General features: G+C 70.9%; 108 protein-coding genes, 1 pseudogene and 1 riboswitch (1 of these 110 cut by a window edge). Of the genes and pseudogenes, 38 read left to right on the top strand and 71 right to left on the bottom strand.

All coding sequences use genetic code 11. The features are described from left to right. Positions 1-142: 142 nt before the first annotated feature. Positions 143-898 carry a SigE family RNA polymerase sigma factor gene (locus ACWC2B_RS15630; RefSeq protein ID WP_450716998.1) on the bottom strand — a complete coding sequence of 252 codons (756 nt, stop codon included), beginning with the start codon at positions 896-898 and terminating at the stop codon, positions 143-145. 190 nt (positions 899-1,088) lie between these two features. Between ACWC2B_RS15630 and afsQ1 the strand changes: the two genes are divergently transcribed. The 5 genes from afsQ1 to ACWC2B_RS15655 all read left to right on the top strand — a co-directional run bounded on the left by afsQ1 (position 1,089) and on the right by ACWC2B_RS15655 (position 4,875). Continuing rightward, a complete protein-coding gene (afsQ1, locus tag ACWC2B_RS15635) occupies positions 1,089-1,766 on the top strand; it encodes a two-component system response regulator AfsQ1 (RefSeq protein ID WP_174248559.1) in 678 nt (225 codons plus the stop codon). A 40-nt stretch (positions 1,767-1,806) separates the two neighbouring features. Further along, positions 1,807-3,312, top strand: a complete 1,506-nt coding sequence (locus ACWC2B_RS15640) for a sensor histidine kinase (protein ID WP_450716999.1) — start codon at positions 1,807-1,809, stop codon at positions 3,310-3,312. Beyond that, complete coding sequence (locus tag ACWC2B_RS15645; protein WP_450717000.1) at positions 3,309-3,932, top strand: hypothetical protein; 624 nt, start codon at positions 3,309-3,311, stop codon at positions 3,930-3,932. Before ACWC2B_RS15640 ends, ACWC2B_RS15645 begins: the two co-directional genes overlap by 4 nt. A gap of 91 nt (positions 3,933-4,023) precedes the next feature. Continuing rightward, positions 4,024-4,575, top strand: a complete 552-nt coding sequence (locus ACWC2B_RS15650) for a VanZ family protein (RefSeq protein ID WP_450717001.1) — start codon at positions 4,024-4,026, stop codon at positions 4,573-4,575. A gap of 96 nt (positions 4,576-4,671) precedes the next feature. Beyond that, positions 4,672-4,875 (top strand): PspC domain-containing protein, encoded by a 204-nt coding sequence (locus tag ACWC2B_RS15655; protein ID WP_382591954.1) that lies wholly within the window; start codon positions 4,672-4,674, stop codon positions 4,873-4,875. Between the two features lie 14 nt (positions 4,876-4,889). Here the strand turns inward: ACWC2B_RS15655 and ACWC2B_RS15660 are convergent, their stop codons facing one another. The 3 genes from ACWC2B_RS15660 to ACWC2B_RS15670 all read right to left on the bottom strand — a co-directional run bounded on the left by ACWC2B_RS15660 (position 4,890) and on the right by ACWC2B_RS15670 (position 7,270). Then, positions 4,890-5,582 carry a hypothetical protein gene (locus ACWC2B_RS15660; RefSeq protein ID WP_450717002.1) on the bottom strand — a complete coding sequence of 231 codons (693 nt, stop codon included), beginning with the start codon at positions 5,580-5,582 and terminating at the stop codon, positions 4,890-4,892. 84 nt (positions 5,583-5,666) lie between these two features. Then, the gene (locus tag ACWC2B_RS15665) at positions 5,667-5,990 is read right to left on the bottom strand and encodes a hypothetical protein (RefSeq protein WP_450717003.1); all 324 of its coding nucleotides are present in this window, start codon (positions 5,988-5,990) and stop codon (positions 5,667-5,669) included. A 125-nt stretch (positions 5,991-6,115) separates the two neighbouring features. Beyond that, entirely contained in the window at positions 6,116-7,270 is a 1,155-nt protein-coding gene (locus ACWC2B_RS15670; RefSeq protein WP_450717004.1) for an adenosine deaminase, read from the bottom strand. 114 nt (positions 7,271-7,384) lie between these two features. Between ACWC2B_RS15670 and ACWC2B_RS15675 the strand changes: the two genes are divergently transcribed. After that, positions 7,385-8,167, top strand: coding sequence for an alpha/beta hydrolase (locus tag ACWC2B_RS15675; protein ID WP_450717005.1), 783 nt, complete (start codon positions 7,385-7,387; stop codon positions 8,165-8,167). Positions 8,168-8,194: 27 nt separating this feature from the next. Here ACWC2B_RS15675 and ACWC2B_RS15680 read toward each other — a convergent pair whose 3' ends face one another. After that, entirely contained in the window at positions 8,195-9,091 is an 897-nt protein-coding gene (locus ACWC2B_RS15680; protein ID WP_450717006.1) for a LysR family transcriptional regulator, read from the bottom strand. Between the two features lie 120 nt (positions 9,092-9,211). Here ACWC2B_RS15680 and ACWC2B_RS15685 point away from each other — a divergent pair, with 120 nt between their 5' ends. Both ACWC2B_RS15685 and ACWC2B_RS15690 read left to right on the top strand, forming a co-directional pair. After that, positions 9,212-10,495 (top strand): MFS transporter, encoded by a 1,284-nt coding sequence (locus ACWC2B_RS15685; protein ID WP_450717007.1) that lies wholly within the window; start codon positions 9,212-9,214, stop codon positions 10,493-10,495. Positions 10,496-10,585: 90 nt separating this feature from the next. Further along, complete coding sequence (locus ACWC2B_RS15690; protein WP_450717008.1) at positions 10,586-11,590, top strand: sigma-70 family RNA polymerase sigma factor; 1,005 nt, start codon at positions 10,586-10,588, stop codon at positions 11,588-11,590. Positions 11,591-12,013: 423 nt separating this feature from the next. On the opposite strand, the gene ACWC2B_RS15695 is transcribed toward ACWC2B_RS15690, so the two are convergent. The 13 genes from ACWC2B_RS15695 to ACWC2B_RS15755 form a co-directional block, all read right to left on the bottom strand. Further along, positions 12,014-12,322: an STAS domain-containing protein gene (locus tag ACWC2B_RS15695; protein WP_450717009.1), complete on the bottom strand. Its 309-nt coding sequence runs from the start codon at positions 12,320-12,322 to the stop codon at positions 12,014-12,016. A 43-nt stretch (positions 12,323-12,365) separates the two neighbouring features. Then, positions 12,366-12,953, bottom strand: coding sequence for a Uma2 family endonuclease (locus ACWC2B_RS15700; protein ID WP_450717010.1), 588 nt, complete (start codon positions 12,951-12,953; stop codon positions 12,366-12,368). A gap of 98 nt (positions 12,954-13,051) precedes the next feature. Continuing rightward, complete coding sequence (locus ACWC2B_RS15705; RefSeq protein ID WP_450717011.1) at positions 13,052-14,329, bottom strand: thymidine phosphorylase; 1,278 nt, start codon at positions 14,327-14,329, stop codon at positions 13,052-13,054. 101 nt (positions 14,330-14,430) lie between these two features. After that, a complete protein-coding gene (locus ACWC2B_RS15710) occupies positions 14,431-14,823 on the bottom strand; it encodes a cytidine deaminase (RefSeq protein WP_450717012.1) in 393 nt (130 codons plus the stop codon). Continuing rightward, positions 14,820-16,109, bottom strand: coding sequence for an ABC transporter permease (locus ACWC2B_RS15715; RefSeq protein ID WP_450717013.1), 1,290 nt, complete (start codon positions 16,107-16,109; stop codon positions 14,820-14,822). Before ACWC2B_RS15715 ends, ACWC2B_RS15710 begins: the two co-directional genes overlap by 4 nt. Further along, positions 16,106-17,230 carry an ABC transporter permease gene (locus tag ACWC2B_RS15720; RefSeq protein WP_450717014.1) on the bottom strand — a complete coding sequence of 375 codons (1,125 nt, stop codon included), beginning with the start codon at positions 17,228-17,230 and terminating at the stop codon, positions 16,106-16,108. The genes ACWC2B_RS15715 and ACWC2B_RS15720 overlap by 4 nt, the downstream gene beginning before the upstream one ends. After that, positions 17,227-18,792 (bottom strand): ABC transporter ATP-binding protein, encoded by a 1,566-nt coding sequence (locus ACWC2B_RS15725; protein ID WP_450717201.1) that lies wholly within the window; start codon positions 18,790-18,792, stop codon positions 17,227-17,229. Before ACWC2B_RS15725 ends, ACWC2B_RS15720 begins: the two co-directional genes overlap by 4 nt. Positions 18,793-19,017: 225 nt before the next feature. After that, on the bottom strand, positions 19,018-20,076 hold the full coding sequence (locus tag ACWC2B_RS15730) for a BMP family lipoprotein (protein WP_450717015.1): 1,059 nt from the start codon (positions 20,074-20,076) through the stop codon (positions 19,018-19,020). A 140-nt stretch (positions 20,077-20,216) separates the two neighbouring features. Further along, entirely contained in the window at positions 20,217-21,488 is a 1,272-nt protein-coding gene (locus ACWC2B_RS15735) for an amidohydrolase (protein ID WP_450717202.1), read from the bottom strand. A 286-nt stretch (positions 21,489-21,774) separates the two neighbouring features. Beyond that, positions 21,775-22,869, bottom strand: coding sequence for a hypothetical protein (locus ACWC2B_RS15740; protein WP_450717016.1), 1,095 nt, complete (start codon positions 22,867-22,869; stop codon positions 21,775-21,777). Between the two features lie 15 nt (positions 22,870-22,884). After that, positions 22,885-23,841, bottom strand: a complete 957-nt coding sequence (locus tag ACWC2B_RS15745) for an N-acetylneuraminate synthase family protein (RefSeq protein ID WP_450717017.1) — start codon at positions 23,839-23,841, stop codon at positions 22,885-22,887. 15 nt (positions 23,842-23,856) lie between these two features. Further along, a complete protein-coding gene (locus ACWC2B_RS15750) occupies positions 23,857-25,137 on the bottom strand; it encodes a cytidylyltransferase domain-containing protein (RefSeq protein ID WP_450717018.1) in 1,281 nt (426 codons plus the stop codon). Beyond that, positions 25,137-26,498 (bottom strand): DUF6716 putative glycosyltransferase, encoded by a 1,362-nt coding sequence (locus ACWC2B_RS15755; protein WP_450717019.1) that lies wholly within the window; start codon positions 26,496-26,498, stop codon positions 25,137-25,139. Before ACWC2B_RS15755 ends, ACWC2B_RS15750 begins: the two co-directional genes overlap by 1 nt. 187 nt (positions 26,499-26,685) lie before the next feature. On the opposite strand from ACWC2B_RS15755, the gene ACWC2B_RS15760 reads away from it, so the two are divergent. After that, positions 26,686-27,669 (top strand): glycosyltransferase family 2 protein, encoded by a 984-nt coding sequence (locus tag ACWC2B_RS15760; protein WP_450717020.1) that lies wholly within the window; start codon positions 26,686-26,688, stop codon positions 27,667-27,669. After that, a complete protein-coding gene (locus tag ACWC2B_RS15765) occupies positions 27,669-29,060 on the top strand; it encodes an alpha-2,8-polysialyltransferase family protein (RefSeq protein WP_450717021.1) in 1,392 nt (463 codons plus the stop codon). Before ACWC2B_RS15760 ends, ACWC2B_RS15765 begins: the two co-directional genes overlap by 1 nt. A 129-nt stretch (positions 29,061-29,189) precedes the next feature. On the opposite strand, the gene ACWC2B_RS15770 is transcribed toward ACWC2B_RS15765, so the two are convergent. Both ACWC2B_RS15770 and ACWC2B_RS15775 read right to left on the bottom strand, forming a co-directional pair. Further along, the gene (locus tag ACWC2B_RS15770; protein ID WP_450717022.1) at positions 29,190-30,011 is read right to left on the bottom strand and encodes a MerR family transcriptional regulator; all 822 of its coding nucleotides are present in this window, start codon (positions 30,009-30,011) and stop codon (positions 29,190-29,192) included. 256 nt (positions 30,012-30,267) lie between these two features. Beyond that, positions 30,268-30,915, bottom strand: a complete 648-nt coding sequence (locus tag ACWC2B_RS15775) for a TetR/AcrR family transcriptional regulator C-terminal domain-containing protein (RefSeq protein ID WP_450717023.1) — start codon at positions 30,913-30,915, stop codon at positions 30,268-30,270. A gap of 38 nt (positions 30,916-30,953) precedes the next feature. On the opposite strand from ACWC2B_RS15775, the gene ACWC2B_RS15780 reads away from it, so the two are divergent. The 3 genes from ACWC2B_RS15780 (at position 30,954) to ACWC2B_RS15790 (ending at position 34,467) form a co-directional block, all read left to right on the top strand. Next, positions 30,954-32,522, top strand: coding sequence for an FAD-dependent monooxygenase (locus ACWC2B_RS15780; protein ID WP_450717024.1), 1,569 nt, complete (start codon positions 30,954-30,956; stop codon positions 32,520-32,522). Between the two features lie 35 nt (positions 32,523-32,557). Further along, the gene (locus ACWC2B_RS15785) at positions 32,558-33,046 is read left to right on the top strand and encodes a MarR family winged helix-turn-helix transcriptional regulator (RefSeq protein WP_450717025.1); all 489 of its coding nucleotides are present in this window, start codon (positions 32,558-32,560) and stop codon (positions 33,044-33,046) included. A gap of 260 nt (positions 33,047-33,306) precedes the next feature. Then, on the top strand, positions 33,307-34,467 hold the full coding sequence (locus ACWC2B_RS15790) for an acyltransferase family protein (protein WP_450717026.1): 1,161 nt from the start codon (positions 33,307-33,309) through the stop codon (positions 34,465-34,467). 25 nt (positions 34,468-34,492) lie between these two features. Here the strand turns inward: ACWC2B_RS15790 and ACWC2B_RS15795 are convergent, their stop codons facing one another. Together ACWC2B_RS15795 and ACWC2B_RS15800 are read right to left on the bottom strand one after the other, a co-directional pair. Continuing rightward, positions 34,493-35,071, bottom strand: a complete 579-nt coding sequence (locus ACWC2B_RS15795; RefSeq protein WP_450717027.1) for a Uma2 family endonuclease — start codon at positions 35,069-35,071, stop codon at positions 34,493-34,495. 92 nt (positions 35,072-35,163) lie between these two features. Continuing rightward, positions 35,164-36,744 carry an acyl-CoA mutase large subunit family protein gene (locus ACWC2B_RS15800; RefSeq protein WP_450717028.1) on the bottom strand — a complete coding sequence of 527 codons (1,581 nt, stop codon included), beginning with the start codon at positions 36,742-36,744 and terminating at the stop codon, positions 35,164-35,166. 201 nt (positions 36,745-36,945) lie between these two features. Here ACWC2B_RS15800 and ACWC2B_RS15805 point away from each other — a divergent pair, with 201 nt between their 5' ends. Further along, complete coding sequence (locus ACWC2B_RS15805; RefSeq protein ID WP_450717029.1) at positions 36,946-37,830, top strand: L,D-transpeptidase family protein; 885 nt, start codon at positions 36,946-36,948, stop codon at positions 37,828-37,830. Between the two features lie 314 nt (positions 37,831-38,144). Here ACWC2B_RS15805 and ACWC2B_RS15810 read toward each other — a convergent pair whose 3' ends face one another. From ACWC2B_RS15810 to ACWC2B_RS15820, 3 genes are all read right to left on the bottom strand, one after another. Beyond that, entirely contained in the window at positions 38,145-39,143 is a 999-nt protein-coding gene (locus ACWC2B_RS15810; RefSeq protein WP_450717030.1) for a hypothetical protein, read from the bottom strand. Beyond that, positions 39,143-39,805: an RNA polymerase sigma factor gene (locus tag ACWC2B_RS15815; protein WP_450717203.1), complete on the bottom strand. Its 663-nt coding sequence runs from the start codon at positions 39,803-39,805 to the stop codon at positions 39,143-39,145. Before ACWC2B_RS15815 ends, ACWC2B_RS15810 begins: the two co-directional genes overlap by 1 nt. 279 nt (positions 39,806-40,084) lie before the next feature. Continuing rightward, entirely contained in the window at positions 40,085-41,833 is a 1,749-nt protein-coding gene (locus ACWC2B_RS15820; RefSeq protein ID WP_450717031.1) for a beta-N-acetylhexosaminidase, read from the bottom strand. Positions 41,834-42,207: 374 nt separating this feature from the next. Between ACWC2B_RS15820 and ACWC2B_RS15825 the strand changes: the two genes are divergently transcribed. The 5 genes from ACWC2B_RS15825 to ACWC2B_RS15845 all read left to right on the top strand — a co-directional run bounded on the left by ACWC2B_RS15825 (position 42,208) and on the right by ACWC2B_RS15845 (position 46,332). Beyond that, a complete protein-coding gene (locus ACWC2B_RS15825; protein ID WP_450717032.1) occupies positions 42,208-42,744 on the top strand; it encodes a 2-oxo-4-hydroxy-4-carboxy-5-ureidoimidazoline decarboxylase in 537 nt (178 codons plus the stop codon). Positions 42,745-42,910: 166 nt separating this feature from the next. Then, positions 42,911-43,291, top strand: a complete 381-nt coding sequence (sdhC, locus tag ACWC2B_RS15830; RefSeq protein ID WP_114037067.1) for a succinate dehydrogenase, cytochrome b556 subunit — start codon at positions 42,911-42,913, stop codon at positions 43,289-43,291. 8 nt (positions 43,292-43,299) lie between these two features. Continuing rightward, positions 43,300-43,782, top strand: a complete 483-nt coding sequence (locus ACWC2B_RS15835; RefSeq protein WP_053728383.1) for a succinate dehydrogenase hydrophobic membrane anchor subunit — start codon at positions 43,300-43,302, stop codon at positions 43,780-43,782. Positions 43,783-43,813: 31 nt separating this feature from the next. Next, complete coding sequence (sdhA, locus tag ACWC2B_RS15840; RefSeq protein ID WP_450717033.1) at positions 43,814-45,568, top strand: succinate dehydrogenase flavoprotein subunit; 1,755 nt, start codon at positions 43,814-43,816, stop codon at positions 45,566-45,568. Continuing rightward, positions 45,568-46,332 carry a succinate dehydrogenase iron-sulfur subunit gene (locus tag ACWC2B_RS15845; RefSeq protein ID WP_438292111.1) on the top strand — a complete coding sequence of 255 codons (765 nt, stop codon included), beginning with the start codon at positions 45,568-45,570 and terminating at the stop codon, positions 46,330-46,332. Before sdhA ends, ACWC2B_RS15845 begins: the two co-directional genes overlap by 1 nt. 154 nt (positions 46,333-46,486) lie before the next feature. Here ACWC2B_RS15845 and ACWC2B_RS15850 read toward each other — a convergent pair whose 3' ends face one another. Continuing rightward, complete coding sequence (locus tag ACWC2B_RS15850) at positions 46,487-46,939, bottom strand: Lrp/AsnC family transcriptional regulator (protein WP_450717204.1); 453 nt, start codon at positions 46,937-46,939, stop codon at positions 46,487-46,489. Between the two features lie 85 nt (positions 46,940-47,024). Here ACWC2B_RS15850 and ACWC2B_RS15855 point away from each other — a divergent pair, with 85 nt between their 5' ends. Both ACWC2B_RS15855 and ACWC2B_RS15860 read left to right on the top strand, forming a co-directional pair. Continuing rightward, positions 47,025-47,951, top strand: coding sequence for an SMP-30/gluconolactonase/LRE family protein (locus ACWC2B_RS15855; RefSeq protein ID WP_450717034.1), 927 nt, complete (start codon positions 47,025-47,027; stop codon positions 47,949-47,951). A gap of 98 nt (positions 47,952-48,049) precedes the next feature. Then, positions 48,050-48,817: a TetR family transcriptional regulator gene (locus tag ACWC2B_RS15860; protein ID WP_450717035.1), complete on the top strand. Its 768-nt coding sequence runs from the start codon at positions 48,050-48,052 to the stop codon at positions 48,815-48,817. A 31-nt stretch (positions 48,818-48,848) separates the two neighbouring features. Here ACWC2B_RS15860 and ACWC2B_RS15865 read toward each other — a convergent pair whose 3' ends face one another. The 3 genes from ACWC2B_RS15865 to ACWC2B_RS15875 all read right to left on the bottom strand — a co-directional run bounded on the left by ACWC2B_RS15865 (position 48,849) and on the right by ACWC2B_RS15875 (position 53,082). Then, complete coding sequence (locus tag ACWC2B_RS15865; protein WP_450717036.1) at positions 48,849-51,047, bottom strand: alpha-N-acetylglucosaminidase; 2,199 nt, start codon at positions 51,045-51,047, stop codon at positions 48,849-48,851. Positions 51,048-51,162: 115 nt separating this feature from the next. Beyond that, positions 51,163-52,725, bottom strand: coding sequence for an ABC transporter substrate-binding protein (locus ACWC2B_RS15870; protein WP_450717037.1), 1,563 nt, complete (start codon positions 52,723-52,725; stop codon positions 51,163-51,165). A gap of 132 nt (positions 52,726-52,857) precedes the next feature. Then, a complete protein-coding gene (locus ACWC2B_RS15875) occupies positions 52,858-53,082 on the bottom strand; it encodes an SCO4848 family membrane protein (protein WP_450717038.1) in 225 nt (74 codons plus the stop codon). Positions 53,083-53,169: 87 nt separating this feature from the next. On the opposite strand from ACWC2B_RS15875, the gene ACWC2B_RS15880 reads away from it, so the two are divergent. Beyond that, positions 53,170-53,400, top strand: a complete 231-nt coding sequence (locus ACWC2B_RS15880; RefSeq protein ID WP_450717039.1) for an SCO4848 family membrane protein — start codon at positions 53,170-53,172, stop codon at positions 53,398-53,400. Between the two features lie 44 nt (positions 53,401-53,444). On the opposite strand, the gene ACWC2B_RS15885 is transcribed toward ACWC2B_RS15880, so the two are convergent. The 12 genes and pseudogenes from ACWC2B_RS15885 to ACWC2B_RS15940 form a co-directional block, all read right to left on the bottom strand. After that, positions 53,445-53,693 carry a hypothetical protein gene (locus tag ACWC2B_RS15885; RefSeq protein WP_450717040.1) on the bottom strand — a complete coding sequence of 83 codons (249 nt, stop codon included), beginning with the start codon at positions 53,691-53,693 and terminating at the stop codon, positions 53,445-53,447. A 36-nt stretch (positions 53,694-53,729) separates the two neighbouring features. After that, positions 53,730-54,215 (bottom strand): glycine-rich domain-containing protein, encoded by a 486-nt coding sequence (locus ACWC2B_RS15890; protein WP_450717041.1) that lies wholly within the window; start codon positions 54,213-54,215, stop codon positions 53,730-53,732. Between the two features lie 293 nt (positions 54,216-54,508). After that, positions 54,509-54,754: a hypothetical protein gene (locus ACWC2B_RS15895; protein WP_450717042.1), complete on the bottom strand. Its 246-nt coding sequence runs from the start codon at positions 54,752-54,754 to the stop codon at positions 54,509-54,511. 35 nt (positions 54,755-54,789) lie between these two features. Then, positions 54,790-55,080 carry a hypothetical protein gene (locus tag ACWC2B_RS15900; RefSeq protein WP_450717043.1) on the bottom strand — a complete coding sequence of 97 codons (291 nt, stop codon included), beginning with the start codon at positions 55,078-55,080 and terminating at the stop codon, positions 54,790-54,792. 456 nt (positions 55,081-55,536) lie between these two features. Beyond that, positions 55,537-56,382, bottom strand: coding sequence for a helix-turn-helix domain-containing protein (locus tag ACWC2B_RS15905; protein ID WP_450717044.1), 846 nt, complete (start codon positions 56,380-56,382; stop codon positions 55,537-55,539). A gap of 6 nt (positions 56,383-56,388) precedes the next feature. Then, on the bottom strand, positions 56,389-56,853 hold the full coding sequence (locus tag ACWC2B_RS15910) for a DUF6879 family protein (protein ID WP_450717205.1): 465 nt from the start codon (positions 56,851-56,853) through the stop codon (positions 56,389-56,391). A gap of 43 nt (positions 56,854-56,896) precedes the next feature. Further along, a complete protein-coding gene (locus ACWC2B_RS15915; protein ID WP_450717045.1) occupies positions 56,897-57,124 on the bottom strand; it encodes a hypothetical protein in 228 nt (75 codons plus the stop codon). 455 nt (positions 57,125-57,579) lie between these two features. Next, positions 57,580-58,422: a phage major capsid protein gene (locus ACWC2B_RS15920; protein WP_450717046.1), complete on the bottom strand. Its 843-nt coding sequence runs from the start codon at positions 58,420-58,422 to the stop codon at positions 57,580-57,582. A gap of 25 nt (positions 58,423-58,447) precedes the next feature. Next, the gene (locus ACWC2B_RS15925; protein ID WP_450717047.1) at positions 58,448-58,873 is read right to left on the bottom strand and encodes a hypothetical protein; all 426 of its coding nucleotides are present in this window, start codon (positions 58,871-58,873) and stop codon (positions 58,448-58,450) included. Beyond that, positions 58,866-59,117, bottom strand: a complete 252-nt coding sequence (locus ACWC2B_RS15930) for a hypothetical protein (protein WP_450717048.1) — start codon at positions 59,115-59,117, stop codon at positions 58,866-58,868. Before ACWC2B_RS15930 ends, ACWC2B_RS15925 begins: the two co-directional genes overlap by 8 nt. A 467-nt stretch (positions 59,118-59,584) precedes the next feature. Then, the gene (locus ACWC2B_RS15935) at positions 59,585-61,324 is read right to left on the bottom strand and encodes a recombinase family protein (RefSeq protein ID WP_450717049.1); all 1,740 of its coding nucleotides are present in this window, start codon (positions 61,322-61,324) and stop codon (positions 59,585-59,587) included. A gap of 54 nt (positions 61,325-61,378) precedes the next feature. Further along, a pseudogene (locus ACWC2B_RS15940) lies at positions 61,379-61,453 on the bottom strand (SCO4848 family membrane protein); the annotation flags it as partial. Here ACWC2B_RS15940 and ACWC2B_RS15945 point away from each other — a divergent pair. Beyond that, entirely contained in the window at positions 61,452-62,915 is a 1,464-nt protein-coding gene (locus ACWC2B_RS15945; protein WP_450717050.1) for a D-alanyl-D-alanine carboxypeptidase family protein, read from the top strand. The pseudogene ACWC2B_RS15940 and the gene ACWC2B_RS15945 sit on opposite strands and share 2 nt — an antisense overlap. On the opposite strand, the gene ACWC2B_RS15950 is transcribed toward ACWC2B_RS15945, so the two are convergent. The 4 genes from ACWC2B_RS15950 to ACWC2B_RS15965 are packed head-to-tail and all read right to left on the bottom strand — an operon-like array spanning position 62,884 to position 65,712. Next, on the bottom strand, positions 62,884-63,783 hold the full coding sequence (locus ACWC2B_RS15950) for a YihY/virulence factor BrkB family protein (RefSeq protein WP_450717051.1): 900 nt from the start codon (positions 63,781-63,783) through the stop codon (positions 62,884-62,886). The genes ACWC2B_RS15945 and ACWC2B_RS15950 overlap by 32 nt on opposite strands. After that, entirely contained in the window at positions 63,771-64,235 is a 465-nt protein-coding gene (locus ACWC2B_RS15955; protein ID WP_450717052.1) for a GtrA family protein, read from the bottom strand. Before ACWC2B_RS15955 ends, ACWC2B_RS15950 begins: the two co-directional genes overlap by 13 nt. Further along, a complete protein-coding gene (locus ACWC2B_RS15960; protein ID WP_450717053.1) occupies positions 64,232-65,176 on the bottom strand; it encodes a decaprenyl-phosphate phosphoribosyltransferase in 945 nt (314 codons plus the stop codon). The genes ACWC2B_RS15955 and ACWC2B_RS15960 overlap by 4 nt, the downstream gene beginning before the upstream one ends. Next, on the bottom strand, positions 65,173-65,712 hold the full coding sequence (locus ACWC2B_RS15965) for a phosphatase PAP2 family protein (protein WP_450717054.1): 540 nt from the start codon (positions 65,710-65,712) through the stop codon (positions 65,173-65,175). Before ACWC2B_RS15965 ends, ACWC2B_RS15960 begins: the two co-directional genes overlap by 4 nt. A gap of 250 nt (positions 65,713-65,962) precedes the next feature. On the opposite strand from ACWC2B_RS15965, the gene ACWC2B_RS15970 reads away from it, so the two are divergent. Both ACWC2B_RS15970 and ACWC2B_RS15975 read left to right on the top strand, forming a co-directional pair. After that, positions 65,963-67,348, top strand: a complete 1,386-nt coding sequence (locus tag ACWC2B_RS15970; RefSeq protein ID WP_450717055.1) for an FAD-binding protein — start codon at positions 65,963-65,965, stop codon at positions 67,346-67,348. A 75-nt stretch (positions 67,349-67,423) separates the two neighbouring features. Continuing rightward, complete coding sequence (locus ACWC2B_RS15975) at positions 67,424-68,179, top strand: decaprenylphospho-beta-D-erythro-pentofuranosid-2-ulose 2-reductase (protein ID WP_450717056.1); 756 nt, start codon at positions 67,424-67,426, stop codon at positions 68,177-68,179. Between the two features lie 105 nt (positions 68,180-68,284). On the opposite strand, the gene ACWC2B_RS15980 is transcribed toward ACWC2B_RS15975, so the two are convergent. From ACWC2B_RS15980 to ACWC2B_RS15990, 3 genes are all read right to left on the bottom strand, one after another. Beyond that, the gene (locus ACWC2B_RS15980) at positions 68,285-68,863 is read right to left on the bottom strand and encodes a 2'-5' RNA ligase family protein (protein ID WP_450717057.1); all 579 of its coding nucleotides are present in this window, start codon (positions 68,861-68,863) and stop codon (positions 68,285-68,287) included. A 106-nt stretch (positions 68,864-68,969) separates the two neighbouring features. After that, entirely contained in the window at positions 68,970-69,983 is a 1,014-nt protein-coding gene (gene trpS / locus ACWC2B_RS15985; RefSeq protein WP_450717058.1) for a tryptophan--tRNA ligase, read from the bottom strand. 523 nt (positions 69,984-70,506) lie between these two features. Further along, the gene (locus ACWC2B_RS15990; protein ID WP_450717059.1) at positions 70,507-71,778 is read right to left on the bottom strand and encodes a serine hydroxymethyltransferase; all 1,272 of its coding nucleotides are present in this window, start codon (positions 71,776-71,778) and stop codon (positions 70,507-70,509) included. A 29-nt stretch (positions 71,779-71,807) separates the two neighbouring features. Then, positions 71,808-71,898, bottom strand: a riboswitch (ZMP/ZTP riboswitch). Between the two features lie 95 nt (positions 71,899-71,993). Between ACWC2B_RS15990 and rocD the strand changes: the two genes are divergently transcribed. After that, positions 71,994-73,229: an ornithine--oxo-acid transaminase gene (gene rocD, locus ACWC2B_RS15995; RefSeq protein ID WP_450717060.1), complete on the top strand. Its 1,236-nt coding sequence runs from the start codon at positions 71,994-71,996 to the stop codon at positions 73,227-73,229. 39 nt (positions 73,230-73,268) lie between these two features. On the opposite strand, the gene ACWC2B_RS16000 is transcribed toward rocD, so the two are convergent. The 5 genes from ACWC2B_RS16000 to ACWC2B_RS16020 form a co-directional block, all read right to left on the bottom strand. After that, entirely contained in the window at positions 73,269-74,180 is a 912-nt protein-coding gene (locus ACWC2B_RS16000) for a hypothetical protein (protein ID WP_450717061.1), read from the bottom strand. A 7-nt stretch (positions 74,181-74,187) separates the two neighbouring features. Continuing rightward, complete coding sequence (locus ACWC2B_RS16005; protein ID WP_450717062.1) at positions 74,188-74,574, bottom strand: hypothetical protein; 387 nt, start codon at positions 74,572-74,574, stop codon at positions 74,188-74,190. 1 nt (position 74,575) lies between these two features. Beyond that, on the bottom strand, positions 74,576-76,366 hold the full coding sequence (locus tag ACWC2B_RS16010) for a hypothetical protein (protein ID WP_450717063.1): 1,791 nt from the start codon (positions 76,364-76,366) through the stop codon (positions 74,576-74,578). A gap of 232 nt (positions 76,367-76,598) precedes the next feature. Beyond that, positions 76,599-77,780 (bottom strand): glutathionylspermidine synthase family protein, encoded by a 1,182-nt coding sequence (locus tag ACWC2B_RS16015; protein WP_450717064.1) that lies wholly within the window; start codon positions 77,778-77,780, stop codon positions 76,599-76,601. 22 nt (positions 77,781-77,802) lie between these two features. Next, positions 77,803-78,072, bottom strand: a complete 270-nt coding sequence (locus ACWC2B_RS16020; protein WP_450717065.1) for a hypothetical protein — start codon at positions 78,070-78,072, stop codon at positions 77,803-77,805. A 142-nt stretch (positions 78,073-78,214) separates the two neighbouring features. On the opposite strand from ACWC2B_RS16020, the gene ACWC2B_RS16025 reads away from it, so the two are divergent. Next, positions 78,215-79,084 carry a hypothetical protein gene (locus ACWC2B_RS16025; protein ID WP_450717206.1) on the top strand — a complete coding sequence of 290 codons (870 nt, stop codon included), beginning with the start codon at positions 78,215-78,217 and terminating at the stop codon, positions 79,082-79,084. Between the two features lie 54 nt (positions 79,085-79,138). On the opposite strand, the gene pdxR is transcribed toward ACWC2B_RS16025, so the two are convergent. Further along, complete coding sequence (gene pdxR / locus ACWC2B_RS16030) at positions 79,139-80,545, bottom strand: MocR-like pyridoxine biosynthesis transcription factor PdxR (RefSeq protein ID WP_450717066.1); 1,407 nt, start codon at positions 80,543-80,545, stop codon at positions 79,139-79,141. Between the two features lie 46 nt (positions 80,546-80,591). Here pdxR and ACWC2B_RS16035 point away from each other — a divergent pair, with 46 nt between their 5' ends. Genes ACWC2B_RS16035 through ACWC2B_RS16045 form a run of 3 tightly spaced genes read left to right on the top strand, consistent with a single transcriptional unit; the run spans position 80,592 to position 82,260 of the window. Continuing rightward, positions 80,592-81,089, top strand: coding sequence for a carboxymuconolactone decarboxylase family protein (locus tag ACWC2B_RS16035; protein WP_450717067.1), 498 nt, complete (start codon positions 80,592-80,594; stop codon positions 81,087-81,089). After that, complete coding sequence (locus ACWC2B_RS16040; protein ID WP_450717068.1) at positions 81,086-81,544, top strand: carboxymuconolactone decarboxylase family protein; 459 nt, start codon at positions 81,086-81,088, stop codon at positions 81,542-81,544. The genes ACWC2B_RS16035 and ACWC2B_RS16040 overlap by 4 nt, the downstream gene beginning before the upstream one ends. Then, the gene (locus ACWC2B_RS16045) at positions 81,532-82,260 is read left to right on the top strand and encodes an isocitrate lyase/PEP mutase family protein (protein ID WP_450717069.1); all 729 of its coding nucleotides are present in this window, start codon (positions 81,532-81,534) and stop codon (positions 82,258-82,260) included. Before ACWC2B_RS16040 ends, ACWC2B_RS16045 begins: the two co-directional genes overlap by 13 nt. Positions 82,261-82,366: 106 nt before the next feature. On the opposite strand, the gene ACWC2B_RS16050 is transcribed toward ACWC2B_RS16045, so the two are convergent. Both ACWC2B_RS16050 and ACWC2B_RS16055 read right to left on the bottom strand, forming a co-directional pair. Then, positions 82,367-82,873, bottom strand: a complete 507-nt coding sequence (locus ACWC2B_RS16050; RefSeq protein ID WP_450717070.1) for a hypothetical protein — start codon at positions 82,871-82,873, stop codon at positions 82,367-82,369. Then, entirely contained in the window at positions 82,873-83,118 is a 246-nt protein-coding gene (locus tag ACWC2B_RS16055) for a helix-turn-helix transcriptional regulator (RefSeq protein WP_344375383.1), read from the bottom strand. The genes ACWC2B_RS16050 and ACWC2B_RS16055 overlap by 1 nt, the downstream gene beginning before the upstream one ends. A gap of 52 nt (positions 83,119-83,170) precedes the next feature. On the opposite strand from ACWC2B_RS16055, the gene ACWC2B_RS16060 reads away from it, so the two are divergent. Further along, a complete protein-coding gene (locus ACWC2B_RS16060; RefSeq protein ID WP_450717071.1) occupies positions 83,171-83,488 on the top strand; it encodes a hypothetical protein in 318 nt (105 codons plus the stop codon). An 81-nt stretch (positions 83,489-83,569) separates the two neighbouring features. On the opposite strand, the gene ACWC2B_RS16065 is transcribed toward ACWC2B_RS16060, so the two are convergent. The 6 genes from ACWC2B_RS16065 to ACWC2B_RS16090 form a co-directional block, all read right to left on the bottom strand. Continuing rightward, entirely contained in the window at positions 83,570-84,559 is a 990-nt protein-coding gene (locus ACWC2B_RS16065) for a malate dehydrogenase (RefSeq protein ID WP_450717072.1), read from the bottom strand. A gap of 183 nt (positions 84,560-84,742) precedes the next feature. Beyond that, entirely contained in the window at positions 84,743-85,738 is a 996-nt protein-coding gene (locus ACWC2B_RS16070; protein ID WP_450717073.1) for a DUF2690 domain-containing protein, read from the bottom strand. 162 nt (positions 85,739-85,900) lie between these two features. Continuing rightward, positions 85,901-86,575 carry a response regulator gene (locus ACWC2B_RS16075; protein ID WP_450717074.1) on the bottom strand — a complete coding sequence of 225 codons (675 nt, stop codon included), beginning with the start codon at positions 86,573-86,575 and terminating at the stop codon, positions 85,901-85,903. Beyond that, positions 86,572-87,741, bottom strand: a complete 1,170-nt coding sequence (locus tag ACWC2B_RS16080) for a sensor histidine kinase (protein WP_450717075.1) — start codon at positions 87,739-87,741, stop codon at positions 86,572-86,574. The genes ACWC2B_RS16075 and ACWC2B_RS16080 overlap by 4 nt, the downstream gene beginning before the upstream one ends. A gap of 259 nt (positions 87,742-88,000) precedes the next feature. Beyond that, positions 88,001-88,495, bottom strand: coding sequence for a DUF3017 domain-containing protein (locus tag ACWC2B_RS16085; protein WP_450717076.1), 495 nt, complete (start codon positions 88,493-88,495; stop codon positions 88,001-88,003). Between the two features lie 20 nt (positions 88,496-88,515). After that, positions 88,516-89,376 carry a bifunctional methylenetetrahydrofolate dehydrogenase/methenyltetrahydrofolate cyclohydrolase gene (locus ACWC2B_RS16090; protein ID WP_344375376.1) on the bottom strand — a complete coding sequence of 287 codons (861 nt, stop codon included), beginning with the start codon at positions 89,374-89,376 and terminating at the stop codon, positions 88,516-88,518. A 207-nt stretch (positions 89,377-89,583) separates the two neighbouring features. Here ACWC2B_RS16090 and ACWC2B_RS16095 point away from each other — a divergent pair, with 207 nt between their 5' ends. Continuing rightward, on the top strand, positions 89,584-90,333 hold the full coding sequence (locus tag ACWC2B_RS16095; RefSeq protein ID WP_450717077.1) for an RDD family protein: 750 nt from the start codon (positions 89,584-89,586) through the stop codon (positions 90,331-90,333). A 76-nt stretch (positions 90,334-90,409) separates the two neighbouring features. Here ACWC2B_RS16095 and purH read toward each other — a convergent pair whose 3' ends face one another. Then, the gene (purH, locus tag ACWC2B_RS16100) at positions 90,410-92,044 is read right to left on the bottom strand and encodes a bifunctional phosphoribosylaminoimidazolecarboxamide formyltransferase/IMP cyclohydrolase (protein WP_450717207.1); all 1,635 of its coding nucleotides are present in this window, start codon (positions 92,042-92,044) and stop codon (positions 90,410-90,412) included. After that, entirely contained in the window at positions 91,971-92,576 is a 606-nt protein-coding gene (purN, locus tag ACWC2B_RS16105) for a phosphoribosylglycinamide formyltransferase (RefSeq protein WP_450717208.1), read from the bottom strand. The genes purH and purN overlap by 74 nt, the downstream gene beginning before the upstream one ends. Before the next feature lie 338 nt (positions 92,577-92,914). Here purN and ACWC2B_RS16110 point away from each other — a divergent pair, with 338 nt between their 5' ends. Beyond that, a complete protein-coding gene (locus ACWC2B_RS16110) occupies positions 92,915-93,682 on the top strand; it encodes a hypothetical protein (protein ID WP_450717078.1) in 768 nt (255 codons plus the stop codon). Positions 93,683-93,697: 15 nt separating this feature from the next. Here ACWC2B_RS16110 and ACWC2B_RS16115 read toward each other — a convergent pair whose 3' ends face one another. Continuing rightward, the gene (locus tag ACWC2B_RS16115) at positions 93,698-95,653 is read right to left on the bottom strand and encodes a cell division protein PerM (RefSeq protein WP_450717079.1); all 1,956 of its coding nucleotides are present in this window, start codon (positions 95,651-95,653) and stop codon (positions 93,698-93,700) included. A gap of 173 nt (positions 95,654-95,826) precedes the next feature. On the opposite strand from ACWC2B_RS16115, the gene ACWC2B_RS16120 reads away from it, so the two are divergent. Beyond that, on the top strand, positions 95,827-97,464 hold the full coding sequence (locus ACWC2B_RS16120) for a sigma factor-like helix-turn-helix DNA-binding protein (RefSeq protein WP_450717080.1): 1,638 nt from the start codon (positions 95,827-95,829) through the stop codon (positions 97,462-97,464). 88 nt (positions 97,465-97,552) lie between these two features. Here the strand turns inward: ACWC2B_RS16120 and sucD are convergent, their stop codons facing one another. The 5 genes from sucD to ACWC2B_RS16145 form a co-directional block, all read right to left on the bottom strand. Further along, the gene (sucD, locus tag ACWC2B_RS16125) at positions 97,553-98,437 is read right to left on the bottom strand and encodes a succinate--CoA ligase subunit alpha (protein ID WP_450717081.1); all 885 of its coding nucleotides are present in this window, start codon (positions 98,435-98,437) and stop codon (positions 97,553-97,555) included. A gap of 22 nt (positions 98,438-98,459) precedes the next feature. Further along, positions 98,460-99,638 (bottom strand): ADP-forming succinate--CoA ligase subunit beta, encoded by a 1,179-nt coding sequence (sucC, locus tag ACWC2B_RS16130; RefSeq protein WP_450717082.1) that lies wholly within the window; start codon positions 99,636-99,638, stop codon positions 98,460-98,462. 232 nt (positions 99,639-99,870) lie between these two features. Next, a complete protein-coding gene (locus tag ACWC2B_RS16135) occupies positions 99,871-101,028 on the bottom strand; it encodes a VWA domain-containing protein (protein ID WP_450717083.1) in 1,158 nt (385 codons plus the stop codon). Further along, complete coding sequence (locus ACWC2B_RS16140; protein ID WP_450717084.1) at positions 101,025-103,346, bottom strand: DUF5682 family protein; 2,322 nt, start codon at positions 103,344-103,346, stop codon at positions 101,025-101,027. Before ACWC2B_RS16140 ends, ACWC2B_RS16135 begins: the two co-directional genes overlap by 4 nt. Next, positions 103,343-104,479, bottom strand: coding sequence for an ATP-binding protein (locus ACWC2B_RS16145; RefSeq protein ID WP_450717085.1), 1,137 nt, complete (start codon positions 104,477-104,479; stop codon positions 103,343-103,345). The genes ACWC2B_RS16140 and ACWC2B_RS16145 overlap by 4 nt, the downstream gene beginning before the upstream one ends. A 138-nt stretch (positions 104,480-104,617) precedes the next feature. Between ACWC2B_RS16145 and ACWC2B_RS16150 the strand changes: the two genes are divergently transcribed. Together ACWC2B_RS16150 and ACWC2B_RS16155 are read left to right on the top strand one after the other, a co-directional pair. Then, positions 104,618-105,973, top strand: a complete 1,356-nt coding sequence (locus ACWC2B_RS16150) for an SWIM zinc finger family protein (RefSeq protein ID WP_450717086.1) — start codon at positions 104,618-104,620, stop codon at positions 105,971-105,973. 376 nt (positions 105,974-106,349) lie between these two features. Then, positions 106,350-107,948, top strand: a complete 1,599-nt coding sequence (locus ACWC2B_RS16155) for a DUF5691 domain-containing protein (protein WP_450717087.1) — start codon at positions 106,350-106,352, stop codon at positions 107,946-107,948. A 401-nt stretch (positions 107,949-108,349) separates the two neighbouring features. Here the strand turns inward: ACWC2B_RS16155 and ACWC2B_RS16160 are convergent, their stop codons facing one another. Further along, positions 108,350-108,763, bottom strand: coding sequence for a cobalamin B12-binding domain-containing protein (locus ACWC2B_RS16160; RefSeq protein ID WP_189762011.1), 414 nt, complete (start codon positions 108,761-108,763; stop codon positions 108,350-108,352). A gap of 414 nt (positions 108,764-109,177) precedes the next feature. Here ACWC2B_RS16160 and ACWC2B_RS16165 point away from each other — a divergent pair, with 414 nt between their 5' ends. Continuing rightward, positions 109,178-109,972 carry an esterase/lipase family protein gene (locus ACWC2B_RS16165; RefSeq protein ID WP_450717088.1) on the top strand — a complete coding sequence of 265 codons (795 nt, stop codon included), beginning with the start codon at positions 109,178-109,180 and terminating at the stop codon, positions 109,970-109,972. 373 nt (positions 109,973-110,345) lie between these two features. Continuing rightward, positions 110,346-110,872, top strand: the 5' end (the start) of a protein-coding gene (locus ACWC2B_RS16170; protein WP_450717089.1) for a M23 family metallopeptidase. The gene runs 1,129 nt beyond the window's last position; the window shows 527 of its 1,656 coding nt (coding positions 1-527); its start codon is at positions 110,346-110,348; its stop codon lies off the right edge, out of view.

Here is a 110,872-nt window from a genome sequence, read left to right on the forward strand (position 1 = left end):
CGCCCTCTTCATCCCGATGGTCGTCGTAGCGGCGGGCGGTCTCGCTGCGTTCTGGCCGACTGGCCCCGCCGCTTCCCCCGTTACCCCCCGTGAGTGGCCCCCGTGTCCCCCGCAGGCCACCCGCGTCCCCTCCCCCGGACCTTCAGGCCACCAGCTCGCCGAAGGACTCCTCCTCGTCACGGCCGAAGCTGAGGACCTCGTCCTCGCGCAGCCGACGCAGCGAGCGCCAGATGCTGGACTTCACCGTGCCGACACTGATGTCGAGAATGTCCGCGATCTCCGGGTCGGTGCGGCCCTCGTAGTAGCGCAGGACCAGCATCGTGCGCTGGAGTTCGGGAAGGCGGGCCAGCGCCTGCCAGAGCACCGCGCGCAGTTCGGTGCCGCGCATCGCGTCCGTGTCGCCGGCCGTCTCCGGCAGCTCCTCGGTCGGGTACTCGTTGAGCTTGCGCCGCCGCCAGGCGCTGATGTGCAGATTGGTCATCGTGCGGCGCAGATAGCCGCCGACCGCCGCCTTGTCGCTGATGCGGTCCCAGGCCCGGTAGGTGGAGAACAGCGCGCTCTGCAGCAGGTCCTCCGCCTCGTAGCGGTCGCCGGTCAGGTGGTAGGCGGTTGCGTACAGGGAGGCGCGGCGTTCCTGCACGTAGGCGGTGAACTCCGCCTCCGACAGGCTCTTCCGCTCCCCCGAGACCTCCCGGTACGCCGCCTCCCCGCTGCCCCCCGGCTTGTTCCCCGCGGCCGCAACCGCGGGGCTGTCAATCACCGTCATGTACGACGGGTGCTGACGCCCGGTGCCGCGAGCACACCCCCGCACACTCGTGGCACCGGACTTCTCGCTCCGTACGACGTCGTGGAGACGCGTCACAACTGCGCTGGAGTTGGTGCTGTGCAGTGCGTTCATCTCGCGCCCCCCGTCGGTGGAGTCTGGCTCTCGGGTGTTCTTCGGTACGAGGAAGAGCCTGCCCGGGCAGTTTCATGGGGGTGTCCGTCGACTGTCACAGGGGCGTCACAGCGGCCGCGTCGCACGTAGTTGCGGGCCGGGGGCCGGACGGGGGTCGTGCTCCTCTCCCCCATGGGCCAGAATGACCTCTGTGCCTTTCCTGTTGCTGATCGAGGACGACGACGCCATCCGCACGGCCCTCGAACTCTCCCTGTCTCGCCAGGGCCACCGTGTGGCCACCGCGGCGACGGGAGAGGACGGCCTGAAACTGCTGCGCGAGCAGCGGCCGGACCTAATCGTGCTGGATGTGATGCTGCCCGGGATCGACGGCTTCGAGGTGTGCCGCCGGATCCGGCGCACCGACCAGCTGCCGATCATTTTGCTGACCGCGCGCAACGACGACATCGACGTGGTGGTGGGCCTGGAGTCCGGCGCCGACGACTATGTGGTCAAGCCGGTCCAGGGACGGGTCCTCGACGCCCGGATCCGGGCCGTGCTGCGGCGCGGCGAGCGGGAGGCCACCGACTCGGCGGCGTTCGGCAACGTGGTGATCGACCGGGCCGCGATGACCGTCACCAAGAACGGCGAGGACCTCCAACTCACGCCCACCGAGCTGCGGTTGCTCCTCGAACTGAGCCGCCGGCCCGGCCAGGCGCTCTCCCGCCAGCAGTTGCTCCGGCTCGTGTGGGAGCACGACTACCTGGGCGACTCCCGGCTCGTCGACGCCTGTGTGCAGCGGCTGCGCGCCAAGGTCGAGGACGTGCCGTCGTCGCCGACGCTGATCCGTACGGTCCGTGGCGTGGGCTACCGCCTGGACACCCCCTCGTGAACCTGTCGCACCACCCCCGTACCCCCGATAAGCAGGGCAAGTGAAGCGAGCGATACTCGCCGGTCTGCGCTGGACCAGTCTGCGGCTGCGCCTCGTCGTGGTGTTCGCGCTCGTCGCGCTGACCGCGGCCGTCTCCGCGTCCGGCATCGCGTACTGGCTCAACCGCGAGGCCGTCCTGGTCCGTACGCAGGACTCGGCGCTCAACGACTTCCGTCAGGGCATGCAGAACCGGGCCGCCTCGCTGCCGCTGCAGCCGGCCGAGCACGATCTGCAGGTGGCGGCCAAGCAGATGGCGGACAGCAGCAACTCCCGTTACAACGTGCTGCTCGTGGCCGAGCGCGCCCCCGGCAAGCCGATCATCGGGGCGTCGAACGTGGACGGCTTCACGCTCGACGACGTACCCAAGTCGCTTCAGGACGCGGTCGACAAGAAGCAGAAGGTCACCGACGCCAACGCCTACCCGTACCACCTGTTCTGGCAGCGGATCACGCTGCACGGGCACCCCTACCTGGTCGGCGGCACGAAGATCATCGGAGCCGGGCCGACCGGCTACATGCTGGCCCCGCTCGACCAGGAGCGGCGCGACCTCAACTCGCTCGCCTGGTCGCTCGGCATCGCCACCTTCCTCGCCCTGCTCGCCTCGGCGCTGCTCGCGCAGGCGGCCGCGACCACCGTGCTGCGGCCGGTGCAGCGGCTCGGGGACGCGGCGCGCAGGCTCGGCGAGGGCAAGCTCGACACCCGGCTCAGGGTCTCCGGCACGGATGAACTGGCCGATCTCTCCAGGACGTTCAACCGGACGGCCGAGGCCCTGGAGAAGAAGGTCACCGACATGAGCGCGCGCGAGGAGGCGAGCCGCCGCTTCGTCGCCGACATGTCGCACGAGCTGCGTACGCCGCTGACCGCGCTCACCGCCGTCGCCGAGGTCCTCGACGAGGAGGAGGACAGCCTCGACCCGATGATCGCGCCCGCGGTGCGCCTCGTGGTCTCCGAGACCCGGCGCCTGAACGTCCTGGTCGAGAACCTGATGGAGGTCACCCGCTTCGACGCGGGCACCGCCCGCCTGGTCCTGGACGACGTGGACATCGCCGACCAGATCACCGCGTGCATCGACACCCGGGCCTGGCTGGACGCCGTCGAACTCGACGCCGAGCGCGGCATCATGGCCCGCCTCGACCCGCGGCGTCTCGACGTCGTCCTCGCCAACCTGATCGGCAACGCCCTCAAGCACGGCGGCTCGCCGGTCCGGGTCTCGGTGCGCGTCGAGGGCGACGAGCTGGTGATCGCGGTACGCGACCACGGGCCCGGCATCCCCGAGGACGTACTGCCGCACGTCTTCGACCGGTTCTACAAGGCCAGCGCCTCGCGGCCGCGCTCGGAGGGCTCCGGGCTCGGCCTGTCCATCGCGATGGAGAACGCGCACATCCACGGCGGCGACATCTCCGCCGCCAACTCGCCCGAAGGCGGCGCGGTGTTCGTGCTGCGGCTTCCGCTGGACGCCACCGAGCCCGCCACCGCCGGGACGCCGGAAGGGGGCGCGGAGAGTTGAGAGGACGACTTCACCGGGCAGCCGCCGCGCTGGCCGGGCTGCTCACGCTGGCCGCCGCCGCCACCGGTTGCGGCATCCGGCCCACGTCGGTCCCGGTCGACGCGGGCCCGGCGCCGTCCCGGGTGGCGTGCGAGGTGCCGGGCAACGCGGTCGCCCCGCAGTTCGAGGGCGTCACCGTGCAGGTCTACCTGGTGTGCGGGGCGCAGCTGGTCAAGGCCCAGCGTTCGGTACGGATCCCCGAGAACAAGGGCGCCCAGGACCGGCTCCGCTTCGCGCAGGCGCTGCTCGACGAGCTCATCGCCCAGCCGTCGGGCGACGAGAAGGACGCGGGGTTCACCACGGAGGTCAAGGGCCCGCTCACCGTCACGGCGGGCCGCCAGAACGACCCGGCGGGCGCGCTGCGCCTGAGCCGCAACCCGGAGGACCTCTCCGCGCTCGCGCTGTCGCAGGTGGTCTGCACGTACGCGGAGAACACCCCGACGGCGCCCGGCACCCAGCAGGTGGTGCTCGGCGGCCCCGGCGAGGACCCGGCCCGCGGCTACACCTGCACCTCCGAGATGAAGTCCCGGCCGGACAGCGCGGCCACCCTCGGCGACATCCCCCGCCCCAGTCGTACCTAGGGCCTGTCCGGTGGACCGGGCCGCGGGCGGGCAACCGGAATCACCCGTCCGCGGCGGAACCGTTCCCGCCGCGGGCCGCGTCTTGGGGGGCGTGCAGCAGCATCATGGTCAAGGCGGCAGCGCCGTCATCCGGTTCCGCGTGGTGGGGTTCGTCCTCCTCCTCGCGCATCTGCTGCTCGTGGCGTGGACCTCGCTGCGGCCACGCGACGTGATGTGGGTGACGGCCACCAATCTGACGCCGCTCGCCGGCATCAAGGCCGACCTCGCGCTCGGCCCCCTGGAGGCCGCCCACCAGATCGGCGAGGGCCTGCTGCTGCTCGCCCCGCTGGGGGTGCTGCTCCCGATGGCCGGCGGCCGCCTCCAGGTCTCGCCGCTCGCATCGCTGGTACGCACCGTGCTCGCCGGGGCGCTGATCTCGCTCGGCATCGCGCTGCTGCAGACGGCCGTGCCCGGCCAGGTCCCCGATGTGGACTCGCTGCTCCTGAACACCACCGGCGTCGCCCTCGCCCACCTCGCGGTGGTACCGGCGGGACGACGGGGCCTCCGCCGCAGGAACCAGCGCGAGCGGCCCGCCGCCGTCCTTCGGGAGGACTCCCCTCAGGGACGTACCCCGACGATTCCCAGGGTCGGGATCGCCCCTTAGCCCGATGGTTCGTCCGCTTGTGGGCGGGAGTATGGAGACATCGCAAGGGAGCCCACCAAGAAGCGGCTCCCCACTCCAGCTCCGAAGGAGCCTGCCATGAGCGCCCCTCTTGTCCGCCCGACCGAAGGCCGCCGGATCGGCGGAGTGTGCGCAGCGCTGGCACGGCGCTTCGGCACCTCCGCGACCACGATGCGCGTGATCTTCCTCGTCTCGTGCCTGCTGCCGGGACCGCAGTTCCTGGTCTACCTGGCGATGTGGGCCCTGATACCCGCCGAGAAGTCGCCGCGCACCGCCTGGTAGTCGGAGCGCGCGTCTCAGCTCTTGCCGGTCCGGGCCAGCTTGTCGAGCTGCCGGTCGGCGACCTCGTGCGGCACGGCCGCCGTCGCGGGCGCCCGCCCCGACAGGTTGATCGCCATGAACCGCACGATGGTGGTGCCCTGGCGCACCACGACGATGTGCACCGGCGCCGGTGCCCCCTCGGCGAGCGCGGATGCCGTCCAGCTGACCGACTCGTCGCCCTTCACCGCGTACGGCACCGCACACACCTCCCGGTACGCGGCCCTGCGGCCGTCGAGGACCGTGGTGAATTCCTTGCCGCAGCGGGTCAGGGCCGTCCTGAGCTCCGCGATGAGGTGCTTGGCATCCGGTGCGGAGTACGCGGACAGCGAGGCCGACACCGCGAGGCCCGGTGTTCTGCGCGAGCCGAGGCCGCGGCTCACCGTCGCGCGGGCCCGGCCGTCGGGCGCCTCGCCCATCACTTCGGCGAGCGGCTCGCACGCGGCGCGGTCGGCGATCGGGGTGCCCCGGACGGCGTCGGGCGAGCGATCGCCGGAAATCTCGTATCCGGGCACGTCGCCTGCCTCAAGTGCCGCCCGGTGCAAGGCGGTTGGCGTCCGGTTCTGGCCGCTCACGGATTCGACCGGCCCGTCCGGCGGCCCGGTACAGGCGGCGCCGAGCAGCGCGGTCAGGACGAGCACCGCCGCACGGGCATATGCCTTCGGACGCATGATCCAGACCCTACTCACACACCGCCGGGGCGCACACCCGGCTCACGGGTGTGCGCCCCGGCGGGGCGTGGTCCGGTGCGGGCGTCAGCCGGTGAGGCCGCCGGGCAGGGTGGCGGCGCCGGAGAGGTTGTTCGCCACGGGGCCGGTCGGCATTCCACCGAGCAGGCTGCCCACCGGGTCGCTGGCCTCCTGCTGCTGGCCCGACAGCGGCTTGCCGGTCAGCGACTTGTGCGCGGCCGCGGGCAGCGCCTTGCCGACGGTCCCGACGGTGCCGACCGGGGCCCCCGCGGCGACGGTCGACAGCGGTCCGAAGTGCGGAAGCGTGGAGGCGGACGCCGTCCCGGCGGCAGCGGCGGCGAAGGCGGCACCGAGGGCAACGACACCGAGCGTCTTGGCAGACTGCTTCATCAGAAATATGTCCTTGGGGTGGGAAAGGTGAGCGACTCGTCAAGCTAGTCAGCCGAGGTCCCGGGTCGCAAACAGAGCAAAACGGCCGGGATTTCACACTCCCGGCCGTTTTCCTATACCTAAGATCAGCCGCCCGCGATCGCAGAACCACTGGTCGTAGCGGTCTGCTGGAACAGCCATTCGGACTTCAGCTCGGCATATCCGGGCTTGATCACGTCATTGATCATGGCCAGTCGTTCATCGAAAGGAATGAATGCTGATTTCATCGCATTGACCGTGAACCACTGCATGTCATCCAGCGTGTAGCCGAAGGCATTCGTCAGGTGCTCGAATTCCTGGCTCATGCTGGTGCCCGACATCAGCCGGTTGTCCGTGTTCACGGTGGCCCGGAAGTGCAGCTTGCGCAGCAGGCCGATGGGGTGGTCCGCGTAGGAGGTGGCGGCGCCGGTCTGGAGGTTCGAGGTCGGGCACATCTCCAGCGGGATCCGCTTGTCGCGCACGTACGAGGCGAGCCGGCCCAGCTTCACGCTGCCGTCGTCGGCGACCTCGATGTCGTCGATGATGCGCACCCCGTGGCCGAGCCGGTCGGCGCCGCACCACTGGAGCGCCTGCCAGATCGACGGCAGGCCGAAGGCCTCGCCCGCGTGGATGGTGAAGTGGTTGTTCTCGCGCTTGAGGTACTCGAAGGCGTCGAGGTGCCGGGTGGGCGGGAAGCCCGCCTCGGCGCCCGCGATGTCGAAGCCGACGACGCCGGAGTCCCGGTAGGAGTTGGCGAGTTCGGCGATCTCCAGGGCGCGGGCGGCGTGCCGCATCGCGGTGAGCAGCGCGCCCACCCGGATGCGGTGGCCGTTCGCGCGGGCCAGCCGCTCGCCTTCGCGGAAGCCCGCGTTGACCGCCTCGACGACCTCTTCGAGGGTCAGGCCCTGCTCCAGGTGCTGCTCGGGCGCGTAGCGCACCTCGGCGTAGACGACGCCGTCCTCGGCGAGGTCCTCGGCGCACTCGGCGGCGACGCGGAACAGCGCGTCGCGGGTCTGCATGACGGCACAGGTGTGCGCGAACGTCTCCAAGTACCGTTCCAGGGACCCCGAGTCGGCCGCCTCGCGGAACCAGATGCCGAGCTTGTCGGCCTCGGTCTCGGGCAGGCCCTCATAGCCGGTGTCCCGGGCGATGTCGATGATGGTCCCGGGTCGCAGACCCCCGTCGAGGTGGTCGTGGAGCAGCACCTTCGGGGCACGGCTGATCTGATCCGGGGTGGGCACGGATGCGGTCTGGCTCGTCATCTGCGCACTCTAGCCCCTACGCGCGTAGATCACCGGGCGTCCGAACATCGTCGATACGTAACAGTGACCGTGCAGACGGGTGGAGTACACCCGGGCTTCTGAGACTGTTCTGCCATGGCACAGCAAGCGATTCCCCTGCCTGCTGCCCGGCTGGGACGGGCCGTCGGTGCGACGGGCACCGGCGCGACGGTCAGCGGTGTGGTTCTCGTGCTCCCGGACGGCGACCCCGTCTCGGCACGCCGGCCCTCCCCCATCGCATACGCGGCAGCGCTGCCGCTGGCCCGCAGGCTGGCCCGGGACGGGCGCGAGGAGGGCCTGGTGGCGCACGCCGTGCACTACCGCGGCCAGGGCTGGAACGGCGGCGACGCCCAACTCGCCACGGATGCCGACTGGGCTGCGGACGAGGTCGTACGCCGCTACGGAGACGTGCCGGTGTGCCTGGCCGGGCACGGCATGGGCGGCCGGGCCGCGCTGCGGGCGGCGGGCCATCCGGCGGTCAACTCGGTTCTGGCGCTGGCCCCTTGGATCCCGGAGGACGATGTGGCGGCCGACCCGGAGCCGGTGAAGCAGTTGGTGGGACGGCACGTGATGATCGTGCACGGCACCAATGACGCGCGCAGCGACCCGGAGTTGTCCTACCGCCTCGCCGAGCGCGCCAAGAAGGCCAACCGGGACACCTGCCGCTTCGAGGTCCACTCCGACGGGCACGCGCTGCGCCAGCATCGTCCCGAAGTCCACGCGCTGGCCGTGGACTTCGTGTTCGGCACGCTCTTCTCCCGCCCGTACGCCCGCCCGGTCGCCGACGCGTTCGCCGCGCCACCGCCGCTGGGCCTGCGCATGCCACTGGCCGCCGGATTCGGCAAGTCCCTCAAAGGCAGCAAGTCCCTTAAAAACTGAGGGAGTTGCTCGCCTACTGCAAGAAGGTCACTCGGGGATCAGCTTTCCCCGGCGGGACAGCAGGAAGGCCTTGAAGGCGGCCACCGGCGGGGTGTCCGGGTGGCCGTCCAGCCAGGCGACCCCGATCTCGCGCACCGCGCGCGGGGCGGTGACGGTCAGCTCGACGACACCCGGCCGGGCGACCGCGGGCGGCGGGAGCAGCGCCACGCCGAGTCCGGCCGCGACCAGGCCGCGCAGCGTCTCGGCCTCCTCGCCCTCGAAGGCGATGCGCGGCGCGAATCCCGCGTCCGCGCACAGGTCGTCGGTGATGCGGCGCAGTCCGTAGCCGGGCTCCAGGGTCACGAAGGTCTCGTCGGCCGCCTCCGCGAGCCGCACCCGCTTGCGCCCCGCGAGCCGGTGGTCGTCGGGCACCACCAGACGCAGCCGCTGCTCGTCCAGGCGCCGGGCCGCGAGGTCGGGCGCGTCCGGCACCGGCGAGGTCAGACACAGGTCGAGCTCCCCGGCGCGCAGCCGCTCGATCATCGCCTCGCCGTAGTTCTGCACGAGGGTGAAGCGGATACGGGGGTGGTCGACCCGGAAGGCGCGGATGAGACCCGGCACTGTTTCGGAGCCCATGGTGTGAAGGAAGCCGAAGGCGACCTTGCCGGCCGCCGGGTCGGCGTCCGCGCGCATCGACTCGGCGGCCCGGCCGACCTCGGCGAGCGCCCGCTCGGCGGAGCCGAGGAAGGTGCGGCCCGCGGCGGTCAGCGAGACGGTGCGGCCCTTGCGCGCGAACAGGGCGACACCCAGGTCCTCTTCGAGCCGGACCATGGCACGCGAGAGGGTCGACTGGGGCACGCCGAGCTCGTGCGCGGCGCGGGTGACGTGCTCGTGGCGGGCCACTCCGGCGAAGTAGGCGAGCCGCGGCGCGAGTGCCATGGCCATGTCTTCTTCGTAACTGTTCAATGACACGCGCGCCCCTGACCTCGGCTAATGCATATGTGGATCGATTGTCGCCCATCTGTGCATTGGACGCATAAACGCAGGCAGGCCTACGGTCTACGCATGCCTCCTGCCAGTACCGGGGCGTCCACGACCGTGGGCGCCTCCATCTCGTCGTCCCCGCTCCAGCTCACCCCCGGCGCCGCCGGCTACCGGCGGATGAGCTTCGCGCTCTTCGCCGCCGGTGTCGCCACCTTCGCCCTCCTCTACTCCACCCAGGCCCTGCTGCCGCTGATCTCCGCGGACCTCGGGGCCACGGCGAGCGCGGCGAGCTGGACGGTGTCGGCGGCGACCGGCGCCCTCGCCCTGTTCGTGCTGCCGCTGAGCGCGCTGTCCGAGCGGTTCGGGCGGACCCGGATGATGACGGTGTCGCTGGCGGTCGCGGTCGCCGTGGGCCTCCTGGTCCCCTTCGCGCCCAACGTGGGGTGGCTGGTGGCGCTGCGCGCGGTGCAGGGCGCGGCGCTCGCGGGTCTGCCCGCCTCGGCGATGGCGTACCTGGCGGAGGAAGTGAAGGCGAAGGCGCTGGTCGGGGCGATCGGCCTGTTCGTCGCGGGCAACTCGATCGGTGGCATGAGCGGGCGCATCCTGACCGGCTGGGTGGCGCAGGCCTGGGGCTGGCGCGCGGCGCTGCTCTCGGTGGGCGCCCTGGCCGCGGTGTGCGCGGTGGTGTTCCGGCTACTCCTCCCCAAGGCCCGCAATTTCACACCGGGTTCGCTGAACCCGCGCGCCCTGGCCCACACCGTGCGCGGCCACCTCGCCGACCCGCTGCTGGTCCGCCTGTACGCGATCGGCGCGCTGTTCATGACGGTGTTCGGCGCGGTCTACACGGTGATCGGCTACCGCCTCACCGCGGCGCCGTTCCACCTGCCGCAGGGCCTGATCGGCTCGATCTTCCTGGTCTACCTGGTCGGTACGGTCTCCTCTGCCGCGGCCGGCCAACTGGTGGCCCGGGTGGGCCGCCGCGGCGCCCTGTACCTGGCGGTCTCCACGACCGCGGCGGGACTGCTGCTGTCGCTCGCCTCCTCGCTGCCCGCGATCCTGGCGGGCCTTGTCCTCATCACGGCGGGCTTCTTCGCGGGCCACGCGGTCGCCTCGTCCTCGGTGAGCCACACCGCCAAGCACGGCCGCGCCCAGGCGTCCGCCCTGTACCAGTCCGCCTACTACCTGGGCTCCAGCGCGGGCGGCACGCTCGGCGCGGTCGCCTTCCACGCGGCGGGCTGGCCGGCCACGGTGCTGCTCGGCGTCCTCGCGGTCCTCGGCGTCGTCTCGGTCACCCTCTACGGCTCGCACGCGGCCCGCGCCGAGCGCCGCACCCACCGCCTGCACCTGGCACCCGCCCGCCACTGACCTGCGCTTTCCCCCGTAGCCGAGCGATTGTCAGTGGGGTCCGGTAGCTTCCGAAGTGCTGGCACCACAGGCGCGACATGGGGCGGACCGATGAGTGATCTCGTAGCGACGGCGGATCTGGACGTACGGCTCGAAGAGCATCGCAGGGAGCTGACGGGGTACTGCTACCGGATGCTCGGCTCGGCCTTCGAGGCGGAGGACGCGGTGCAGGACACGCTGGTGCGGGCGTGGCGCAGCATCGACAAGTTCGAGGGCCGCTCCTCGCTGCGCTCGTGGCTGTACCGCATCGCGACGAACGTGTGCCTGGACATGCTGACCGCGGGCAACAAGCGGGCCCGCCCCATGGACCTGACGGCGGCGACGCCGGTCGCGAACGCCCAGCTCAACTCCCGCCCGGAAGTGACCTGGTTGGAGCCGGTTCCGGACGGGCGGGTGCTGCCGACGATCGAGGACCCGGCGGAGGCGGCGCTGGCCCGCGAGTCGGTGCGGCTCGCGTTCGTGGCCGCGCTCCAGCACCTTCCGCCGAAGCAGCGGGCGGTGCTGATCCTGCGCGAGGTGCTCGCGTGGAAGGCGAGCGAGGTCGCGGAGCTGCTCGACACGAGCGTGGCCTCGGTCAACTCGGCTCTCCAGCGGGCCCGTTCGACGCTCGCGGAGTCGGAGCCGAAGGAATCGGACGCGGCGAACCCGCTCGACGAGGAGCAGCAGAAACTCCTTGAGCGGTACGTGGCCGCCTTCGAGGGCTACGACATGACAGCGCTGACCGCCCTGCTCCACGAGGACGCCACGCTGTCCATGCCGCCGTACGACCTGTGGCTGCGCGGCCACGACGACATCGTGGGCTGGATGCTGGGCGTGGGCAGCGTCTGCCGGGGCTCCCGCCTGCTGCCGACGGTGGCCAACGGCACGCCCGCGTTCGCGCACTACCACGCGGACAAGGAGAAGGGCGGGTTCACGCCCTGGGCGCTGATGGTGATCGAGACGAGCGGGGGCAAGGTCTCGGGGATCTGCTCGTTCCTGGACACGGAACGCTGGTTTCCGCTGTTCGACCTGCCGGCCCGCTTGGACGAGGAGGGCCGCCCGGTCCCGGCCCCGTGAGCACGCGGGCCCGGCGGTCGCTGCCCGGGGCTCTGCCCCGGACCCCGGGTGCCCCTCCCCGCCCCTTCCCTAAACCCGCCGGGGGTGACGTACTCGGGCACGGCCCGGTGGTCGTTACCTGGGGCTCCGCCCCAGACCCCGTATCGCGCCTTGAGGGCGCTCGTCCTCAAACTCCCCCAAGGCCTTAAGGGCCAGGGGGGACCCCCATGATGGGCTGAAGTGCCCGGTGCGGGCCAGCACCGACCCTGCCAGGGGCGCGGGGCTGTGACACGTGCGGCTCCGCCGCGATGGGGGTCCCCCCTGTTCATGGGGGTCCCCCCTGTTCGAGCGAAGCTGAGAACTCGGGGGAGAAGCCGAGAACTTGGGGGAGCGACCAGCCACACACGACCCGCACCCGACTGACGAGCCCAGCGAGCCCGATGCTCAGTCGAGCCCCAGCCCCGCCAGCTCAAGCAGCGCGACGAGCCCCGCCCCGGCATTCCTCATCTGGACGCGGCCCCCGGCCCGCCGCGCGGTGAGCCGCAGCCGGGCCACCGCCTCGACGGCTGCAAGGTCGGCCCGGGTCAGTGCGGCGAGGTCACACACGACCTCCCGAGCCCCGGCCCCGTACAGCCCGCGCAGCCGCTCGCACAGGAGCGGGACGTCGGCGAAGGTGACGGGGGCGGGGACGACGAGGACAGGGGGCTGCTCCGCAGGATCGGTGGCTTCCACACCGATGAGACCGCGGCGCAACGCGGAACTCATCGGTGCGGGCCCGACGAAGGCACCCTGATGCCTAGTCGACAGGGAACAACCCGGTATCCAGAGCCAGGCCGAACGGCTCGGGCAGCCGGATCACCTCACCGAACTTGGCCGCCTGCAGGACCCTGTAGACATCGCCCTTCGGCTTGCCGTAGAGGGTCGCCATGGGGCCGGCTGGAGCCCAGCGGTCGATCAGGAGATAGAGCGGAACGCCTGCCGCGGCATAACCCGCCGCCTTCGTCACACGGTCGTGGACCGCGTTGGCCTGCGATGTGATCTCTACGACCAACTCGGCTGCGGCCGCCGGGACGAAATTGCCCGGCTCTGCATCCACCACTGCGTCCGGCACGACAACCAGGTCCGGGATGTACAGACCGCGCCGGGAAGGGACGGCCACGCCCAAGGTCTGGTGCGGGTTCCAGTCCTCGGGGATAGCGCCGAGAAGCGCGCGATGAACCTTGGCCGCAATGCTGTTGTGCCGGTTGGCCGGAGCTGGTGACACGGTGATGATCCCCTCGATGATCTCCACCTTGCAGCCCTCGGGCCAGTTCGACTCCTCCCAGAGGCGGACAAGGTCGTCCCAGCCCTGACCGGGGTCGTAGTCGACGGTGAGTGCGCTCACGGCGGTCTCCTCGCATTGGTACGCCACCGAGTCCAGCATGCCGAACGGGACCGGCGGAGGTCCACCGATCCCGTTCACCCGTACAAAGAACGTACAGCTCAGGCGATGCGCTCCAGCACGATCGGGTTAGCCGTGAACCCCGTCCCCGCCGGCGCCACGTCGTACGACCCCGCCACCGACTCCAGCGCGTACTCGAACTTCTCCGGCGTGTCCGTGTGCAGGGTCAGCAGGGGCTGGCCCGCTGTCACCGTGTCGCCCGGCTTGGCGTGGAGCTCGACGCCCGCGCCGGCCTGCACCGGGTCCTCCTTACGGGCGCGGCCCGCGCCCAGGCGCCAGGCGGCGACGCCGATGTCGTACGCGTCCAGGCGGGTCAGGACGCCCGAGGACGGGGCGGTGATCACATGCTGCTCACGCGCGACCGGCAGGGCCGCGTCCGGGTCGCCGCCCTGGGCCGCGATCATCCGGCGCCACACGTCCATCGCGGAGCCGTCCGCGAGGGCCTTCGCCGGGTCTGCGTCCTTGATGCCCGCCGCGTCCAGCATTTCGCGGGCAAGCGCGATGGTGAGCTCGACGACGTCGGCAGGGCCGCCACCGGCCAACACCTCGACGGATTCCCGGACTTCGAGGGCGTTGCCGGCGGTCAGGCCGAGCGGGGTGGACATGTCGGTGAGCAGAGCGACCGTCTTCACGCCGCTGTCCGTGCCCAACGCGACCATCGTGGAAGCCAGTTCACGGGCGTCCTCGATGTTCTTCATGAACGCGCCGGTGCCGACCTTCACGTCCAGGACCAGCGAGCCGGTGCCCTCCGCGATCTTCTTCGACATGATCGAGCTGGCGATCAGGGGGATCGCCTCGACCGTGCCCGTTACGTCGCGCAGCGCGTACAGCTTCTTGTCCGCCGGGGCAAGGCCGTCGCCCGCCGCGCAGATGACCGCGCCCGTGGTGTCGAGGACGTTCAGCATCTCCTCGTTGGAGAGCAGCGCGCGCCAGCCGGGGATCGACTCCAGCTTGTCGAGCGTGCCGCCGGTGTGGCCGAGGCCCCGGCCCGAGAGCTGCGGAACGGCCGCGCCGCAGGCCGCGACCAGCGGGGCGAGCGGCAGGGTGATCTTGTCGCCGACGCCGCCGGTGGAGTGCTTGTCGGCGGTGGGGCGCGAGAGCGAGTCGAAGTTCATGCGCTCGCCGGAGGCGATCATGGCCGCGGTCCAGCGGGCGATCTCCGTGCGGTTCATGCCGTTGAGGAGGATCGCCATGGCCAGGGCGGACATCTGCTCGTCGGCGACCACGCCGCGCGTGTACGCGTCGATGACCCAGTCGATCTGCTCGGGAGACAGCTCGCCCCGGTCTCGCTTGGTGCGGATGACGGAGATGACGTCCATGTCTTTCCTTCCGGCTTGGTGCACGTTACGTGCGCGACTCTACGCGCATAGAGGGGAGTTGAGAGTGCGGCCCCCGCGCAGGGAGCGCAGGGGCCGCGGTGTTACTTGAGGTGGTCCGGGCCGAAGGCCTGGGGCAGCATGTCGGACAGCTTGAGGATGCCCGCCGGGGTCTCCAACAGGAGCTCCGGGCCGCCGAATTCGAAGAGCAGCTGGCGGCACCGGCCGCACGGCACGAGCACGTCGCCATGGCCGTCGACGCAGGTGAAGTGCGTCAGGCGGCCACCGCCGGACAGCTGGAGCGCCGAGACGAGCCCGCACTCGGCGCACAGCCCGATGCCGTACGAGGCGTTCTCGACGTTGCAGCCGGTGACGGTGCGCCCGTCGTCGACCAGGGCCGCCGCGCCGACCGGGTAGCCCGAGTACGGCGCGTACGCGCGGGACATGGCCTCGCGCGCGGCCGTGCGCAGCGCCTCCCAGTCGGGCGTCGGCGTCACTTGCCCTGGCCCTTCCGGTAGCGCATGCCGTCCGCCTTGGGCATCCGCAGGCGCTGCGCGGAGAGCGAGAGCACGAGCAGCGTCACGACGTACGGGGTCGCGCCGACGAAGTCGCCGGGCACGTCGTCGGTCAGCAGGTACCAGACCAGGATGGCCACGGCCATCAGAGCGCTGATCCCGGCCTGGAGCCATGCCTTCTTGTACGTCTTCCAGCCCGCGAGCGCCGCGAGCAGCACGACGAGCAGGAGCAGCAGGGCGTGCACGGTGGTGCCGCCGTTGCGCAGCTGGAGCGCGTCGGAGAAGCCGAACAGGCCCGCGCCCATGGCGAGGCCGCCCGGACGCCAGTTGCCGAAGATCATCGCGGCGAGGCCGATGTAGCCGCGGCCGCCGGTCTGGCCCTCCAGGTAGATGTGCGAGGTGACCAGGGCGAGGAACGCCCCGCCGAGGCCGGCGAGGCCGCCGGAGACGGCGACCGCCGCGTACTTGTAGGAGTACACGTTGACGCCGAGGGACTCGGCCGCGATCGGGTTCTCGCCGCAGGAGCGCAGGCGCAGGCCGAAGGCCGTCTTCCACAGCAGCCACCAGGTGCCGACGAACAGCGCGACGGCGATGACGGTGACCCAGGAGACCTCGGTGACCAGGCCGCCGAGGATGCCGGCGAGGTCGGAGATGAGGAACCAGTGGTGCTTCTGGATCGACTCCAGGCCGGAGGAGAGGCCCGGGATGCTGAAGCTGGGCAGTGCGTCGGCGGGCGGCGACTGCTTGGGGTTGCCGCCCTTGACCTGGGCCTCGCCGCCGTTGAAGAACAGCTTGGCCAGGTACTGCGTCACGCCGAGCGCGAGCAGGTTGATCGCGACACCGGAGACGATGTGGTCGACGCCGAAGGTGATGGTGGCGACCGCGTGGATCAGACCGCCGATGACGCCGAAGCCGATGCCCGCGATCAGGCCGAGCCAGGGGCTGGACTGCCAGCCGACATAACCGGCCCCGAAGGTGCCGAGGATCATCATGCCTTCGAGGCCGATGTTGACCACGCCGGCCCGCTCGGACCACAGGCCGGCCAGGCCCGCGAGCCCGATCGGCACGGCGAGGCCGAGCGCGGCGCTGATCTGGCCCTCGCTGGTGAGCTGGTCGGCGCCGGTGATGATGCGTACGGCGGAGACGAGGATCAGCGCACCCGCGATGATCATCAGGACCTGCGCGAGGGAGAACTTGCGCTTGGCGTTGCCCCGCTTGACCCCGGCCGGAGGCGGTGGGGTCGTGGTCGTTTCGGTCGTGACGCTCATGCCGTCACCTCCGTCTCGGTCTTGGCGGCCTGCGCCGCGAGCTCGGCGCCGACTCGCTGCTGCTGGCGCTTGAGGCCGTAACGGCGGACGAGTTCGTAGGCGATCACGACGCACAGGACGATGACGCCCTGGATCACGCCGAGGATCTCCTTGTCGTAACCGATCACTTCGAAGTGGCCGGTGGTGCGCTCCAGGTAGCCCCAGAGCAGCGCGGCGAGCGCGACGCCCACCGGGTGGTTGCGGCCGAGCAGGGCGATCGCGATGCCCGTGAAGCCGAGGCCGAGGGGGAAGCTGTTGTCGAACTGGTGGCTGTCGTTGAGCAGCGTCGGCAGGCCGACCAGACCGGCGACCGCACCCGAGATGATCATGCTGGTGACGATCATCTTCTTGACGTTGGCACCGCTCGCGGCGGCCGCGGACTCGGACTGGCCGACGGCTCGCAGGTCGAAGCCGAAGCGGGTGCGGCCGAGCGTGAACCAGTACGCGATGCCGACGATCACGGCGACGACGATGAATCCCCACAGCTGTCCGGCCAGGCCCATGTCCAGGGTGAAGAACCACGAGGACTCGGGCAGCGGCTTGGTGGAGACCAGCGTGCCGGCCGAGTCGAGCTGGCCCAGGCGCTCCGGCTGGAGCAGATAGGCGATGATCGCGGTCGCGATGGCGTTCAGCATGATGGTCGAGATGACCTCGCTGACGCCCCGGGTGACCTTCAGGATGCCCGCGACCGCCGACCACATCGCGCCGACGAGCATGGCGACGATGATGATGACCGGGATCTGCACGATGCCCGGCAGGCTCATCGCGCCGCCGACCACCGCGGCGAGGAAGGCCGCCAGGCGGTACTGGCCGTCGACGCCGATGTTGAACAGGTTCATCCGGAAGCCGACGGCCACCGCGATGCCCGCCAGGTAGTACGTCGTCGCCTTGTTGAGGATGTAGACCTGGCTGTCGCTCGCCGAGCCGTACGACAGCATGTCGTTGAAGGCCGGGAACGGGTTCCTGCCGGTGGCGAGGATGACAAGCGCGGTGACGACAAGGGCCGCGACGAGCGCGAGCACGGGGGCCGCGATCGCGAGGAGCAGCTTCTCCCTGTCGATGCGGGAGGTGAGCTTCTTCATCGGTCCTCTCCCCCAGTGTTCTCCTGGTGCTCCAGGTGGCCGGTGGCGGCACCGGTCATGGCGGAGCCCAGTTCCTCGGGGGTGATCGTGGCGGGGTCGGCGTCGGCGACCAGACGGCCCCGGTACATCACCCGCAGGGTGTCGGACAGGCCGATCAGCTCGTCCAGGTCGGCGGAGATCAGGAGTACGGCGAGGCCCTCACGGCGGGCCTCCCGGATCTGGTCCCAGATCTGCGCCTGGGCGCCGACGTCCACGCCCCGGGTGGGGTGTGCGGCGATCAGCAGCTTGGGGTTGTGGCTCATCTCGCGGCCGACGATCAGCTTCTGCTGGTTGCCGCCGGACAGGGACGCCGCGGTGACCTCGATGCCGGGCGTGCGCACGTCGTAGTCGCGCACGATCCGCTCGGTGTCGCTGCGGGCGGCCTTGTTGTCGAGGAGCGGGCCCTTGGAGTTGGGCTTCTCGGTGACGTGGCCGAGGATGCGGTTCTCCCAGAGCGGGGCCTCAAGGAGCAGGCCGTGGCGGTGGCGGTCCTCGGGGATGTATCCGATGCCGCCCTCGCGGCGCTTGCGCGTCGGGGCCGTGGAGATGTCCGCGGTGTCGAGCGTGATGACACCGCCGTCGGGGATGCGCATGCCCATGATGGCCTCGACGAGCTCGGCCTGGCCGTTGCCCTCGACGCCGGCGATGCCGAGGACCTCGCCCTTGTGGATCGTGAAGGAGACCGAGGAGAGCACCTCGCGGACCACGCCGTCGGGGTCGGTGGCCGCCAGGCGCAGGTCTTCGACCTTGAGCATGGGGACCGTGGTGACCGTCGACTCGCGGGTCTCGGGCGAGGGCAGCTCGCTGCCCACCATCAGCTCGGCGAGCTGCTTGGTGGTGGTCGTACGGGGGTCGGCGGTGCCCACCGTGGTGCCGCGCCGGATCACCGTGATCTCGTCGGCGACCGAGAGCACCTCGCCGAGCTTGTGCGAGATGAAGATGACGGTCAGGCCCTCGGCCTTGAGCTCGCGCAGGTTGTCGAAGAGCGCCTCGACCTCCTGCGGGACCAGGACCGCGGTCGGCTCGTCGAGGATGAGGGTGCGCGCGCCGCGGTAGAGGACCTTGAGGATCTCCACGCGCTGGCGGTCGGCGACACCGAGGTCCTCGACCATGGCGTCCGGGCGGATCCCGAGGCCGTACGCGTCCGAGATCTCCTTGATCTTGTTGCGGGCCTTGCCGCCGATCCCGTACAGCTTCTCGCCGCCGAGGACGACGTTCTCCAGGACGGTCAGGTTGTCGGCCAGCATGAAGTGCTGGTGGACCATGCCGATGCCGAGCGCGATGGCGTCGGCCGGGCTGGAGAAGGAGGCCTGGGTGCCGTCGATGGTGATGGTGCCCTCGTCCGGCTTCTGCATGCCGTAGAGGATCTTCATCAGGGTCGACTTGCCGGCGCCGTTCTCACCGCACAGGGCGTGCACGGTGCCCTTGCGGACGGTGATGTCGATGTCCTTGTTGGCGACGACACCGGGGAATCGTTTGGTGATGCCGCGCAGTTCGACGGCGGGAGGGCTGGACGCGTTGATGGCGCACTCTCCTCGTGGGCAGGAGCAGGGGGGCGGGGAGCTTCCGGAGAAGCCTGGAAGCGCACTGACGTACGGCCGGGCTCCCGGCGTAGTAGTTCAGCACACTCCTGGCGCGCCAACTCCGGCCTACGCGCGTAGAGTTGACACTTCGTTACGGCCCGGTGGGCAGGGCGGTCCCTGCTCACCGGGCCGGTTGCGACGAGGGCGGTCACAGGCCGCCACGGGTCACGGGGTCGTCTTGACCTTGATGGAGCCGTCGACGATCTTCTTCTGGGCCGCGTCGAGCTGGGCCTTGATGTCGTCGATGAAGCCACCGCTGGTGGCGAGCGAGACGCCGTTCTTGGCCAGCGGGTAGCTGTTGGTGCCGACCAGCGGCTTGCCGTCCTTGACCGACTTGATCAGGTCGTAGACGCCGATGTCGACGTTCTTGACGACCGAGGTCAGGATCGAGTTCTTGTACTTGTCGAGCGAGGCCTGCTGGTACTGGTCGGAGTCGACACCGATCGCCCAGGCGCCCTTCTTGCCCGCGACGGCCTCGATCGCACCGGTGCCGGAGGAACCGGCGGCGGTGTAGATCACGTCGGCGCCGTTGTCGAGCATGCCCTGGGCGGCAGCCTTGCCCTTGTCGGGGCTGGCGAAGCCGGAGGTGTCCGAGCCGTGCGACAGGTACTGGACCTCGACGTTGTCGGACGGCTTGGTGTCCTTGACGCCCTGGACGAAGCCCGCCTCGAACTTCTTGATCAGCGGAACATCGACACCACCGATGAAGCCGACGTGACCGGACTTCGACTTCAGCGCCGCGGCGACACCCGCGAGGTAGGAGCCCTGCTCCTCGGTGAAGACGATGTTGTCGACGTTCTTCGGGCCCTCGACGACGGAGTCGACGATGCCGAAGGTGACGTTCGGGTACTTGGCGGCGACCTGCTTCATCGAGTTCTGGTACGCGTAGCCGATGCCGATGACCGGGTTGTAGCCCGCACCGGCGAGGTCGGTCAGCCGCTGGACGCGGTCGGCCTCGGTGTCGGTGGTCTTGGCGGTGAGCTCCTTGACGGAGCCGCCGAACTCGGACTTGGCCTTGTCGATGCCGCGCGCGGCGGAGTCGTTGAACGAGTGGTCGCCACGGCCGCCGACGTCGTACGCGACGCCGATCTTGACGGCCTTGCCGCCGGAGGACGACGAGGTGCCCGAGTCCTTCTGCGAGGACGTGGAGCCACAGGCGGTGGCGGAAAGCGCGAGCGCGGCGGTGGCGATACCTGCCGCAGCGATCTTGGATACCCGGCGCAAGAGGAGGTCCCTTCAAACCTGAACCGAGGCGCCCCTACCGGCGCTGGTTTCGCGTCGGATCGTAACGCGCGTAGATGTCGCGTAAAGCCCTGTTCGGAAGCCGTTATCGAATCGCCGCGAACAGGGGATGAAGTGTCCGGTTACGAGCGGTTGCCGTCCAGCAGCGCCGCGGCGGTGAAGAGTTCGACGCCGACCTTGATGGCGGCTTCATCCGCGTCGAAATCACCCCGATGGAGGTCAAGCCGGGCATTCGAGCCGGGTGTGCGGACCCCGAGGCGGGCCATCGCCCCTGGTACATGCTCCAGGTACCACGAAAAGTCCTCGCCACCCAGTGACTGCTCCGTGTCCTCGATCGCATACGGTCCAAGCCGTGCCGCCATGGCGTCCCGGAGCAGTTCCGTAATGGCCGGATCGTTGACGACCGGGGGCACTCCGCGGACGTAGTTGATCTCCGATTTGGCGCCGTGCAGGGTGGCCACTTCGTCGATCGCGGCGTGTACGAGGTCGGGCGCGTCGCGCCACGCCGCGAGGTCCAGGCAGCGCACCGTGCCGGCCAGCTCGGCGTGCATCGGGATGACGTTGCAGGCGTGGCCGGCCTCGATGCGGCCCCAGGTGAGGGCGAGCCCCGCGCGGGCGTCGATGCGGCGGGCGAGCAGCGCGGGCACGTCGGAGGCGACCCGCGCGACGGCGGTCACCAGGTCGGTCGTCAGGTGCGGGCGCGCGGTGTGGCCGCCGGGCCCGGTGAGGGCGACCTCCAGGCGGTCGCAGGCGGAGGTGATGGCGCCGGGGCGGAGCCCGATCCGGCCGGCGTCCACGCGCGGGTCGCAGTGCACGGCGATGATCCTGCCGACGCCGTCCAGGACACCCGCCACGATCGCGTCCGCGGCGCCGCCGGGCAGCACCTCCTCGGCGGGCTGGAAGAGCAGCCGTACGGGCGCGGGCAGCAGGCCCTGGCGGTCCAGCTCGGCGAGGACCAGGCCCGCGCCGAGGACGGTCGTGGTGTGCACGTCGTGGCCGCAGGCGTGGGCCCGGTCGGGCACGGTCGAGCGGTAGGGGACGCCCGCCTTGGCGTCGGGGATGGGCAGGGCGTCGATGTCCGCGCGGATGGCGAGCATGGGGCGCACGCCGCCCACCCGTCGCCCGCCGCCACCCTTGTCCGAGCTTCGCGCCCCTGCCGATGTACCGATGTCGCAGATGAGCCCGGTGCCGGACGGCAGGACGCGCGGTTCGAGGCCGGCCGCTTCGAGGCGGGCCCGGATCGCGGCGGTGGTCCGGAACTCCTGGTTGCCGAGTTCGGGGTGCATGTGCAAGTCCCGGCGGAAGGCGATGAGTTCGGCACAGAGGGCCTCGCTCAGCTCGCCGGGCAGCTCTGCTTCGCCGGGCAGTTCGGCTTCGGACGACTCACGGGACATCAACTGGTTCACCCGTTGAGGGTAGGCCTCGTCAAGGGTCAACTCGCGCGCGATCAACAAAAGTTCAGCCGCATAGGGGAAAGAAAGCTGGTCGCAAGGCGCATGCCGATCGTGACAACTGGGTAAACTATTTCGTCCTTATGCCCGATGCCCTGGAACGGACGTTCCCCCCACGGTATGAGAGGCCGCCCTCCCCAGGGTAGGAGACGCGGAGCCCGGAGCGGGCGACGCGGGAGCTCGGGGCAGGAGACGCGGAGGTCCGGAGCAGGAGGGACGCGGGAGCCCGTCAGGCCGCCACCGTCGCCAGGCCATGAGCTTCCCGCGCCGTCCCCGTCACCCCGTCCAGGAAGCCCTGGGCGCGCGGCGAGGCCTTGTCCGTGAGCCAGCGCGGGTCTATGTCGCAGACCACGACGGACACCCCCGTGCCCGCGAGCGCGAGCGGCAGCGTGTGGACGACGGTGGAGGGGAAGCTCAGGATCGTCCGGCCCACCGGTCCCCGGCGCGCTATGAGTTCGAGCGGCAGGTCGGGGCGTACGACCTCCAGGCCGGTGCGGGCGTGCAGGGTGTGCAGCTTCTCGGCGGACTCCCGGCGGTGTGCGAAATAGCGCGTCACGCCGTGCGTACGGGCAAGCTGGCCGACCGCGGCGAGGTAGGCCTCGGGGTCGACGACGCCGGTCTCCACCAGTGAAGTCCCCACCAGATCCGCGCCCTTGGTCAGGCGCGGCGGCCCGAAGCCCGCACGCGTCCAGCCGAAGGTGTTGGGGGTGACGGTGATGCCCTCGGGTGCCTCGACGGGCATCGCGCTGAACACCTCGATGCCCCGGCGCCGCGCGGGGGTGAGCCGGCGGCGAGCCGCAGCGGAGACCGGCGCGAACAGCAGGTCGCGCGCCCCGGCCCGGCTTCCGCGCCGGTGCCAGCGCACCAGGCGTTCGCCACGGGCTAGTTGGGAGACGAACTCCATGGTGGCCGTCCCGTCGTCGACCACCACCAGGTCACGCGCCCGGGCGACGGTGAGCAGCAGCTGTACGTAGCGCGAGAACGGGTCGCCCATGACGATCCGGTCGGCCCGCCGCAGCATCGGGGCGAGCCCGCCTATCGTGTGCAGCGGGGCCGTGAGCCCGCCCCGGGCCTCCTCCCAGCGCACCTGCGTCCCCGCGTCGCGGGCGAGTTCGGCCATCCGGCGCAGCTGGCCGCGCGACATGGGGTCGGTCGGCGAAAGCACCACGACGGTCAGCCCCGACAGGTCCGGCGCCCCGGGGCGCTGCTGCTGCGCGGGCACGCCGTCGAGCAGCGGGCCCGGCGAATGGGCCCATTCCAGGACGTTGAGCAGCTGGACCGGGCTCTCCACGAAGGCGACGGTGGCGGAGGTGTCCCGAGGCACGGCGGGCCCGCCCCCTCAGACCGCGGCCGGAGCGCGGTCCGCAGGGGTGTGCTCGCTCTCGGCGGCTTCCGCGGCCTCCGCCTGGGCGACGACACCGGCGACGCGGCGCAGCTTCTTCATCGGGGCGAGCTCGGACTCGTACACCTTCTTGACGCCGTCGCCGAGCGCGGCCTCGATGGTGCGGATGTCGCGGACCAGGCGGGTGAGGCCGCCCGGCTCGACGGAGGCGGCTTGGTCGGAGCCCCACATGGCGCGGTCGAGGGTGATGTGGCGCTCGACGAAGGCGGCGCCGAGCGCGACGGCGGCGAGCGTGGTCTGGAGGCCGGTCTCGTGGCCGCTGTAGCCGATCGGGACGTTGGGGTACTCGGCCATCAGGCTGTTGATCACGCGCAGGTTGAGCTCCTCGGCCTTGGCCGGGTAGGTCGAAGTGGCGTGGCACAGAAGGATGTTGTCGCTGCCGAGCACCTCGACCGCGTGCCGGATCTGCTTCGGCGTGGACATGCCGGTGGAGAGGATGACGGTGCGGCCGGTGGCGCGCAGCTCGCGCAGCAGCTCGTCGTCGGTGAGCGAGGCGGAGGCCACCTTGTGGGCCGGCACGTCGAACTTCTCCAGGAAGGCGACGGCCTCGGTGTCCCACGGCGAGGCGAACCAGTCGATGCCGCGCTTCGCGCAGTGCGCGTCGATGGCGCGGTACTCGTCCTCGCCGAACTCCACCCGGTGGCGGTAGTCGATGTACGTCATCCGGCCCCAGGGGGTGTCCCGCTCGATGTCCCACTGGTCGCGCGGGGTGCAGATCTCCGGGGTGCGCTTCTGGAACTTGACCGCGTCGCAGCCGGCGTCGGCGGCGGCGTCGATCAGGGCCAGCGCCTTGTCGAGGTCGCCGTTGTGGTTGATGCCGATCTCGCCGGTGACGTACACGGGGCGGCCGGGACCTGCGGTGCGGCTGCCGAGGGTGCGCAGACGGTTGCTCATGAGGGTGTTCCTTAGCTAAACGAGGATGTGGTGGGGCTGTGGGGTGTGGTCGAGCTCGGGTCCGAGGAGCCAGGCGGCGATCTCGCGGATCGCTCCTTCGCCGCCGGGGGTGCGGGTGACGGCGCGCGCGGCGGCGCGTACCGAGTCGTGGGCGCCGGCGACGGCGACGGGCCAGCCGGCGAGCGCGAAGCAGGGCAGGTCGTTGACGTCGTTGCCGGCGTAGAGCACGCGGGCAGGATCGATCCCGTTCTCCTCGCACCACTGCTTGAGGGCGAGGTCCTTGCGGTCGATGCCGTGCAGCACGGGGATCTTCAGCTTGCGGGCGCGGGCCGCGACGACGGGGTTCTGCTCGGTGGACAGGACGAGCAGCTTCAGACCGGCCCGGCGCAGCGCGGCGATGCCGAGGCCGTCGCCCCGGTGCACGGCGACGAGTTCGCGGCCCTCGGCGTCGATGAGGACCTTGTCGTCGGTCTGGGTGCCGTCGAAGTCGAGGACGACCGCGTCGACGTCGTCGCAGGTGGGGGTGGGCAGCCGGTCGAGGACCGGGGCGAGCGCGCGGGCCCGCTCCAGGTCGTGCGGCTCGTCGATCTCCAGGACCCGGGCCGGGTCGGTGCGCACGAGCGCGGTGCGGCCGAAGAAGCGGTGCTTGTACGTACGGAAGCCTTCGGCGTCCATGGCGTACGCGGCACCGGTCTCCAGGAAGTCCTGCGGGCGGTCCTGGCGGCGGGGCCGGAACGACTTGTCGTGGCCCATGCCCTGGCCGTCGCCGAGCTCGTCCTCACGCCACAGGAAGCCGTGGAAGGGGGCGACGGTGACCGCGCTCTGGGCGCCGTCCTCGACGACCGCGGCCGCCACGCCCTCGATGTCCTCGCGGGTCAGGAACGGGCTGGTGCACTGCACGAGCAGCACCACGTCGGTGTCCGGGTACGCGTCCAGGGCGTGCAGGACGGCGGCCTCGCTGGAGGCGGTGTCGCCCGAGATCCCGGCCGGGCGGACGACCACCTCGGCGCCTGCCGAGCGGGCGGCGGCCGCGATCGCCGGGTCGTCGGTGGAGACGACGACGTCGGTGACGTGGTGCGCGGAGCGGCAGGCGAGCACGGCCCGCACGACGAGCGGGACGCCGGCGACGGAGGCCAGGTTCTTGCCGGGCACGCCCTTGGAGCCGCCCCGGGCGGGGACGACGGCGAGCACCTTCGGCGCGATCGGTGAGGCGGTCGGGGACGTGTGCGCGGAGGCCGTCGCGGGCCTCTGCGAGTGGGCTGCCGAGTGGGCTGTCGAAAGGGCTGTGTCGGGCATCAGAGTTCTCCCATCCGGCGGATCACGGGCGCGACCCGCTGTACGCCGTGGCGGTAGGCGCCGCGGGCCGCGTCGCGCACGGCGTCCCGGACCAGCCGGCGCAGGCCCGTCGGCTCGTTCGCGCGGGCCGCGCCCGGCAGCGGGGTGCCGTCGGGGGCGAGGTGGTGGCGGGCGAGGATGCCCGGGAGGTAGCCGGGCGCGGTGGCGGCGGTGTAGTACGGGGCGATCGGCGGCAGGCCGTCCTTCGCGAGCAACTCGCCCATACGGCGCCGCACTTGATCGAAGGCGCGGTGGTACGCCTCGCCCGGGGCCACGCCCTGGGCGGCGAGCCAGCCGGGGGCGGGCGCGGGGCGGTGTCCGGCGTCGAGCCGGTCCCAGGAGGCGAGGCAGCCGGAGCCGAGGAAGTGGTGGTTGCCGAGGACCTCGCGCACGCCGAGGTCGGTGAGGACGGCCGTCGGGACCGAGCGGTGCAGGGACTCCAGGGCGGCGGTCGAGGACACGGTCACCAGGAGGTCGGTGCGGTCCAGGACCTCGCCCATGTTCCCGTACGCAAGGGAGAAGTTGGGCGGCAGGTCCATGCCCTTGGCGAGCTTCTGGAAGGGGTGTTCCTCGATGTGCGTGGTGTGCTCGCCGGGCTTGGAGCGGAGCTTGAGGACGACCTCGCGCCCGGGGTGCCGTCGGGCGTGCTCGACGAGGCGGCGCAGCAGGTACTGCCGGTCGGCGCGGCTCTCCGGGACGGAGGGCTGGGCGGCGAAGACGACGGTGTCGCGGCCGGGCTCCGGCTCGTAGGCGGCGCCGCCGAGGAAGGGCAGCGCGGCCTCGGTGACCGCGGAGGCGTCCGCGCCCACTCCTTCGTACACCGCGCGGAAACGCTCCGCGTCGTGGCGGGAGTTGGCGAGCACGATGTCCGCGCCGTGCCGCAGGAGCAGACCGTCGGCGAGCTTCTCGTAGACGACGCCGACGTAGCCGGTGACGATCACGGGCCGCCGGGCGTGGCCCGGCCACCGGGCGGCGAGCCCGTGCAGCGCGGCCTGGGCGGCGCCGCCGACGAGCGCGAGCACGATGACGTCGTACGCACGCTCATTGTCCAACTCACCGGCGATGTCAAGGAATTGAGCCATCGTCACTTCGCGCAAGCCGTCCGGGGACACTCCCACCTCGGCGAGCTGCCGGGGGGTGGGGGTGGCGCGGCCGCGCAGCAGGAAGCCGTCGAGTTCGGGTGCGGCGGGCCGGGGGGTGACGGAGCCGGCCCCGGGCGCCTGTTCGGCGAGGCGGCGCGCGGTGAGCGCGCCCCATTTCCACCGGGTGTCCGAATCCGCGAGAACCGCGATCCGCAGCGTTGAATCGGTACGTGATGGCACGCCGTAGAAACTAGAAAGCCCCGCGGATTCGCGGCCCAACTCGACTGCAACAACTGGTTAACAGCGCAACTACGAAAGGCGTGCGGGGCGGGCGGACGGGCCGGTTAACAGTCCCGCCATTCTTCGTTCACCCGGCATCTCCGTGCCGGACAGGACGAATGACGGGCGGCGCCATAACGTCACCGCCGTGGTCAAGCTCTCCGTCATCGTGCCGTTCTACAACGTGCGCGCCTACGCACCCGACACCCTGCGAAGTCTGCGCGCGAACGCTCGCGACGACTTCGAGTTCCTGCTGGTCGACGACTGCTCGTCGGACGGCACGATCGAACTGCTCGAACGCGCCGAGCGCGAGCTGCCGGGGGCGGTGCTGCTGAGACACGAACGCAACGGCGGCCTGGCCACGGCACGCAATACGGGCCTGGACGCGGCCCGCGGCGAATATCTGACGTACCTGGACGGCGACGACTGGCTGGCGCCCGGCTACTTCGCCCAACTCCTGTCCTGCATAGAGGAGTTGGGGTGCGACTTCATACGCACCGACCACGTCCAGGTGACCGGCCAGGAGCGTACGGTGCATCGCGTTCCGCACGGCCGGCGCGGCGAGGTGATGTCGCCGCGGGAGGCGATCCTGCCCGCCACCCGCTCGACCTCGGTCGACTACGCGTACGCCTGGGCCGGTATGTACCACCGCAGGCTCGCCGAGCGCGGTCTGCTGCACTTCACCGACGGGCTGCGCACCGCCGAGGACCGGCCGTGGATCTGGCGGCTGCACCGCGAGGCGGAGTCGTTCGCGGTGACCGGACAGCTCGGCGTCTTCTACCGACGAGGGGTCGCCTCTTCCCTGACCCAAATCGGCGACGTGCGACAACTCGATTTCATTCGCGCATTTGATCAAGTGATCGAGGAAACGACGAAGGACCCGAATGCGGCCGAATTGCTGCCGAAAGCGGTACGGACGTACTGCGCGATCATTTCCCACCATATGAGCAGCATCGAAAGGTTCGAACCGGCCGTGGCGAGAAAACTGCGGTCCCTGAGCGCGGCCGCCCTCAGGCGCCTGCCGCAGGACCACCTCAAGGACGCGCTGAACGCGATGGACTCCCGCCGCGCCGCCCGCCTGCGCCGCCTGCGCCACCGCCCGGCCACGCTTTCGGCAGGGGCTGCCGCCTGATGCGTACGACTCAGATCTTCGCGGCGTCGACGCTGTACGGGGTGGCCACGCTGGCCGCCGCGCTCGACAGCGGCTGCTTCCCCGCAGCGGACCGGCGGCTGCTGCTCATCAGCAACAACGCGCCCGTGCCGGAGACTTCGCCCGCGCTCGACACCATGCCGGGCTTCGCGCAGCTGCGCGGCCGCTTCGACGGGGTGCTCTCCTGGAACGAGACGATCGCCCCGTTCCACCCGGGCGGCTGGTCCCCGCGACCGGACGATGTCCCGCTGTGGGAACGGCAGTTGAGGGTTCTGTGGGACCTCGGGGACGACCGGATCGAACTCGCCCTGGAATCCATCCAGGTGAACCCCGCCCAGGCGGTGGCCCAGCTCTTCCCCGACGCGCCACTGACCGTGTACGCGGACGGCCTGATGACGTACGGCCCCACCCGCAACAAGCTCGACCCGCTGATCGGGACGCGCGTACGGCGGGTGCTCCACCTGGACCTGGTCCCGGACCTGCGGCCGCTGCTGCTGGGCGAGTTCGGGGTGCCGAGCGAGACGGTGCCGACGGCGGCGTTCCTGAAGACGGTGGGTGAACTGGCCGCAGCCGAGGCCGAGTTGGAGTCGACCTCGGAGTTGGGGTTGGAGTCGCCTTCGGATTCAGGGTTGGCTTCGAAGTCGAGGCCGGAGTTGAACCGCGACGGTTCCGAGCCGGTCGTTCTGATCCTCGGCCAGTACCTGTCCGCCCTCTCCATACTCACTCCCGCGCAGGAGGAGGAGCTCCACCTGCGGATGCTGCGGGGGACGGCCGCGCGGGGGCACGGCCGGATCGTCTTCAAGCCGCACCCTTCGGCGCCGCCGACGTGGTCGAAGTCCCTGGAGCGCGAGGCGTCCTCACTCGGCATCCAACTCACCGTACTGGCAAGGCCGTTGCTCGCGGAGGTGCTGTACGAGCGGCTCTCCCCCGCACTGGTGGTGGGCTGCTTCTCGACGGCGCTGCTCACGGCCTCGTCCTTCTACGGCATCCCGGTCGCCCGGGTCGGCACCGAGCTCCTCCTGGACCGGCTCGCCCCCTACCAGAACAGCAACCGGGTGCCGGTGACCATCGCGGACGCGCTGCTCCCTCCGCTGGAACCGGGGTCGGCGCCGCCCGCCGTGGACCTGGCCGGGCTGCTCCCCGCGGTGGGGTACGCGATGCAGCCCGAGCTGCGGCCGGATCTACGGGGTGCGGCCGAGCGGTACCTCGCGGGGTCCCTGGACGCCTACACCTGGCGGTACTTCAAACGCCGCCGCCTGACAGCACTGGGCCTGCCGGGCGCGATCCCGTCCCAACTGGGCTTCATCCCGCGCAACGCGACGGTACGGCGGGTTGCCCGGCGGGTTCGAGGGGTTGTGCGGCGGGGGGTGTAGGGGGGGCGTTTCCCCACTCACCCGCCCGCCCGTGGCGCGGGGTTGGTCGGGTGCCGGGGGCGGCTGCCCACCCACCCGTACCCCGGGGTTGGCCGGGCGAGACCTCGGTCATGCCAAGCCTCCGTATCCTCAGACCTCGATCACCGGTGCCTGCAGTTCCGTAACCCAGTCGTCGCGGTTCTCGGGGCACTCCAGGTTGATCTCTCGGGGGTATCCGGTCGACCGGTAGCCGTTGGCGTCGATCCAGCGGGCCAGGGTCTGGGCGGTGGGGAGCACGGCGTCCATCGGTCCGCGGTGCACGATGGTCGCCGCCCGGCCGAGGGACGGCAGGTCGAGGACGCGGAAGTCGCCGGCCTGGAGAGGCGCGGAGACCTGAACGGCGGCGTGGACGCGGATCCTGCCGCCGCCCTCCGCGGCGTCCTCGTAGTACGCGACGCCGGGGCCCGTGGGGGTGATACCCGCCGAGCCCAGGCACCGGAACAGCTCGTCGTACAGCGGCCCGACGACCGGGCCGATGTCCTCGGGCTCGAAACTCGCGGCGATCGCGGTCAGCTCCGCCACCCGGACGGCGGGGACGCTCTTGATGACGACGTCGTTCGTGGGCATGTGCCCCTCGCTCTCGATCGCTCGGAGCCTCGCCTCGACCTGGACCAGCCGCGCTGACGCGGCGGCCATGGCGGTCTCCAGTTCGGCCCGCCGCAGCCGCAGCATGCCGCGCAGTTCCTCGACGCCGACCTTCTCGTCCACGATCACCTGGACCTGCTGGAGGGTGAATCCGAGGTCCTTGAGCGCGATGATCCGGTTGAGGCGGGTGAGCTGGGCTGCGGTGTAGTGGCGGTAGCCGCTGGCGGGGTCGACGTGGGCCGGGCGCAGCAGGCCGGTCGCGTCGTAGTGACGCAGCATCCGGACCGATACGCGGCCGTGCCGGGCGAAGTCTCCGATGGTGAACATGATGTCTCCGAGCTGACCGCCTGACACAGTGTGAGGGTCAAGAAGCTACGCGGCAGCGGCTCCCTGCGCTCCCCAGGGGGCCGCCGGGCCGGCCACCGTCCCGCCCAACTGTGGCTCAGCGCCGAATGGGCTGAGCCCTGGTACTGCGCGCCGGACCCTCAGTCCCCGCAGGGGTCTGGGCGCAGCCCCAGGGGCCGAGCCCTCTGACTCCCGCCAGAGCCCCCGACCCCCACCCCGCCCCCGCGAGGCCCGCCCGTCACCCCCGACGGGAATACACCGCCTCGATCCCCGCCACCACAACCCCGAGTCCCTCCTCAAACCTCTCGTCGTATCCCTCGAACAGCTCCGTCCCCGCCGCCGCGGCCAGCGGATACGCCGCGAGCTGTTCCGCCCGGTCCGCCACATCGACGCCCTCGTCCCGCTCGCCCGGCCGAGGCCGAGAGCCCTGCTCCTCCGCGACGAACCCCATCGTGTAGTGGTACGTCGTCGTCGCGGCCCGTACCGCGTCGCGGAATTCGAAGCCCGCCCGGACCATCCCCCGCAGGTACACCTCCATGGACTCCGCATGGTCGGTGCCGGTGAAGCGCGCACCCCCGTACACCTTCGCCCCGTCGCGGTGCCCGAGCAGCATCGCCCGCAGGGCGCGGTTGAAGGCGAGGAGCTGTTCCCGCCAGTCGTCGGCGTCCGCGCCGGGCACGCCGTCGACGGTCATCCGCCGGTACATGACCGTCGCCATCTCGTCGATGAGCGCCTGCTTGTTCTTGAAGTGCCAGTACAGCGCGGGGGCCTGGACGCCCAGCTCCTTCGCGATGGCGCGCAGCGTGAGCCCGTCCAGGCCCAGTTCGTTCAGGAGCCTCAGCGCGGTGTCGGCGACCTGCGCCCGGTCGATCTTCGTCGTAGCCACCTTGACAACTTAACACCGTTAAGCGCATCCTTCCGAACATGGAACTTAACGGCGTTAAGGAAACCGTCCCCGCCACCTCCCTCGGAGCCACCCCGGCCACCCTCCCCGCGACCACCGACGTCCTCATCGTCGGCGCGGGTCCCACGGGCCTCACCCTCGCCATCGATCTCGCACGCCGCGGCGTCCCCGCCCTGCTCGTCGAGAAGGCGGACCGGCTCTTCCCCGGCTCGCGCGGCAAGGGCATCCAGCCCCGCACCCTGGAGGTGCTCGACGACCTCGGCCTGGCCGAGACCGTGCTGCGGGCCGGCCGCGACTACCCGAGCATGCTCGACTGGGCCGGCCCGGACGGCACCGAGCGCGGCCGCGAGTGGGACATGATCGAGCGCTCCGAGCCCACCGAGCAGGAGCCCTACGCCAACGCCCTGCTCCTCGGCCAGGCCCGCTTCCAGGAGCTGCTGTACGCCCACCTCAAGAGCCTCGGCGGCGGTGTCGCCTTCGGCACCGAGGTGACCGCGGTCGACCAGGACGCCGACGGCGTCACCGCGTCCCTCGCCGACGGCCGCACCGTCCGCGCCCGCTACCTCGTCGCTGGCGACGGCGGCCGCTCCGGCATCCGGCGCGCGCTCGGCATCGCCATGGAGGGCGAGAGCGTCGACCCCAAGCCGATGCTCGTCGCGGACCTGACCGTCACCGAGGACGCGATCATCGACGACCTCAACTGGCATGTGTGGACGGGCAGTTCGGACGGCGGCGCAGTGCTCTGCCCGCTGCCCGGCACCCCCAACCTCTTCCAGCTGATCGCCCAGTACTCCGACGAGAACGCCGTCCCCGACACCAGCGACGCGGGCGTCCGGGGGCTCGTCGCCGCCCGCACCGCGGTCACCGAGGACCAGATCACCGAGGTCCACTGGGCATCCGACTTCCGCCCCCGCGCGGCGCTGGCCACCCGCTACCGCGAAGGCCGCGTCTTCCTCGCGGGCGACGCGGCCCACATCCACTCCCCCGCCGGCGGCCAGGGCCTCAACACCAGCGTCCAGGACGCGTACAACCTGGGCTGGAAGCTCGCCCAGGTGCTCCGCCACAGTGCCCCGGACACCCTGCTCGACACATACGAGGAGGAGCGCCGTCCCATCGCCGCGGGGGTGCTCGGCATGAGTACGCGGCTGCACCGCACGGCCATCATCGGCGAGAACAGCCAGCGCAGGGCCGAGGTCCGCCAGCTCGGCCTCGGCTACCGCGGCGGCCCGCTCTCCACCGGCCGCGCGGGCGCCCTGGAGGCCGGCGACCGCGCCCCGGACGGGAAGCTGCCCGACGGCCGGATCTTCGACCTGCTGCGCGGCCCGCACTTCACCCTGCTCGCCTTCGACACCCCCGCCCCCGCCCTCGCCGGGGACCTGGTCCAGGTGCACGAACTGGGCGCGTACGAGGCGTACGGACGCGGACTCTTCCTGGTCCGCCCCGACGGCTACGTCGGCTGGGCGGGCGAGGACACCACCGGCCTCGACGACTACCTCGCCGTGACAGGCGTGACGGGCGTGACAGGCACGGCGAGCTCGACAGGCACGGCCCACGCGGCGGGCGCGACAGTCACGGCCGAACGCCCTTGACCTCAAGCCTGGTTGAGCTTCTACGGTCGTGAGCCATGAACGACGACACGCTCACCGCCCCGCAGGCCGACGAGTTCGCCTACTCGCACGACGACGCCGGGCTCGCCGCCCAGCCGATCGGCTACTGGAGCTGGGCCGCGCACATCGCGGTGGTGACCCGCATCCGCGGCATGCTCGCGGAGCTGGGCCTCACCCAGCCCCAGTGGTGGATCCTCAACCAGGCGACCGGCGACCGTCCGCGCGCCGAGGTGGTGGCCGTCCTCCAGGGCTACCTCGACGCGGGAGCCCCGGTCATCGAGGACGGCATCGACGAACTCGCGGCCCGCGGCCTGCTCACCCAGGATCCCTCCGAACGCCTCGAACTCACCGACGCGGGGCGGGAGTTGCGCGAGCGGGCCGCCGCCCGGCAGCACGAGACCCGCGAGCTGATCCACGCCGGGATCACGGACGAGGAGTACGTCCGCACCCTCAAGGTCCTCCAGCGCATGATCCACAACGTGGGCGGCAAGGCCTGGCACCACTGAGCCGCCCCTCTGCTGACACCACTGAGTTGCCCCCTCTGCCGATCAAGCCCCCTGTGGGACAGGCCTGGGCCGGATCCATGGAACAAGCCCCGCCGACCGCCAAACCGACGCCCAGGCAAACCCGCCCCGGCACCAGATGAACGTGCCGCGTCGGGCAGCCGAACTCCACCGCCGCGGCCCCCTTTCCGGGCCGCGGCGGTCCTACTCTGTCGACGCCAAGGGCCGCCGGGCCGCTGCGGAACGCCGGGAAGAGGAAAGCCGTGACCAACACCCTGCCGCGGGTACGAAGCACCGGCGGCGGTCAGCCGCGGGAACGGGCGGCCGAGCGCGCCCCGGTGGCGGCCCCGGTCTCCCGGCTCCGCGCACTCGACGGGCTGCGCCTGGTCGCCGCCCTCATGGTCGCGCTCTACCACTACGGCGGCCGCTCCGGCGACATCAGCAGGGGCTGGGGAGCCTCCCCCAAGAAGCTGTTCCCCGCCACCCACGAGTGGTTCTCCTACGGCTGCCTCGGCGTGCAGATCTTCTTCGTCATCAGCGGCTTCGTGATCTGCATGAGCGGCTGGGGCCGGCCGCTCCGCTCGTTCTTCGCGTCACGCGTGGCCCGGCTCTACCCGGCGTACTGGGCGGCCCTGATCATCGTCACCGCGGTGTTCGCGCTGCCCTGGGTCGTCTACAAGACGGTGACGCCCAGCGAGTTCCTGGTGAACCTGACCATGCTGCAGATGCCGGTCGGGGTGCACCGCGTGCTCGGAGTGTGCTGGACGCTCTGGGCCGAGCTGCGCTTCTACGCACTGTTCGCCCTGTGCGTCGTGCTGCCGGGCGTGACCCGCCGCCGCGTCGTACTGTTCTGCGCGGGCTGGACGCTGGCCGCCGCGCTCACCGCGGCGTCCCAACAGCCTTTCCTGGACGCCGTGTTCATGCCCGAGTACGCGCCCTTCTTCATCGGCGGCATGGGCCTGTACCTGCTGCACCGCAACCGGCGCGACGTCACCGCCTGGGGCATCGTCGCCGTGAGCTGGGCCGTCGGCCAGCACTACGCGGTGGCGGGCCTGTGGCACAAGCCGAACCCTGCGGCCTTCTCCAACCGGCACGCCTCGGTGATCATCGCCATCGTCACGCTGGGATTCCTGCTGGTCGGCGCGATCGCGCTCGGCTGGTTCCGCTGGGCGAACTGGAGCTGGCTCACCGTGGCGGGCGCCCTCACGTACCCGTTCTACCTGGTGCACGAGCACCTGGGCTGGGTGGTGGTCGGCGTACTGCACCGCGAGCTGCACATCCCCGCCCCCGCCACCTTCGCCCTGACCATCGCGGCGATGCTGGCCCTGGCGTGGCTGCTCAACCGCTACGTCGAGCGGTGGGCGACGCCCATGATCCGGCGGGCCCTGTCCCGCAAGCCGACCCCGGCGGACACGCCCCGCTGAACATCAGCCGGATGCGGGTTGAAGGTCAGTCGCCGTCGAGCAGGGTGTCCACGGACAGTTCGAGGGCGACGCCCACGGATTCCGGCACCGGCACGCTCTGCCCGCGCTTGTAGTGCTGGGGCTTGGCGTACTCCCCGTCGACGAGGTCCTGGTAAAGGAGCACCTCGTCGTGCTTGCGGTCCACCACGACATAGACCGGGACTCCGGCCTGCGCGTAGCACTCGACCTTGGTGCCGAGGCCGTCGGCCCAGTTCGAGGAAGTCACTTCCACGACCAGCCGGAAGACGTTCGGGGCGTAGCAGTTCTTCTGGAGGAGAGCGTCGCGGAAGTCCTCGTCCACGACGGAGAAGTCTGGGATCGCGTAGTCCTCGGGCCGGCTCGGCAGCCAGAGGCCGATGCCCTGGACGTACCTGAGCCCGGCCTTTCGCGCCCCCGCCCGGTCAAAAGCTACGACCAGCCAAGACAACGACAGCGCATGCGAGCCGTCCGGCGGCGGTGTCACAGTGAGCCTCCCCTGGAGAATCTCCACGCGGTGCCCGGGCAGTGCGCTGGAGAGCAGGTCGGCGGCTTCGCTCATCGTCAGCTCGTGTTGCAGTACGGCCACGGCATCCTCCTTTGCGGAAGCTCACTCTCCACGAGAGTAACCGGAGGCATACAGTTTCCGCCCCCGGTCACCCATACGGTGAAACGCCCAGATCAGAACGCGTCCGTCGGAACGTAAGTCCCCCACACCTCGCGCAGCGCGTTGCAGACCTCGCCCACCGTGGCGCGGGCCTTCAGGGCGTCCTTCATCGGGTACAGGACGTTGTCCTCGCCCTCGGCCGCCTTCTTCAGCTCGGCCAGCGCCGCGTCCACCGCGGCCTGGTCGCGCTCGGCACGCAGGGTCGCGAGGCGAGCCGCCTGCTGGGCCTCGATGGCCGGGTCGACGCGCAGCGGCTCGTAGGGGTCCTCGGTCTCGATCTGGAAGCGGTTGACGCCGACCACGACGCGCTCGCCCGAGTCGGTCTCCTGGGCGATGCGGTACGCGGAGCGCTCGATCTCGCCCTTCTGGAAGCCGTGCTCGATCGCGTTGACCGCGCCGCCCAGCTCCTCGACCTTCTGCATGAGTTCGACGGCCGCCGCCTCCACCTCGTCCGTCATCTTCTCGACGACGTACGACCCGGCGAAGGGGTCGACGGTGGCGGTCACGTCGGTCTCGTACGCCAGGACCTGCTGGGTGCGCAGGGCGAGGCGGGCGCTCTTGTCCGTCGGCAGGGCGATCGCCTCGTCGAAGGAGTTGGTGTGCAGCGACTGGGTGCCGCCGAGCACGGCCGCCAGGCCCTGGACGGCGACGCGGACCAGGTTGACCTCGGGCTGCTGAGCGGTGAGCTGCACGCCCGCGGTCTGCGTGTGGAAGCGCAGCATGAGCGACTTGGGGTTCTTCGCACCGAACTCGTCCCGCATCACCCGGGCCCAAATGCGCCTGGCCGCACGGAACTTGGCGACCTCTTCGAGGATCGTCGTACGGGACACGAAGAAGAAGGACAGACGCGGCGCGAAGTCGTCGACGTCCATTCCGGCGGCGACCGCGGTGCGTACGTACTCGATACCGTCGGCCAGCGTGAACGCGATCTCCTGCGCGGGCGAGGCGCCGGCCTCGGCCATGTGGTAGCCGGAGATCGAGATGGTGTTCCACTTGGGGATCTCGGCCTTGCAGTACTTGAAGATGTCCGCGATCAGCCGCAGCGAGGGCTTCGGCGGGAAGATGTACGTGCCGCGCGCGATGTACTCCTTCAGCACGTCGTTCTGGATCGTGCCGGTGAGCTGGTCGGCGGCGACTCCCTGTTCCTCGCCGACGAGTTGGTACATGAGAAGCAGCAGGGCGGCCGGGGCGTTGATCGTCATCGACGTCGACACCTTGTCGAGCGGGATGCCGCCGAACAGGATGCGCATGTCGTCGACCGAGTCGATGGCGACGCCCACCTTGCCGACCTCGCCACTCGCGATCGGGGCGTCGGAGTCGTGGCCCATCTGGGTCGGCAGGTCGAAGGCGACCGAGAGGCCCATGGTGCCGTTGGCGATGAGCTGCTTGTAGCGGGCGTTGGACTCGACGGCGGTGCCGAAGCCGGCGTACTGCCGCATCGTCCACGGCCGGCCCGTGTACATCGACGGGTACACACCACGCGTGAACGGGTACGCGCCGGGCTCGCCCAGCTTCTCGGCGGGATCCCATCCGGCGAGGGTGTCCGGTCCGTAGACCGGCTCGATGGGCAACCCGGATTCCGACTCGCGCGCCATGTGCTGTGCCTCCCGCTAGAGCTCTACTACTACTCACTGGTACCCAACCCTCGCGACGGACTGTAGCGGCGGGCGTGCGGCGGGTGGAGAGGCGCACGCTGGGAGCTTGCTCACAGCTTTCGCGATACGGCCTGCTGCTTTTGCAACCGTTCGGCGCGGGAATCTGTCTCTGGGGACACCAGAGAATCAGGGGGGCGACCGATGCGCCGGAACCACCAGAGCAGTCTCATAGCCAGAACCCTCGCCGCGACCGCCGTCATCGCGGTGGCCGTGGGGTGCAGTCCGCAGGGGCCCAAGGCCGACGCGGCCGCTCCCGCGACACCCGGATCGCCGTCGTCATCGTCATCGGCGTCACCTTCGTCATCGGCATCGTCCTCCGCCTCCACCGACGACAAGCCCGGCGGCTCGCCCGCCCCCGCCGCGTCGGCCACCACCGCGGCCAAGCCCGCACCCAAGATCCTGATGTCGAACGGCGCCAAGGGCGACCAGGTCAAGGAGCTCCAGGCCAGGCTCGCCCAGATCGGCTGGTTCGACGACACCCCGACCGGCACGTACGGGGCCGCGACCACGGCGGCCGTCAAGGGCTTCCAGGGCAGGCGCGGGCTCGCCGAGACGGGCACGACGGACAGCGTGACCTGGGACAGGCTCCTCGCCATGACGACGAAGCCGACGGCCGAGGAGCTGGCGGGCCAGGCGGTCAACAAGCCGGCGGCCAAGCTCGATCCGCGCTGCATGACGGGCCGCGTGATGTGCATCAGCAAGACCAGCCGGACCCTGTCCTGGGTGGTCAACGGCAAGGTGCAGTCGTCGATGGACGTGCGCTTCGGCTCGCAGTACACGCCGACCCGCGAAGGCGTCTTCAAGGTCTTCGAGAAGAGCCGCGACCACGTCTCGACGATCTACCACACGGCCATGCCGTACGCGATGTTCTTCAGCGGCGGCCAGGCGGTGCACTACTCGTCGGACTTCGCGGCGCGCGGCTACAACGGCGCCTCGCACGGCTGCGTCAACGTCCGGGACAAAGGCAAGATCGCGGCGCTCTTCGACCAGGTGCACATCGGCGACAAGGTCGTCGTCTACTGGTAGCCGCCGGGCCCGAGAAGGCCGGAGGAGGTCCGGGAGGGCCCGGGAAGGTCTGAGAAGGGAGGGCGCGGGCGGGACCGGGGGAACGTGTCCCGCCCGCGCCATTCGCGCGGAGCCGTGGGTACGGGGGGAACCCCGGCTCTTCTGCGCCGCCGATGACCAGTCGGCTCACTCAGTACTGCGCCGCCGTCTCAAAAAACGTTACTGCCGGTTCCCGGCTGCGTTTCGATACCCGTTTCGAACCGTGGGCGGCGGGGCCCAGACAGCCGACGGTGGCCGGAGGCCGGCGCGGTACGGCCAGCCCTGAGCGGCAACGGTCAGTGCGGTACCGGCGGAGTGAGCGCGGCGGGGTTGAGCCAGTCCAGGACGTGGCTGGGGCGGGTGGTCACGGAGCTCTGCTTGCGGCCGCCTCCGCCGCCGTTCCCGTTGCCGGAGGCGCCGCCCTTGCCTTTGTCCTTGCCTTTGCCGCCCTCGCCCGAGCCGCCGTCCGAGCCGCCGCCCGCACCGCCGGACTTGCCTCCCTTGCCGTCGAGCAGCAGATCGCAGAAGGCCTTCACCGCGGCCGGGCCGTGGGCCGCGGACTCCAGGCCGCGGCGCTTGTCCTCGTCGAGCTTCCCCGAGCGGTAGTCGCGGCAGTCGTCGACCCTGTCGGCGAGCCACTGGCCGCTGCCATCGTTGTCGCCGCCCGAACCGCCGGGCTGCGTGCCGCCCTTCTTGTCGTCGTCACCGGTGCCGCCCGTGGCCGAGCCGTCGGGGCTCGCCGAGTGCGAGGAGCCGCCGGGCGTGCCCGTGCCGGTGGACGGCCCGTGCCGGTCGGGCGTCGGGGAGCCCGGGGGCAGGGAGTGCGAGGGCGAGGTGGCGACGGGGCCCGGGGTCGCCTCGGCGGACACGGTCGAGGCGGGCGAGGGGCCCCGCTCGTCGAACGCGAACGGGCCGGGCAGCACGCCGGTGCCCGCGGCGACGGCGACCCCGCCGAGCGCACAGCAGGCCAGCGCGGCGGCGAGGCCGAGGCGCACCGGGGCGAAGCGTCTGCGCCGGGGAGCCTGACGCGGCTCGGCGACGCGTCCTACCCGTACGACACCGAGGGCTTCCGCGGCGGGAGCACTCTCGGGGCGGGCCTTGCGGAAGGCGGCCAGGGCGGCCGCCTCGCCGGGGAGTTCGGTGGTGGCCGGCTCGTTCCGCGCGAGGGAACGCAGCAGCGCCGAGAGCCGGTCGGCCTCGGCGCGGGCCCGCTCGTCACCGGGCTCGACCCCTTCGCCGCGCAGCAGTCGCTCGGCGGCATCCCCGTCAAGCCACTCGTGCCGCTCGTCAGCCATCACATGTCCTTCTGCGTCCGGGCGCGCGATTGCGTCACACCGCGTTCCGGCGCACGCTGCGACGGCACGGCACCCAGCTCTTCCACATCCTCGGTCACGTCCCCCGGGGGGCCGTCCGCGCCGAGCAGTTCAGCAAGCCGCTTCAGGCCCCGGTGCGCGGCGGTCCGCACCGCGCCGGGCCGTTTGCCCAGGGTCTGCGCCGCGCTCTTCGCGTCGAGACCGACCACGACCCGCAGCACCACGGCCTCGGCCTGATCCTGCGGGAGCTGGGCGATGAGCGCCATCGTACGTCCGGTACCGAGCGCCTCCATCGCCTCGTCCGCGGTGTCCGACGCGGCGGCGTGGGAGGTCAGCTCGCTCTCGTCGCCGCCGATGGCCGGCCGGCGGCCGCGCATCCTGATGTGGTCGAGCGCCCGGTTGCGGGCGATGCGGGCGGCCCAGCCGCGGAACCGGTCGGCGTCACCCTGGAAGCGTTCGAGGTCGCGGGCGATCTGGAGCCAGGCCTCGGAGACCACGTCCTCGGTGTCGGGTTCGCCGACCAGTGTGCGGACATAGCCGAGCAGGCGCGGGTGCACAGCGCGATAGACAGCACGGAAGGCTTCCTCGTCCCCGTCCTGCGCCCTGAGCACCGCGGCGGTCAGCTCCGCGTCGTCCCCCAGCAACCCCTGCACCCTGTCTTGACTGGTCTGTCCTGATGTCACCGCTGGTCATCACTGTCGCGTTCCCCCGAACGCGAATCAGCACGGTACGGCCTAGGCGCCCCATAAGTCCATGGCTGGTACAACCTGCAACAACCCGCTGACACAGCGGGGTGTGACAGAAAACGCACGCTCGGCGCTGAAGCAAGTACGGGGTCGCCACAACGACCCCGCCGGAAGACGGCCGGGGCCTCTCCTGTGGGGGGTGGCGGCCCCGGTCGTCATCCGCACCCCGCGCCGGGCTCAGCCGAGCCGGTCGGCCAAGGACTTGAATTCCTCCCAGTCCATCGTCGGCGTCCGCGGATCCCACAGCTTCTGGGCGGTAGCCCGCAGCGGCAGCCGGATACCGCGCGCCACCTGCTCCTCGGTCTGCGCGCCCGGGTTGTCCGACCAGACGGCGAACCGGCCGCCCAGGATCTGCCCGGCGTACTTGGCGTCCACGGCCTTGGTGCCCCGCACCACCGAAGGCGTCCACTCCTCGTAGATCCGCTTGCCCGTCGGGTACTTGTAGCTCCCCGGCTCGCCCAGGACGTAGTACAGGTACTCGTCATTGAGGTTGACCAGCGGGCGGCCCTCGGCGAGGTACTCCTCGGGGGCGCGCTGCCCGGGCTCCTTGCCGGTCCAGTACTCGACCTCGCGGCCCTGGTCGGCGGACACCTTGCCGCCGGGGAAGAAGCCGTCGTTCCACGCCTTGAAGGTGCGGCCGGCGCCGGCCGAACGGAGCGTCGCGGCACGGTCGTTGAGCCAGCCGGTGGCCAGGTCCTCGATGTCCGCCTTCGGCCCGTACTTGGCGCGGGCGGCCGCCGCGAGAGACGGATAGGTGGTTTCCGCGGTGGCCGGGGCCTTCACGGCGAGCGCCTGGTACTCGTCGCCGCCCAGGTGCCAGTACGCCCCGGGGAACAGGTCGGCGTACTCGCGCAGCAGGTCGTCCACGACGCGCCCGGAGTCGGGGCTGGCGATGTCGATGGCGCCCCTGACCGGCTTGCCGTCCTTGTCGCGCAGCTGGAGGTCGGGGTGGGCGGCGAGCACCGCGCCGAGGTGGCCCGGCGAGTCGATCTCGGGGACCACCGTGATGTGCAGCTTGGTGGCGAGCGCCACGATCCGCTGGACCTCGCGCTTGCTGAGGCGGTCGCGCGAGACGACCTCGGGGTGGCTGACGGACTCGATGCGGAAGCCCTGGTCGTCGGAGAAGTGCAGTCCGAGCTGATTGAGCTTCAGATCCGCCATCTGCCGCAGCTGGTCCTCGATCCAGGCCGCGCTGTACTGCTTGCGCGCGATGTCGAGGTTGAGCCCGCGTTGCGGCTTGCCCGGCCGGTCCTCGACGACGCCCTCGGGCATGACCCCGCCGCCCTTGAGCGCCTGCTTGAGGGTGCGGGTGCCGTAGAACACCCCGGCGTCGTCGGGCCCGCTGATCCGCACCCGGCGGTCCCGGGTGGTAAGCGTGTACGACTCGGGCGCGGCCTTCTCGCCCTTCGGCGGCGGGGTCAGCGCCAGCTCGATGTCGCCCTCGCGCGGCTGCCCGCCCGTCGCGTAGTCGGCGCCGAGCTCCTGCGCGAGCAGTTTGCCCTCGTCGGTGAGGCTCTCACTGCCGACGGACACGATCACCCGGGTCGAGTCGACGGGCCTGAAGCCCGGCCCGCGCGCGGGCCGGTGTTCGCGTACGGACGGGATGGTGCGGGGCGGCGAGGAGATCGGGTAGATCGGGGACGGAGAGGGCAGCACCGAGGAGGCGCGCTTGTTGTCGAGCGGGCCGCCGTGCCCGCCGTGGGTGTCGTCCTCCGGCCAGACCGCGATGATCAGCGCGAGCAGCGCGATGACCGCCAGGGCCACCTTCAGCGCCAACGCCCGCCTGCCGCGCGGCCGGTGCAGCCAGGCCGGGCGGGGCCGCGGCGCACGCGGCTGGGAGGCGCGCGCCGCGGACGACGGCGAGGACGACCGCTCCGGGTCGCCGGATCCCGGCATCCGGGCCCGTGACATCCTGAAACGCGACATCACTCAGAAACCTCCCGTCCAACAACAGTAAGGGCGCATCCGGATACTCCGGATGCCGCACCGACAACTGGGGCGAAGGTACGCCGAAGTGCCCGGGGCCTCGTCCATCGCGCGCGACCCGGCTTGCACATCCGGGTGAACTTCGCGCAACGCTCGCACGGCTCCCGCTCCACGTGGATAGCGTGGCGGCACTCCCACCTCCCTTTCCACTCCAGTCTCCGTGCTCCGCAGCCCGTCCTGTTCGTACCACCCGTCCCGCGCAGTGTTTCGAGGAGCCCACGCTGTCCAGCGATTCCCACGCCGGCCCCCGGAAGCGACCGCCGACACTTCATCACACTCCTCGTGCCCAGGGGCGGGCGCCCATACCGAATCAGGTGCGGGGCACATCCGTTCCGGCGGTCCCACCTCGGCTCGGCGGCCTCGACCGCTTCAACCGCGCCTCCCAAGGCTCCGCCGAAGCGGCCCTGCTCGCCTGTTGCGGAAGCCGCCGCTGGGCCGCCCGGGTCGCCGCCCACCGCCCCTACCCGGACGTCGAGGCCCTGCTCGCAGCGGCCGACGAGGCCAGTTACGACCTGAGCGCCGCCGACCTGGCCGAAGCCCTGGCCGAAGAGGCCTCGCCCGGCCTGCACGACAGCGCGCCGCAGTCCGCGCACACCGCGCTGCGGGCCGCGCACGCCGCGTACGAGAGCAGTTTCGGGCACGCCTTCGTGATCTGCCTCGACGGGTTCAGCCCGGCCGAGCACCTCAACCAGGTGCTCGGCGGGATCCGGCTGCGGATGACCAACGAGCGTGACGAGGAGCGGTCGATCGCCGCCGACGAACTGCGCCGGCTCGCCCGCGCCCGACTCGCCCATGTTGTGGCCAACCATCCCGAATCCGACAGCACCAGCCCCGCACACCGCGTTCTCTAGGCCGTACGAGCCTGTTTGATTGCCTGTTTGATCACACCTATGGACCCGGCGCAAGGGAACCGACATCACGTCGCTACGATGACCGGGGCCGGTGGACCGTACCCGGCCGGGTCAGACCGACACTGAAGCCGGCCGGCCCTACACACCGCTCCCGGAGGGTTCTTCCGTGCCGGCTGGAACGCTGTACCGCGGCCGGGAAGGAATGTGGTCCTGGGTGGCTCATCGAGTCACCGGCGTCCTCATCTTCTTCTTCCTGTTCGTACACGTCCTCGACACCGCTCTCGTGCGTGTCTCCCCCGAGGCGTACGACAAAGTCGTGGCGACTTACAAGACGCCCATCGTCGCGTGCCTGGAGTACGGCCTCGTCGCCGCCATCCTGTTCCACGCGCTCAACGGCCTGCGCATCATCGCCGTGGACTTCTGGTCCAAGGGTCCGCGTCTCCAGAAGCAGATGCTCTGGACCGTCGTGGTCATCTGGGTCGTGCTGATGGCGGGCGCGCTCTATCCGGTGCTCGGCCATGCCGCTCGTGAACTGTTCGGGAGCTGAGGACTGAGATGTCTGCCGAAACCTCTTCCGCTGCCGCGATCGGTGAAGTCGAGGGCGTGAGCCTGTACGACACCGATCACCCGGCCCCGCTCATCGAGGCCCCGCGCAAGCGCACCAAGAAGACCCCGAAGTCGACCCGTACCAACTTCGAGCTGTACGGCTGGCTGTTCATGCGGCTGTCCGGCATCGTGCTCGTCGTCCTGGTTCTCGGCCACCTGCTGATCCAGCTCGTCCTGGACGGCGGCGTCTCCAAGATCGGCTTCGCCTTCGTGGCGGGCCGCTGGGCGTCCCCGTTCTGGCAGATCTGGGACCTGACCATGCTGTGGCTGGCCATGCTGCACGGCGCCAACGGCCTGCGCACCGTCATCAACGACTACGCGCAGCGGGACAACACCCGCTTCTGGCTGAAGATGCTGCTCTACACCGCCACGGTGTTCACCGTCCTGCTGGGCACGCTGGTGATCTTCACCTTCGACCCGAACATCCGCTAGGCCACGGGCTGAGGGACTGAGGAATTCTCTGATGAAGATCCACAAGTACGACACCGTCATCGTCGGCGCCGGCGGCGCCGGCATGCGCGCGGCCATCGAGTCGACGAAGCGCAGCCGCACCGCCGTGCTGACCAAGCTCTACCCCACCCGCTCCCACACCGGCGCGGCGCAGGGCGGCATGGCCGCCGCGCTCGCCAACGTGGAGGAGGACAACTGGGAGTGGCACACCTTCGACACGATCAAGGGCGGCGACTACCTGGTCGACCAGGACGCCGCCGAGATCCTGGCGAAGGAGGCCATCGACGCGGTCCTCGACCTGGAGAAGATGGGCCTGCCGTTCGGCCGTACGCCCGCCGGTGAGATCGACCAGCGCCGTTTCGGCGGTCACTCCCGCAACCACGGCGAGGCCCCGGTCCGCCGTGCCTGCTACTCGGGCGACCGCACCGGCCACATGATCCTCCAGACGCTTTACCAGAACTGCATCAAGGAGGGCGTGGAGTTCTTCAACGAGTTCTACGTCCTCGACCAGCTCCTGGTCGAGGAGGACGGCGTCAAGAAGTCCGCCGGCGTCGTCGCCTACGAGCTGGCGACCGGCGAGATCCACGTCTTCCAGTCGAAGTCGGTCATCTACGCCTCGGGCGGCACCGGCAAGTTCTTCAAGGTGACGTCCAACGCGCACACCCTGACCGGTGACGGCCAGGCCGCGTGCTACCGCCGCGGGCTGCCCCTGGAGGACATGGAGTTCTTCCAGTTCCACCCGACGGGCATCTGGCGCATGGGCATCCTGCTTACGGAGGGCGCCCGCGGTGAGGGCGGCATCCTCCGCAACAAGGACGGCGAGCGCTTCATGGAGAAGTACGCGCCGGTCATGAAGGACCTCGCGTCCCGTGACGTCGTGTCCCGCTCCATCTACACGGAGATCCGTGAGGGCCGCGGCTGCGGTCCCGAGGGCGACCACGTCTACCTGGACCTGACGCACCTCCCGCCGGAGCAGCTCGACGCCAAGCTCCCGGACATCACGGAGTTCGCGCGTACCTACCTGGGCATCGAGCCGTACACGGACCCGATCCCGATCCAGCCCACCGCGCACTACGCCATGGGCGGCATCCCGACGAATGTCGAGGGTGAGGTCCTGAGCGACAACACCACCGTCGTCCCGGGCCTGTACGCCGCCGGCGAGGTCGCCTGCGTGTCGGTGCACGGCGCCAACCGCCTGGGCACCAACTCGCTCCTGGACATCAACGTGTTCGGCAAGCGCGCGGGCATCGCGGCCGCCGAGTACGCGCACGGCGCGGACTACGTCGAGCTGCCGGAGAACCCGGCGGCGCAGGTCGAGGCGCAGGTCGCGAACCTGCTGTCGGCGACCGGCACCGAGCGCGTGGCGGTCATCCGCAAGGAGCTGCAGGAGACCATGGACGCCAACGTCATGGTCTTCCGCACCGAGCAGACGATCAAGACGGCGGTCGAGAAGATCGCCGAGCTGCGCGAGCGCTACAAGAACGTGTCCGTCCAGGACAAGGGCAAGCGGTTCAACACCGACCTCCTGGAGGCCATCGAGCTGGGCAACCTGCTCGACCTGGCCGAGGTCATGGCCGTCTCCGCCCTGGCGCGCAAGGAGTCCCGCGGCGGTCACTACCGCGAGGACTACCCGAACCGCGACGACGTCAACTTCATGCGCCACACCATGGCGTACCGCGAGGTCGCGGACGGCGGCAAGGACTCGATCCGCCTCGACTACAAGCCCGTCGTCCAGACCCGCTACCAGCCGATGGAGCGTAAGTACTGATGGCAACCCCGACGATGGACAAGCTGCAGGAGCTTGAGGCGGACAACGGCTCGCACCTGATCACGGTCACCTTCCGCATCCGCCGCTTCAACCCGGAGATCTCCGAGGAAGCGACGTGGGAGGACTTCCAGCTGGAGATCGACCCGAAGGAGCGTGTGCTCGACGGTCTCCACAAGATCAAGTGGGACATGGACGGTTCGCTGACCTTCCGCCGCTCCTGCGCCCACGGCATCTGCGGTTCCGACGCCATGCGCATCAACGGCAAGAACCGCCTCGCCTGCAAGACGCTGATCAAGGACATCAACCCGTCCAAGCCCATCACCATCGAGGCCATCAAGGGCCTCACGGTCCAGAAGGACCTGGTCGTGGACATGGAGCCGTTCTTCCAGGCGTACCGCGACGTGATGCCCTTCCTCATCACGAAGGGCAACGAGCCGACGCGCGAGCGTCTGCAGTCGCCGGAGGACCGCGAGCGCTTCGACGACACGACGAAGTGCATCCTGTGCGCGGCCTGCACGTCCTCCTGCCCGGTCTTCTGGAACGACGGCCAGTACTTCGGCCCGGCCGCGATCGTGAACGCGCACCGCTTCATCTTCGACAGCCGTGACGAGGCGGGCGAGCAGCGCCTGGAGATCCTCAACGACAAGGACGGCGTGTGGCGCTGCCGCACCACGTTCAACTGCACGGACGCGTGCCCCCGAGGCATCGAGGTCACGAAGGCCATCCAGGAAGTGAAGCGCGCCCTGATCACGCGCCGCTTCTGAGTTCCTTTCCGGCTGTACGTGTGTGCCGAGGGCCCCGCCCCTGGAAGTTCGCTTCCGGGGGCGGGGCCCTCGGTCTTTCGCTACCGCCGCCCGACCGTGGACGCACCCGCTAAATCCAGCGCGACGATGTCTGCCGCTCAGTGACGGCCTTGCCTCACCCCCCGGTCGGCGGCAGTGGCGACACCGGCCGTTCGAAGAACGTCTCCAAGGACACCGTCGCCTGGGTGCCGCTCACGCCGTCGATCGCGTACAGCCTGCGCAGGACGTCCTGGAGTTGTTCGGTCGTCGACGTGCGGACCTTCACGAGGACCGAGGCGCTGCCCGCGATCACGTGGGCCTCCTGGATTTCGGGGATGGCCGCGAAGGCTGCCCGCGAGTCGCCCATCCACGACGTCGAGTCGACCATGACGAAGGCCAGTACGCCCTGGCCGAGGGCCGCGGGGTCCACCTCGACCGTCGTGCGCCTGATCACTCCGCGCTCGCGCAGCTTGCGTACGCGTTCGTGGGCGGCGCCGGCGGAGAGGCCCACCTCTTTGCCCAGTGCCGCGTACGCCGTGGTCGCGTCCTGCTGGAGCAGGGCGATCAGCCTGCGGTCGATCTCGTCCACGCTTCCCATGGTCGAACCATATCTTGTTCTGGCATAGTTGCGATCCAGAGAATCTGATTCAGCTTCAGTAGGCCAGGGGGAGATTTTGTCCGATCAGCTTCGCGCTCCGCTGTACGAGATCCTGGACGAGCGCTTCCGTACCGGGCGCTGCCACGCCGGGGACGACCGGCTTGAGGTGCTCTACGACAACTGCCGCTGGGCCGAGGGGCCGCTCTATCTGCCGGCCTGGCGTCAGTTCATCTGGAGCGACATCCCCAACGACCGGATGCTGCGCTGGGACGAGCACACCGGCGCCGTCTCCCTCTTCCGGTCCCCCGCCGGGCACCCCAACGGCAACACGCTCGACCGCGAGGGCCGGCTCATCACCTGTGAGCAGGGCAACCGCCGGGTCACCCGTACCGAGCCGGACGGGCGGATCACCGTGATCGCCGACCGCTTCGAGGGCAAGCGGTTCAACAGCCCCAACGACGCGGTCGTCCGCTCTGACGGGTCCATCTGGTTCTCCGACCCCGACTTCGGCATCACCAGCGACTACGAGGGCATCCGCGCCGATCCCGAGATCGGCGGCTGCCACGTCTACCGCGCCGACCCGTCGACCGGCGAGGTCCGGCTCGTCGCGGACGGGTTCGAGGCGCCCAACGGGCTCGTCTTCTCGGCCGACGAGCGGCAGTTGTACGTGTCCGACACCCGGGGCGGGTGCGTCCGGGTCTTCGAGGTCGAGGGAGACGGATCGCTCTCCGACGGCAGGGTCTTCGCCGAGGCTTCCGACGGGGTCAGCCGGTTCGACAACCTCCGGTTCGACGACGGGGGCCGGCTCTGGGCGGCCGCAATGGCGGGCGGGGTGCACTGTTACGACCCCGACGGCACACTCATCGGGCGGCTTCTCGTCCCCGAGCCCGTCTCCAACATCGCGTTCGGCGGACCCAAGAACAACCGCCTCTTCATCACCGCCAACACCTCTCTCTATTCGGCGGTGATGAGCGTTACGGGACTGCCGCGCGTGAAGAGTTGAGGGCGGGTGGGGCGCTTCAGGCCGGGTGGTGGGTGGTTGCGCCCCGGCGGCCGGAACCCTCCGGGCCCGGCCGGGGCCTGGCCGATTAGGCTCTTGCCGTGCCAGCACAGAACGCGCCTGAAGAGACGGACCCCGTTGCGACCGGGCAGGCCGGGGCCGATGCGTCCGGGTCCCGCCCCGCCAAGGGCGAGCAAACCCGCACGCTCATCCTGGAGACCGCGATGCGGCTGTTCCAGGAGCGGGGCTACGACAAGACCACGATGCGGGCCATCGCGCAGGAGGCCGGGGTCTCGGTCGGCAACGCGTACTACTACTTCGCGGGCAAGGAACATCTGATCCAGGGCTTCTACGACCGGATCGCGGCCGAGCACCAGGCCGCGGTGCGCGAGGTCCTGGACACCGAGACCGATCTTGAGGCCCGGCTCGCCGGGGTGCTGCGGGTCTGGCTGGACATCGCCTCGCCGTACCACGAGTTCGCCGCGCAGTTCTTCAAGAACGCGGCGGATCCGGACAGTCCGCTCAGCCCGTTCTCCTCGGAGTCGGAGCATGCGCGGGAGGCGGCGATCTCCGTACACCGGGAGGTGCTGGCCGGCACCAAGACGAAGGTGCCGGCCGAACTCGTCGACGTACTGCCGGAGTTGATGTGGCTGTCGCAGATGGGGCTCGTCCTGTACTGGGTGTTCGACCGGTCACCGGGGCGGGAGCGGAGCTACCGCCTCGCGGGGCGGGGGGCCAAGCTCACGACCCGGGGGGTGACGCTCGCCCGGTTCCGGGTGCTGCGGCCCCTCGTCCACGAGGTGCATGAGCTGTTCACGGACTTCCTGCCGGGGATGTCGCAGGCGGCGGCCTCCCGCAAGAAGGGTTAGAGCCTGTGTCTAAACCCCGGGGACGGCCCGGTCACAGGTCCAGGGCCGCTCTCACCTCCCCCGCCACCGCCACCACGTCCCCCTTCGGCTCCACCCCGTACGCCGGATGCGTGCGTACCCACTCGTCCTCCAGGGCGTACCAGTCGACCGGGGCCGGGGGCCGTCCCGTCGCGAGGGAGGTCGACAGGGTGTCGAAGTACGTGCGCCAGCGCAGTGTGTACAGGCCGCCCACCAGGCCGGACCATTCGCGGTTCGCATAGTCGCGCAGCCCTCCGCCGTTCGCCGCCCCGCGCGGGCCCCACACCGTCAGGAGCGACACCGCGTCGTAGGCGAGCTGGTCCTTCTCCGCCGCTGTCGCGCCCCACGACCTCGCGTCCGCGACCCAGCGGCCCAGCAGATGGTCCCGGTCCGTCGCCACCACCCGCTCCAGGAGGGCCAGGCAGCGGAACCACTCCCCCGTCAGCCCGTCGAACCGCTCCTTGTTCTTCGTCTCGTACGCCGCCCGGATCCGCGGGAGCAGCACCCTGGAGCGGTTGGACAGGGTCTGGCGGGTCACGTCCATCAGGTCGTAGCGGTAGGCCGATGTGCTGCGGAGGGGTGGAGCCGCAGCCAACAGGGCAGGGAGGGCGGCTTCGAACTCGGCCCCGTCATAGCGGAGTCGGGGCGGGGACCAGGACGCCGCCGACGTCGTCGTCAGGCTCGGGCGGGCTCCGAACAGGCCGTCCGCTCCCTCGCTCCACGAGTCCGCCCGCGTCGTGCCGTACGCCGTGCGCCGCAGGACGTCCCACGCCTCGGCCGCGTGCGGGTCGGCGGCGCCGTAGCGGTAGGCCGGCCACTCCTGGAACCAGGTCTCCAGGTCGAGCGGGCCGTCCGTCCAGGGCAGGTCGGAGAAGAGGGCGAAGGCGGCCGGGTTGTTGTCCGCGCCCTCCGGCATCAGCGCGATGCCGTCGAGCGCGCTGTTCTCCTTGGTGCGCCAACTCTCGTACAGGGACGCCCAGTCGGGGGTGTTGGCGCCCATCGCCGTATGGCCGCCGAAGTTCCAGATGGAGCCGAACGCGTACGGCGCGCCCTCCCAGGACTGTTCGCGGTCGGTGACGGACGGGAAGCGGTCGGAGAGGCCGTCGACGATGAACAGCTTCGTCCTGTCGACCGCTTCGACGATCTCGCGGTGCGGGTTCTCCTGCCAGCCGAGCAGGTTCCAGATCGCCCCGGGGTGCGCGGTGCGCAGCGCCTTCTCGACGGCCTGGGCGGCCGGTCCGATCGGGACGTCGCCGGGAGTGCCGCCCTCGTGCAGCAGGTCCATCTTGTACATGGAGGTCGGGCCGAGCAGTTCGGTCTGTACGCGGTAGAAGGTGGCCGCGACGCGGGCGAAGTGGTCGGAGCGCGGGTCCAGCCAGTCGGGGCGGGTGAAGCCCACCCAGGTGCCCTGCGGGACCACGTGCGCGCCCGGGTTGCGGGTGGCGAAGCCGGGCGGGACCGTACCGAAGTAGCCGGGAAGGACCGGGGTCATGCCGAGTTCGCGCAGCCTGCCCACGATGCGGCTCGCCAACTCGGCGCGCTGGTCGAGGAGTTGCTGGGAGACCGGGCCGCCGAAACCGGACATGTTCTGGAGCAGCCACCACGGCTGGTGCGAGGGTCCGGGGATCCAGGATCTCAACTCGGCGTCGGCGTAGCCGTGTTGGAGGAAGGTGCGGTGGTAGACGGAGTCCGCGCCGAGGTAGACGAGCACCTCGTTGTAGCCGTGCAGGGCCAGGATGTCGAGCTCGCGCTCCCAGTACGGCCAGTCGTGGTACGTGCCGGTGTAGCCGTCGTTGGTGTCGTTGAAGACGAAGCGGTGGGTGACGTTGGCCGTCTTCTCGATCGGCTCGGGCACGGCCGGGAGCCGTCCTGGCAGCCGGGTCTGTTCGCCCGCCCAGGAGATGTGGGCGTGCGCGACCTGTCTCAAGTACGTGTGGAATCCGGTGAGTTGGACGGCCGGGGTGCTGCCCTCGACGAGGATCCGACCGGCCCCGCCCGAGACGCGGAAGCGGTCGGGGCCGCCCGCGCGCGGCACCGTACGGAAGGTGACCTGGTCGCGATGGGCGGGCAGCAGCCGGGCCAGCGCCCGCGCGGCGGGTCCCTTGGCGGCCGCGGCCCCGGCCTCGGTGGCGTACCCGGCCTCGGTGCCCACCCCGAGGGCGAGGGCCGATCCGGCGAGTGAGCTCAGGAGCGTACGACGGGAAAGGCGCATCCCCCGACGGAAGCAGCGTGGCCCGGCGCGGTCAATGGAGCAGAACCGGTGACTCCTTGGACAAAAGCCCTTTGGGCGTACGCCAGCGGTTCACAGCCTCCCGCCGGGACGGGCCTCAGATCCAGCCCAGTTCCCACAGCCGCCACACGCCCGTGCCGTCCGACAGGTACTGCGAGCCGCTGACGTCCTTGTTGCCCAGGACGTAGTTCTTGCCCTGCCACAGCGGGATCAGCGGGACGTCGTGGGCGACCTTCTCCTGGAGCGCCTTGAAGTCGTCGGCGGCCCGGCCGCGGTCGGTGAACTCCTGGGTGCGCTGGATGATGCGGTCGGTCTCCTTGTCGGAGTATCCGTTGTGGAGGCTGTTGCCGGTGCCGACGAGCGGCTGGGCGAAGTTGTCCGGGTCGGGGAAGTCGGCGAGCCAGCCGGCCGTGTACGAGTCGTACTTGCCCTCGGCGTAGTTCTCCTGCATTTTCGTCCAGTCCGGCTCGGCGATCAGGTCGACCTTGAACAGGCCGTCGCGCTCCAGCTGGCGCTTGAGCTGCTCGGCCTCCGCGCCGTTCGCGCCGAGCTTGCGGTAGGCCATGGTGAAGCGGACCGGGAGCTGCTCGCCCTTCAGGAGCGCCCTCGCCCTGGCCGGGTCGGGCTTGGGGTAGGCGTCGAAGAACGCGGTGCTGTGGCCGGTGAAGCCCTGCGGGATCACCGAGAAGAGGGGGTCGACGGTGCCGCTGTAGACGGCGGTGGCGAGCGCCTCGCGGTCGACGAGGGCGGCCGCGGCCTCGCGGACGCCGGCCTTGGCGACCGGGCTCGTGGACTTCAGGTTGAAGTTGAGCTGGCGGATGTCGTAGCCGGGCGAGGTGGTGATGCGCAGGTCGGGCCCGGGCGAGAGCTTGGCGAGCACCTCGGGCGGCATCTCGCGGTGGGTGACGTCGACCTGCCGGGACTGCCAGGCCGCGTTCAGCTGGTCGGCCTCGGCGAAGTAGCGGACCGTGATGGGCAGGCCCTGCCTGGTGGCGGCGCCCTTGTAGGACGGGTTGGGTTCCAGGCGCGCGCTGACCGGCTTCCCGTCGGCGCTCTTCTTGTACTCCTTGAGCAGGTACGGCCCCGAGCCGATCACCGAGTTGTCCTTGCGCAGCCCGTCCGCCGGATATGCGCCGCTGTCGACGATCGAGCCCGCGCCGGTGGCGAGCTTGGAGGGGAAGGTGGCGTCCTTGCTCTTCAGGTTGAAGGTGACCGTGTCCCCCTCGGCCCGCACCGAGCCGAGCATGGAGAACAGCGGCGCGGGGCCCAGCTTGTCGGCGATCTTCAGCATCCGGTCGAAGGAGAACTTCACGTCCTCGGCCGTCATCCTGCGCCCGCTGGAGAAGCTGATGTCGTCGCGCAGCACGCATTGGTACGTCTGGAGCTTCTGCCCGATGAAGGTGCAGCTCTTCGCGGCGTCCGGGACCGGGGTCGTGCTGCCCTGCCGGAAGGTGAGCAACGACTGGTAGACGTTGTTGTAGATCGCCCAGGAGCCCGCGTCGTACGCCCCCGCCGGGTCGAGCGAGGTGATCACGTCGGTGGTGCCGACGACGATCGGGTCCTTCTTCACCTGGTCGGAGGGCAGCAGCTGCCAGCCGCCGACCCCGGCCACCACCACAGCCGCACCAATCGCCACAACCCGCATACGGATCGACCGCATCGCCGTGCTCTCCTCGGAACGCCCCACCCCTGGTCGGCGCGCGGAGTCGGCACGCTGCGCCTGTGATGACGCTCACCCAATCACACGACCTTCACATTGTGGAAGGGTCAACCTTCTCCTCACAGCTACTTGTTAGCCGGGCGTGACGGAGCCCTCCGTGGCCGCCTGTTCACGCCTGAGGTGGCGCAGCGAACGGAACCCGATGACTCCCACGCCCGTCCCCAGGAGAAACGAGGTGATGGCGAGCGTCAGGTGGACCCAGAAGTAGGCGGTCGGGTCCCCGGCGGCGTCGAACGCGAGCCCGCTGCCGTCCTGCCACAGGTTCTTCACGAAAGTGGTCCACACGTAACTACCCACTACTGTACAGAGCCCCCGCTCACAGGGCCCGGCAAGGCCAGTTCGATACTGGCAGCGAACGCCACGCCCACCCCGAAGGACTCCCCCATGAAGCTCAGCCGTCGCGTCTCCTGGTTCCTGCTCGCGTTCGGGGCCTGGTCTTGGGTGGTCTGGGTGACCTTCGCTAAGAACCTGTGGGCCGACGCCAGCGGGCTTGCCTTCGACCACGGCCAGCCCACGGCGTACTTCTGGGTCCACCTGACACTCGCCATCGTCTCGTTCATCCTCGGGACGATCATCGGCGTTATCGGACTTCGGGGCGTTCGAGCGAACAAGTAGAAGCCCCGGCCAGCACTCGGGGGAATGCCAACCGGAGCCAAAGGTCAGTCTTTGGACGGGATCACGAAGCCTCTCCGTGCGCTGGCCGCTGCACTTGGCAGGGGGTTTTGCACGATCTTCGCGAGTACGGACGCCAGGGCATCAGCCTTGATGGATTCCCGGGTCACAGGATCGGCGATGTCGAACACACCCCAATCCCCGGCCGTGTTGTTCGGGTCTACTGGCGCGACCACCCAGGAAAGCCCCAGCCGCCTGAGGGTGGCGTCTACCTTGCGGGCCTCTTCCGCGTCCACCGGCTCACCTTCCGTCGTACGTTCCGGGCAGCCTAGCTATTCGCCGTCGCCCCCGCCGTGCGTTGCGCAGTTGCCGGGATTGATCGGCCCGCAGCCTCCCGGTACCGGGGTGTGGGAGCAGTTCGCGGCAACGCCGACAAGGGTCTTGCTCGGCCCCGTCCACAGCTCTGCGTCCACGGTGAACCCTGCTTGCTCGATCAGCGCCACTGTGCGGGTCAGGACGTTCGGATCGTGCCTCTCAGGCCCCGGGCGCTCGGGGAAATGGTTGACGAAGTGCCCCAGTCCCTCACAGAGCTTGGCGTACAACTGCGTGTGGAGGATCAGCGCATGCCAACCCTCGTCCACCACCTTGGACGGTTGGATGCACACGGTCGGGAACTGCGCTGCCGCAGCAACGTACTTGAGTGCTTCCGTCACGATGCGCTCAGCCGTAGCCTCGTCCATGTCGGGGTTGTTGTCCGTGACCGTTGCGGCCACACCCTCGAACGCGGCAGGGGTTAGTAATGCGCGTACGTCTCGCATGTGCGTGCCTCCCTGTTGTGGATGGGAGCCCGCCCCGACCGTACGAGCTGTCCGAGGCCTATCGGTCGGGGCGGACGCTTGCCCCGCTGTCCGCGTTGGACCTCACATCACGACGCAGACAGCGGAAGCTGAACCCGACCCTCAGTAAGGGCGGGACCGCCGTCACGTCCGACTGCCCTCCGTGGCAGGGGCGGGCCTCACCGAGGGCCGGGAGATTTAGAGGCGGCCGACTATGGCGGCCACGGTCGTGATCCACAGGACTGCGCCGAGCGTGACGGCCAGGGCCTGGAGCTTCACGTGGGGCTCCGCCCAGCGGGATTGTTCGCTTCTCGACGGTGCTTCTGGACGCCGGGAACATCCACAACGCTGATGCTGGTCACCACCGTGTTGAAGAAGATGTGGTCCGTCTCCAGCGCGTGGTCCTCCAGGGCCGTGTGGACCTCCACGTAATCCGCGGTGATCTCGAACTCCCATCCGCAGCCGGGAGCTACACAGTCGGCGTTGTAGCCACTTCCTTGACTGTCGGGGTTCTGAGCCATCCGCCTCAACGCAGCCTGGAATAACGGGTGTTGGGTCATAACGCGACCGCCTCCCGGGCCGCCGGGGCCGGCGCGGGCCGGCGCTCGCGCAGGGGCCCGTTGACCAACCCCGGGTCGTAGTGCTTCACCAGCACCGGTTCGGCGACGTGGACAGTAGTGGGGAGACTTCCGTCGTCCCACTCGATCACCACACGTGGTATCCCGTCCACGCCCACGATGTCCCGGTACCGGGCCACGATCCGCCAGGACTCACCCCGGACGGAGACCGTGAAGCCTGGTCCGACCCGTAACGCCCGCACTGTCGACACGAACCACTGGCGACTCATCTCGACTCCCTACCAAGGGAGTTAGATCGTCCAGCCACAGAGGCACGGGCAAGCTCACTGTGGCTCGCCCCCCAGAAAGCGCGGACCAGCCGCTCCGGCGGAGGGACCGGTTCGTCGTCCCGGGGTTCCCAGAGGATCACCGGCGGAATCGCCCACATCAGCGCGTCACCACCGGAGTGGAGAACATGAGCGCCTGCCCCAGCTCCCGGGGCGTCGGATCCCGCAACTGATCCGGCGGAACAGCCCACTCCCTACCGCCACCCGGCGGCCGGAGGTACACGCTCCCCAGATAGGAGCCGACCACCTCCCCAACCCTGCCGGACGCATCCACCTTGTAGCGCGTTCCCCGTGCCGGTTCCTCCTGGGTCATGACTGTCCCCTCGAACGTCGTCGGTGGGACCACGCTAGGAACAGCGGAGATCGGGCCTCAATGAACTTGCGCGAACTTGTACGCGGTCATCCCAGAGAGTCAATGGCGGCCGTGATCAAGGCGCGTGCAGCGGTGCCGTACACGGCAATGGCAGATAGCTCCGTGAACGCCTTTGAGTACTCGGCGATTTCGCCGGGTTGCGTGACTGTCAGGTGCGCGGAGACTAGCTCGACGTTGACCTGTCCGTCGTCGTACATGGTGAACGACTCGACGGGCCAGCCTCCGCCGCGCGGGACGCCCATGGGGATGATGCCGAGTGATACCGAGGGCAAGGAGGCCAATGCGATTAGGTGACCAAGTTGCCCGGCCATGATCTCCGTGTCGCCTATCACCGTCCGCAGAACCCATTCTTCTACCAGCATGGCGAATCGGTGGTCGCCGACGTGCAGAATGCGCTGCCGCTCCATTCGCACCGCCACGGCTGCATCCAGGTCGTCCGGCACATCGCGAAGGTTGGCGATCGTGGCCAGTACAGCCCTGGTGTAAGCAGCGGTTTGAAGCAGTCCGGGCACAACCCAGGATTGGTAGGCGCGAAAGCGCCGTGTGCGCTCAAACAGTGGAGCGACCGACTCCTGAACCCGTTTCAGTCCCGCGCGCTCCATCCGGCGCCATTCGACATATGCGCCGTCGATGTTCCGGGCTGTGGCGGCCAGGTCGGCGGTCTGGTCCTCGGCGTCGCAATGCAGCGTGTAGGCGCGTAGGTCGTCGTATGACGGTGTCGTACGGCCGTGCTCAATGCGGCTGCACTTGCTCTCGTGCCAACCTGCCCGAGAGGCCAGCTCTCGCGCTGTCAGACCCGCGTCCTTGCGGATCTCGCGGAGATGTTTGCCTAGGGCCTCTCGGGCTTGCTGGACGCTAGATGATGAAGTCACGCGCAGTTATTCCGGATGTGTGCGGTATTCCTCGTGCGGGATCGCTCGCTCCCACACTGCCTCGAATGCGGATTCACACAACTTCACTGTTGCAGGGGCATCGGTGAACGACTCGTCATCTGGGGCGAGTTCGCCGTATCCGTCGAAGTGATGGAACACGACGACGCTGCCGTCCAGCAACCAGAAGTCATTGCCGGGTAGGGCAATGTCCGACGTCTGCCGTCGGGGCAGCCAGCGGACCGACTCGCCCGCCGCAACATTGGCGGCGGTCACATGGTGCTCGAATTCGACGTAGTCGCTCACTGGCTCGGAGACGATCCGGGCTCGGCGGATCTCAATGCCGCGCCCTACGAGCTCAGCGACCAGAGCGAGCCAAGGACGGAGAGCGGGTTCGTTGTCTTCGGGCGCGTTGCGCTCGCCGTTCTGCCACGCGATGAAGCGAGGGTCAGACCGCATGTATCCGTCGCGCATTTCCAGATGCACGGCCGAACGTCGGCAGCTCTGCAAACGCTGCTCAAGTGTCGGTGCTTCCACCGTTGTTGACCTCCAGGAAGAACTGAACCATTCGCCGGGGGATCTCGATCACGTCCTCGTGACCAGGGAGATCCATCTGCGAGCGGCGGGCTTCGTCGATCACCTTCCACCCCTGGACGAGGTATGTGTCCTTTTCGTCGTCTAGGTAGATCGTGGGTGACTTGCCATCCGGACTCTCTGGGTCCTTGCCTAGCCGGTGCAAAGTCATGCTTTCCTCCGGTGCGTTGGGTGACGAACGGCATGAACGAGCTTGCGCTGGTGCAGCTGTACGCGCCAGCAACTTGCACGAACTTCTACGCCGAAGGCCCCGTCTCCGGCGCCCAGGAGAGGGCACTGAAGACGGGGCCTCGGCGGCAGAACCGCAGTTAGGGCCGCTTATGCAACAAGGGTCTAGCGCGCCAGGAGAGGCGTTCTCGCTGGTCAACGCTTTGCTCCGGGCGCTTCGACGGGCTCTGGCGGACCCTGGAACCCGTACAGATTCCGTCCTGCTATCACGCTTCGGTGAATCAGCCTGCCGGGAAGGGGTCACCCCCAGGGGGAGCATGCTGGATCACTGCCAGAGGGCCACACGCGGGGCCTGTGAGGGCCATGGAGGCCCTGGTGGCTGGAGCGTCGAGCGGTCGTGGCGCAGCGCGTACGGTCCGCTCCTGGCCTCTGGGGGCGTCAGGCTGCGCCCACGGTGATCTTCTGAATGGCCGCCGGATGAGGGAACGCTCCGGCCGCCCGCATCGTGGCCTTCACCGCGACCTGGTCCGAGGTGAATTTGGCGTCCGTGGACACGTCCACGCGTACGTCGCGACGCATCACGACCATGACTCTGTCGGCAGGAAGCCCCCAGATCGTCCCGGGCTTCACCGCGCTGCACACGTGGAGCGGAACGCCCAGGACTGTACGGCGAGTTGGGAGAGTCGGGTCGTTCCCCAGCAAGGGCACGTTGGAGTCCTTGGCCTGCTTCAGCTTGCCCAGTGCCAGGGCGTCGCTGGGGTGTGCGACGAACGCTGTGAGGGTCGCGCCCTGCTCCTCCGCCTGGCTGATGGCGGTCAGGAACGCGTCGGCGTTGTTGATCGTGGCCCCGGCCTTCACCGTGCCGACACCAGACACAGCCTCCAGGCCCGGCGGAGCCGGAGCCGGAAGGGCATTGAAGAACGCCTGATCCAGAGCCCTGGCAATTGAACGGGCCAGGCCGTCCCCGATCAGCTTCTGTGCCGCCGGGTCGGAGTCCTCGGACAGTTCGCTGGAGACGATCGACAGGCCAGCGAGCTTGGGCGGAGTGATCACAAGTTCGCCCAGGGCGGCGTCCGAGGGAGCTATCTCGGCGCCCTCCGCCACGTAGCTGGCGCCCGCGTCGGTCTGCACCACGGGGATGTGAACGGTGGTGCTGGTAGTGGTCAGTTGGGTGGCCACCTGGAGAGCCACGCTCTCGCGCTCCACGGGCTGGACGATGAGAGGCCCGTAATCGTCTGGGGTGATTCCGCCGACACCGGCGGAGCTGGTCAGAAGAGACATGCTGCTCTGCTCCTAGTCGTGGGAGTCAGCGGAGGTCGCCGACGATGGTGGCGCCCTGGCCCTGGGCGCGGTTCTGGCGGGCCTGGGTGAACAGGCGGCCCCAGGTCACGTCCCGTTGGTTGCCGTCGGTCGGGTCCAGGCCGCCACGCCCCAGGCCCCGGGGGTAACGGCCGACGTGAACGGCCCCGTTGACGGCGGCGGCCACGGCCTCCAGGCGGTCCAGGGGGAAGTCATCGCCCAGGGCCTGGACGATCTCCGGGGTCATGTACTGAAAGCGCCGGAGAAGGCCGTCCACGGCGTCCTGGCGCTCCCGGGCGTCCCGCTCCCGGCGCAGCTCCGCCAGTTCCGTACGAAGCCGGTCCGCCTCCGTCGTCTGCGACGTGCTGTCAGGCTCCGGCGGGAGCGGCGGTTCAGCGGACGGGACGGACGGGAGGGCGTCCAGCTCAGACACGGGCGCTCTCCATCTCGTGTCGGGCTCCGTAGATCGGGCGCCGGGCGGACCGGACCTCCGCGTCCGTGAGCACGCCGTTCGTGAACGCCCGCTCCACGGTCGTGTTCAGTTCCCGCGCGGTGGAGTCCCGCAGGGCGTAGAACTCGGCGGCTCGTTCACTCTCGCCCAGGCCGTTCGCCAGGTGGAGCGCGTCCGAGAGAGCGGCGACCATCCGGCGCAGCAAGTTAATTCGTTCTGCCAGCATCGAGAACTCCCGCATGGGCATCTGTATTTGGGCATGAAGAAACCTCACGACTCGGGAGTGCCGAGACGCGAGGTTGAGTGGCCATTCCGTGCACGCCAAGAAGGGCGCCCCGGTGCCGCCGGGATGGAGGAGCCGAAAGATAGGAATCCTCATTCACATGAACTGAGAGCTGTTACAGCCCGCCTGGGGCTACATGCGAAGCAGAAAAGATGCTGCACAGTCCTTCTTTTCTATACACACACATAGAAAAGAAGGTACGGGAAGCGGAAAAGGTACTTCACTCTGCCCGTAACGATGCCAGGGGTAGGCCAGCGGAGCGTGCCAGCCTACGGGGCGACGACCCGTAGCGGCCCTGCGGTCGCACACGGGAACTCTGGCGACTTGGAGACATGAGCTTGGCCCCGCCGGATCGCTCCGAACGGGGCCGTGCTTGTGGTCGGACCTATGCGGTCACCCTTATTGCCGCTTTAGAGTGCCGCCAAAAGTTCCTCTTCTTCAGTCTCGTCATCCGCTGGAAGGGGCCGCCAGTCCAGCGTGACCCGATCCTCTACCGGGATGTACTTCTTGGTATATGGGTCACGGCCAGGCCCAACAGAGACCCCCGAGAGGAACAAGTCAAGGAACTCTCGCCGCTCGTACACGGTCCACCCATCCCACGTGGACCCAGGACCCAGGGGGTCCTCACCCGGCTCATACCATTCACTCGGAATCTGCACCGCAGTTGCGGTTTCCGCATCGAGCTCAGAAATTCGGGCCACGCATCCATCCTCATAGGCCCGGTACTGCTCCATTGTGGCTCGCCACGTGGCCAGCTCTTCTCGACCACGGTAGAGCCCCGCCTTACGGTCCATTTGTAGCTCAGCGATGGACTGTCGCACATGTTCCAGGTGAGCCACAGTTTCCCTGCGCTCCTCCTGAACTCCGGCCAAATCCTTCTGGTGAGCGAACCGGAGGGCGGCAGCAGCCAGCCATTCCCTGTCCGCATCATTTTCGATGTCCGCCGCATCGAGCCGCGCCCAGACACAACGGGCGACATAATCATCAGCGTCTTTGCGCTTAATGCTCAGTCCGCCATGCCCCTTCGGGTTGGCGCACATGTAGTAGTCCTGTCCGCCGTTGTTCTTGCTCTGCCCCAGGGAACCTGTGCAGATACCGCAAGTCGAGAACCGCCACCCGCTCAACAAGGTGGGCGTGGCCTCTCCACCGGGCTGCCTGTTGCTCTTGGATCGCTTGTTCCGCTTTTCCTGGAGTTCCAGCCACTTGACGCCCGCGACGATTCCTCGGTGAGGCGTGAGCGGTGCCCCTGCCTCGTTCCGAGCGATCACGTTTACGTGAGCCTTTCCGCGCTTCACACGTTCGCTGGCAAAGCCCCCGATAGCCGGATGGTTGAGGATCCAGCGGACTGTCTGAGCGCGCCACCGAATAGGACTGTCCTCTTTGGATACGCGGCGCTTCTTGATGGACTCCATCCGCTTTTCGGTTGCGCGCCGTTCAGCCTCTCCAGGGGCCGGGAGCTCTTCCGACTCAAAGGTTGTGGCAATCTTGTTGTCGGAGATCCCGTCGAGCGCCATATTCACCATGCGTTCGACAATTTCCACATGCTCCGGGTTGTCTGCGTCCGGCTCAAGCACAGACACAACGAGGTTCCCGATCTTCTCTCGCACGGCCCGCATCCCATACGGGGCGGAGCTGGAATGCCGTCCGCCGACCGCCTTGATCTCGTCCTTCGCTCCCCTCAGACGCTCCGCTTTGATATCGCTGTCCTGTTTAGCCAGTGCCGCAATCAGAGCGAAGATCGCAACACCGATGGGATTGGACGTATCAAGGAAGGGTTCAAGAACGGATACGAATCGAACTCCGTAATTCTTGAATTCCTTGTCGATCTCCAGCGCGTCGTGTGCGCCCTTACGAGTCAGCCGGGACAGCTCGTTGACCACGACCACGTCCACCTCGCCCGCGCGCACGGCGGACATGAGGTCCTCGAACCCTGGCCGGACGGCATTCGGATCCCAACCGGACCGACCGACGTCCTTGAAGGTGTGAACGACCTCCCAACCTCTGCTCGCCGCCAGCGCCGCACCGGCCGCCAACTGTGCTTCTGGGGACGCCTCCGAGGAGTCAGGGCGTGCCTTGGACTGTCGGGCGTACACGGCGACTCGCACCGTGTCCAACTGCTCGGCTCCGACGGCTGATACGAAGGGGGTCAACGCCTCTCACCTGCTCTTTCCTGTTAGCACGCCTCTACCAATTAGTTACCTATGGAAGGTGGTCCAGATGACCCAGCTCCACGCGCCGAAGGCGAGCAGGAACCAGGAGAGAGGGCGGCTGAGTTTCATGCGTCCAGTATCGGCGTCGGCCGCCGGGCACCTCCGACTGGGTGGGAGCCCCCGGCGGGTCATCCATACGATGATCGGATCAGTGGCCGCAGCCTGTACGTTCTCGAACGTGTCTGCCGTGAACGTTTCCCAGAAGACCGCGTCCCAGGGGCCCGCGTCCGAGAAGACCGCGTCCGAGAGCCTCGCGTCGCGGCTCCGCGTGCCCAGGCGTCCCGCCGGGCTCGCTTTGTCCGTCGCCGTGGCCTCGGCCGCCGTGCTGCCCGTCCTCGCCGCGGGCCCGGCCGGCGCGCTGCCCCGGGACGACAAGCCGACCGCGTCCGCCACGCCGGGTGCGCCGGGCAAGGCCCGCAACGACCCGCCGCCGACGGACATGTCGAAGGTCGGCGGAGACCAGCTCGGCCAGGCCGGCACCCAGGTGCGGCTCGGCGCCGGCGCGCCGGTGCTGCCCAAGGACCTGACCGGCCGGTCCTGGATCGTCGCGGACGCCGAGAGCGGCCAGGTGCTCGCCTCGCACAACGCGCACTGGCGGCTGCCGCCCGCCTCCACCCTGAAGATGCTGTTCGCGGACACCGTGCTGCCCAGGTTCCCCCGGGACCAGCAGCACACGGTCACCCCGGACGAACTCGCCGGCATGGGCTCGGGCAGCAGCCTGGTCGGGTTGAAGGCGAACCTGTCGTACTCGGTGCACGACCTGTGGCTCGGGGTCTTCCTGCGCTCGGGCAACGACGCCGTGCACGTGCTCTCCACGATGAACGGCGGCGTGCCCAAGACCGTCAAGGACATGCAGGACCGGGCGGACGAGCTCCAGGCCCTGGACACCCGGGTCGTCTCACCGGACGGCTACGACATGCCGGGCCAGGTCTCCAGCGCGTACGACCTGACGCTGTTCGCCCGCTCAGGGCTGCAGAACAAGGACTTCCGCGAGTACTGCTCGACGGCGACCGCGAAGTTCCCGGGCCCCGAGGGCAAGGACAAGAAGCGCGAGGCGGTGGAGATCCAGAACACCAACCGGCTGCTCACCGGCGACTTCGGGCTCGACCCGTACAAGGGCATCGCGGGCGTCAAGAACGGCAGCACCACCAACGCGGGCGCGACCTTCACCGGGGTCGCCGAGCGGAACGGGAAGGTGCTGCTCGTCACCGTCATGAACCCCGAGCCGACGGAGAGCCAGGCCGTCTACAAGGAGGCGGCCCGGCTGCTCGACTGGGGGTTCGCGGCCAACGGGAAAGTCACCCCGGTCGGCGAGCTGGTCCCGCCGAAGTCCGCGACGACCGGGACCGGCTCGGGCAGTTCTCAGGGCAGCTCTCAGGACCGTGCGAAGAGCAAGCCCGGGCAGCCGGCCGCGGCCAAGGGCGAGAGCGGCGGGATCGGCATCGCGCTCGGCATCTCGGCCGGCGCCCTTGTGATCGTCGTGGGCGCGATCTTCCTGCTCAACCGGCGCTGGCCGATTCGGAAGCGGTGACGTCCGGGTCGTCCTCCTTGGCAGGGGTGGCCGTCCACGCCGCGCAGAACAGGAGCAGCTTCGCCGTGAAGTTGATCCAAAGAAGCAGCGCGACGGGCACCCCGAAAGCCCCGTACATGCTCTTGGCGGCGACGCCCTTCATATAGCCGCCGAGCAGCATCTTGAGGAGTTCGAAGCCGACCGCGCCGAGCAGCGCGGCCGCCATCAGGCGGCGGCGCGGCGGGCTCACGCCGGGCAGCAGCGTCAGGACGTACAGCAGGAGCAGGAAGTCGGCGAGGACGGCGACCGCGATCGCCGCGATGCGCAGCAGCACGCCGCCCGCGCCGCTCTGGTCGATGCCGAGCCGGTCGGCGGTCCAGCCGATCGCGGTGGAGCCGATGGAGGACGCGGCCCACGAGGCGAGGCCGGCACCGCCGAGGCCGAGCAGGATGCCGCCGTCCTTGAGCTTGCGCAGGATGGGGTTCTCGCCCTCGTCGGCGTCCTCCACCTCCCACACCGCGCGCAGACAGCCGCGCATCTGCGAGACCCAGCCGATGCCGGTGAGCAGCAGCAGGGCGCCCGCGACGATGCCGACGGTGCCCGCGTTGTCGATCAGCGCCTGGAGGTCGATCTGGTCGGAGATGCCGGGGACCTGTTCGGCGATGGTGTTCTGGAGCTTGTGCACCTGCGTGCCGGAGAGCAGCGCGGCCGCGACGGCGGCGCCGACGGTCAGCAGCGGGAAGAGCGCCAGGAAGCTGATGAAGGTGATGGCGGCGGCCAGCCTGGACCAGTAGACCCGTTCGAGCCGCTCGTACGAACGCCAGGCGTGCGTCCGCATGAGCCGGGCGATCCAGGGCCCGACGACGGGAAGTTTCTTCAGCCAGTCCATGACGTACGACTACCCTCTCCACCTCGGCCGTGTCCTTGCGGGGGCGGGCCCGCGGGCCCCACGCGGAACACCAGCGTTCTCGTACCCCAGAATCGCAGGCAGGTGGCGAGTGCCATGCCGAAGACGGCGCCGGACAGGGTGTCGGCGCGGGGCGAGGTGAGGCCGAGGCCGTAGTGCGAGACGGCGATGCAGAGCAGCTGCACGAGGGCCCCCGCGATGTTCACCGCGAAGAACACGGCGTACTCGCGCCGGCCGGCCCGGCGCCCGCGGTACGTCCAGAACGCGTTGCCGAAGTAGGCGACCGTACAACCGGCAAGGAAGGAAAGGGACTTGGCGGCGATGGGGTCCCAGCCGAGGCCGGAGCGCAGCCACACGAACAGGCCGAGGTCGGCCGCGTACGCGCAGATCCCGGCCAGCGCGAACCCGATCACCTCGGACCGGGCCACGGTCACAGGTCGGCCACCGCGAGCGCGTACATCGAGAGCCAGGCCAGGCCGATGACCGCGAGCGCGCGGTCGTGCAGGACGACGTCCTCGGGCGCCCCCGCGCTCCCCCGGTCGGCGAAGACGGCGTAGCGCAGGATCGCCCCGATGAAGGGGACCATCGACAACTGCCGCCAGGGCAGCAGCGATCCATTCGACACGCCGCCGCTCTCCAGCGCCCACATGCAGTAGGCGAGGACCGCGACTCCGGCGGCGAGCTGCCACACGAAGCGCAGATAGCCGGTGGTGTACGCGTTCAGGAGCGAGCGGGTGGCGGCCCCCCGGCCCTCCATCTGGAGGGCCTCGGAGTACCGCTTGGCGGAGACCATGAACAGCGCGCCGAACCCGGCGGTGATCAGGAACCAGCGGGACAGCGGGATGCCGAGCGCGACCCCGCCGGTCATCGCCCGCATCAGGAACCCGGTGGTGACGACCACGAGGTCGACGACCAGGACGTGCTTCAGCTTGACGCAGTAGGCGAGTTGCATGACGACGTACGCGGTGAGCAGCGTGGCCGTCATCGCGTTGCAGGTCAGCGCGGCGGCCAGCGGGGCGAACACGGCGAGGACCCCGCCGGTCGCGTACGCGACGCCGGCCGGCACCCGCCCGGCGGCGACCGGCCGGTGGCACTTGTCGGGGTGGGCGCGGTCGGCCTCGGCGTCGCGGGCGTCGTTGACGAGGTAGACGGCCGAGGCGGCGGCCGTGAACAGGACGAAGACCATGGAGAGTTGGGCGATGACGTGCGGGCTGGTCAGCCGGCCCGCGGCGGCGGGCGCGGCCACCACGAGGAGGTTCTTGATCCACTGGCGGGGCCGCGCGGTGCGCACCAGACCGGCGGGCAGCCCGAGCAGGCGCCGGGCGGCCGAGACCCGCTCCGACCCGTCGAGGAGTGCCGCCCCGGGCTCGGTCATCGGCGCCCCCTTTCGAGAGGCCTGCGCATCCAGGCCGCGCCGGCCCGCGCGGTGGCCCCGCCGAGCAGCGCGCCCGCCGCGATGTCGCTCGGGTAGTGCACCCCGGCGACCATGCGGGACACGCACACGGCGGCGGCCAGCGGCGGCACGAGGTGGGCCCCGGCGGGCCTCAGCGCGCCGTACGCGACGGCGGCGGCGGCCGCGGAGCTCGCGTGCGAGCTGGGGAAGGAGTGCCGCCCTGCGGTACGCACCAGGGGCTCGGCCGCCGGGAGTTGGGGCCGGGGTCTGCGCACCACGCGCTTCACACCCATGCTGGCGAGGTGGGCGGCGGCGACCAGGGTGGTGCCGCGCAGCCAGGCGCCGCGCCGGTCCCGGTCGGCGGCGGCCGCGGCGAGCCCGGCCGCGAGCCAGAGCGCGCCGTGCTCACCGGCCCAGGACAGCGCTCGGGCGGTGGCGGCCACCCGCGGGTCCGTACCGCAGTCGCGCAGTGCGGCCACGAGCCGCTGGTCGGCGTCGGTGCACGACGGCTTCTGCATGTGCCACCCCTCTTCCGTGACGTCGGCCCGCCAACTGGCCGTAGGCCACGGGCGACTCTCCTCCGCGAAGGGGTGTAAATCCGGTACAAATAAATATGACACACATATAATCACCCATTTCGGTTAGTGGTGATGGGGGATTCACCGAGTCGGTGCCGAAGGCGACGAGGGAGCCGTTGAAGGAGGCGACGAGGGAGGCGTTGAGGGAGGTTCTGACAAAAGGGATGACATAGGCGATACCGTCAGATTCATGTCTGCCGACACGTCACCCGACACCGCGCCCGCACCCCCCGGCCCGCCGACGTCCGTGAGCGGCTGGGGCCGCACCGCCCCGACCGCGGCCCGGCTGCTGCGCCCCCGGAGCTATGAGGAGGCGGCCGCCGCCGTCCGGGCGTGCGGGGCGCGCGGCACGATCGCCCGCGGGCTCGGCCGGGCGTACGGAGACGCCGCGCAGAACGCGGGCGGCGCCGTCCTCGACATGACCGGCCTCGACCGCATCCGCACCATCGACGCCGAGGCGGGCGTCGTCGTCTGCGACGCGGGCGTCAGCCTGCACCGCCTGATGGAAGTGCTGCTGCCGCTGGGCTGGTTCGTGCCGGTGACGCCCGGCACGCGCTACGTCACGGTCGGCGGGGCGATCGGCGCCGACATCCACGGCAAGAACCACCACGTCTCGGGCTCCTTCGCCCGTCATGTGCGCGAGCTGGAACTCCTCACCGCCGACGGCACGGTACGGACCGTCACGCCGGACAGCGAGCTGTTCGACGCGACGGCGGGCGGGATGGGCCTGACGGGCGTGATCCTGCGGGCTACGGTCCAACTCCTGCCCGTACGCACGTCGTTGATGTCGGTGGACACCGAACGGGCCGTGGATCTGGATGACTTGATGGCCCGTCTGGAGTCGGGGGACCACCGCTACCGGTACTCGGTGGCGTGGATCGACCTCCTCGCGCGGGGCGCCGGGACGGGGCGGTCGGTGCTGACGCGCGGTGAGCACGCGCCGCTCGACATGCTGCCGCCCCGCGCCCGCCGCACCCCGCTCGCCTTCCGGCCGCGGCGGCTTCCGCCCGCCCCGGCGTTCCTGCCGGAGGGGCTGCTCGGCCGCGCCTCCGTCGCGGCTTTCAATGAACTCTGGTACCGCCGGGCGCCCAGGCACCGTACGGGCGAGCTCCAGCGCATCTCGACGTTCTTCCACCCGCTGGACGGGGTGCCGCACTGGAACCGGGTGTACGGCCGGGGCGGCTTCGTGCAGTACCAGTTCGTCGTCGGGTACGGGCACGAGGAGACCCTGCGTGCCATCGTGCGCCGCATCTCCCGGCACGGCTGCCCCTCCTTCCTCGCCGTCCTCAAACGCTTCGGCGAGGCCGACCCCGGCTGGCTCTCCTTCCCTCTGCCCGGCTGGACCCTGGCCCTCGACATCCCCGCGAACCTCCCGGGCCTCGGCGCCCTCCTCGACGAACTGGACGAGGAGGTGGCGGGCGCGGGCGGCCGGGTCTACCTCGCGAAGGACGCGCGGATGCGGCCGGAACTGATGGATCAGATGTACCCGAAACTGCCCCAATTCCGGGCTTTGCGAGGGGAGTTGGACCCTGAGGGGGTCTTCCGCTCGGACATGAGCAGACGCCTGGGGCTGTGAGCCCGGCGGTGAACCCCCTCCGCCCCTCGACCACATCCGGCCCTGCCGGGCCGCCCAACACCTGACGGAGCCCTGATGAAGGACGCATTCGGTACCCCGCAGTCCCTGCTCGTGCTCGGTGGTACGTCCGAGATCGGCCTGGCCACCGCCCGGCGCCTGGTGGCCCGCCGCACCCGTACGGTCTGGCTCGCGGGCCGGCCCTCCCCCGCCCTGGAGGAGGCGGCGGCCGAACTGCGCGAGCTGGGCCCGGACGTCCACACGCTCGCCTTCGACGCGCTCGACTGCGCCGCGCACGAGGTCGCCCTCGGCAAGGTGTTCGCCGAGGGCGACATCGACATGGTGCTGCTCGCCTTCGGGGTGCTCGGCGACCAGCCCCGCGACGAGAGCGAGCCGCTCGCCGCGGTACGGGTCGCCCAGACCAACTACACCGGCGCGGTCTCGGCGGGCCTCGTCTGCGCGAAGGCCCTCCAGACGCAGGGCCACGGCTCGCTGGTCGTGCTGTCCTCGGTGGCCGGCGAACGCGCCCGCCGCGGCAACTTCATCTACGGATCGAGCAAGGCGGGACTCGACGCGTTCGCCCAAGGGCTGGGGGACGCGCTGCACGGCACGGGGGTGCACGTCATGGTCGTACGCCCCGGCTTCGTCCGTACGAAGATGACGGCGGGGCTGTCCGAGGCACCGCTGGCCACCACCCCCGAGGTGGTGGCACTGGCCATCGAGGCGGGGTTGCGGCGGCGGGCGGAGGTGGTGTGGGTGCCGGGGGTGCTGCGGGTGGTGATGTCAGCGCTTCGGCATGCGCCGCGGGGGGTGTTCCGCCGCCTCCCGGTATGACCCGGGGCGCTTGCCCACCGCCCCCCAGGACCGACAGCGCTGGGTCCCCTACAGGGGCGCGGGGAACTGCGCGTCTGGGGCGGAGCCCCAGCGCACTCCGCCGGGCTAGCGCAACGAGGGCTGGTCCAGGGACGTGGACTGGGCCGGGACTCCGAGCGCGCCCCGCCCGAAGGGATAGTCGTGGAGCTTGCGCCAGACCCCGTCCGCACCCTGCTCGTAGAGGGCGAACCCCCCGCACGTCCAGGCCGCCGAGAACCCCGCCAGGGCCCCGTACGCCAGGTCCATCGCCTCCTCGGAGATGCCGTGCGCCACCGTCACATGGGGGTGGTAGGGGAACTGGAGCTCGCGCACCAGCGGCCCCGCCTCGTCCCGTACCCGCTGCTGGAGCCACGCGCAGTCGCCCGCGCCCTCCACCACCTTGACGAAGACCACCGGGGAGAGGGGGCGGAACGTCCCCGTGCCTTCGAGCCGCATCAAGAACGCCCGGCCCGCCGCCGCGACCGAGGCCAGGTGCGCCTCGATCTCCGGCAGGCACTCCGCCTCGACCTCGTGCGGCGGCAGCAGCGTGACGTGCGTGGGGATGCCGTGCGCGGCGGGGTCACCGAAGCCCGCGCGCCGCTCCTGGAGCAGGCTGCCGTACGGCTCCGGGACCGCGATCGAAACGCCGAGCGTTACGGTCCCCACGTCGTTCTCCTCCGTGCTGTCGGTGGTGTGCTGTGCAGTGTGAGTGTGACGGGATTGCCCGCGGCTGACCAGAGCCCTTGGTCGGGCTCCGGCCAGGACGTCGGACTCAGTGCTTGGCGGGCAGCAGGCCGACCTTGTCGTACGCCGTCGCCAGCGTCTCGGCGGCGACCGCGCGGGCCTTCTCGGCGCCCTTGGCGAGCAGCGAGTCCAGCGTCTCGGGGTCGTCCAGGTACTGCTGCGTACGCGTGCGGAACGGCGTGACGAATTCCACCATCACCTCGGCGAGGTCCGTCTTGAGCGCGCCGTACATCTTGCCCTCGTACTCGGCTTCGAGCTCGGCGATGGTCTTGCCGGTCAGGGTGGAGTAGATGCTGAGCAGGTTCGAGACGCCGGGCTTGTTCTCGGCGTCGTACTTGATCACCGTGTCGGTGTCGGTGACCGCGCTCTTCACCTTCTTGGCCGTCGTCTTCGGGTCGTCGAGGAGGTTGATGAGGCCCTTCGGCGTCGACGCCGACTTGCTCATCTTGATCGACGGGTCCTGGAGGTCGTAGATCTTCGCCGTCTCCTTGAGGATGTACGGCGCCGGGACGGTGAAGGTGTCCCCGAAGCGGCCGTTGAAGCGCTCGGCGAGGTCGCGGGTCAGCTCGACGTGCTGGCGCTGGTCCTCGCCGACCGGGACCTCGTTGGCCTGGTAGAGCAGGATGTCGGCGACCTGGAGGATCGGGTACGTGAAGAGGCCGACGGTCGCGTTGCCCGCGCCGTGCTTGGCCGACTTGTCCTTGAACTGGGTCATCCGGCTGGCCTCGCCGAAGCCCGCCAGACAGTTCATGATCCAGGCGAGCTGGGCGTGCTCGGGCACGTGGCTCTGGACGAACAGCGTGCAGCGCTCGGGGTCGAGACCGGCGGCGAGCAGCTGGGCCGCGGCGAGCCGGGTGTTGGCGCGCAGCTCGGCGGGGTCCTGCGGGACGGTGATCGCGTGGAGGTCCACGACCATGTAGAACGCGTCGTGGGACTCCTGCAGCGCCACCCACTGGCGGACCGCGCCGAGGTAGTTGCCGAGGTGGAACGAGCCTGCGGTGGGCTGGATTCCGGAGAGCACGCGGGGACTAGTCGAGGCCATGCTCAGCATTCTCTCAGGTACGCGCGCCGTCCCGGAAACCCCGCGCTTGTGAGCGGCCCCACAGGTGGCCCAGCACCGCGGGGGCTCCGCCCCCGACCCCCCGGGGCGCCGGCCCACCCACGCGCCCGTGACGGGGGTTGAACCACCTGAACCCCCGGGGCTCCGCCCCGGACCCCGCTCCTCAAACGCCGGAGGGGCTGGGTGGGGCTTCCGTCGACCGCGGACCGTGCGTGGCTGGTCGCGCAGTTCCCCGCGCCCCTGGCAGCGCGGTGGTTGCTCGCTCCCACGCGGCGGAGCCGCACAATGTCACAGCCCCGCGCCCCTGGCAGCGTCGATGCTGGCCAGCACTGCACCTTCAGCCCGGCCGGACTTTTGTATGCCGCCCTTACAGGCATACCCAGCCTGTCCGGCGTTTGAGGACGAGCGCCCTTCAGGCGCGAACGGGGTCTGGGGCGGAGCCCCGGGAGTCCCGCTCCGCACACCCACACCCCCCGGTGGGTCTGGGGCAGGGGCGGGGTGGGGCTCAATCCAAGGGCAGGCCCGGGGCCGGGTAGGCGGCCAGCAGCTCCGCCACCTCCCCCCGGATCGCGGACAGCGCCACCTCGTCCCCGGCCCGCCCCGCCGTCACACCCCGGTCGATCCACTCCGCCACCAGCGGCATGTGCGAGACGTCCAGACCCCGCGACGTCAGCGAAGGCGTGCCGATGCGGATGCCGGACGGGTCGAAGGGCTTGCGGGGGTCGTACGGGACCGTGTTGTAGTTGACCACCAGACCTGCCCGGTCGAGGGCCTTCGCCGCCACCTTTCCCGGCACGTCCTTCGGTGTCAGATCCATCAGGATCAGGTGGTTGTCCGTGCCGCCGGACACGAGGTCGAAGCCCCGGGCGAGGAGGGCCTCCGCGAGCGCCCGCGCGTTGGCCACCACCTGGTGGGCGTACGCGCAGAACGCCGGCTGGGCCGCCTCGTGCAGCGCGACGGCGATCGCCGCGGTGGTCTGGTTGTGCGGGCCGCCCTGGAGCCCGGGGAAGACCGCCTTGTCGATGGCCTTCGCGTGCGATTCCCGGGACATCAGCATCGCGCCCCGCGGACCCCGCAGGGTCTTGTGCGTGGTGGTGGAGATGACGTCCGCGTACGGCGCCGGGGACGGGTGGGCGCCGCCCGCGATCAGGCCCGCGATGTGCGCGACGTCCGCGACGAGCACCGCGCCCGCCTCCCGCGCGATCTCCGCGAACGCGGCGAAGTCGATCGTGCGGGGCAGCGCCGTACCGCCGCAGAAGATCAGCTTCGGGCGCTCCTTGAGGGCGATGTCGCGTACCTCGTCGAAGTCGATCAGGCCGGTGTCGGCGCGCACCCCGTACTGCACGCCCCGGAACCACTTGCCGGTCGCCGAGACGCCCCAGCCGTGCGTGAGGTGGCCGCCCATCGGCAGGGCCATGCCCATCACGGTGTCGCCGGGCTCGGCGAACGCCAGGTACACGGCGAGGTTGGCGGGCGAGCCCGAGTACGGCTGGACGTTGGCGTGCTCGACGCCGAACAGGGCCTTGGCGCGGTCGACGGCCAGCGTCTCGACCTTGTCGATGTTCTGCTGGCCCTCGTAGTAGCGGCGGCCCGCGTAACCCTCGCTGTACTTGTTCTGCAGCACCGTCCCGGAGGCCTCCAGGACCGCCGTCGAGACGTAGTTCTCGCTGGGGATCAGGCGCAGGGTGTCCGACTGGAGCCGTTCCTCGGCGGCGACGAGCGCGGCCAGCTCCGGGTCGGTGGCGAGCAGGGCGGGGTGGGAAAGGGGAAGGCTCATGGCGTCCTCCGGGGTCCGTTGACAGGTTCCCGGGGTGCCCAGGCGGGCGGCACCTCGTGCGGCAGGCCGCGCACGGCTCCCCCGGGGTCGCTTCCCCGCTCGCCAGTCGCCGTACGTACCGAACACCCTACCGGCCACCTCCGACGGCAAGGTTTCTTCGTCCGGCATCCGAGCGACGATAGAAAAGGGCACCACCTACGCCCCATCCATGCCGCATGACGATCGGAGAACCCGTGTCGACCCACGCAGCGACCGAAGACGCCATCCGTTCCGCCGAGGCACACAGTGCGCACAACTACCATCCCCTGCCCGTCGTGGTCGCCTCCGCCGAGGGCGCCTGGATGACGGACGTCGAGGGGCGGCGCTATCTCGACATGCTGGCCGGCTACTCGGCGCTCAACTTCGGCCACGGCAACCGGCGTCTCATCGACGCGGCGAAGGCCCAGCTGGACCGCGTGACCCTGACGTCGAGGGCGTTCCACCACGACCGCTTCGCCCAATTCTGTACGGAGCTGGCCGAGTTGTGCGGCAAGGACATGGTGCTGCCCATGAACACCGGGGCGGAGGCGGTGGAGACCGCCGTGAAGACCGCCCGCAAGTGGGGCTACAAGGTCAAGGGCGTGCCGGACGGGCAGGCGAGGATCGTGGTCGCCCGGGACAACTTCCACGGCCGTACGACCACGATCGTCAGCTTCTCCACCGACCCGGAGGCCCGCGCGGACTACGGCCCGTACACGCCGGGCTTCGAGATCGTGCCGTACGGCGATCTCGACGCGATGCGGGCGGCGGTCACCGACGACACCGTGGCCGTGCTGCTCGAACCCATCCAGGGCGAGGCCGGCGTGCTGGTCCCGCCGCCCGGATACCTGGCGGGCGTACGGGAGTTGACGCGCGAGCGGAACGTGCTGTTCATGGCGGACGAGATCCAGTCCGGGCTCGGCCGCACCGGCAGGACCTTCGCGTGCGAGCACGAGGGCGTGGTGCCGGACGTGTACATCCTGGGCAAGGCGCTCGGCGGCGGCGTGGTGCCGGTGTCGGCGGTCGCCGCGTCGTCGGACGTGCTCGGCGTGTTCCGGCCGGGCGAGCACGGCTCGACGTTCGGCGGGAACCCGCTGGCCTGCGCGGTCGCACTGGAGGTCATCGCGATGCTGCGCACCGGCGAGTACCAGCAGCGCGCCACCGAGCTCGGCGATCACCTGCACCACGAGCTGGGCCTGCTGGCCGGCACGGGCGCGGTCGAGGCGGTCCGCGGGCGCGGGCTGTGGGCGGGCGTCGACATCAATCCGTCGTACGGGACGGGCCGGGAGATCTCGGAGAGGCTGATGGACCGCGGGGTCCTGGTCAAGGACACCCACGGCTCGACGATCCGGATCGCCCCGCCCCTGGTCATCAGCAAGGAGGATCTGGACTGGGGCCTCGACCAGCTGCGCGCGATCCTGGCCGAGCGGTAGCCGACCCCCTTACAGCAACTCCCTTTGCAGGCAACTCCCTTACGAGGATGGGCAGTTGGGGCCCGAGCAGAAGACGCTGAGGGCGGTCTTCAGGGTCTGCTCCTGCTCGGGCCACACGGTGGCGGGGCCCGCGGACAGCACGGCGTAGTGCTCGCCGCCGGGCGTCAGGAACGCGTAGTCCACCACCTGGCGCCGGTGGCCGAGCTGCTGGTTGTCGTACGCGTAGACGAGCCGGGAGGCCTGCGTGGCGACCCCGGGCACGGTCGCGTCGTTGCCGAGGCTGATCTCCTGGTACCCGGGGTTCTTCGCCAGCTCCCCGGAGGTCTGCTTCAGCGCGTCGTACGGGCTCAGGCCCGCCTCGGAGACGAGGTACACCTGGATGAGGCGGGTGCGGTCGGCGGAGTTGTAGAAGACGCCCTTGGGTCCCTGGTCCTCGCGGGTCCAGCCCTGCGGCACGTACAGCCTGAACCCCCTTGGATCCTGGGCGAGTTGGAACCCGGCGGGCACGGTGGCGCTGGGCGAGGCGGATACCGGGGCGGACGGGCTGCTCTTGCCGTCGCCGGTGCGGTCCGGGGTGCCAGAAGGCGCGCCGGAGGCGGACGGGCTCGCCGCGGCCTTCGGGTGGTGCGTCTCGCCGCGGGCGAGCAGCCAGCCGCCGCCCGCACCGGCCGCGACGACGAAGGCCATCGCGACGACGACGGCGACGGGCACGCGCCGGCCGGGGCGCGTCTCGGGCGGCGCCGGGGGTCCCGACTGCGGGCCGACCGTCGTGTACGGGCCCGGGTGGGCTTGGTCGTACGTGATGGCGGGGCCGGGGACCGGGGGCGGCGCCTGCGGGACCGGCGGGGGTGCGGGGCGTGGCGGTGGAGCCGCCGGGGAAGCGGCGTCCCGTACCGTCTCCCACTTCTGGGTCGCCGCGTTCCAGCGAACCTCGCCTTTGCCGCCGCTCACCGGAGCCTCACACCCCGATCAGGTCGCGGACCCGCTGGACCAGCGTCTCGCCCGAGGCGAGCAGGCCGGTGAGGGTGGTGGCACCGGCGAGCAGCTCGCCGAGACGGGCGAGGCGGCCCGGGGTGGCCTGCCCTTCCGTACGGATCTCGTCCTCGGTCTCGGCGAGTTCGGCGTCCAGGGCGCGGGTCTGGTCGTTGCGCACGAGCTGTCCGAGCCCGGCTCTGAACTCGACGATGGCGTCCAGGAGTTGGCGGTGGGCCTCGTCGTCGGCGGCGCCCGCGCGGTAGACGCTGGACACCTTGTTGTGGTCGCCGACCGAGACGGATCCGGTCACCCCGCTGATGTGTACGGATCGTTGGTTCCGCCGCGTGTCGTCGTCACCCGGTGTGCTCATCTCAGCCCTCGTTCCTGACGGTGTTGTGGTCGCCGACGCTGATCGCCCCTCGGGAGTTCTCGATCATGACGCCGCCCTGGGCGACATTGACGATCTTCTGCTCGAACTGTCCGGTGTCGTACCCGGCTTCGTACAACGCGCTGCGCACCCCGCTGGTCACCCGGTCCTCGATGGACTTCACGTAACGCCGGTAGTCCATCGCCTGGAAGAGGGAGGTGTCGGGTGCCGCGGCCAGTTCGCGCACCGAGCGGGCGGGGCCGTCGGGCAGCGCCCGGCCGTATCCGCCGGTGAGGCGGTGCCAGGTGGAGCCGATCGCGCGGCCCACCACGAGCAGCGAGCGGAACGCGGAGCCCGGGGTGCGCACAAGGGCCCAGGCCGCCTTGCCCAGCGGGGTGCGGCAGGCGAAGTCGTGGGCGGTGCGGTCGGCGCGGATGAAGTCCTCGCGCAGCGGGGGCAGGACGTGCGGCGCGATTTCCAGGACCAGCATGCCGCCCTGCGTGTGGACGCGTACGAACACGGTCGTGACGAGGTGTTCCTCCCAGCCGCCGACCCGGATCCGCAGGAAGTGCCTGCGCGCCTCGCCGCCCTCCTCCAGGGCGGCGGCCCGGTGCTGCTCGAAGTCGCCTTCATGGTAGGGGGCGTGGGCGCGCGAAGGGAGCCCTTCGACCGGCAGGAAGACGTACTCGGTCACTTCGAGCTGGCGCAGCCGGTCGCGTACGGCGAGGGCCTCGGCGGCCACCGTCGGCGCGGGGATGCGGAGCTGGGTGATGAGGGGTTCGACGATGCGCAGGATCTCGGCGTTGCTCACGCGGGTCGGGCGGCGGTCGCCGAGCGATTTGCGGGGGCGCAGCTGGATGGTGACCGACCAGGGTTCGAAGGGGTCGCCCGCGCCGCGGAAGGGGGCGTCCGCGCGGTAGACCGCGAGCGGGGCGTGCTGCTCGACGCGGATCATGGCGGCCAGCCGCTTGAGCCGCCCGTTGTCGTTGTTCTGCGCGGGGTCGGCGGCGAAGTCCTGGAAGCCTTCGGGCGACAGCTCGCCCGCCATCATCCGGGCGAACTGGAGGCGCTGCAGTCCGACGCAGAGCGCGAGCACGGCGACGCAGGCGAGCATCCCCCAGCCGAGGCCGGGGCTGAACCCCTGGCTCGCGAGGTCGAGAGCACCGCCGCCGACGAGGCGGGCAGGTCCGGCGACGAAGGAGGGCACGGAGTCCGCGCCGCCGCTACGGGCTCCGATTCCACCCCCGCTTCCGGTTCCGTAGTAGCCGTTCTCCCCGTAACTCCCGTAATTCGAGGAGTAGTTGTGCGAGGACGAGTCGTACCCGCCGAACAGCGACACAAGGACCGAGACGGCGAACACGACGAGCATGGCCCGGGCCCACCAGCGCAGCACGAACGCGGGGACGGTGCGGTACCAGGGTGCGGGCCGGGCCGTGCCGCGGATGAGGCGGGCGATGCCGAGCTGCAGGCAGGGGCCCACGACGATGAGGAAGGCGTTGCGGGTGACGACCACGCTCAGCGCCCAGACCACCAGGATGCCGAGCGCCCAGGCGATCTCCAGGTTGCGGGCGCGCAGGGCGTGTGCGAGCACGCGGGCCGCGTCGAAGCCGAGGGAGGGCGCGGTCACCCGCTCCTCGTGGACGTACAGCTCGTCGATGACGGCGTCGCGGTACTCCTCGTCGAGGTAGGCGCCCGCGGCCATCAGGCGGGTCGCCTCGCTGAGCGAGGGATGTACCGGCGGGAGGCCGCCGGGCCCCGTGGCCTGCGCCTGCTGCGGCACCTGAGCCTGCGTCATGTCCTGCTCCCCGGAGAACGATCGGCGTACGCCGCACCCCTTCAACTTCCTTAAATGAAAGGGGCGTTCGGGCGCAGCCAGGGTGGACATGGTAGCGACGCCCCGCCGCGCATGCCGCCCTGTTCACACCGTCCCCACGGGTTCTTCTGAGGCACGCTGGAGGAGCATGGGGTTGCGGAGGGGGCGCATGGCCGGGGTGCCACCCCGGACAACGGGCGGGTGGGCATCCCCCTCACAGAATTACGTGCGGCACGAACCTCGCGTACTCGTCCGTGACCAGCCCCGCCGACTCCCGGATGCCCAGGCCCGCCGACTCGTCCTCCACCACCCATGCCCCCAGCACCACCCGGTTGCCCGAGAAGTCCGGCAGCGGGGCCAACTCCTGGTAGCAGCAGGGCTCTTCGGGGGCGGCCGGGGCGGCGCCCGGGGGGTGCAGGGTGACGCCCGCGCCCTCCCGGCCGAGCAGGGGCTTCGCCACGTACCCCCGTCCGGAGGCCAGTTCCCGGGGCCCGTCCAGGTACGCCGGGAGCAGGTTCGGGTGCCCCGGGTACAGCTCCCACAGCACCGCGAGCAGCGCCTTGTTGGAGAGCAGCATCTTCCATGCCGGCTCGATCCAGCACGTGGTGCCCGTACCGCCCCCGTTGTCGAGGGTGTCCAGGACCTGCGGCCCGAACGTGTCCGAGGCGAGCCACTCCCACGGGTACAGCTTGAAGCAGGCCCGGATGAACCGGAGGCGGTCGTCGACGAAGCGGCCGGTGAGCCGGTCCCAGCCGATGGACTCGACCGACAGCGCCTCCGTGTCGAGGCCCGCCTGCTCGGCCGTCTCGCGCAGATAGGCGACCGTCATGAGGTCCTCGCCCAGCTCGTCCGTGTCGGAGTGCGCGAAGTGCACGGGCCCGGGCGGCAGCAGCGGGGCCTGCCGCTTCCATGCCTCGACGAGGCGCTCGTGCAGCGAGTTCCACTGGTCCGCGCCGGGGAAGCGGTCCTCCATCCAGAACCACTGCGCGCTCGCCGCCTCGACGAGCGAGGTCGGGGTGTCCGCGTTGTACTCCAGCATTTTGGCGGGTCCGGTCCCGTCGTACCGCAGGTCGAACCGGCCGTAGAGGGAAGGGAGTTCGGCCCGTCGGCGCCACGACTCGGCGACCAGGTCGGCCAGGCGGCCGTCCATGATGCCCAGGTCCGCGAAGCGGCCCTTCTCGACGATGTGCGCCGCCGCGGCCAGGCACATTCCGTGCAGTTCCTCGACGGTCTCCTCCAGCGCCTCGACCTCCGGCAGCGTGAAGGAGTAGTAGGCGCTCTCGTCCCAGTACGGACGCAGGGAGTCGTCGGGGTAGCGGGTCAGCGGGTAGATCAGGCCCTGTTCCTCGACGGTCCGCTGCCAGTCGGGGCGCGGTTCTATGCGATGGCGTTCCATGTGTGTCCTACGTCCCGATCCTTCAGCCGCCGCCGGATCCGCCGTGGCCGCCGAACCCGCCGCGCGAGACGCCGGACTTGTCGAAGGAGCCGCCGGAGACCTTGCCGCTGCGGCTGGACCCGCCGTAGTAGTACTGACCGGTGCCGCCGCTCTTGCACTCGTACTTCGGCAGTTCCTTGTACGTGACCGGGTTGACGCAGCGCCGGTCCGGCTCGTCGCCGCACGCGGTGAGCGTCGCGGCCAGCACTCCCATCCCGCCGAGCACCACCGTCGCGGACCTGAACCTTCGCATCGCCGGACCTCCCCCGTTTCACGTACTGACTTCGCTGTGGGACGCGTTTCGGCCACACACTAGTTCCCGGCCACCGCGGGCCCGCCCCCGGGCTTTCCCCGGCCGCCGGGCCTGCGACTACAGTCCCCCTGTGTTCTTCGGGATGATCTGCGCCCTCGCGTCCGCGGTCTGCTTCGGTACGGCCACCGTCCTCCAGGCCGCCGCGACGCGCGCCGCCGAGCCGAGTACGGGGACGGGCGCCGGTTCCGGTGTCGACGCGGCGCTGCTCCTTCGCGCCGTACGCCAGTGGCGCTATGTCGCGGGTCTTGCGCTCGACGGTCTCGGCTTCGTCTTCCAGATCCTCGCCCTGCGGTCGGTGCCGATCTACGCGGTCGGCGCGGCGCTCGCCGCCTCGCTCGCGGTGACGGCCGTGGTCGCGGCCCGCGTCCTCAAGGTCCGGCTTTCCGGTACGGAGTGGGCGGCGGTCGGGGTGGTCTGCGCGGGGCTCGCCATGCTCGGCCTGTCGTCCGGCGCCGAGGGGAAGGAAGCGGGCCCGGCCTCCCTGCACTGGTGGCTGCTCGGGGTGGCCGCCGCGGTCCTCGCCGCGGGCGCGGTCGGGGGACGGCTGCCGGACCGCGCCCGGGCGCTGGTCCTCGGGCTCGGCGCGGGCTGCGGATTCGGCGTGGTCGAGGTCGCGGTCCGCCTCATCGACGACCCCTTCGACCTGACGAATCCCGCGCTGTACGCCCTGCTGCTCGGCGGGGGCGCCGCGTTCCTGCTGCTCACCTCGGCCCTGTCGCGCGGTTCGGTGACCACGGCGACGGCGGGCATGGTCATCGGCGAGACCATCGGCCCGGCCCTGGTCGGTGTGGCCTGGCTGGGCGACCGCACCCGGGACGGACTCGGCTGGCTGACGGTCACCGGCTTCGCGGTGGCGGTGGCCGGCGCGCTCGCCCTGGCCCGCTTCGGCGAGGCCCCGGAACCCGAGGCGGAGCCCGCGCTCCAGGACGCCCAGGACGCCCGGGACCGCTGAAGCCGGCTGGGCGGCCCTGGGCCTCCGGCACTGCCGGGCCGCCCTGGACGCCCGCTAGGGCAACGCCCGGCACAGCGCGTCCAGCGCCCCCGTCCACGCCGAGTCCGGCGGCGTCCCGTACCCCACCACCAACGCGTCCCGGTCCGGGGCGAGTTCGGGATGGCGGAAGCGGGAGAGGCCTTCCAGGGCCAGGCCCTGCCAGGTGGCGGCCTGGATGATGGAGCGCTCGGTGCCGGGCGGGAGTTCGACCAGGGCGTGCAGCCCGGCCGCGATGCCGCTGACCCGCACCTCGGGGGCCCGCTCGGCGAGGGCGGTCACCAACTGGTCGCGGCGGCGCCGGTAGCGCAGCCGCATGCCGCGCACATGGCGGTCGTACGCGCCGGAGCGGATGAACTCGGCGAGGGTCAGCTGGTCGAGCGCGCCGCACGACCAGTCCCCGCCCTTCGCCTGCGCGACCTCGCCGGCGAGGTGCTCGGGCAGCACCATCCAGCCGAGGCGAAGCCCGGGCGCCAGGGACTTGCTCGCGGTGCCGATGTAGACGACGTGCTCGGGGTCGAGGCCCTGGAGCGCGCCGACCGCCTTGCGGTCGTAGCGGAACTCCCCGTCGTAGTCGTCCTCCACGATCAGCCCGCCGGTGCCGCGCGCCCAGTCGACGGCGGCCGCGCGCCGGTCCGGCTGGAGCGGCACCCCGATCGGGAACTGGTGCGCGGCCGTCATCAGCACCGCTCCCACCCCCTTCATCGCCCCCAACTCCTCGGTGCGGGTGCCCAGTTGATCGAGGGGCAGCGGCGGGGTGCGCAGCCCGGCGTCGTTCAGCACCTTCCAGTGGAAGTCGAGGCCGTACGACTCGACCGCCATCTCCCGCACCCGGCGGGCCCGCAGCACCTTGGCCGTCAGCATCAGGCCGTGCAGGAACCCGGAGCAGACCACGATGCGGTCCGGCGACGCGTACACCCCGCGCGCCCGGGCCAGATAGTCCGCCAGGACCGTGCGCAGCTCGACCCGGCCGCGCGGATCGCCGAAGCCGAACGCCTCGTGCGGGGCGTCGGTGAGCGCCCGGCGGGCAGCCTTGAGCCACTCGGCGCGCGGGAAGGAGGCGAGGTCGGGCGAGCCCGCCATCAGGTTGTACGTGGGTTTGCGGCGGGCCGGGAGGCGGCGGGTGTGGCCGCGGTCCGGGCGGGCCGTGGCGCGCTGGGCCACCGTCGTGCCGGAGCCCTGGCGTGCGGTGAGCCAGCCCTCGGCGACGAGTTCGGCGTACGCGTCGGCGACGGTGTTGCGGGCGATCCCGAGGTCCGCGGCGAGCGAGCGCGAGGACGGCAGCCGGGTGCCGGGGCTGAGCCGTCCACTGCGTACGGCTTCGCGCAGCGCGTCCGTGAGGCCCGAGCGCAGGCCCGCGCCGCCCACGTCGATGTGCAGATCGACACCAAGGGTTTCCGGAGAAGTGGCCCAGGATTTCACCATGGGAATGGACCATACCCGGGTGCCACACGCGCCGTACCTTCGTTCCATGACCACGAACGAGACCAAGACGTACGCACCCGAGCGGGCCCCGCGCCTCCAGTGGGCCAAGGCAGCGCCCGAGGTCTACAAGGCCATGATCAAGCTGTCCGCGGCAGCCGAGCGGGGGCTCGACCCGGTGATCGCCGAGCTGGTGAAGATCCGCGCCTCGCAGCTCAACCACTGCGCCCTCTGTCTGGACATGCACACCAAGGACGCCCTCGCGGCGGGCGAGTCGGTGGAGCGGATCGTGCAGCTCAGCGCCTGGGAGGAGTCGGCGCACTTCTACACCGAGAAGGAGCTCGCGGCGATCGAGCTGACCGAGGCGGTCACGGTCCTCACCGACGGGTTCGTACCGGACGAGGTGTACGAGAAGGCGGCCGAGCAGTTCGAGGAGACGGAGCTGGCGCAGCTCATCTCGACCATCGCCATGATCAACGCCTGGAACCGCTTCGGCGTGACCACGCGCGGCGCGGCCGGCCACTACACGCCCGGAATGTACAAGTGAGCACCGGCGCACGGGAGTTCCAGGTCCCCGAGGACGTCTACCTGAGCCTCGCCGGGCTCGGAGCGGCCGCCAAGCGGGGGCTCGGCGACCCGGTCCTGGCCGAGCTGGTGATGATCCGTGCGTCGCAGCTCAACCACTGCGCGTTCTGCCTGGACATGCATCTCGCGGCCGCCCGCAAGGGCGGCGAGGCCGAGGAGCGGCTCGGCCTTCTCGCCGCGTGGGAGGAGGCCGGCGACCTGTTCACCCGACAGGAGCGTGCGGCCCTCGCCCTGACCGAGGCGGTCACCGTCCTGGCCGAAGGCTTCGTACCCGACGAGGTGTACGAGAAGGCCGCCCAGCACTTCACCGAGACCCAACTCGCCCATCTCATCGCGGCGATCACCGTCATCAACAGCTGGAACCGGCTGATGGTGACCCGCCGCACGGCACCCGGAGAGACCGAATGGCACAGCTGAACCCGGCCGCCACGTTCCGCGCCCTGCACCAGGGCCGAGCCTCCGGCGATCCGCTGATCCTGCCGGGACCCTGGGACGCGGCCAGCGCCCGGGTCTTCGAGGAAGCCGGCTTCCCGGCCCTGGCCACGCCGAGCGCGGGGGTGGCGGCGTCGCTGGGGTACGAGGACGGATCCACCCCGGCGGACGAGATGTTCGCCGCCGTGACCCGGATCGTGCGGTCCGTGTCGATCCCCGTCTCGGCGGACATCGAGGGCGGCTACGGCCTCGCCCCCAAGGAGCTGGTGGCCCGGCTCCTGGAGACGGGCGCGGTCGGCTGCAACCTGGAGGACTCCGCCGAGGGCGCCCTCAAGGACCCGGCCCGGCACGCCGACTGGCTGGCCGAGGTGCGGGCGGAGGCGGGCGACCGGCTGTTCGTCAACGCCCGCGTCGACACGTACATCCGCGGGCTGCCCGAGCTGGACGCGACGATCGCGCGCGCCCGGGCGTACGTGGCGGCGGGCGCGGACGGCGTCTACCCGTTCGCCGCGCCGGCCGAGCACCTCCCGGAGATCGCCAAGGCCGTGCCGGTGCCGGTCAACATGGCGGTCCTGCCGGACGCCCCGGGGCCGCGCCGCCTCGGCGAACTGGGCGCGGGCCGCATCACGTTCGGCCCCGGCCTGCAGATCCGCGCGACACACGCGCTGCGCGACATCGCCCGCCAGGTGCGCGAGCTGTAGTCGCCGTACGCGGATGAGGGTGCCCCCGGCCTTGTGCGGCCGGGGGCACCCTCATGTGCGTACCGGCCGTTCGTCGGCCGGGGGCACCCTCACATCCGCGTACTGGCTACTCGTCGTCCGGCTCGTCCTGGGCGCGCAGGCCCGCCACCCACATCGGCATCAGCCAGTGCGTGACGAGGACGCCGAGCAGCACCCGGAAGACCGTCGTTCCACCCAGGGCGCCGCCCGCCATCCCGTACCCGCCGACGGCCACGACGGCGGCGAGCAGCAGGGCGGTGGTGATGCGGTGGGCGCGGGCAAGGACCTCGCTGCGCTCGGCGCGCTGGCGCTCGTCCAGGGCCCGGCGGCGCAGTTCGAGCAGGCCGCGCGTCGAGGCGTTGATGGCGCCGGTGGCCACGCACCACGGCAGCAGCAGCGCGACCAGCAGGCACACCGCGACTATCGAGTTGTCGATCACGGTGCCCAGGAAGGCCGCCACGAACGCGGCCGTCAGGGCGATGTGGACCGCGACCAGAACCCGCCTGCGCCCGGCCGTCGCGTACAGCGGCGCCGCCTCGCGCCGGTTCATGATCTCCTGCATGCGCCGGTCGTAGCGCGTCAGCTGGCCGTTCATCACTGGTTCCTCCCGTAGGCCTCGTCGGTGAGCGGGCGGAACGGTTCGAGGGAGAACAGCGCCTCCACCGGAAGCCCGAAGTACTGCGCGATCTTCAACGCCAGGTCGAGGCTCGGGTTGTACTGCCCCCGCTCGATGTAGCCGATGGTCTGGTAGTGCGCGCCCACCGCCTCGGCCAGGCTCTGTCGCGACACCTTGCGCTCGGCACGCACCATCGCCAACCTGTTGTGCACCTGCTCGCTCATGTATAAGAAGTACTACATTGGTGAGCACAGACACAACAATCGGGGAGAGTGCATGTTTGGCCGCAAGGAGCTTTCGGTGCTGGTGCTGCGCGACGCGGACGACATCGTCCGGTCACTGAGGGAGGCGCTGGAGGGTGCCGGAGAGGCGGAGCGGCCGGGTCTGGAGGCGGCCATCGAGATGGCCGAGCGGGCGGCGGCCGTACCGGACCGCGAGCTGCGCGCCCGCTGGGTGCGCGAGCAGCGGGCCTCGGTCGGCTACACGGGCCCGGACGACGAGTCGGTGCACGCCATCAAGGCGCTCCGCGAGGCCCAGCCGGGGCTCAGCCTGCTGTCCGCCGTACAGCTGACGAGGGACGCCGTGCGGCAGTAGCCGGGAACGGGCGAAGCCCCGGCAGTGGCTGCCGGGGCTTCGTCGATGGGCCGGCCCGTGTCAACGGGCTTGCCGCTGGGCTCAGATGAGGCCGAGCTCGCGGACCGCGTCGCGCTCCTCGGCGAGCTCCTTGACGGAGGCGTCGATGCGCTTGCGGGAGAACTCGTTGATGTCCAGGCCCTGGACGATCGAGTACACGCCGTCCTTGACGGTGACGGGGAAGGAGGAGATGAGGCCCTCGGGGACGCCGTAGGAGCCGTCCGACGGGATGCCCATCGAGGTCCAGTCGCCCTCGGCGGTGCCGTTGACCCAGGTGTGGACGTGGTCGATGGCGGCGTTGGCGGCCGAGGCGGCCGAGGACGCGCCACGGGCCTCGATGATCGCCGCGCCGCGCTTGGCGACGGTCGGGATGAACTCGTCGGCCAGCCACTTCTCGTCGCCCACGACCTCGGCGGCGTTCTTGCCCGCGATCTCCGCGTGGAAGATGTCGGGGTACTGGGTCGCCGAGTGGTTGCCCCAGATGGTCAGGCGCTTGATGTCGGAGACCGTGGAGCCGGTCTTCTTCGCCAGCTGGGAAATCGCCCGGTTGTGGTCCAGACGGGTCATCGCGGTGAAGCGCTCGGCCGGTACGTCCGGGGCCGAGGCCTGCGCGATGAGCGCGTTGGTGTTGGCCGGGTTGCCGACGACGAGGACCTTGATGTCGTCCGCGGCGTTGTCGTTGATGGCCTTGCCCTGCGGCTTGAAGATGCCGCCGTTGGCGGACAGCAGGTCGCCGCGCTCCATGCCCTTGGTGCGCGGGCGGGCGCCGACGAGCAGGGCCACGTTGGCGCCGTCGAAGGCGACGTTGGCGTCGTCCGTGATGGTGATGTCGCGCAGCAGCGGGAAGGCGCAGTCGTCGAGCTCCATGGCGGTGCCCTCGGCGGCCTTCAGGGCCGGGGTGATCTCCAGGAGGCGCAGGTTGACCGGCACGTCCGGGCCGAGCAGGTGACCGGAGGCGATGCGGAAGAGCAGCGCGTAGCCGATCTGGCCGGCCGCGCCGGTGACGGTGACATTCACGGGAGTGCGGGTCATGGCGATCTCCGTTAGAAACAGCGGGTGGTGGGGGGTTGCCCCTCGTTTCCGGGCACCCCGTACGCCGGAAACCTGACGTGCGACCGTCTGAATCTTGACGTGAAGAGATGTCCAGCGGTCAGGCTATCCGACCCTGGGCGTCCCACACCCCCGTACACCTGTGGGACGCCTCACGCTGATCGATCATTGACCGGTAACGGCCGATCCCGACTTGCCCGTGAGCCCCGCGGCGGCCTTTCCGGCGGCGCAGCCGCTCTTCCCGCTCTTCAGCGTGGCGCACGCCTTCGCGGCCGCCGGGCCGTCGACGGCGAGCATCTTGGTGTACGTGTCGCGGTACGCGTCCGCCACCACCGCGTCCCCCGCCGTGCCACCCGCGCTGATCTGCAGCCGGTCCCCCGGGGCGACCTGCTTGAGCCTGGCCCAGGCGGCGCCGCACGTCTTGCTGTAGCGCACCTCGACGACCGAGACGCCGACCCTGGCGCTGCCCACCGTCTGGACCAACTTGTCGGTGCAGCCCATCGCTTCGGGGTCCTGGCCGGTGCAGGAGGCTGCGACGCACTTGACCCCGGCGGGCAGCACGGGCGCCGGGGCGGAGTGGCTCGGGGTGGGCTTGGCCTGCGGTTTGTCGTCGCTCTTGCCGAGGTCGGTGAGGAGCACGGCGGAGGTGATGACGAGGAGCGCGCCGACGACCCCGGCCAGGAACATGATGATCCGGCGCCGGTTGTGCCCCGGCCCCGCGGGCGGCTTGGGCGCCCACTGCTTCGCCTGTTTCGGCCGCCGGTCGGTGAGCCCCGCGCTGGGCGACTGGGCGCGCACCCCGCCCGGAGCCTCGGCCGGCCCGAACTCGCCGAGCGCGGCCCGCGCCTGGGCCACCCGGCCTGCCTCGATGGTGCGGTCGTGCCGCTGCTCGGAGCGGCTCCAGGCCCGCTCGGCCAGCTCCCACATGGTGGTCAGGTGGACGGGGTTGGTGCCGGTCACCTCGGCGAGTGCGAGGACGGCCGCCTTGGGGGCGAGGAGGCGGCCGCCGAGATACCGCTCCCAGGACGTCCTGCTGTACCCGGTCCGGTCGGCTATCGCCGCGACGCTGAGCCCGCTGCGGTCCACCAGCCTGCGCAGCTGGCTCGCGAACTCCCGCACCTGTGGGTCGAGTTCCTCCGGCAGCGCCTTCCAGCGAGGCATCGCTCCCCCAAATTTTCGTCACTACCCCCAGGGATGCACGGGCCCAGGATGTCAGTTCCCGCAGTGGTGCGCACCGGGACGAAGGAGGTGACTCGGGGCGGGTGGGGACGTTCGGAGCCGGTGTCCGGACCGCGGACCCGGGCGGGGTTTAGACACAGGCTCTCAGGAGCGGGCGCCGCCCGGGGTGACCAGGCCGGTCTCGTACGCCACCACCACCGCCTGGGCCCTGCTGTCCAGGTCGAGTTTGCTCATGGTGCGGTTGAGGTGGGTCTTGACGGTGGCTTCGCTGATGAACAGCTGGTCGGCGATCTCCAGGTTCGACATGCCGTGCGCGGTCAGGCGCAGCACCTCCGTCTCGCGGGCGGTCAGCGCGCCGATCTCGGGCGGCGGTTCGTCGCCGGGCCGTCCGGTGCGGGAGGCGAAGGCCTCGACCAGGCGGCGGGTGACGCTGGGCGCGAAGAGGCCGTCGCCGCCGCCGACCGCGGCGACCGCCGCGAGCAGCCGCTCGGGCCCGGAGTCCTTGAGCAGGAAGCCGGCGGCGCCGGCGCGCAGCGCCTGGTAGACGTACTCGTCGAGGTCGAAGGTGGTCAGGATGAGGATGCGCGGCGCGGGATCGGGGGCCTCGGCGAGGATGCGCCGGGTGGCCTCGATGCCGCTCGTGCCGGGCATCCGGATGTCCATGAGGATCACGTCGGGGCGCGTCGCGGCGGCCTGGCGGACCGCTTCGGCGCCGTCGCCCGCCTCCCCCACCACCTCGATCCCGGGCGCGGCCCTCAGCAGTCCGACCAGTCCGGCCCGGATGAGGAACTGGTCGTCGACGACGAGCACCCTGATCATCCCGATGCGTCTTCTTCCCCCTGAACCGCCCCTGCGGAGGTCGGCAGGGTCAGGGTCACGGCGAACCCGCCTTCGCTCCGCGGGCCGACGCTGATCGACCCGCCGTAGAGCTTGGCCCGCTCTCGCATGCCAATCAAGCCGTGTCCACCACCCGTACGCACTCTGTCCGAAATCACCCCCTCCCGCTCGGCACCCTTGCCCTCATTGATGACCGAAACAGTCAACTCATGCTGTTCGTAGCGGAGTTGGACCTCTGCCCGGGTTTTTCCGGCATGCTTGAGTACGTTGGTGAGCGCCTCCTGCACCACGCGGTAGGCGCACAGTTCGACGCCGGGGGCCAGCGGGCGCGGGGTGCCCAGGGTGCGGACGGTGACGGGAGTGCCGGCGGCCCGGATGCGGTCGGCGAGCTCGCCGATCCGGTCCAGGCCCGGCATGGGGGCGGCGGGCGCCCCGTCCTCGGCCTCGCGCAGCACCTGGAGCATCCGGCGCAGCTCGTCCAGGGCCTCGGCGCTGGCCCCGGAGATGGTGGCGAGCGCGGCCCGCGCGGTGGGCGGATCGGAGTCGAAGACGAATCCGGCGAGCCCGGCCTGCACGGAGATCACCGACATGTGGTGGGCGACCACGTCGTGCAGCTCCCTCGCTATCCGGCCGCGTTCGGCGGCCACCTCCCGCCGGGCCCGCTCGGCCTGTTCGCGCCGGAGCTGGCGGGTGAGCTCACTGGAGCGGCGGGCGATCGCCCCGAAGCGGATCAGGACGAGGGCGAAGACGAGGGCCTGGGTGACGACGGACGCCATGGACCCGCGCGGGCTCGCCGCCACCCCGGCGTAGATCCAGGCCCCCACCATGACGACGCCGCAGGCCACAGCCGTACGCAGGGCGCACAGGGACGCCACCGTGTACAGCGAGAGCATCGGGCCGAAGGTGGTCACGACCGGCCAGTACCCGCTCGCCACGTACACGACGAAGACGAGGTGCGTCCACAGCAGTACGGCCAGCGGCGCCCGGACGCGGAACGCGAGCGGCAGCCCGGCCGACGCGACCAGCAGATACCCCCAGGCGTCCAGCGGATCCCAGCCCTGGCTCCCGGACTCCTGGCCGAGCACCGCGGAGGCCCCGGTCAGGGCCACGGCGATGAGCGCATCGGCGAATTGGGGGCGGATCCGCATCGTCGCAGGGTAGCCCCGTCGCGGCCCCGTGGACGTCAACCCGTGGCGGTACTGCGGCAGTTGCAGGGGCCTTTGGGTCTACTGCCGCTGTACTGGCGGGAGTTCAACCTGACGAGGGACGATCTGGTGGCCGTACGGCCGTAGGTTCTTGGACCAGATGCCGGTCGGCGGGGGACGGCGGCGCCCCGCACTCATCCGGGGGAGAGTGCGGGGCGTGCCGATGCGGTACCGAGAAGCGCCCTGAGGGGAGCCGGAACCGCTACCGGACCGTGAAGTGAACCGCGTCCTCAAGGAACGGCACGTTCAGCCAAGGGCGGGGCTGAGCCATCAGGGCGAGCAGCACGATGGCCACCCCGAGCATCCCGTACGTGGTGATGTCGGTGAAGCGGGACCGAACCGCCAGCATGCCGACCGACGGCAGCGTCCACCGCAGGGCCGCCCCCGCCAGGAGAGCGGCGCCGATGATGACGAGCCCGACCCGGAAGGCCTGGCCGAACGGTTCGGTCGCCACCATCAGGAGCCCGAAGCCGACCGCGACCAGAACGGAGAGCAGCGGCCATTGGCGGGCGGGTGCGGACGCGTCCCCGGGTGCGGCACGGCCGCCGCCCTCGGGGCGTGCGGTGTCCCGTGTGATGGACGGGAACCGCCGCGAGCCGCCCTTGCGGGGCCGCGCCGAGGGCGCGTCCGCGGTGGAATCAGCCGCGGCCGAGGGCTCCGCGTCCTTGGACGGCTCGGGACTCGTACCAGCACCCATGGGGCCTCAGGCCTTTCCGGTCAGCCCGCGTCGGCGGCGAGCTCGGCCGCCTCGACGACGTTGACGAGCAGCTGGGCGCGGGTCATCGGGCCGACCCCGCCCGGGTTCGGCGAGAGCCAGCCGGCGACCTCGGCGACGCCGGGGTGCACATCGCCGACGATCTTTCCGCTCTCGTCGCGGCTGACGCCGACGTCGAGCACGGCCGCGCCCGGCTTCACGTCCTCCGGCTTGATCAGGTGCGGCACGCCCGCCGCGGCGATGACGATGTCGGCCTGCTTGAGGTGCGTCGACAGGTCACGCGTGCCGGTGTGGCACTGGGTGACCGTCGCGTTCTCGGAGCGCCGGGTGAGCAGCAGCGGCATGGAACGCCCGATGGTGACACCGCGTCCGACGACGACGACCTCGGCCCCGTTGATCTCCACCCCGTGCTTGCGGAGCAACTGGATGATGCCGTACGGGGTGCACGGCAGCGGTCCCGGCTCGTTGAGGACGAGGCGCCCGAGGTTCATCGGGTGCAGACCGTCGGCGTCCTTGGCCGGGTCCATCAGCTCCAGGATGCGGTTCTCGTCGATGCCCTTGGGCAGCGGCAGCTGGACGATGTAGCCGGTGCACGCGGGGTCCTCGTTCAACTCCCGCACCACCGCCTCGATCTCGTCCTGCGTCGCGGTCGCGGGCAGCTCGCGCTGGATGGAGGCGATGCCGACCTGTGCGCAGTCGCGGTGCTTGCCCGCGACGTACTTCTGGCTGCCGGGGTCCTCCCCGACGAGCACGGTCCCCAGGCCGGGGGTGACGCCCCGCTCCTTCAGGGCCGCCACGCGGACGGCCAGTTCGGATTTGATCGCTGCGGCGGTGGCCTTGCCATCGAGAATCTGGGCGGTCATGTTTCCCATTCTTTCAGGGCGACGCGTGATCGCCCAAGTTGCACTTGCACAACACATCCAGCATTCGGCTGGACAAACTTATGTCTCATTTAGAACGATGATCCGCGCAGTGCCGCGGGCAGTGCCGGGGGGCTAACCGCTCAGAACAGCTTTTTCCTTCCGCTCGGGCCGCGTCGTCCCCGCAACACCAACGGAGGAAAATCCGTCATGAGCTTCGGCGACCCGAACAACCCCTACGGGCAGCAGCCCCAGCAGCCCCCGCAGGGCGGCAACCCGTACGGCCAGCAGCAGGGCCAGCCCGGCTACGGCTACCCCCAGCAGCCCCCGCAGGGCGTGCCGCCGCAGGGTTACGGCTACCCGCAGCAGCCGGGTCAGGTTCCCGGCCAGCCGCCGTACGGCGCGTACCCGCAGGCTCCCGGCACGCTCCAGGCCAACAACGGCTTCATCAACGTGCCGGCGCTCGGCACCGTCGAGGTCGCCTCGATGGGCCGCCGCCTGTGCGCGCGCCTCATCGACGGCGCCGCGATCGGCATCATCCTCGGCATCATCATGAGCGTCGGCCTGGCCAGCGCCGTCGGCATCGCCAAGGACTGCGACCCCAACTCGTCCGACTACTCGTCCTGCATGAACGACGCGAGCGCGAGCATCATCACCGTGATGTTCACCTGGATCGCCGTCATCGGCGCCTTCACGCTGCTGTACGAGTGGCTGATGGTCTCCATCCTCGGCGCGACCCTGGGCAAGATGGCCCTCGGTCTGCGCGTGGTGAAGGAGAACACGGGCCAGAACCCGGGTCTGGGTGCGGGCTTCATCCGCTACATCATCCCGATCGTCGGCGCGTTCCTCTGCTACATCGGCGCCATCCTGGTCTACCTGTCGCCGTTCTTCGACAACTCCGGCAAGCTGCAGGGCTGGCACGACCGGGCCGCCGGCACGCTGGTGATCAAGAAGGCGTAACCGTCACCGTACGGTCGCCCGGGCCGCGCTCCTTTCGAGGGGCGCGGCCCTTCGCGTGTGCGGGGTCGGTGCGGGGTCAGTGGAAGAAGTGGCGCGTTCCGGTGAAGTACATCGTCACGCCCGCCTTCTTCGCGGCCTCGACCACCAGCTCGTCGCGGACCGAACCGCCGGGCTGGACCACGGCCTTGACGCCGGCGTTCGCCAGGATCTCGAAGCCGTCGGGGAACGGGAAGAACGCGTCGGACGCGGCGTACGAGCCCCGCGCGCGCTCCTCGCCGGCCCGCTCGACGGCGAGCTTCGCGGAGTCGACCCGGTTGACCTGGCCCATGCCGACGCCGACCGAGGCGCCGTCCTTGGCGAGCAGGATCGCGTTGGACTTGACCGCCCGGCAGGCGATCCAGGCGAAGGCGAGTTCCTTCAACTCGGCCTCGTTCAGGGCCGCTCCGCTGGCCAGCGTCCAGTTCGCGGGGTCGTCGCCCTCGGCCTGGAAGACGTCGGTCTGCTGGAGCACGGCGCCGCCGGAGACCGACTTGAGGTCGCCGGGCTGGTGCGGGGTGCCGGCCACCTTGAGCACCCGGATGTTCTTCTTGCGGGCCAGCACCTCGACGGCGCCGTCCTCGTAGTCCGGGGCCGCGATGACCTCGGTGAAGATCTCGGCGACCTGCTCGGCCATCGCCACCGTCACCGGCCGGTTGACCGCGATGACTCCGCCGAACGCGGAGAGCGGGTCGCACTCGTGGGCCTTGCGGTGGGCGGCGGCCAGGTCGGCGTCGATCGCGATGCCGCACGGGTTGGCGTGCTTGATGATCGCGACGCAGGGCTCGTCGTGGTCGTAGGCGGCGCGGCGCGCGGCCTCGGTGTCCACGTAGTTGTTGAAGGACATCTCCTTGCCGTGCAGCTGCTCGGCGTTGGCGAGCCCGCCGGGCTGGCCGTCGGTGTAGAGCGCGGCGGCCTGGTGCGGGTTCTCGCCGTAGCGCAGCGTCGACTTGCGCTCCCAGGTGCCGCCGAGGAACTCGGGCAGCGGGGCCCCGCCCTCCTCGGGCGCGTACACGTTGGTCATCCAGGACGCCACGGCCACGTCGTACGCGGCGGTGTGCTGGAACGCCTCTGCCGCCAGGCGCTTGCGGGCGGTGAGGTCGAAACCGCCGTTCTTGACGGCGTCGAGCACGGCCGCGTACCGCTGCGGGCTGGTGACCACGGCGACCGAGGGGTGGTTCTTGGCGGCGGCCCGGACCATCGAGGGCCCGCCGATGTCGATCTGCTCGACGCACTCGTCGGGGCTCGCGCCGGAGGCGACGGTCTCCTTGAACGGGTACAGGTTGACGACGACCAGCTCGAAGGGGCGCACGCCGAGCTCGTCGAGCTGCGCCCGGTGGGCGTCCAGGCGCAGGTCGGCGAGGATGCCCGCGTGCACCTTCGGGTGCAGCGTCTTGACCCGGCCGTCGAGGCACTCGGGGAACCCGGTGAGCTCCTCGACCTTGGTGACCGGCACCCCGGCCGCGGCGATCTTCGCGGCGGTCGACCCGGTGGACACCAGCTCGACCCCGGCCGCGTGGAGCCCTTGCGCCAGCTCCTCAAGACCCGTCTTGTCGTAGACGCTGACCAGCGCCCGCCGGATGGGCTTGACGGTGTCCGTACTAACCGAGTTCACCGATCTGAACCTTTCGTCCCTCAATGCGGTAGCCGTTACGGGCCAGGCGCCCCACGACATCGACGAGCAGCGCTCGCTCGACTTCCTTGATCCGCTCGTGCAGAGCGGCTTCATCGTCCTCGTCCCGGATCTCGACCACGCCCTGGGCGATGATCGGGCCGGTGTCGACGCCGTCGTCGACGAAGTGGACGGTGCACCCGGTCACCTTGGCGCCGTACGCGAGCGCGTCGCGGACGCCGTGGGCTCCGGGAAAACTGGGCAGCAGCGCGGGGTGGGTGTTGACCACACGTCCCCCGAACCGGGCGAGGAATTCCTTCCCCACGATCTTCATGAACCCGGCCGAGACGACCAGGTCCGGCGCGTACGCCTCGGTGGCGGCGGCCAGCGCGGCGTCCCACTCCTCGCGCGAGCCGTGGTCCTTGACCCGGCAGACGAAGGTCGGGATCCCGGCCCGCTCGGCGCGGTCCAGACCGGCGATGGAGTCCCGGTCGGCGCCGACGGCCACGATCTGGGCGCCGTATCCGCCCTGATCGGCGGCGATGGCATCGAGCAGGGCCTGCAGATTCGTGCCGGACCCGGACACCAGCACCACGAGCCGGGCGGGGCGTTGCGATGCGGACGGGGTTTCGTCAGGAGAGGCGGACGCGGAGGGGGGCGGGGAGGCCACAGCGGGGCTCTTTCTCGCGGTCGTACGTCTTTGTGTGGTCGTACGAACGAATCGTGCCCCTCGATACGGGGAACTCTACGAAAGCGCCGACCGTCAGCAACGATACCGGCACACCGGACGGCCCCCACGGGACGGGGGCCGGACCGCCAGGTAGCGTCTGGGAGGACGCCGCGAGACGAGACCTGTCTCACTTACTTGTTTGCGAGATGCGACCCCCTGGCCCGACCGGCCGGTCGTGGGTCCGAGGGGAAGACGTTCACCAGATGCCGGACCGACGCCACCAGCTGTTCGCAGCCCGCCAGTCCTCCACCCCCGGCTCCCCTCATTCGACGGACCCGGGGAACTCGGGACCGCAGGGCACGGGAAGCGGCACGGGAGCGGGCCCCGCCGACGACAACCCCTTCGCCCCGCCGCCCGAGGACCGCCCCGACCAGCCCTGGCAGCCGCGTCGCCCGGAATCGGGCGAAGGCCATGACCAGCAGGGTTCGCCCTGGGGCAGCCAGTGGAGCGACCAGCAGCCCGGCCGTGCGCCCGGCGGCTTCGGCCAGCGCCCCGAACGCCCCGAGGGCGGGCCCGGCCAGAACCCGCCGCCCCCGCCCGGGCTGCGCTGGGACCCCACGGACCCGTCCCAGCGCCGCGCCCGCTACGCGCTGCTGTCCGGGATGTGGGCCTTCTTCTTCGCCCTGTTCGACATGCCGGAGGTCGCCCTGCTCCTGGGGGCGCTCGGCCTGTACTGGGCGATCAGCTCCCTGCGGGCCAGGCCGAAGCCGCCGGAGGCACCGTCCGCCACGTCCCCGGCTCCCGCCGCCCCCACCGCTGCGCCGCAGGGCAGGCCGCAGATGACGGCGGCGGTGACGGGCCTGGTCACGGCGGTCCTGGCCCTGACGGTCGTGGCGTCGACCTACACGATGCAGATCGTGTACCGCGACTACTACACGTGCGTGGACGACGCCCTGACCAAGTCGGGCCAGCTGGCCTGCAACGACCTCCTCCCGGAGAAGCTGGTGCCGTTGTTCGGAGTCAAGGAGTAGTTCCGCCGGGCCGGCTCAGTCGACGGAGGGCCGTGGCGCCTTGGCGCCGTCCGGGTCCGGGTCGCGGTCGGGCCGGGATCCGAGGCCGGGCTCCGGCGGGGGCGCAGATTCCCGTGCGGGGTCGGGGTGGGACCGGGATTCGAAGCCGGGCTCCGGCGCGGGCGCGAACTCCCGTACGGGGTCGGGCTCCCCAGCGGGTCCCTGTGGCGGCGCGGGCTCTGATCGCGATGCGGGCCCTGGTTGCGATGCGGACTCCTGTTGGGCCGCGGGCTCCTGTTGCGGCACAGGCTCTCGTTGCGGTGCGGGGGCGCCGCCGGGCGCCGGACCGGCATCGATCCCCATCCGCTCAAGGAAGTCCCTCCCCACCCCGTCGGCCCAGGCGGGAAGTTGAGGAGCGGGGTCCGGGGCGGAGTCCGCACTCGGCAGAGCCGCATCGTGTTGCGGCGGGATGGGGCGGGGCAGGGCGGAATCCGCCGGCCCGGCCCCGGCGAGGTCCCCCGGGATGTCCGCCATGAGCCCGCCCGACGCCTCCTTGAGCGCCGCCCACCGCGCCTTCCGCGCCCCGTCCTCATGCCACAGCCCGCCCTCGCCCACCGGCGTGAAGTCGTAGTCGTGAGCGGGCCCGGCGGCCTCGGCCACCGGCGCGACCGGCTTGCGGCGGGGGCGCCACGCGAACACCCGCCCAACCCTGCCCCGCACCGAGCGCCGCGCGACAGAAGCCCCCCGCATCCACCAGCCCCGCAGGGCCAGCGCCCCCGGCACCCCCACCAGCACCGCCCACAGCAGCGCTGCACCCCCCGTACGCCACCAGACCGGGCCCAGCTCGACCAGCGCCCCCGTGCCGAGCGGCCCGTCCGCCATCGCCGCGAGTGACGCGAGTGCGCACCCGCACAACACCGCCCCGAGCAGCGCGGCCCGCGCGGTGGCCCGGCGCCCCCAGCCCTCGTCCACGGCCGCCCGCGCGGTGAACCGGGCCAGCACCACCCCCGCCACCAACGGCACCCCCGCCGCAGCCCAGTTCCACCAGGAACCGTGTTCGCCCGTCGGCACCGCCGCGAGCAGCGGGAAGTGCGGCAGCGCGGGTGTGCCCGCCACCCCCAGCGGGCTCGCCACCGCCCCCGTACCGACGGCGAAGCCGGGCCCGAGCCCGTACGACGCGCCCCACACCGCCGCGTTCGGCACCAGCGCGACGCCGAGCAGCAGCACCGAGAACCGCCCCGACCAGTCCTCGGCGAGCCGCAGGAACGCGTCCTGGGCGGCGCCGAGGTGCCAGGCGAGTCCGGCACCCGCGAGCAGCGCGCCGCCGCCGAGGAGCGCCGCGACGGCGGCCCCGGCGGACCGCGTGGCCGCTTTCGTACGAGCGTTCAGGAGCGCGTCCCGCACGTGGTCGTGCAGCCGGTCCTGCCACGGCCCGAGCGGTCGGCCGTACGCGGCCCAGACGCCGGAGCCGGCCGCGAGCCCCACCGCGAACGGCAGGTGCAGCACCGCGCTGAGCGGGTCGGCGGGCAGCGGACCGGCGGCCACGTACAGCACGACGGCGATGGCGATCGCGAGGTATCCGCAGGTCACCCCCCAGAACACGGCCCACCCGGAGGGCAGCGGCCCGAGGCCTCCCTCCTCGTGCGCGTCGTCCTCGCAAGTCAGCATCGCGTCACGGGCCGCACGGTGGGCGAGCCAGGCGGGCAGCACCACAAGGAGCAGCGGAACCAGGCCCACCGGGCCCGGCGGGCCGCTGAGCGTCTCGGGTCTGACCAGGTGTGTTCCATGGGCGAGCAGCCACAGCGAGGCGGCCGTGCGCAGGGCGCCGCCGGGCCCGCTGTCGGGGTACGGGGAGCTGATCCACAGCATGATCACGAGCACGGCCAGGGCGCCGAGCCCGAGCCCCGCCGCGATCGCGCCGCGCAGCAAACAGGTGGCGAGTACGGAGGAGCGCGCCTGCGCGGGATGCAACGGCAGGCTGCGGTCGGTCACTTGGGTCACCCCGCCATGCTGCCAACGACACGCGCTTTCTACGCGGAACAGGCGAATGCCCGATGTGTCGCCCAATATACGGTTATGTACTTTTTAGCCCGGGGCGTTTCGAGCTGCGTCGCCAAGGGTGCAACAGCCGCTACGGCCTTCGCGGGGAGCCCTGGGAGCCTTTTATGACACAGAGCACGGCCGATACCAATGACACCGGCGCCGGGTGCCCCCTGCCCACCCCCAAGGAACGGCGCCGCCTTCGGGAGGCGAAGGACCTGAGCGAGGCGCAGGTCGCGACGGCCGTCGGCGTCACGCGGAGGACCGTGCGCTCCTGGGAGACCGGACGCACCACGCCGCGCGGGCGCAAGGGCGAGAGTTACGCCCGGCTGCTCGCCGCCATCGAGGCGGAGATGGCGGCGGTGGCCGACCACGTGGCGGACCAGGTGGCCGACCCGGACGACCTCGACGACGGCGGACAGGAGGCACCCCGCCCGGCCGCCGCCCGAGCCCAGTCGGCGCACGGGGCCGAGCAGCCCGCGAAGCCGCACGCGGCGAACACCCGGCCCAAGCCGGCCGCCAAGAAGGCCGCGAAGCCCCCGGCCACCCCGCACACCCGCCACGACCGCCCGGCCCCGGCCCCAACTCCGGCCGCCTCCGTGCCCGTTCCCGCCGAGGAAGCGCTCAAGTCCGGCACGCCGACCGGCGCGGCAGCGCTGACCGGGGGCGGCGCCCGCACCCTGCCGGAGCGGCCCCAGGAGGCCGAGGAGCCGATGGCAGCGGCGGGGGAGCCCGGGGCCAGGACTCAGGCAGAGCCCGGTACGGAGGCCGGTACCCAGCCCGAGGCCGGGACCGGGACCGAGCCCGACGCCGGGACCACACGAGAGGCGCCCCCCTCGCCTCCCGCGCCCGCCGACCCCCCGCACCCCGAGCATCCCCCTGCCGTGCCGACGTCGGTGCCAGCGCCGACGCCGGTACCGGTGTCGGTGTCGGTCCCGCTCACGCCCGCCGAGGCGTTCGACGCGCTGTACCGCTCCACCGCGCCCGACCTCGCCCGGCAGGCCTATCTGCTCACCGGGCGGACCCGGCTTTCGCGCGAGTCGGTGGAGCGCGCCTTCCATCTGGCCTGGGAGAACTGGCCCGAGGTCGCCACCGACCGGGACCCGGCCGGGTGGGTGCGGGCGGCGGCGTACGAATACGCGATGGCCCCCTGGCACCGCTTCCGGCGCGCCCACAAACACCCCGACCAGCCGCCCGCCGAGCCCGAGCGCCGGGCGCTGCTCGACGCGCTGCTCGATCTGCCGCCCTCCTACCGGCGCACGGTGCTGCTGTACGACGGCCTCGGGCTCGACCTTCCGGAGACCGCCGCCGAGACGGAGGCCAGCACCCCGGCCGCCGCGAACCGTCTGCTGCACGCCCGGGACGCCATCGCCCGCCGGGTGCCCGCGGCGGCCGGAGCCGAGACGCCGGAGGCCCTCTCGTCCGTACTGCGCGAACGCATCACCGACCTCGCGCTCGCCGGGCCCGCCTCCGTCACCGCGCTGCCGTCCGCTCCGGTCGTACGCACCGGGGGCGAGCGGCGCCGCCAGTTCTGGACCCGCGCCGCGATCGCGTTCACCACGCTGATCGTGGGGGCGACGCTCTTCACCGTGGTGACGGTGCCGCACTACCACGTGCGCCCGGTGCCGCCCGGTGAACGCGTCGCCGACGTCCCCGTCAACAGCGGCCCGCAGTCGCTGACCGGCGAGGACGTCCAGCTGCGCGACAAGCTGCGCACGGAACCGGCCCGCGGGCCGCACCGCCTGGTCCTCGACATCCGCTGACCGGCCGTTCCCGTACGCGAACGCTGAAGGGCCCGCACCCCCCGAGAGGTGCGGGCCCTTCATGCTTAACCGCTACGCGAGGCGGTGCTCAGCTGCCGAGGATGGCGCGCGCGAGCTTGGCGGTCTCGGTCGGCGTCTTGCCTACCTTGACGCCGGCGGCCTCCAGGGCCTCCTTCTTCGCCTGGGCGGTGCCGGAGGAGCCGGAGACGATGGCGCCGGCGTGGCCCATGGTCTTGCCCTCGGGCGCGGTGAAGCCCGCGACGTAGCCGACGACCGGCTTGGTGACGTTGGCCTTGATGTAGTCGGCCGCACGCTCCTCGGCGTCGCCGCCGATCTCGCCGATCATCACGATCAGGTCGGTCTCGGGGTCGGCCTCGAACGCGGCGAGCGCGTCGATGTGCGTGGTGCCGATGACCGGGTCGCCACCGATGCCGACGGCGGACGAGAAGCCGATGTCGCGCAGCTCGTACATCATCTGGTAGGTCAGCGTGCCGGACTTCGACACCAAGCCGATACGGCCCGGCTTGGTGATGTCGCCCGGGATGATGCCGGCGTTGGACTGGCCCGGCGTGATCAGACCGGGGCAGTTCGGGCCGATGATGCGGGTCTTGTTGCCCTTGGCCTTCGCGTACGCCCAGAAGGCGGCGGAGTCGTGGACGGCGATGCCCTCCGTGATGACCACGGCGAGCGGGATCTCGGCGTCGATGGCCTCGACGACGGCGGCCTTGGCGAAGGCCGGCGGCACGAAGAGGACGGAGACGTCGGCGCCCGTCTTCTCCATCGCTTCCTTGACGGAGCCGAAGACCGGGACCTCGGTGCCGTCGAAGTCGACCGACGTGCCCGCCTTGCGGGGGTTCACGCCACCGACGATGTTGGTGCCGTCGGCCAGCATGAGCTTGGTGTGCTTCATGCCCGTGGCGCCGGTCATGCCCTGGACGATGACCTTGCTGTCCTTGGTGAGGAAGATAGCCATGGTGGTGTCTTAACCTCTTCCCTTACTTCGCAGCCGCGAGCTCGGCGGCCTTGTCGGCCGCGCCGTCCATGGTGTCCACGCGCTGCACCAGCGGGTGGTTGGCGTCGCTGAGGATCTTGCGACCCAGCTCCGCGTTGTTGCCGTCGAGACGGACGACCAGCGGCTTGGTGACCTCTTCGCCCTTCTCGGCGAGCAGGGCCAGCGCCTGGACGATGCCGTTGGCGACCTCGTCGCATGCGGTGATGCCACCGAAGACGTTGACGAACACGGACTTGACGTCCGCGTCGCCGAGGATGATCTCCAGGCCGTTCGCCATCACCTGGGCGGACGCGCCGCCGCCGATGTCGAGGAAGTTGGCCGGCTTCACGCCGCCGTGGGCCTCACCGGCGTACGCGACGACGTCCAGGGTGCTCATGACGAGACCCGCGCCGTTGCCGATGATGCCGACCTCGCCGTCGAGCTTGACGTAGTTGAGGTTCTTGGCCTTGGCGGCCGCCTCAAGGGGGTTGGCCGCGGCCTTGTCCTCAAGGGCCTCGTGGTCCGGCTGGCGGAACTCGGCGTTCTCGTCGAGCGACACCTTGCCGTCGAGGGCCAGGATGCGGCCGTCCTTGGTCTTGACCAGCGGGTTGACCTCGACGAGGAGAGCGTCCTCGGCGACGAAGGTCTTCCACAGGGTCACCATGGCCTCGGCGACGCCCTCGGCCACGTCGGCCGGGAACTTCGCCTGGGCCACGATCTCGCGGGCCTTCTCGATGTCCACGCCCTCGACGGCGTTGACGGGGACCTTCGCGAGGGCCTCGGGGGTCTTCTCCGCGACCTCCTCGATGTCCATGCCGCCCTGCACCGACGCCATCGCGAGGAAGGTGCGGTTGGTGCGGTCGAGGAGGTACGAGACGTAGTACTCCGCCTCGATCTCCGGGGACAGCTCGGCGATCATCACCTTGTGGACCGTGTGGCCCTTGATGTCCATGCCGAGGATGTCCGTCGCGCGGGCGACGGCCTCGTCCGCGTCGGCGGCCAGCTTCACGCCGCCGGCCTTGCCGCGGCCGCCGACCTTCACCTGCGCCTTGACGACCGACTTGCCGCCGAGACGCTCAGTGGCCTCGCGCGCCGCCTCAGGCGTGTCGATCACTTCACCGGCCAGCACCGGTACACCGTGCTTGGCGAAGAGGTCCCTCGCCTGGTACTCGAACAGGTCCACGCGCGTCCGTCCCTTTTCAGTGGTATCGCGGTTGCGTTGTCTGCTGGGCGTGCCGCGAAGGGCAACGTGACGGCGCTGTCACTGAGGGAGGCGTACACGGTGTCCGAGCACGCGGCATGTCCGTCTCGCAGGTTATCTCCGCAGGACGTAGGTCCCTAAATCGCAGATCACACCTGGGCGGTGATACCTGTCACAGATCACCTGTTCAGGGCGCGTTGCCGTATGACCTCGCTCACGCCTCGGGTATCGGGAGCGGCCGCCGCTCGATCGCCGCGGCCATCACGTCGGGGAACAGGTCCGGAGTGCAGGCGAAGGCCGGGGCGCCCAGGGCCGCGAGGGCCGCGGCGTGCTCGCGGTCGTACGCCGGGGCGCCTTCGTCGGAGAGCGCGAGCAGGGCCACGAACTGCACCCCTGACGCCTTCATCGCGGCGACCCGCTTCAGCATCTCGTCCCGTATCCCGCCCTCGTAGAGATCACTGATGAGCACGACCACGGTGTCGGCAGGACGGGTGATCTGCGACTGGCAGTAGGCGAGCGCCCGGTTGATGTCGGTGCCGCCGCCGAGCTGGGTGCCGAACAGGACGTCGACGGGGTCGTCGAGCTGGTCGGTGAGGTCGACGACGGCGGTGTCGAAGACCACCAGGCGGGTCGCGATCGAGCGCATCGAGGCGAGCACAGCGCCGAAGACCGACGCGTAGACGACAGACGCGGCCATGGAGCCGGACTGGTCGATGCACAGCACGACGTCCTTCTTCACCCCCTGCGCCGCGCGCCCGTGGCCGATGAGCCGCTCGGGCACGATCGTGCCGTGTTCGGGCAGGTAGTTCTTGAGGTTGGCCCGGATGGTGCGGTCCCAGTCGATGTCGCGGTGGCGGGGCCGGCTGGTGCGGGCACTGCGGTCGAGGGCGCCGGTGAGGGTGGCCCGGGTGCGGTCGGCGAGCCGCTTCTCCAGGTCCTCGACGACCTTGCGCACCACGGCGCGGGCGGTTTCCCTCGTGGTCTCGGGCATCGCCTTGTTGAGCGAGAGCAGGGTGCCGACGAGGTGGACGTCGGCCTCGACGGCCTCCAGCATCTCGGGCTCCAGGAGGAGCGTGGCGAGCCCGAGCCGGTCGATGGCGTCGCGCTGCATGACCTGCACGACCGAGCTCGGGAAGTACGTGCGGATGTCGCCGAGCCAGCGCGCGACGGACGGCGCGGACGCCCCGAGCCCGGCGCCGCGGTCCTTGCCCCCGCTCCTGCCGGCGCCGTAGAGCGCGGCGAGCGCGCCGTCCATGGCGGCGTCCTGTCCGGCCAGGGCGCAGCCGGTTCCCTCGGCGCCGGGCTCCCCGCCGAGCACGAGCCGCCAGCGCCGCAGCCGCTCGTCAGCACTTGGTCGCGTGTTGGTCGTCAATTCCCCACCCCCGCAAGGTAGTTGGAGTCGTCGAGGTCGCCACTTCCGGCAAAGCTGTCCAATCCGTCGGAGTCTTGGGAGTCGGACCGCCCCAGCAGAAGGGCGGTCAGCGGGAGTACGGCGTCGGCGCGCGCGGCATCGAGCCCGGCCCCGAATCCGGGCACGGCGGTGTCCCCGGCTCCGGTCCTCGGGGCGGGGCCGCGCCGCACCAGCTCCCCGAGCGTGCGGCGCACCCCCGCTTCGTAGGCGGCGAACGTCCTGCGCAGCAGGGGCAGTACGTCGGTGAACGCGTCCGGCGCCACGCCCGTCAGCCAGCCGTCGACCAGGCCGAGCAGCCGCTCGTCGTGCACCAGGAGCATGCCGCCGCCCGAGGCCCCGCCGACGAAGCCCTCGATCCAGGCGGCCGCGTCGGCGGGTGGCGTGCCCGGGGAGAGCGCGAGCCCCATGTGTCGGGCGGCGTCCTCGCTCTCGATCCGCCCGTCGTCGAGCAGCAGCCGCACCGCCCGGCCGCGGATGATCCCGGGGACGGTGTCGCGCGAGGCGAGCCGGGCGAGCACGGTGGCCCAGCGCTCGCGGAGCCTCCCGCCGCCGGTGTCCCCCGGTTCCGGCAGGAGGCCTATCGCGGTGTGGACGGCGTCCAGGTGGGTGCGCATCTCGGCGGCGCCGTCCGCGTCCAGGGCGGCGCAGGCGGGCGGCAGGCCGACGCAGATGCGTTCGGCGAGGCCCGCCGCGACCTCGGCGAGCCCTGCGGTCGTGGTGCCGCGCACGTCTCCGTAGCGCAGGGTGCGGGCGAGGGCCGGCAGGGCCTGGGCGAGGTGGGCGACGTCCGTGTCGAGCGCGGCCCGGTCGGCGAGCGCGCGCATCACCACCGGCAGCGCGTCCGGCAGTTCGGCGAGCAGGCAGCGCTCGGCGAGCGCCGTGATGTCCCCCAGGGCGGTCGCCTCAGCCGCCTGAGACTCGGCCTTCGCGGTGGCGGCAGCGAGCACGGTGGTGCCCCACACCCCGGCCTCGGCGACCCGCACCGACAGCTCGGGCTCCCAGCGCAGCCGCCAGCTCTCCCGGAACGTGCCGGTGGAGCGGGCCCGCAGCCGCTCGCCCCATCCGATGCCGAGCAGCCGCAGCCGGTGCAGCAGCCGACTGCGCCCGGCGTCGGTCTCCTTGCGCAGATCGAGCTCCAACTCCCGTTCCAGCGCCTCGGGTTTGAGCCGCAGGCCGCGCTGGGTTCGCACGAGATCGCGCTGAAGAGGCACGGCGGGCGCCGCATCCGGCACCTCGCCGAGCACCTCCCCCACGATCAGCCGCTCCCGGATCAGGCCGAGCGGCACGTCGGAGCCCTCGCACATCACGGCCCGTACGGCGTCGGTGGTCTCGGCGAGGCCGGGCAGCGGGCGGCCGCGCATCGCGGCGAGCGTCCCGGCGAGCCGGACGGCCTCGATGACATGGGCGGAGGAGACCTGGTGGTCCTCCTCGCGGAGCAGCCCGGCCACCTTCGTCATCCAGCGCTCGATGGGCCGGTCGGGGGCGCTGAACAGGTGCCCGTACCAGCCGGGCGAGTCGATCCCCGCGCCGTAGCCGCTGCGCCGGGCGAGCCTGCGGTGCGTCCAGGGCACCCAGGTCAGCTCGGCCTTGACCCTGGGCAGCCCCTTGAGCAGGGCGCGGTCCGCGGCCACGGTGAACTTCCCGGCGAGCGCGGGCACGTGCCAGGCCCCGCAGACGACGGCGACCTCCTCCCCGAACTCCCGCGCAGCGGCCCGCAGTTGCTGCCGCATGAAGGCCTCGCGGACGACATCCCTCGTATGACCACCATCGCCGTACGTCTCGCGCAGTACGGCCATGGCCTCGCCGAGCGCGGCGAACGGCGCCCGGGGGTCCGCCACGGCGTCCCGGTGCTCGACGACGTCCTCCCACCAGCGCTCGGGGTCGTCGTACCCGGCGGCCTCGGCAAGGGCACCGATGGGATCGACCCGAGGCTCGCCCCCTTCCTCCGCCTCCTCCCCCACCGCGAGCGAATGAGAGGCGGGCAGATCAATGAAGCGCACCTGCGCCCCGTGTTCCAGACCCCACCGGATCGCCACCCACTCGGGCGAGAACTCGGCCATCGGCCAGAACGCGGCCCGCCCGGGGTCGTCCACGACGTGGGCGAGCAGAGCGACCGGCGGCCGCATGGCCTCGTCGGCGGCGAGGGCCAAAAGAGCATCACCCTCGGGCGGCCCCTCGATGAGTACGGCCCGCGGCCGTGCCGCCTCCAGCGCGGCCCGCACCGCACGCGCCGACCCGGGCCCGTGGTGACGCACCCCGAGCAGCAGGGGCCCTGTCATACGGACACCTCACGGCAGGCGCGGTAGAAGTCCTTCCAGCCGTCCCGTTCGCGGACCACCGTCTCCAGGTACTCCTGCCAGATGACCCGGTCCGCCGCCGGGTCGCGCACGACCGCGCCGAGGATGCCGGCGGCCACGTCGCCCGCCCTGAGCACGCCGTCGCCGAAGTGGGCGGCGAGCGCGAGACCGCCGGTCACCACGGAGATGGCCTCGGCCGTGGAGAGCGTCCCGGAAGGAGATTTGAGCTTCGTGCGGCCGTCAACGGTGACCCCGTCCCGCAGTTCGCGAAAGACAGTGACAACCCGATGGATCTCCGCGATCCCCTCGGGCACGGAGGGCAGATCGAGCGAGCGGCCGAGCTGGTCGACCCGGCGCGAGACGATGTCGACCTCGGCGTCCGCGGTGGCGGGCAGCGGAAGGACCACCGTGTTGAAGCGCCGTCGCAAGGCACTGGACAGCTCGTTCACGCCGCGGTCGCGGTCATTGGCGGTGGCGATCAGGTTGAAGCCCCGTACGGCCTGGGTCTCGGCGCCCAACTCCGGGATGGGCAGCGTCTTTTCGGACAGGATCGTGATCAGCGTGTCCTGTACGTCGGCGGGGATGCGGGTCAGCTCCTCGACGCGCGCGGTCATGCCCTGCGCCATCGCCCGCATGACCGGACTGGGCACGAGCGCGTCGCGGCTCGGCCCGTGGGCCAGCAGCTGCGCGTAGTTCCAGCCGTAGCGAATGGCCTCCTCCGGTGTGCCGGCGGTGCCCTGCACGAGCAGCGTGGAGTCACCGCTGACGGCGGCCGCGAGGTGCTCCGACACCCAGGTCTTGGCGGTGCCGGGGACACCGAGCAGGAGCAGCGCGCGGTCGGTGGCGAGGGTGGTGACGGCGACCTCGACGATGCGGCGCGGGCCCACGTACTTCGGCGTGATGACGGTGCCATCAGTCAGAGTGCCGCCGAGCAGATAGGTGGCGACGGCCCACGGCGAGAGCCGCCAACACACCGGCCGCGGACGGTCGTCGACCGCGGCGAGCGCCGCGAGCTCCCCCGCGAAGGCGTGCTCGGCATGCGGCCGCAAGGCCTCCTCCGTCGTTGCCTCCGCGCGGGACCGAGTGTTCGCGGACTCGATTTCGGACACGGTCATGGCTCCCCCTCCAGATCGTTCGAGACGTTCGACCGGCTTGTGGTCACAACCGTGCACCAAGCCACTGACAATCACTCATCGGCGCGAGATCGTCGCAGGTCAGAGCGATTGTCAGTGGTCGCCCGTACCTTCGGAGACATGACTCAGCAGGGGGTGCGCTGGACGTCGGAGCAGGTGCTCGCACTGGCACCTGACGATGCGTCACGCAAGGCGGGAAGCAGGCTCGGCGCGGCAGGGCCGTGGCCGGAGAGCGGGTGCGACGACTCGGGGGCGGTATGGGGACTGTGCAAGGGCAGCGGCAGCAAGCCGTACCAGACAGTGATCGACACAAGTGGCCCCGGATACAAGTGCAGTTGCCCGAGCCGGAAGTTCCCGTGCAAACACGCGATAGGCCTATTGCTCCTCTGGTCGGCAAACGAACAACCAATGCCGAACGCAACGGCGCCGGACTGGGCGGAGCAGTGGCTGAAGGCAAGAAGAGGCCGAGCGGTTCCAGCTCCAACAGACCACGTGCACAACCAAGTTGACGCGGAGGCGGCCAAACGCAGAGCCGATGCCAACCGCAGAGCGGAGAAGAGGGCGGAGCGGATCACGGCGGGGGCCACAGAGCTGGAGCAGCGCCTGGCGGATCTGCTGAGCGGCGGCCTTGCGGCGGCAGAGAGCCCCGGGTACGGCCTGTGGGAGGAGACGGCCGCCCGCATGGTCGACGCCCAGGCGCCCGGACTGGCCTCGCGGGTACGCGAGTTGGGTGCGATACCGGGCTCGGGCCCGGGCTGGCCGATGCGCCTGCTCGAAGAGTGCGCACTCCTGCACCTCCTGGACCGCGCCTGGCTCGTCCGGGACGCACTGCCGACCCCTCTGGCCGCGACGGTGCGCTCGCGCATAGGAGTGCCCGTCGCCCCACAGGGCCCGGCGATCCGCGACACGTGGCACGTACTCGCCCAGTACGACACGACCGACGCGAAGCTGACGACGCGCCGGATCTGGCTGTACGGGAGGGAGTCGGGCCGCTCGGCCCTGATTCTGGACTTCGGCGCGGCGGGCCGAGCCCCCGGGATCGCCCTGCCGGTCGGCCTGTCGATCGACGCCGGCCTGACGCCGTATCCGGGCGCGGGCCAGCTGAGGGCGGCGCTGGGCGAGCGGTACGGCACCCCGGCCACACCCGGCGGCCCGCCCCCGGGCGGCACGGTGACCGAGGCGGTCGAGCGCTACGGCCGAGCACTCCTGAACGACCCGTGGCTGGACTCGTACCCGGTGACCCTGACCGGGGCGATACCCATCCCGCCGAAGAATGACGAAGCCAACTGGCAACTGGCAGACGCCGAGGGCAAGTTGGCCCTCCCGGTGACGCCGGGCGCGGCAGCCCGCCCCGGCCTGTGGAAGCTGGTGGCCGTGTCCGGAGGGGCCCCGACAACGGTCTTCGGCGAATGCGGCCACAGAGGCTTCACCCCGCTGGCGGCGTGGCCCGAGGGGGAGATGGTGCCGTTGACGTAAGGAGCTAGGGCTTTGCCCGTCATGCGAGCCAGTGCCTGGACAGTAATCGAGGGATTACGGGCGGGCGCGTGTCCGACCGGGTGGGGACGTGGCGGGGTGCCCCGCAAGGAGGAGCGCTGGTTCCGGGTTCCTTTTCGGTGGGCCGCACTGCGCGACGTATGAGGAGGTACCCCGCCGCGTTCCCGCCCCCACTCCCCGACAGTGCGCTCCGTACCGCAGAGGCCACAGCCCCGGCCCGCGACATTGGCCCGCACGGCCGACCGCAGGGCGGCGTACCACCCACCGGCGGAGGGGAAGCCCAACCGCGCCTCAGGCACCTCGACGAGGCGAAAGCAAGCGAACCGAAGCAGCCAGGCAAAGGAAGGAAGGGACCTAAATGTCCGGCACCACCAGCGCGGCCGCTGTGCGTTCCGGCTCATGGGAAGAGCTCGTGACCTCGGCGCTGCTGGGGACAGACAGACGGCCGGCGGCCGGCAAGCCGGGGGAACTTCTCGATGCCGCCGCGACGCAGACGTTGCGACGCAGGGCGGGGCTGGTTCCGGCGGCCGCGGGAGAGCGCCCGAAGGCGGCGCCGCCGGATGAGCGGCCCGCGCTGCCGGAGGCGGCCCGGCGGCGGCTGGCGATGCTGCTGGCCGACCGTTCGGCGCCCGCGCATGCCGGGGGCCGGCGTGGGAGTGCGCCGGATCTGGGCGAGCTGCTTCCGCAGTGGCTGGCCATCGCCAACGAGCGGGGCCTGCGCGCACCGGCCGCGCTGCTGCCCACGCTGCTCGACGCGGCCCGGGCCCGCACCGATCTGCGCCCCCAGGCCCTGACCTTCGCGGGCCCGCGCGGGCTGTGGCTGGCCCGCCTCAACCCGGAGTGGCGCTTCGCACTGCGGGGCGCGTCGGGCAGCGCGACGCTGCCTGATCCGGGGGACGCCGAATCCGTACGACTCCTGTGGGACGAGGGCCTGTTCGCTGAGCGGGTGGCGCTGCTGGGAGCGGTACGGGCGTACGACGCGGAGGCGGGGCGGGCGTTGCTCGCCGCGACCTGGGCGACGGAGCGGGCCGAGGACCGGCTGATGTTCCTGGATTCGCTGCGGGAGGGGCTCTCGGCGGCGGACGAACCGTTCTTGGAGCGGGCGTTGGCCGACCGGAGCCGCAATGTGCGGTCGACGGCGGCGGAGTTGCTCTCCGCGCTGCCGGGTTCGGCGCTGGCGGGGCGGATGGCGCAGCGGGCGACGACCTGCGTGTCCCTGGACCGGACCGGCGAGGGGCCGCTGATCTCGGTGGAGGCGCCGCACGAGTGCGATGCGGCGATGCAGCGGGACGGGGTCGCGCCGAGGCCTCCGGCCGGGCGGGGTGAACGGTCGTGGTGGCTGGGCCAGTTGGTGGAGTCGGCCCCGCTGGACACGTGGCGGGCGCGGCTGGGCGGGCGGACGGCCCGAGACATCGTGGTGCTGCCCGTGGCGGACGGCTGGCGGGACGAACTGCACGCCGCGTGGTGCAGGGCGGCGGTGCGGCAGCGCGATGCGGAGTGGTCGCGTGCGCTGCTCGGCACCCCGTCGGCCCCGCCCGGCGAGGGCTCGGGCACGGCGTCGTTGGCCGAGCGGGCCAAGCTGCTGTCCATCCTCGCGGAGGGGGAACGGGCGGACTGGGTGGCCCGGTTCATATCCGCGCACGGCCTGTCGGAGGCGTTCCAGTTGCTCGGGGTCTGTGTGGTGCCGTGGGCCGGGGCGTTGGGGCGGGCGGTGGTGGACGCGCTGGAAATCGCCCGGGACGCGGGCAGCTACCCGTGGAGTTTCAGCGGGGTGATGGGCCTGGCCGAACGCTGCCTCGACCCTTCGGAGGCGGCTCGGCTGGAGGCGCTTACCGCTACGCCGCCGGAGGAGGAGGGGGCGTCGCCGGGGGCCGGGGGGTACTGGGCGGAGGCGTTCCAGCGGCTGGTGGCGACGTTGCGGTTGCGCGCGGCGATGCGGGAGGAACTGCTGGGGTAGCGCCCCTCGGCGTGCCGCCGAGCCCTGCGAACCGAGGTCCCGGGGCCCGCTTCCGGCCCGGCGGGGTGCCGCCGACTGCGGGCCGCGCGTGGCTGCTCGGGCAGTTCCCCGCACCCCTTGCCGGATGCGGTGCGGGTATCCCCGGACGGCGCCCCGCCCCCGACGCCCTTGGTCTGCGGACCATGCGTGGCTGGTCGCGCAGTTCCCCGCGCCCCTGGCAGGACTGGTGTCGGCCAGTACCGGCATCTTCAGCCCGTCCGGCGTTTGAGGACGAGCGCCTTTAAGGCGCGAACGGGGTCTGGGGCGGAGCCCCAGGACGACCTCCGGGCCGCAGCCGAATGACAACCCCCGGAGGGCCTCGGGAAGGGGCGGGGTGGGGAAAGGGCCCCCGGGGTCAGCCGCTACGCCCCCGCCGGCTGCCGCACATTCGCGTTGACCCACGTCACGATCGACGCCGTAGTCGCCCCCGGCGTGAAGATCTCCGCCACCCCGAGCTCCTTCAGCGGCGGAATGTCCGCCTCGGGAATGATGCCGCCGCCGAAGACCTTGATGTCCTCCGCGTCGCGCTCCTTCAAAAGCTCCAGCACCTTCGCGAACAGCGTGTTGTGCGCACCGGAGAGGATCGAGAGGCCGATGGCGTCGGCGTCCTCCTGGATCGCGGTGTCGACGATCTGCTCGGGCGTCTGGTGCAGCCCGGTGTAGATGACCTCCATGCCGGCGTCACGCAGCGCCCGCGCGATGACCTTGGCCCCGCGATCGTGACCGTCGAGCCCCGGCTTGGCCACCACCACGCGGATCGGACCAGTTACACCCATCACTGCCTCCACATGTCCCACCTGCGCACCCCCGTGCCGAAAGGCCGGGGAAGTGAACGAACGTTATCGACAGCATCCCGCAACCCGCCGTTTCACGGTGGAGAGGGAGGGGGAAATCACACGTGGGACACGTTCGTTTTGCACCGTACCCGCATCAGTCGGCCCACCGGCACCAGCCGGAGGGCGGTCGCGAAGGGGTGGGCGCGGTAGCAAGGGGAGCCGCTACGAAGGCGCCGCACCACCGTGCTGTCAGCCGCGCAGCACGGTGGTCCGGCCTCTCGTATTTCGGGGCCGGCTCGGGCGGGGGGCCTTCAAAGGCGGAGCCCCATGAGGGCATACGGGGGACGGAGCGGCCTCTCGTCTGCCATTCGGGAGGTCGCCGCCGTGCAGGTCTTTTCGTTACTGCCGCTGTGTATGCGCCGGGCGTGGCTGTCGGCGGCACTGATCAGGGCCACCGCGCTGGATCTGGCCGTGCTGGCAGGGCACCTGCTCCTGTACCCCTCCGGCCTGACCCCCGAGCGGCATCCCGAGCCCGACCCGGCCGCCGCGTCGCAGTTGCCGACCGCCGGCCGCTCGCACCCGCCCGTGGTCCTGCTGCACGGCTTCATCGACAACCGGTCCGTGTTCGTACTGCTGCGCCGCTCGCTGACCCGGCACGGCTGGCGGCATCTCGAATCGCTGAACTACTCGCCGCTGACCGTCGACATCAGGGTCGCCGCCGAGCTGCTGGGCCGCCATGTCGAGGAGATCTGCGCCCGCACGGGCCATCGCGAGGTGGACATAGTGGGGCACAGCCTGGGCGGCCTGATAGCCCGCTACTACGTGCAGCGCCTGGGCGGCGACCTCAGGGTCCGTACGCTCGTCACGCTGGGCACCCCGCATTCCGGCACCCGCTCGGCACAGCTCGCGAACGCCCATCCGATCGTGCGGCAGATGTGCCCCGGCTCGGAACTCGTCGAGGAGCTGCGCAGGCCGGCGCCCGGGATCCGTACCCGGTTCGTGAGTTTCTGGAGCGACCTCGACACACTGATGATTCCGGTGGAGACGGCCCGTATCGACCACCCGGATCTGCTCGCGCAGAACGTCAGGGTGACGGGGATCGGTCATCTGGCCATGCCGGTCCACCCGGCAGTCGCTGCGGGGGTGCGGCAGGCACTGACCGCGGGGGAACCGGAGGCCGCCGCCCAGGACGCGTTCTCGGTGGCCTGAGCGGAGGGCTTGAACGGAGGGCCTCAGCGGGACGCGCCCGGAGCCGAAGCAGCGCCCGGCCGACAAAGCCACGCGCCACTGGTCGCCCCCCTTCTAGGCCACCCCCTCCCATGGCTTGATTCAGTCCCCCGCCCACCCCAGCAGAAACGCATCCGCACCCCGCCCCCCATCGAACGAACCTCGAACGCACGGCCAAAGCTCTGCCCGTAGTCCGCCGAAAGGCGGCTGATTGCCCGTTTCCCGTAACCAAGAAACCTGCCGAAGATTGTCGCTCTCGCGTACCGCCGGGTACAGTCACGCCACTGCTGTCCCGGGCCCCCCGCCCCGTCGGGACCCGGCCGCAGGTTCTGTTGCCGAGGCGAGAGAGAAGTTGGTGACTGACCAGCACGCCCACGCCGGGTACGTCGGGCACGACGGTTACCTCAGCGGCAGCAGTGGCCATGACGGCAACGACGCCCGCTCCCACAGCACCGGAAGCTTCGACGCCGACCCGCTCTTCGGCTCGATGCAGGGTGGTTACGCCGGCCAGAACGGCCACGCGGCAGGACAGACAGGCCAGTTCGACACGGGCGCCGCCGCCTTCGCCTCCCCGTACGACACCACCGGCCAGTGGACGGTTCCGCACCAGGCGACGGCGTACGAACCGGACGGCGCGACGGGCACCGCATTCGACACCGGCACATACGGCACCGGCACGTACGACACCGGCGCCTTCCACACCAGCTCCTTCAACACCGGCCAGTTCGAGACCGGCACGTTCACCACCCCGGTCTTTCCCACCCAGAGTTCCGGGACCGGCACCTTCCACACGGGCGCCTTCACGACGAGCGGCTTCGACACGGGCTCCTTCGACGCGACGGGTCAGTGGGACGCCAACGCGTGGCACGAGGCGCAGGGCAC

This window comes from Streptomyces sp. NPDC001415 (genome assembly GCF_053597395.1).

Bases quoted from the DNA above. Each gene is read 5' to 3' on its own strand.
- ACWC2B_RS15630 (WP_450716998.1), bottom strand. From the start codon at position 898: ATGAACGCACTGCACAGCACCAACTCCAGCGCAGTTGTGACGCGTCTC.
- ACWC2B_RS15655 (WP_382591954.1), top strand. From the start codon at position 4,672: ATGAGCGCCCCTCTTGTCCGCCCGACCGAAGGCCGCCGGATCGGCGGA.
- ACWC2B_RS15660 (WP_450717002.1), bottom strand. From the start codon at position 5,582: ATGCGTCCGAAGGCATATGCCCGTGCGGCGGTGCTCGTCCTGACCGCG.
- ACWC2B_RS15665 (WP_450717003.1), bottom strand. From the start codon at position 5,990: ATGAAGCAGTCTGCCAAGACGCTCGGTGTCGTTGCCCTCGGTGCCGCC.
- ACWC2B_RS15670 (WP_450717004.1), bottom strand. From the start codon at position 7,270: ATGACGAGCCAGACCGCATCCGTGCCCACCCCGGATCAGATCAGCCGT.
- ACWC2B_RS15675 (WP_450717005.1), top strand. From the start codon at position 7,385: ATGGCACAGCAAGCGATTCCCCTGCCTGCTGCCCGGCTGGGACGGGCC.
- ACWC2B_RS15680 (WP_450717006.1), bottom strand. From the start codon at position 9,091: ATGGCCATGGCACTCGCGCCGCGGCTCGCCTACTTCGCCGGAGTGGCC.
- ACWC2B_RS15685 (WP_450717007.1), top strand. From the start codon at position 9,212: ATGCCTCCTGCCAGTACCGGGGCGTCCACGACCGTGGGCGCCTCCATC.
- ACWC2B_RS15690 (WP_450717008.1), top strand. From the start codon at position 10,586: ATGAGTGATCTCGTAGCGACGGCGGATCTGGACGTACGGCTCGAAGAG.
- ACWC2B_RS15705 (WP_450717011.1), bottom strand. From the start codon at position 14,329: ATGGACGTCATCTCCGTCATCCGCACCAAGCGAGACCGGGGCGAGCTG.
- ACWC2B_RS15715 (WP_450717013.1), bottom strand. From the start codon at position 16,109: ATGAGCGTCACGACCGAAACGACCACGACCCCACCGCCTCCGGCCGGG.
- ACWC2B_RS15720 (WP_450717014.1), bottom strand. From the start codon at position 17,230: ATGAAGAAGCTCACCTCCCGCATCGACAGGGAGAAGCTGCTCCTCGCG.
- ACWC2B_RS15735 (WP_450717202.1), bottom strand. From the start codon at position 21,488: ATGTCCCGTGAGTCGTCCGAAGCCGAACTGCCCGGCGAAGCAGAGCTG.
- ACWC2B_RS15745 (WP_450717017.1), bottom strand. From the start codon at position 23,841: ATGAGCAACCGTCTGCGCACCCTCGGCAGCCGCACCGCAGGTCCCGGC.
- ACWC2B_RS15750 (WP_450717018.1), bottom strand. From the start codon at position 25,137: ATGCCCGACACAGCCCTTTCGACAGCCCACTCGGCAGCCCACTCGCAG.
- ACWC2B_RS15765 (WP_450717021.1), top strand. From the start codon at position 27,669: ATGCGTACGACTCAGATCTTCGCGGCGTCGACGCTGTACGGGGTGGCC.
- ACWC2B_RS15770 (WP_450717022.1), bottom strand. From the start codon at position 30,011: ATGTTCACCATCGGAGACTTCGCCCGGCACGGCCGCGTATCGGTCCGG.
- ACWC2B_RS15780 (WP_450717024.1), top strand. From the start codon at position 30,954: ATGGAACTTAACGGCGTTAAGGAAACCGTCCCCGCCACCTCCCTCGGA.
- ACWC2B_RS15785 (WP_450717025.1), top strand. From the start codon at position 32,558: ATGAACGACGACACGCTCACCGCCCCGCAGGCCGACGAGTTCGCCTAC.
- ACWC2B_RS15800 (WP_450717028.1), bottom strand. From the start codon at position 36,744: ATGGCGCGCGAGTCGGAATCCGGGTTGCCCATCGAGCCGGTCTACGGA.
- ACWC2B_RS15805 (WP_450717029.1), top strand. From the start codon at position 36,946: ATGCGCCGGAACCACCAGAGCAGTCTCATAGCCAGAACCCTCGCCGCG.
- ACWC2B_RS15810 (WP_450717030.1), bottom strand. From the start codon at position 39,143: ATGGCTGACGAGCGGCACGAGTGGCTTGACGGGGATGCCGCCGAGCGA.
- ACWC2B_RS15820 (WP_450717031.1), bottom strand. From the start codon at position 41,833: ATGTCGCGTTTCAGGATGTCACGGGCCCGGATGCCGGGATCCGGCGAC.
- ACWC2B_RS15835 (WP_053728383.1), top strand. From the start codon at position 43,300: ATGTCTGCCGAAACCTCTTCCGCTGCCGCGATCGGTGAAGTCGAGGGC.
- sdhA (WP_450717033.1), top strand. From the start codon at position 43,814: ATGAAGATCCACAAGTACGACACCGTCATCGTCGGCGCCGGCGGCGCC.
- ACWC2B_RS15845 (WP_438292111.1), top strand. From the start codon at position 45,568: ATGGCAACCCCGACGATGGACAAGCTGCAGGAGCTTGAGGCGGACAAC.
- ACWC2B_RS15865 (WP_450717036.1), bottom strand. From the start codon at position 51,047: ATGCGCCTTTCCCGTCGTACGCTCCTGAGCTCACTCGCCGGATCGGCC.
- ACWC2B_RS15870 (WP_450717037.1), bottom strand. From the start codon at position 52,725: ATGCGGTCGATCCGTATGCGGGTTGTGGCGATTGGTGCGGCTGTGGTG.
- ACWC2B_RS15880 (WP_450717039.1), top strand. From the start codon at position 53,170: ATGAAGCTCAGCCGTCGCGTCTCCTGGTTCCTGCTCGCGTTCGGGGCC.
- ACWC2B_RS15890 (WP_450717041.1), bottom strand. From the start codon at position 54,215: ATGCGAGACGTACGCGCATTACTAACCCCTGCCGCGTTCGAGGGTGTG.
- ACWC2B_RS15895 (WP_450717042.1), bottom strand. From the start codon at position 54,754: ATGGCTCAGAACCCCGACAGTCAAGGAAGTGGCTACAACGCCGACTGT.
- ACWC2B_RS15900 (WP_450717043.1), bottom strand. From the start codon at position 55,080: ATGAGTCGCCAGTGGTTCGTGTCGACAGTGCGGGCGTTACGGGTCGGA.
- ACWC2B_RS15910 (WP_450717205.1), bottom strand. From the start codon at position 56,853: ATGCGCGACGGATACATGCGGTCTGACCCTCGCTTCATCGCGTGGCAG.
- ACWC2B_RS15915 (WP_450717045.1), bottom strand. From the start codon at position 57,124: ATGACTTTGCACCGGCTAGGCAAGGACCCAGAGAGTCCGGATGGCAAG.
- ACWC2B_RS15920 (WP_450717046.1), bottom strand. From the start codon at position 58,422: ATGTCTCTTCTGACCAGCTCCGCCGGTGTCGGCGGAATCACCCCAGAC.
- ACWC2B_RS15930 (WP_450717048.1), bottom strand. From the start codon at position 59,117: ATGCTGGCAGAACGAATTAACTTGCTGCGCCGGATGGTCGCCGCTCTC.
- ACWC2B_RS15945 (WP_450717050.1), top strand. From the start codon at position 61,452: ATGCGTCCAGTATCGGCGTCGGCCGCCGGGCACCTCCGACTGGGTGGG.
- ACWC2B_RS15950 (WP_450717051.1), bottom strand. From the start codon at position 63,783: ATGGACTGGCTGAAGAAACTTCCCGTCGTCGGGCCCTGGATCGCCCGG.
- ACWC2B_RS15960 (WP_450717053.1), bottom strand. From the start codon at position 65,176: ATGACCGAGCCCGGGGCGGCACTCCTCGACGGGTCGGAGCGGGTCTCG.
- ACWC2B_RS15965 (WP_450717054.1), bottom strand. From the start codon at position 65,712: ATGCAGAAGCCGTCGTGCACCGACGCCGACCAGCGGCTCGTGGCCGCA.
- ACWC2B_RS15970 (WP_450717055.1), top strand. From the start codon at position 65,963: ATGTCTGCCGACACGTCACCCGACACCGCGCCCGCACCCCCCGGCCCG.
- ACWC2B_RS15975 (WP_450717056.1), top strand. From the start codon at position 67,424: ATGAAGGACGCATTCGGTACCCCGCAGTCCCTGCTCGTGCTCGGTGGT.
- trpS (WP_450717058.1), bottom strand. From the start codon at position 69,983: ATGGCCTCGACTAGTCCCCGCGTGCTCTCCGGAATCCAGCCCACCGCA.
- ACWC2B_RS15990 (WP_450717059.1), bottom strand. From the start codon at position 71,778: ATGAGCCTTCCCCTTTCCCACCCCGCCCTGCTCGCCACCGACCCGGAG.
- rocD (WP_450717060.1), top strand. From the start codon at position 71,994: ATGACGATCGGAGAACCCGTGTCGACCCACGCAGCGACCGAAGACGCC.
- ACWC2B_RS16005 (WP_450717062.1), bottom strand. From the start codon at position 74,574: ATGAGCACACCGGGTGACGACGACACGCGGCGGAACCAACGATCCGTA.
- ACWC2B_RS16010 (WP_450717063.1), bottom strand. From the start codon at position 76,366: ATGACGCAGGCTCAGGTGCCGCAGCAGGCGCAGGCCACGGGGCCCGGC.
- ACWC2B_RS16015 (WP_450717064.1), bottom strand. From the start codon at position 77,780: ATGGAACGCCATCGCATAGAACCGCGCCCCGACTGGCAGCGGACCGTC.
- ACWC2B_RS16020 (WP_450717065.1), bottom strand. From the start codon at position 78,072: ATGCGAAGGTTCAGGTCCGCGACGGTGGTGCTCGGCGGGATGGGAGTG.
- ACWC2B_RS16025 (WP_450717206.1), top strand. From the start codon at position 78,215: ATGATCTGCGCCCTCGCGTCCGCGGTCTGCTTCGGTACGGCCACCGTC.
- pdxR (WP_450717066.1), bottom strand. From the start codon at position 80,545: ATGGTGAAATCCTGGGCCACTTCTCCGGAAACCCTTGGTGTCGATCTG.
- ACWC2B_RS16035 (WP_450717067.1), top strand. From the start codon at position 80,592: ATGACCACGAACGAGACCAAGACGTACGCACCCGAGCGGGCCCCGCGC.
- ACWC2B_RS16045 (WP_450717069.1), top strand. From the start codon at position 81,532: ATGGCACAGCTGAACCCGGCCGCCACGTTCCGCGCCCTGCACCAGGGC.
- ACWC2B_RS16050 (WP_450717070.1), bottom strand. From the start codon at position 82,873: ATGAACGGCCAGCTGACGCGCTACGACCGGCGCATGCAGGAGATCATG.
- ACWC2B_RS16055 (WP_344375383.1), bottom strand. From the start codon at position 83,118: ATGAGCGAGCAGGTGCACAACAGGTTGGCGATGGTGCGTGCCGAGCGC.
- ACWC2B_RS16060 (WP_450717071.1), top strand. From the start codon at position 83,171: ATGTTTGGCCGCAAGGAGCTTTCGGTGCTGGTGCTGCGCGACGCGGAC.
- ACWC2B_RS16065 (WP_450717072.1), bottom strand. From the start codon at position 84,559: ATGACCCGCACTCCCGTGAATGTCACCGTCACCGGCGCGGCCGGCCAG.
- ACWC2B_RS16070 (WP_450717073.1), bottom strand. From the start codon at position 85,738: ATGCCTCGCTGGAAGGCGCTGCCGGAGGAACTCGACCCACAGGTGCGG.
- ACWC2B_RS16075 (WP_450717074.1), bottom strand. From the start codon at position 86,575: ATGATCAGGGTGCTCGTCGTCGACGACCAGTTCCTCATCCGGGCCGGA.
- ACWC2B_RS16080 (WP_450717075.1), bottom strand. From the start codon at position 87,741: ATGCGGATCCGCCCCCAATTCGCCGATGCGCTCATCGCCGTGGCCCTG.
- ACWC2B_RS16085 (WP_450717076.1), bottom strand. From the start codon at position 88,495: ATGGGTGCTGGTACGAGTCCCGAGCCGTCCAAGGACGCGGAGCCCTCG.
- ACWC2B_RS16090 (WP_344375376.1), bottom strand. From the start codon at position 89,376: ATGACCGCCCAGATTCTCGATGGCAAGGCCACCGCCGCAGCGATCAAA.
- ACWC2B_RS16095 (WP_450717077.1), top strand. From the start codon at position 89,584: ATGAGCTTCGGCGACCCGAACAACCCCTACGGGCAGCAGCCCCAGCAG.
- purH (WP_450717207.1), bottom strand. From the start codon at position 92,044: ATGTCGTGGGGCGCCTGGCCCGTAACGGCTACCGCATTGAGGGACGAA.
- ACWC2B_RS16110 (WP_450717078.1), top strand. From the start codon at position 92,915: ATGCCGGACCGACGCCACCAGCTGTTCGCAGCCCGCCAGTCCTCCACC.
- ACWC2B_RS16120 (WP_450717080.1), top strand. From the start codon at position 95,827: ATGACACAGAGCACGGCCGATACCAATGACACCGGCGCCGGGTGCCCC.
- sucD (WP_450717081.1), bottom strand. From the start codon at position 98,437: ATGGCTATCTTCCTCACCAAGGACAGCAAGGTCATCGTCCAGGGCATG.
- ACWC2B_RS16140 (WP_450717084.1), bottom strand. From the start codon at position 103,346: ATGACAGGGCCCCTGCTGCTCGGGGTGCGTCACCACGGGCCCGGGTCG.
- ACWC2B_RS16145 (WP_450717085.1), bottom strand. From the start codon at position 104,479: ATGACCGTGTCCGAAATCGAGTCCGCGAACACTCGGTCCCGCGCGGAG.
- ACWC2B_RS16150 (WP_450717086.1), top strand. From the start codon at position 104,618: ATGACTCAGCAGGGGGTGCGCTGGACGTCGGAGCAGGTGCTCGCACTG.
- ACWC2B_RS16155 (WP_450717087.1), top strand. From the start codon at position 106,350: ATGTCCGGCACCACCAGCGCGGCCGCTGTGCGTTCCGGCTCATGGGAA.
- ACWC2B_RS16160 (WP_189762011.1), bottom strand. From the start codon at position 108,763: ATGGGTGTAACTGGTCCGATCCGCGTGGTGGTGGCCAAGCCGGGGCTC.
- ACWC2B_RS16165 (WP_450717088.1), top strand. From the start codon at position 109,178: ATGCGCCGGGCGTGGCTGTCGGCGGCACTGATCAGGGCCACCGCGCTG.